Annotated in this window: 102 protein-coding genes and 1 pseudogene; 45 read left to right on the plus strand and 58 right to left on the minus strand. The window is 41.9% G+C overall.

Annotated elements, in window-relative coordinates:
- The first annotated feature begins 92 nt into the window (after positions 1–92).
- The 4 genes from L4D78_RS09415 (at position 93) to L4D78_RS09430 (ending at position 4,829) form a co-directional block, all read left to right on the plus strand.
- Entirely contained in the window at positions 93–2,348 is a 2,256-nt protein-coding gene (locus tag L4D78_RS09415) for a peptidase U32 family protein (RefSeq protein WP_428466677.1), read from the plus strand.
- Positions 2,349–3,172: 824 nt separating this feature from the next.
- Entirely contained in the window at positions 3,173–3,298 is a 126-nt protein-coding gene (locus L4D78_RS09420) for a hypothetical protein (protein ID WP_428466678.1), read from the plus strand.
- A gap of 100 nt (positions 3,299–3,398) precedes the next feature.
- Positions 3,399–3,599 (plus strand): hypothetical protein, encoded by a 201-nt coding sequence (locus tag L4D78_RS09425; protein WP_428466679.1) that lies wholly within the window; start codon positions 3,399–3,401, stop codon positions 3,597–3,599.
- Positions 3,600–3,890: 291 nt separating this feature from the next.
- A complete protein-coding gene (locus L4D78_RS09430) occupies positions 3,891–4,829 on the plus strand; it encodes a S1 family peptidase (RefSeq protein WP_428466680.1) in 939 nt (312 codons plus the stop codon).
- A 32-nt stretch (positions 4,830–4,861) separates the two neighbouring features.
- On the opposite strand, the gene L4D78_RS09435 is transcribed toward L4D78_RS09430, so the two are convergent.
- The 6 genes and pseudogenes from L4D78_RS09435 to L4D78_RS09460 all read right to left on the minus strand — a co-directional run bounded on the left by L4D78_RS09435 (position 4,862) and on the right by L4D78_RS09460 (position 8,985).
- Entirely contained in the window at positions 4,862–5,554 is a 693-nt protein-coding gene (locus tag L4D78_RS09435) for a hypothetical protein (protein ID WP_428466681.1), read from the minus strand.
- A 118-nt stretch (positions 5,555–5,672) separates the two neighbouring features.
- Positions 5,673–6,140 (minus strand): DUF3653 domain-containing protein, encoded by a 468-nt coding sequence (locus L4D78_RS09440; protein WP_428457892.1) that lies wholly within the window; start codon positions 6,138–6,140, stop codon positions 5,673–5,675.
- Between the two features lie 68 nt (positions 6,141–6,208).
- Positions 6,209–6,337 carry a hypothetical protein gene (locus tag L4D78_RS09445; RefSeq protein ID WP_428466682.1) on the minus strand — a complete coding sequence of 43 codons (129 nt, stop codon included), beginning with the start codon at positions 6,335–6,337 and terminating at the stop codon, positions 6,209–6,211.
- Between the two features lie 172 nt (positions 6,338–6,509).
- Positions 6,510–7,741: pseudogene (locus tag L4D78_RS09450) on the minus strand (ISNCY family transposase).
- A gap of 424 nt (positions 7,742–8,165) precedes the next feature.
- Positions 8,166–8,489, minus strand: a complete 324-nt coding sequence (gene yciH / locus L4D78_RS09455) for a stress response translation initiation inhibitor YciH (protein WP_428457894.1) — start codon at positions 8,487–8,489, stop codon at positions 8,166–8,168.
- Between the two features lie 235 nt (positions 8,490–8,724).
- Positions 8,725–8,985, minus strand: coding sequence for a hypothetical protein (locus L4D78_RS09460; protein ID WP_428466683.1), 261 nt, complete (start codon positions 8,983–8,985; stop codon positions 8,725–8,727).
- 349 nt (positions 8,986–9,334) lie between these two features.
- Here L4D78_RS09460 and L4D78_RS09465 point away from each other — a divergent pair, with 349 nt between their 5' ends.
- Positions 9,335–9,940: an HAD family hydrolase gene (locus L4D78_RS09465; protein ID WP_428466684.1), complete on the plus strand. Its 606-nt coding sequence runs from the start codon at positions 9,335–9,337 to the stop codon at positions 9,938–9,940.
- Positions 9,941–10,033: 93 nt separating this feature from the next.
- Entirely contained in the window at positions 10,034–10,549 is a 516-nt protein-coding gene (locus L4D78_RS09470) for an ATP-dependent zinc protease family protein (protein WP_428466685.1), read from the plus strand.
- 55 nt (positions 10,550–10,604) lie between these two features.
- Here L4D78_RS09470 and L4D78_RS09475 read toward each other — a convergent pair whose 3' ends face one another.
- On the minus strand, positions 10,605–10,979 hold the full coding sequence (locus L4D78_RS09475) for a DUF3319 domain-containing protein (protein WP_428466686.1): 375 nt from the start codon (positions 10,977–10,979) through the stop codon (positions 10,605–10,607).
- A 196-nt stretch (positions 10,980–11,175) separates the two neighbouring features.
- Between L4D78_RS09475 and L4D78_RS09480 the strand changes: the two genes are divergently transcribed.
- Positions 11,176–12,147, plus strand: coding sequence for a tyrosine-type recombinase/integrase (locus L4D78_RS09480; protein WP_428466687.1), 972 nt, complete (start codon positions 11,176–11,178; stop codon positions 12,145–12,147).
- Between the two features lie 106 nt (positions 12,148–12,253).
- Here the strand turns inward: L4D78_RS09480 and L4D78_RS09485 are convergent, their stop codons facing one another.
- The 6 genes from L4D78_RS09485 to L4D78_RS09510 all read right to left on the minus strand — a co-directional run bounded on the left by L4D78_RS09485 (position 12,254) and on the right by L4D78_RS09510 (position 16,571).
- The gene (locus L4D78_RS09485) at positions 12,254–12,892 is read right to left on the minus strand and encodes a putative adenosine monophosphate-protein transferase Fic (RefSeq protein WP_428466688.1); all 639 of its coding nucleotides are present in this window, start codon (positions 12,890–12,892) and stop codon (positions 12,254–12,256) included.
- A complete protein-coding gene (locus tag L4D78_RS09490; protein WP_428466689.1) occupies positions 12,882–13,055 on the minus strand; it encodes a YhfG family protein in 174 nt (57 codons plus the stop codon). Before L4D78_RS09490 ends, L4D78_RS09485 begins: the two co-directional genes overlap by 11 nt.
- 102 nt (positions 13,056–13,157) lie before the next feature.
- Positions 13,158–14,159: a D-alanine--D-alanine ligase gene (locus L4D78_RS09495; RefSeq protein ID WP_428466690.1), complete on the minus strand. Its 1,002-nt coding sequence runs from the start codon at positions 14,157–14,159 to the stop codon at positions 13,158–13,160.
- 293 nt (positions 14,160–14,452) lie between these two features.
- Entirely contained in the window at positions 14,453–15,475 is a 1,023-nt protein-coding gene (gene arsB, locus L4D78_RS09500; protein WP_428466691.1) for an ACR3 family arsenite efflux transporter, read from the minus strand.
- Between the two features lie 41 nt (positions 15,476–15,516).
- Positions 15,517–15,864 (minus strand): ArsR/SmtB family transcription factor, encoded by a 348-nt coding sequence (locus tag L4D78_RS09505; RefSeq protein WP_428466692.1) that lies wholly within the window; start codon positions 15,862–15,864, stop codon positions 15,517–15,519.
- A gap of 125 nt (positions 15,865–15,989) precedes the next feature.
- On the minus strand, positions 15,990–16,571 hold the full coding sequence (locus tag L4D78_RS09510) for an SPOR domain-containing protein (protein WP_428466693.1): 582 nt from the start codon (positions 16,569–16,571) through the stop codon (positions 15,990–15,992).
- Between the two features lie 151 nt (positions 16,572–16,722).
- Here L4D78_RS09510 and L4D78_RS09515 point away from each other — a divergent pair, with 151 nt between their 5' ends.
- Together L4D78_RS09515 and L4D78_RS09520 are read left to right on the plus strand one after the other, a co-directional pair.
- Positions 16,723–17,235, plus strand: a complete 513-nt coding sequence (locus L4D78_RS09515; protein ID WP_428466694.1) for a DUF2301 domain-containing membrane protein — start codon at positions 16,723–16,725, stop codon at positions 17,233–17,235.
- Between the two features lie 204 nt (positions 17,236–17,439).
- On the plus strand, positions 17,440–20,130 hold the full coding sequence (locus tag L4D78_RS09520; RefSeq protein WP_428466695.1) for a bifunctional acetate--CoA ligase family protein/GNAT family N-acetyltransferase: 2,691 nt from the start codon (positions 17,440–17,442) through the stop codon (positions 20,128–20,130).
- An 82-nt stretch (positions 20,131–20,212) separates the two neighbouring features.
- Here the strand turns inward: L4D78_RS09520 and L4D78_RS09525 are convergent, their stop codons facing one another.
- Positions 20,213–21,175, minus strand: a complete 963-nt coding sequence (locus tag L4D78_RS09525) for a nucleoside recognition domain-containing protein (RefSeq protein ID WP_428466696.1) — start codon at positions 21,173–21,175, stop codon at positions 20,213–20,215.
- A 151-nt stretch (positions 21,176–21,326) separates the two neighbouring features.
- On the opposite strand from L4D78_RS09525, the gene L4D78_RS09530 reads away from it, so the two are divergent.
- Entirely contained in the window at positions 21,327–21,803 is a 477-nt protein-coding gene (locus tag L4D78_RS09530; RefSeq protein WP_428466697.1) for an Lrp/AsnC family transcriptional regulator, read from the plus strand.
- A gap of 82 nt (positions 21,804–21,885) precedes the next feature.
- On the opposite strand, the gene L4D78_RS09535 is transcribed toward L4D78_RS09530, so the two are convergent.
- A complete protein-coding gene (locus tag L4D78_RS09535; protein WP_428466698.1) occupies positions 21,886–22,782 on the minus strand; it encodes a LysR family transcriptional regulator in 897 nt (298 codons plus the stop codon).
- A gap of 171 nt (positions 22,783–22,953) precedes the next feature.
- On the opposite strand from L4D78_RS09535, the gene L4D78_RS09540 reads away from it, so the two are divergent.
- Positions 22,954–23,775, plus strand: coding sequence for a DUF4344 domain-containing metallopeptidase (locus L4D78_RS09540; RefSeq protein ID WP_428466699.1), 822 nt, complete (start codon positions 22,954–22,956; stop codon positions 23,773–23,775).
- A 248-nt stretch (positions 23,776–24,023) separates the two neighbouring features.
- Positions 24,024–24,371, plus strand: a complete 348-nt coding sequence (locus L4D78_RS09545; RefSeq protein ID WP_428466700.1) for a hypothetical protein — start codon at positions 24,024–24,026, stop codon at positions 24,369–24,371.
- 132 nt (positions 24,372–24,503) lie between these two features.
- Here the strand turns inward: L4D78_RS09545 and L4D78_RS09550 are convergent, their stop codons facing one another.
- Entirely contained in the window at positions 24,504–24,752 is a 249-nt protein-coding gene (locus L4D78_RS09550; RefSeq protein ID WP_428466701.1) for an HP1242/YdcH family protein, read from the minus strand.
- Between the two features lie 152 nt (positions 24,753–24,904).
- On the minus strand, positions 24,905–26,182 hold the full coding sequence (locus L4D78_RS09555) for an NRAMP family divalent metal transporter (RefSeq protein WP_428466702.1): 1,278 nt from the start codon (positions 26,180–26,182) through the stop codon (positions 24,905–24,907).
- 401 nt (positions 26,183–26,583) lie between these two features.
- Here L4D78_RS09555 and L4D78_RS09560 point away from each other — a divergent pair, with 401 nt between their 5' ends.
- The 4 genes from L4D78_RS09560 (at position 26,584) to L4D78_RS09575 (ending at position 31,656) form a co-directional block, all read left to right on the plus strand.
- Positions 26,584–30,009 (plus strand): intermembrane phospholipid transport YdbH family protein, encoded by a 3,426-nt coding sequence (locus L4D78_RS09560; RefSeq protein ID WP_428466703.1) that lies wholly within the window; start codon positions 26,584–26,586, stop codon positions 30,007–30,009.
- A gap of 36 nt (positions 30,010–30,045) precedes the next feature.
- Positions 30,046–30,261: a YnbE family lipoprotein gene (locus tag L4D78_RS09565; RefSeq protein ID WP_428457916.1), complete on the plus strand. Its 216-nt coding sequence runs from the start codon at positions 30,046–30,048 to the stop codon at positions 30,259–30,261.
- 18 nt (positions 30,262–30,279) lie between these two features.
- Entirely contained in the window at positions 30,280–30,603 is a 324-nt protein-coding gene (locus L4D78_RS09570) for a YdbL family probable chaperone protein (protein ID WP_428466704.1), read from the plus strand.
- A 102-nt stretch (positions 30,604–30,705) separates the two neighbouring features.
- Positions 30,706–31,656, plus strand: coding sequence for a YeiH family protein (locus L4D78_RS09575; protein WP_428466705.1), 951 nt, complete (start codon positions 30,706–30,708; stop codon positions 31,654–31,656).
- A gap of 33 nt (positions 31,657–31,689) precedes the next feature.
- On the opposite strand, the gene L4D78_RS09580 is transcribed toward L4D78_RS09575, so the two are convergent.
- From L4D78_RS09580 to L4D78_RS09595, 4 genes are all read right to left on the minus strand, one after another.
- Positions 31,690–31,899, minus strand: a complete 210-nt coding sequence (locus L4D78_RS09580; protein ID WP_428466706.1) for a hypothetical protein — start codon at positions 31,897–31,899, stop codon at positions 31,690–31,692.
- A 115-nt stretch (positions 31,900–32,014) separates the two neighbouring features.
- The gene (locus L4D78_RS09585; protein WP_428466707.1) at positions 32,015–32,893 is read right to left on the minus strand and encodes an alpha/beta hydrolase family protein; all 879 of its coding nucleotides are present in this window, start codon (positions 32,891–32,893) and stop codon (positions 32,015–32,017) included.
- A 133-nt stretch (positions 32,894–33,026) separates the two neighbouring features.
- On the minus strand, positions 33,027–34,328 hold the full coding sequence (locus L4D78_RS09590) for a Y-family DNA polymerase (RefSeq protein ID WP_428466708.1): 1,302 nt from the start codon (positions 34,326–34,328) through the stop codon (positions 33,027–33,029).
- A 5-nt stretch (positions 34,329–34,333) separates the two neighbouring features.
- A complete protein-coding gene (locus L4D78_RS09595) occupies positions 34,334–34,717 on the minus strand; it encodes a LexA family protein (RefSeq protein WP_428466709.1) in 384 nt (127 codons plus the stop codon).
- Positions 34,718–34,907: 190 nt separating this feature from the next.
- Between L4D78_RS09595 and L4D78_RS09600 the strand changes: the two genes are divergently transcribed.
- The gene (locus L4D78_RS09600; protein ID WP_428466710.1) at positions 34,908–35,846 is read left to right on the plus strand and encodes a LysR family transcriptional regulator; all 939 of its coding nucleotides are present in this window, start codon (positions 34,908–34,910) and stop codon (positions 35,844–35,846) included.
- 119 nt (positions 35,847–35,965) lie between these two features.
- On the opposite strand, the gene L4D78_RS09605 is transcribed toward L4D78_RS09600, so the two are convergent.
- From L4D78_RS09605 to L4D78_RS09615, 3 genes are all read right to left on the minus strand, one after another.
- Entirely contained in the window at positions 35,966–36,280 is a 315-nt protein-coding gene (locus L4D78_RS09605) for a DUF1330 domain-containing protein (RefSeq protein WP_428466711.1), read from the minus strand.
- An 18-nt stretch (positions 36,281–36,298) separates the two neighbouring features.
- Positions 36,299–37,324 carry a zinc-binding alcohol dehydrogenase family protein gene (locus L4D78_RS09610; protein ID WP_428466712.1) on the minus strand — a complete coding sequence of 342 codons (1,026 nt, stop codon included), beginning with the start codon at positions 37,322–37,324 and terminating at the stop codon, positions 36,299–36,301.
- Between the two features lie 181 nt (positions 37,325–37,505).
- Positions 37,506–38,408: a S1/P1 nuclease gene (locus tag L4D78_RS09615; protein ID WP_428466713.1), complete on the minus strand. Its 903-nt coding sequence runs from the start codon at positions 38,406–38,408 to the stop codon at positions 37,506–37,508.
- Positions 38,409–38,785: 377 nt separating this feature from the next.
- Here L4D78_RS09615 and L4D78_RS09620 point away from each other — a divergent pair, with 377 nt between their 5' ends.
- A complete protein-coding gene (locus L4D78_RS09620; protein WP_428457926.1) occupies positions 38,786–39,196 on the plus strand; it encodes an SPOR domain-containing protein in 411 nt (136 codons plus the stop codon).
- A 61-nt stretch (positions 39,197–39,257) separates the two neighbouring features.
- On the opposite strand, the gene L4D78_RS09625 is transcribed toward L4D78_RS09620, so the two are convergent.
- Positions 39,258–40,628: an MATE family efflux transporter gene (locus L4D78_RS09625; protein ID WP_428466714.1), complete on the minus strand. Its 1,371-nt coding sequence runs from the start codon at positions 40,626–40,628 to the stop codon at positions 39,258–39,260.
- Positions 40,629–40,849: 221 nt separating this feature from the next.
- Between L4D78_RS09625 and L4D78_RS09630 the strand changes: the two genes are divergently transcribed.
- Positions 40,850–41,830: a LysR family transcriptional regulator gene (locus tag L4D78_RS09630; protein WP_428466715.1), complete on the plus strand. Its 981-nt coding sequence runs from the start codon at positions 40,850–40,852 to the stop codon at positions 41,828–41,830.
- An 11-nt stretch (positions 41,831–41,841) separates the two neighbouring features.
- Here the strand turns inward: L4D78_RS09630 and L4D78_RS09635 are convergent, their stop codons facing one another.
- Together L4D78_RS09635 and L4D78_RS09640 are read right to left on the minus strand one after the other, a co-directional pair.
- Positions 41,842–42,777: an electron transfer flavoprotein subunit alpha/FixB family protein gene (locus L4D78_RS09635; RefSeq protein WP_428466716.1), complete on the minus strand. Its 936-nt coding sequence runs from the start codon at positions 42,775–42,777 to the stop codon at positions 41,842–41,844.
- On the minus strand, positions 42,774–43,526 hold the full coding sequence (locus tag L4D78_RS09640; protein ID WP_428466717.1) for an electron transfer flavoprotein subunit beta/FixA family protein: 753 nt from the start codon (positions 43,524–43,526) through the stop codon (positions 42,774–42,776). Before L4D78_RS09640 ends, L4D78_RS09635 begins: the two co-directional genes overlap by 4 nt.
- Before the next feature lie 304 nt (positions 43,527–43,830).
- Between L4D78_RS09640 and L4D78_RS09645 the strand changes: the two genes are divergently transcribed.
- Positions 43,831–45,492 carry an electron transfer flavoprotein-ubiquinone oxidoreductase gene (locus tag L4D78_RS09645; RefSeq protein ID WP_428466806.1) on the plus strand — a complete coding sequence of 554 codons (1,662 nt, stop codon included), beginning with the start codon at positions 43,831–43,833 and terminating at the stop codon, positions 45,490–45,492.
- Between the two features lie 73 nt (positions 45,493–45,565).
- Here the strand turns inward: L4D78_RS09645 and L4D78_RS09650 are convergent, their stop codons facing one another.
- Together L4D78_RS09650 and rlmF are read right to left on the minus strand one after the other, a co-directional pair.
- Positions 45,566–46,027 (minus strand): GNAT family N-acetyltransferase, encoded by a 462-nt coding sequence (locus L4D78_RS09650; protein WP_428466718.1) that lies wholly within the window; start codon positions 46,025–46,027, stop codon positions 45,566–45,568.
- An 88-nt stretch (positions 46,028–46,115) separates the two neighbouring features.
- A complete protein-coding gene (gene rlmF, locus L4D78_RS09655; protein WP_428466719.1) occupies positions 46,116–47,126 on the minus strand; it encodes a 23S rRNA (adenine(1618)-N(6))-methyltransferase RlmF in 1,011 nt (336 codons plus the stop codon).
- Positions 47,127–47,404: 278 nt separating this feature from the next.
- Here rlmF and L4D78_RS09660 point away from each other — a divergent pair, with 278 nt between their 5' ends.
- Genes L4D78_RS09660 through pelG form a run of 7 tightly spaced genes read left to right on the plus strand, consistent with a single transcriptional unit; the run spans position 47,405 to position 59,458 of the window.
- Positions 47,405–50,143, plus strand: a complete 2,739-nt coding sequence (locus L4D78_RS09660; protein WP_428466720.1) for an endo alpha-1,4 polygalactosaminidase — start codon at positions 47,405–47,407, stop codon at positions 50,141–50,143.
- Positions 50,144–50,189: 46 nt separating this feature from the next.
- A complete protein-coding gene (locus tag L4D78_RS09665) occupies positions 50,190–53,708 on the plus strand; it encodes a tetratricopeptide repeat protein (RefSeq protein WP_428466721.1) in 3,519 nt (1,172 codons plus the stop codon).
- 11 nt (positions 53,709–53,719) lie between these two features.
- On the plus strand, positions 53,720–54,247 hold the full coding sequence (locus L4D78_RS09670) for a hypothetical protein (RefSeq protein WP_428466722.1): 528 nt from the start codon (positions 53,720–53,722) through the stop codon (positions 54,245–54,247).
- 38 nt (positions 54,248–54,285) lie between these two features.
- Positions 54,286–55,632 (plus strand): PelD GGDEF domain-containing protein, encoded by a 1,347-nt coding sequence (locus tag L4D78_RS09675; RefSeq protein ID WP_428466723.1) that lies wholly within the window; start codon positions 54,286–54,288, stop codon positions 55,630–55,632.
- Positions 55,595–56,563, plus strand: coding sequence for a tetratricopeptide repeat protein (locus L4D78_RS09680; protein WP_428457937.1), 969 nt, complete (start codon positions 55,595–55,597; stop codon positions 56,561–56,563). The genes L4D78_RS09675 and L4D78_RS09680 overlap by 38 nt, the downstream gene beginning before the upstream one ends.
- Positions 56,560–58,104, plus strand: a complete 1,545-nt coding sequence (gene pelF / locus L4D78_RS09685; RefSeq protein ID WP_428466724.1) for a GT4 family glycosyltransferase PelF — start codon at positions 56,560–56,562, stop codon at positions 58,102–58,104. The genes L4D78_RS09680 and pelF overlap by 4 nt, the downstream gene beginning before the upstream one ends.
- On the plus strand, positions 58,085–59,458 hold the full coding sequence (pelG, locus tag L4D78_RS09690; RefSeq protein WP_428466725.1) for an exopolysaccharide Pel transporter PelG: 1,374 nt from the start codon (positions 58,085–58,087) through the stop codon (positions 59,456–59,458). Before pelF ends, pelG begins: the two co-directional genes overlap by 20 nt.
- A 126-nt stretch (positions 59,459–59,584) precedes the next feature.
- Here the strand turns inward: pelG and L4D78_RS09695 are convergent, their stop codons facing one another.
- The 4 genes from L4D78_RS09695 to L4D78_RS09710 all read right to left on the minus strand — a co-directional run bounded on the left by L4D78_RS09695 (position 59,585) and on the right by L4D78_RS09710 (position 64,282).
- A complete protein-coding gene (locus L4D78_RS09695; protein ID WP_428466726.1) occupies positions 59,585–60,355 on the minus strand; it encodes a slipin family protein in 771 nt (256 codons plus the stop codon).
- A gap of 5 nt (positions 60,356–60,360) precedes the next feature.
- A complete protein-coding gene (locus tag L4D78_RS09700; RefSeq protein WP_428466727.1) occupies positions 60,361–61,773 on the minus strand; it encodes an NfeD family protein in 1,413 nt (470 codons plus the stop codon).
- 120 nt (positions 61,774–61,893) lie between these two features.
- The gene (locus L4D78_RS09705; RefSeq protein WP_428466728.1) at positions 61,894–62,499 is read right to left on the minus strand and encodes a response regulator transcription factor; all 606 of its coding nucleotides are present in this window, start codon (positions 62,497–62,499) and stop codon (positions 61,894–61,896) included.
- A 31-nt stretch (positions 62,500–62,530) separates the two neighbouring features.
- A complete protein-coding gene (locus L4D78_RS09710) occupies positions 62,531–64,282 on the minus strand; it encodes a sensor histidine kinase (RefSeq protein ID WP_428466807.1) in 1,752 nt (583 codons plus the stop codon).
- Positions 64,283–64,497: 215 nt separating this feature from the next.
- Here L4D78_RS09710 and dsrO point away from each other — a divergent pair, with 215 nt between their 5' ends.
- The 4 genes from dsrO to L4D78_RS09730 all read left to right on the plus strand — a co-directional run bounded on the left by dsrO (position 64,498) and on the right by L4D78_RS09730 (position 70,583).
- A complete protein-coding gene (gene dsrO / locus L4D78_RS09715; RefSeq protein ID WP_428466729.1) occupies positions 64,498–65,265 on the plus strand; it encodes a sulfate reduction electron transfer complex DsrMKJOP subunit DsrO in 768 nt (255 codons plus the stop codon).
- Positions 65,262–66,365: an NrfD/PsrC family molybdoenzyme membrane anchor subunit gene (gene nrfD / locus L4D78_RS09720; RefSeq protein ID WP_428466730.1), complete on the plus strand. Its 1,104-nt coding sequence runs from the start codon at positions 65,262–65,264 to the stop codon at positions 66,363–66,365. Before dsrO ends, nrfD begins: the two co-directional genes overlap by 4 nt.
- 16 nt (positions 66,366–66,381) lie before the next feature.
- A complete protein-coding gene (locus L4D78_RS09725; protein ID WP_428466731.1) occupies positions 66,382–69,474 on the plus strand; it encodes a tetrathionate reductase subunit A in 3,093 nt (1,030 codons plus the stop codon).
- Positions 69,475–69,686: 212 nt separating this feature from the next.
- Entirely contained in the window at positions 69,687–70,583 is an 897-nt protein-coding gene (locus L4D78_RS09730) for a LysR family transcriptional regulator (protein WP_428466732.1), read from the plus strand.
- 13 nt (positions 70,584–70,596) lie between these two features.
- On the opposite strand, the gene L4D78_RS09735 is transcribed toward L4D78_RS09730, so the two are convergent.
- The 6 genes from L4D78_RS09735 to L4D78_RS09760 are packed head-to-tail and all read right to left on the minus strand — an operon-like array spanning position 70,597 to position 76,718.
- A complete protein-coding gene (locus L4D78_RS09735; RefSeq protein ID WP_428466733.1) occupies positions 70,597–71,889 on the minus strand; it encodes a TRAP transporter large permease in 1,293 nt (430 codons plus the stop codon).
- Complete coding sequence (locus L4D78_RS09740) at positions 71,886–72,500, minus strand: TRAP transporter small permease subunit (RefSeq protein ID WP_428466734.1); 615 nt, start codon at positions 72,498–72,500, stop codon at positions 71,886–71,888. The genes L4D78_RS09735 and L4D78_RS09740 overlap by 4 nt, the downstream gene beginning before the upstream one ends.
- An 18-nt stretch (positions 72,501–72,518) precedes the next feature.
- Positions 72,519–73,562, minus strand: coding sequence for a TRAP transporter substrate-binding protein (locus tag L4D78_RS09745; protein WP_428466735.1), 1,044 nt, complete (start codon positions 73,560–73,562; stop codon positions 72,519–72,521).
- Between the two features lie 32 nt (positions 73,563–73,594).
- Positions 73,595–75,076: a dihydropyrimidinase gene (gene hydA, locus L4D78_RS09750; RefSeq protein ID WP_428466736.1), complete on the minus strand. Its 1,482-nt coding sequence runs from the start codon at positions 75,074–75,076 to the stop codon at positions 73,595–73,597.
- A gap of 29 nt (positions 75,077–75,105) precedes the next feature.
- Positions 75,106–75,774, minus strand: a complete 669-nt coding sequence (locus L4D78_RS09755; RefSeq protein WP_428466737.1) for an aspartate/glutamate racemase family protein — start codon at positions 75,772–75,774, stop codon at positions 75,106–75,108.
- A gap of 5 nt (positions 75,775–75,779) precedes the next feature.
- Positions 75,780–76,718, minus strand: coding sequence for an N-carbamoyl-D-amino-acid hydrolase (locus L4D78_RS09760; RefSeq protein ID WP_428466738.1), 939 nt, complete (start codon positions 76,716–76,718; stop codon positions 75,780–75,782).
- 322 nt (positions 76,719–77,040) lie between these two features.
- Here L4D78_RS09760 and L4D78_RS09765 point away from each other — a divergent pair, with 322 nt between their 5' ends.
- Complete coding sequence (locus L4D78_RS09765; RefSeq protein ID WP_428466739.1) at positions 77,041–78,129, plus strand: transporter substrate-binding domain-containing protein; 1,089 nt, start codon at positions 77,041–77,043, stop codon at positions 78,127–78,129.
- A gap of 90 nt (positions 78,130–78,219) precedes the next feature.
- Here L4D78_RS09765 and viaA read toward each other — a convergent pair whose 3' ends face one another.
- Both viaA and L4D78_RS09775 read right to left on the minus strand, forming a co-directional pair.
- Positions 78,220–79,668: an ATPase RavA stimulator ViaA gene (viaA, locus tag L4D78_RS09770; RefSeq protein ID WP_428466740.1), complete on the minus strand. Its 1,449-nt coding sequence runs from the start codon at positions 79,666–79,668 to the stop codon at positions 78,220–78,222.
- 14 nt (positions 79,669–79,682) lie between these two features.
- Positions 79,683–81,338 carry an ATPase RavA domain-containing protein gene (locus tag L4D78_RS09775; RefSeq protein ID WP_428466808.1) on the minus strand — a complete coding sequence of 552 codons (1,656 nt, stop codon included), beginning with the start codon at positions 81,336–81,338 and terminating at the stop codon, positions 79,683–79,685.
- Positions 81,339–81,875: 537 nt separating this feature from the next.
- Between L4D78_RS09775 and L4D78_RS09780 the strand changes: the two genes are divergently transcribed.
- Together L4D78_RS09780 and L4D78_RS09785 are read left to right on the plus strand one after the other, a co-directional pair.
- Positions 81,876–82,745, plus strand: coding sequence for a GGDEF domain-containing protein (locus L4D78_RS09780; RefSeq protein WP_428466741.1), 870 nt, complete (start codon positions 81,876–81,878; stop codon positions 82,743–82,745).
- A gap of 73 nt (positions 82,746–82,818) precedes the next feature.
- Entirely contained in the window at positions 82,819–83,640 is an 822-nt protein-coding gene (locus L4D78_RS09785; protein WP_428466742.1) for a phosphate ABC transporter substrate-binding protein, read from the plus strand.
- 47 nt (positions 83,641–83,687) lie between these two features.
- Here the strand turns inward: L4D78_RS09785 and L4D78_RS09790 are convergent, their stop codons facing one another.
- Positions 83,688–84,542, minus strand: coding sequence for a sulfurtransferase (locus L4D78_RS09790; RefSeq protein ID WP_428466743.1), 855 nt, complete (start codon positions 84,540–84,542; stop codon positions 83,688–83,690).
- A gap of 239 nt (positions 84,543–84,781) precedes the next feature.
- On the opposite strand from L4D78_RS09790, the gene L4D78_RS09795 reads away from it, so the two are divergent.
- On the plus strand, positions 84,782–85,774 hold the full coding sequence (locus L4D78_RS09795) for a lipid A deacylase LpxR family protein (RefSeq protein ID WP_428466744.1): 993 nt from the start codon (positions 84,782–84,784) through the stop codon (positions 85,772–85,774).
- A 122-nt stretch (positions 85,775–85,896) separates the two neighbouring features.
- Here L4D78_RS09795 and L4D78_RS09800 read toward each other — a convergent pair whose 3' ends face one another.
- The 3 genes from L4D78_RS09800 to L4D78_RS09810 all read right to left on the minus strand — a co-directional run bounded on the left by L4D78_RS09800 (position 85,897) and on the right by L4D78_RS09810 (position 91,209).
- Complete coding sequence (locus tag L4D78_RS09800) at positions 85,897–86,721, minus strand: DUF5718 family protein (RefSeq protein WP_428466745.1); 825 nt, start codon at positions 86,719–86,721, stop codon at positions 85,897–85,899.
- 211 nt (positions 86,722–86,932) lie between these two features.
- Entirely contained in the window at positions 86,933–90,085 is a 3,153-nt protein-coding gene (locus L4D78_RS09805; protein WP_428466746.1) for an efflux RND transporter permease subunit, read from the minus strand.
- An 8-nt stretch (positions 90,086–90,093) separates the two neighbouring features.
- Entirely contained in the window at positions 90,094–91,209 is a 1,116-nt protein-coding gene (locus tag L4D78_RS09810; protein WP_428466747.1) for an efflux RND transporter periplasmic adaptor subunit, read from the minus strand.
- 282 nt (positions 91,210–91,491) lie between these two features.
- On the opposite strand from L4D78_RS09810, the gene L4D78_RS09815 reads away from it, so the two are divergent.
- Entirely contained in the window at positions 91,492–92,430 is a 939-nt protein-coding gene (locus tag L4D78_RS09815) for a precorrin-2 dehydrogenase/sirohydrochlorin ferrochelatase family protein (protein WP_428466748.1), read from the plus strand.
- A 106-nt stretch (positions 92,431–92,536) separates the two neighbouring features.
- Here the strand turns inward: L4D78_RS09815 and L4D78_RS09820 are convergent, their stop codons facing one another.
- On the minus strand, positions 92,537–93,019 hold the full coding sequence (locus tag L4D78_RS09820; protein ID WP_428466749.1) for a DUF1097 domain-containing protein: 483 nt from the start codon (positions 93,017–93,019) through the stop codon (positions 92,537–92,539).
- A 331-nt stretch (positions 93,020–93,350) separates the two neighbouring features.
- On the opposite strand from L4D78_RS09820, the gene nagZ reads away from it, so the two are divergent.
- Positions 93,351–94,355: a beta-N-acetylhexosaminidase gene (gene nagZ / locus L4D78_RS09825; RefSeq protein ID WP_428466750.1), complete on the plus strand. Its 1,005-nt coding sequence runs from the start codon at positions 93,351–93,353 to the stop codon at positions 94,353–94,355.
- Between the two features lie 596 nt (positions 94,356–94,951).
- On the opposite strand, the gene L4D78_RS09830 is transcribed toward nagZ, so the two are convergent.
- From L4D78_RS09830 to L4D78_RS09840, 3 genes are all read right to left on the minus strand, one after another.
- Entirely contained in the window at positions 94,952–95,866 is a 915-nt protein-coding gene (locus L4D78_RS09830) for a cation diffusion facilitator family transporter (protein WP_428466751.1), read from the minus strand.
- A gap of 113 nt (positions 95,867–95,979) precedes the next feature.
- Positions 95,980–96,414, minus strand: a complete 435-nt coding sequence (gene trxC, locus L4D78_RS09835; protein ID WP_428466752.1) for a thioredoxin TrxC — start codon at positions 96,412–96,414, stop codon at positions 95,980–95,982.
- 163 nt (positions 96,415–96,577) lie between these two features.
- Entirely contained in the window at positions 96,578–97,033 is a 456-nt protein-coding gene (locus tag L4D78_RS09840) for a hypothetical protein (RefSeq protein WP_428460115.1), read from the minus strand.
- A 352-nt stretch (positions 97,034–97,385) separates the two neighbouring features.
- Between L4D78_RS09840 and pdhA the strand changes: the two genes are divergently transcribed.
- From pdhA to L4D78_RS09855, 3 genes are read left to right on the plus strand one after another with little or no spacing between them, the layout of a single operon-like run.
- Positions 97,386–98,474 carry a pyruvate dehydrogenase (acetyl-transferring) E1 component subunit alpha gene (gene pdhA, locus L4D78_RS09845; RefSeq protein ID WP_428466753.1) on the plus strand — a complete coding sequence of 363 codons (1,089 nt, stop codon included), beginning with the start codon at positions 97,386–97,388 and terminating at the stop codon, positions 98,472–98,474.
- Positions 98,467–99,450: an alpha-ketoacid dehydrogenase subunit beta gene (locus tag L4D78_RS09850; RefSeq protein WP_428466754.1), complete on the plus strand. Its 984-nt coding sequence runs from the start codon at positions 98,467–98,469 to the stop codon at positions 99,448–99,450. Before pdhA ends, L4D78_RS09850 begins: the two co-directional genes overlap by 8 nt.
- Positions 99,447–100,628 (plus strand): dihydrolipoamide acetyltransferase family protein, encoded by a 1,182-nt coding sequence (locus L4D78_RS09855; protein WP_428466755.1) that lies wholly within the window; start codon positions 99,447–99,449, stop codon positions 100,626–100,628. Before L4D78_RS09850 ends, L4D78_RS09855 begins: the two co-directional genes overlap by 4 nt.
- A gap of 72 nt (positions 100,629–100,700) precedes the next feature.
- On the opposite strand, the gene L4D78_RS09860 is transcribed toward L4D78_RS09855, so the two are convergent.
- Together L4D78_RS09860 and galE are read right to left on the minus strand one after the other, a co-directional pair.
- Positions 100,701–102,041, minus strand: coding sequence for a DEAD/DEAH box helicase (locus tag L4D78_RS09860; protein WP_428466756.1), 1,341 nt, complete (start codon positions 102,039–102,041; stop codon positions 100,701–100,703).
- A 1,273-nt stretch (positions 102,042–103,314) separates the two neighbouring features.
- Positions 103,315–104,331, minus strand: coding sequence for a UDP-glucose 4-epimerase GalE (galE, locus tag L4D78_RS09865; protein ID WP_428466757.1), 1,017 nt, complete (start codon positions 104,329–104,331; stop codon positions 103,315–103,317).
- Between the two features lie 244 nt (positions 104,332–104,575).
- Between galE and L4D78_RS09870 the strand changes: the two genes are divergently transcribed.
- Together L4D78_RS09870 and L4D78_RS09875 are read left to right on the plus strand one after the other, a co-directional pair.
- Positions 104,576–105,502: an alpha/beta fold hydrolase gene (locus tag L4D78_RS09870; RefSeq protein WP_428466758.1), complete on the plus strand. Its 927-nt coding sequence runs from the start codon at positions 104,576–104,578 to the stop codon at positions 105,500–105,502.
- Between the two features lie 149 nt (positions 105,503–105,651).
- Complete coding sequence (locus tag L4D78_RS09875; protein WP_428466759.1) at positions 105,652–106,707, plus strand: GGDEF domain-containing protein; 1,056 nt, start codon at positions 105,652–105,654, stop codon at positions 106,705–106,707.
- A 410-nt stretch (positions 106,708–107,117) separates the two neighbouring features.
- Here L4D78_RS09875 and L4D78_RS09880 read toward each other — a convergent pair whose 3' ends face one another.
- Positions 107,118–108,107 carry a hypothetical protein gene (locus L4D78_RS09880; RefSeq protein WP_428466760.1) on the minus strand — a complete coding sequence of 330 codons (990 nt, stop codon included), beginning with the start codon at positions 108,105–108,107 and terminating at the stop codon, positions 107,118–107,120.
- Positions 108,108–108,437: 330 nt separating this feature from the next.
- Positions 108,438–109,337, minus strand: a complete 900-nt coding sequence (locus L4D78_RS09885; RefSeq protein ID WP_428466761.1) for a LysR family transcriptional regulator — start codon at positions 109,335–109,337, stop codon at positions 108,438–108,440.
- Positions 109,338–109,465: 128 nt separating this feature from the next.
- Here L4D78_RS09885 and L4D78_RS09890 point away from each other — a divergent pair, with 128 nt between their 5' ends.
- A complete protein-coding gene (locus L4D78_RS09890) occupies positions 109,466–109,900 on the plus strand; it encodes a carboxymuconolactone decarboxylase family protein (RefSeq protein ID WP_428466762.1) in 435 nt (144 codons plus the stop codon).
- Positions 109,901–110,087: 187 nt separating this feature from the next.
- On the opposite strand, the gene L4D78_RS09895 is transcribed toward L4D78_RS09890, so the two are convergent.
- Positions 110,088–110,612 (minus strand): hypothetical protein, encoded by a 525-nt coding sequence (locus L4D78_RS09895; RefSeq protein ID WP_428466809.1) that lies wholly within the window; start codon positions 110,610–110,612, stop codon positions 110,088–110,090.
- A gap of 242 nt (positions 110,613–110,854) precedes the next feature.
- Between L4D78_RS09895 and L4D78_RS09900 the strand changes: the two genes are divergently transcribed.
- Positions 110,855–111,370 (plus strand): NUDIX hydrolase, encoded by a 516-nt coding sequence (locus L4D78_RS09900; RefSeq protein WP_428466763.1) that lies wholly within the window; start codon positions 110,855–110,857, stop codon positions 111,368–111,370.
- Between the two features lie 115 nt (positions 111,371–111,485).
- Positions 111,486–111,593 (plus strand): 3-ketoacyl-ACP reductase, encoded by a 108-nt coding sequence (locus tag L4D78_RS09905; RefSeq protein ID WP_428460098.1) that lies wholly within the window; start codon positions 111,486–111,488, stop codon positions 111,591–111,593.
- Positions 111,594–111,599: 6 nt separating this feature from the next.
- On the opposite strand, the gene L4D78_RS09910 is transcribed toward L4D78_RS09905, so the two are convergent.
- The 4 genes from L4D78_RS09910 to L4D78_RS09925 are packed head-to-tail and all read right to left on the minus strand — an operon-like array spanning position 111,600 to position 115,292.
- A complete protein-coding gene (locus L4D78_RS09910) occupies positions 111,600–112,358 on the minus strand; it encodes an SDR family oxidoreductase (RefSeq protein ID WP_428466764.1) in 759 nt (252 codons plus the stop codon).
- A 46-nt stretch (positions 112,359–112,404) separates the two neighbouring features.
- Positions 112,405–113,307 carry a 3-hydroxyisobutyrate dehydrogenase gene (mmsB, locus tag L4D78_RS09915; protein WP_428466765.1) on the minus strand — a complete coding sequence of 301 codons (903 nt, stop codon included), beginning with the start codon at positions 113,305–113,307 and terminating at the stop codon, positions 112,405–112,407.
- Between the two features lie 18 nt (positions 113,308–113,325).
- Positions 113,326–114,465, minus strand: a complete 1,140-nt coding sequence (locus L4D78_RS09920; RefSeq protein ID WP_428466766.1) for an enoyl-CoA hydratase/isomerase family protein — start codon at positions 114,463–114,465, stop codon at positions 113,326–113,328.
- 23 nt (positions 114,466–114,488) lie between these two features.
- Positions 114,489–115,292 (minus strand): enoyl-CoA hydratase, encoded by an 804-nt coding sequence (locus tag L4D78_RS09925; RefSeq protein WP_428466767.1) that lies wholly within the window; start codon positions 115,290–115,292, stop codon positions 114,489–114,491.
- Positions 115,293–115,343 lie beyond the last annotated feature (51 nt).

Genomic DNA, 115,343 nt, shown 5'->3' on the forward strand with positions numbered 1-115,343 from the left:
CAATAAAAGCTAGATATGTGGTAATGAATTGGTGATGTAGTTAGAATACGCGCTCAAAAATATTATAAGTTAAGAAAGTGAGCGGTTTCAAAATGAGCAGGAAAATAGAGTTATTGGCCCCTGGTGGCGATGTTGAAGCAATTAAAGCGGCCATCGTTGCTGGTGCAAACGCGGTTTATTGCGGTTTAGACACGTTTAATGCTCGCAACCGAGCGTCCAATTTATCGCTGGATGAATTGAACGGGGTTATTCGCCTTGCTCATGAATATGGCTGTGAAGTGTTCTTAACGCTTAACGTTGTTCTTTTAGAGTATGAAATTAAGAGCATCTGCAAGTTATTGAACCAGCTTGTGAACACGAAACTTGATGGCATTATTGTTCAAGATCTCGGTTTGTTTGACCTTGTTAAGAAGCATTTCCCATCATTAGACGTGCATGCTTCTACTCAGCTAACCACGCATAATGAAGGGCAAATTAAGTTCTTATCTAAGATTGGTGCGACACGCGTAAACCTATCTCGTGAACTGAACCTGCCAGAAATTAAAATGCTAACTGAAGTGGCACATGATCATGATGTACTCACCGAAGTGTTTGTACATGGTGCTTTATGTATCGCGTTCTCAGGTCAGTGTTACTCGAGCTCAGTCAGTGTCGGTAACTCTGGTAACCGTGGCCGTTGTAGCCAAGCGTGCCGTGATGAATATGAAATCACCGATGCTGGCAACAAATATCCGCTGAACCTAAAAGACAACTCTGCTTATTACGATTTACCAGAACTGGTTGACGCTAAAGTCGATTCGTTAAAAGTAGAAGGCCGTATTAAAGGCGCTCACTACGTATACACGGTGGTTGATACTTGGCGTAAACAGATTGATAGCTTTGTTGAAAATGGCTTGCTAATCGAAGACGACTCAAACCTGCACAAAGTGTTTAACCGTGATTTCACGAACTCTTTCCTTAAAGGTAATTTAACGAAAGACATGTTCATCGATAATCCTCGTGATAACAGTGTGAACTATGCAGTGGATAAAGCTGCGTCTGAAACAGATTCTATTTCTGTTGTTCAAATCCAGGAAGTTACGGACAATCTCTACAGCTCAAAAAATGAGTTGGGTAAAGAGATGCGAGAGAAAATCGAATTCCTTGATATCCGCAAGACGGCACTGACGCTTTCATTTAGCGCGAAAATTGGCCAGCCTTTTATCGTATCTGTTATTTCAGACACTGAAACGTTTACGGTTCAGTCAGCGTCTATTTTGGCTGCTGCTGGCGAAAAAGCGATCACTCAAGAGTTGTTAGAAAAGCGCTTTAAATCGGTCAAAAGTGCAATTCATAGCCTTGAAAAATATGACTTTGAACAGTTGGATGCAGGCTTAAGTATCCCATTAAAAGAGCTATCTGCATTGAAAGATGAAATTGAATTCATCTTGAATGGCTCAATGAAGGTGATTAAGCACGTTGACGTACCTGCATTACTTAAACACCCGAAGGTAAACGAAACACCAACGCTTTCTATCCTTATCGCGGATGTTGAAGACCTTCACTTGTGCGATGTGACGGAAGCGGATGTCTACTTCAAATTGCCAGAAAGCTTTAAGAAGCGTTGTAATAAATACATCGATATTCTTGCTGCGAACCCACGCTTGATCCCATGGTTCCCAGCGGTACTCATTGGTAAAGATTACGATGAAGCGGTACGTGTTCTTGAAGAAGTTAAACCTGAGCGTATCGTTACCAACAATACTGGTATTGCTTATAAAGCGTATGAGATGGGTATTGAGTGGGTGGCTGGGCCATTCATGAACACGACGAACTCTCATGCTTTAATTACGCTAAAAGAAGAGTTGAATTGTGCCGGTGCGTTTATTTCGAATGAGATCAATAAAGGTCAGATTCGCCATATTACTCGTCCTGAGAACTTTAAATTGTTTTACAGCATTTACCATCCAATCCTGATGATGACGAGCCGTCAGTGCTTCTTCCAAAGAACGGTGGGTTGTAACAAACCAAGCATTGAAGCGGGCTGTATGTTGAAGTGTGAGAAAGCGACGACAATTACCAACGTGAAGGGGATTTCTTTCGCAGTTGATAAGCAAAAAGGCGGCTACCCAAGTATTTACAACCATGAGCAGTTCTTAAATCACGATGCGGTTAAAGACTTTTCTGGTTTGTTTGATGAGTTCTTCATTGACCTTACAAACATTGGTGCGGGTTCGAAAGAAGTACAAGACAAGGTTGAGCTGATTAAACACTTTGAAGGTTTAATCAATGGTGTTGAAGGTTCGCAACAGCAGCTTGATAGCTTAGTCGAAGTTCGTACTAATGCTCAATACGTGCAAGGTCTGTAATACATCCTGACCAAACGCATGTTTGTCTCGTCCTAAAAAACGATACAACTTTATACAGTAAACCGCCGGCTATTTATCAGTCGGCGGTTTTGTATTGGGGAATACTCACGTTAAGAATATTCGATCATCTGATGCACTATAACTTTTGCTTTGTTATACAAATATTAATACAAATAGTAACTGAAAGTACACCATCATCAATCTACTGACTAAATTGGCCTAATAGTTAGCTAAGTTTAATGCCATTTGCAGGTCTTAAGGGAAATGAAGTTGGCCACTATATTTCCCTCGTACCAGCCTTATAAAGCCACGCTTGAGCAGAAAAAGTTACATTTCACATTTCCGTCAACGGAGGATGTCTCAAGATTGAATCTTTTATCTTTCAACTTAACGTTACAGACACCTTTTCCTGATTGAAAATTAATCCCGTTAATGGTGCAAAATGAAAATTTGTCTTCTGGAAGAGAGGATAAACATCGATAAATTTTCTTATTTTTTTCAATTTTATTAATGCTTTTCATCATTAATTCGCGCTGCTGAATCGTGTTGTGATAAAAATTGCATACTGATTTATCGGAATCACTCTCGAGATGAATGGTAATGTTCTTACTATCATTAGCAGCCGTTGAAAATGATAGTAAAAGAACAAGTAATGAAATGAAAAATCTAATAATCATGCTAACCAACTAACTCCATATTTTTGATGTATATAAGGTGTAGGGGTGTAGATAATTTAATTATATTCCCGATTTTTTAGTGTTGGTTAATAATCAAAGTAATGTGGCTAATATCACATTATTTGTTGCTATATACAGCTCATCACGTTGTCACTTTATATTGATGCCAAGAACAACAACACGGTTGTGGTAGTCATTCAGGCCATGGCACGTATGGAAGTTGGTCGCCAATATCCACTAAGTGAAGTCATGGAAGGAGTAAAGCTGGCATGAGTTTAACTACCAAAATTGTACTCACTAAAATTGGGATCAGTGTTGCAGGCATGGTTGCAGGCGCATACGCGATTAAATTTTTACGTTCACAAGGATTGTTATGATTGATTTGAAACAGACAAGTACCAAAACAGGCTTAATGTTATTGGGCAGTGTTGCCGTGGGCTTAATCACGGGCAATAGTGATCTAGCTACCGTCACCGTTGGTGAATCTGGTGCACAACTTGGCGGTACGATTCCAATGTTATCCGCTGCGTTTATCGGCTTGTTCGATACAGTTCGCAAGGAAATTAAAGGCTAGGGGGCTTGGATGGGAGAACTCATAAAGTTGTTTTCAGAGTTGGGGGTTACACCTCCAACTTTGATTATTTGCTACCTTCTTTTCCGTTCGGTAAAAGCTCATGAGTCAGTGCTAGGTGAACTAAGAAGGATGTTAGCACAACATGAAAAGCGGATTTTTAAGCTTGAGTGGCTTCATGATAAAACCGATTTAAATTGATAATAACCACATTTAATCGTTATTAAACATGATATTATCGCGGTAAAATGCAAGGTGTTTTATAAGAACACTCATATCTTCATGTGGACAATAATGAACAATAAAATATTTAAATATGGCATTGTGGCAATGTCAGTAGCTCTAGTAGCAGGGTGCCAGACTACAGGGAACAGCGCGGATAACCTTTATAACCAATATCGAGCAAAGCCAAATAATAAAGCTTTTTCTATTGGTACAAATAATGTTGCAGGTGCAGCATGGGGGGCAGCTTCGACATCAGAAGCAATGAAATTAGCGCAACAAACATGTGTAAATTCTGGCGGCTTTAACTGTAACGTTACAGAGGTAAATGGAAAACCAGTCTCGTCTCAAGCTGAAAGCTCCACGGTCAATAATTTCAACATAGTGTCTCAAGGTATTAATTACAAACCAAATTTGAATGTCAAAGCTTCAGGTTTCTTTGTCAATAAAGATAACATTCTAACCACGAGTGATATGATTGATGCTTGTTCTAAAATCAATTATGAGCGTTCAGGTCGATTACTTGAAACAACCGTTGTTCGTGTAGATAAACGAAATAATATTGCCGTTTTAAAAGCTCTAACACCTAACAATTCATACGCAACAATTGGCCTAAGCAAGCAAACTACTCAAGGTGAAAGAACTTACACCTATGGCTATGAATTATCTGACGTGGTTAATACGAAGACACCAACTTATCAAGGCAAGATAACAGATGGAATTATTAGTTCTGCATCAGGTAAAAATAATGATGTAAGAATTATGAGGACTACAAATGAGGTAAATGAAGGCAATATTGGAGGCCCTGTTATTGCTGAGAATGGAAATGTCATAGGCCTTGTGACAAAAGGTAAGCAAGAGTCAATTAAGTCGTCGATGTTTACTATTTTTCTAAATGAGTTAAACATTGGCTATAAGACATCATCAACTTCTAAGTCTGTATCGCCGTCAAAGATTGCAGAGCAGAGCAAGACGTATGCTGTTCCTTTAGTTTGTTTGAATGAAGCCTAATAATATAGCCCGCTCCTGCGGGCTTTTTTCTTTTATGGCAATGGAACATAACCCCACATGTAATTACCTTCATCGTTATACACAGCACCAGCTAGAAACTTTTCACCTTGGATTATTACGCTAAACACCATTCCTTGATAGTCACCATCAAAGTTTGAATCTGGACACGCTGATGCCGTAGCTGTTAACGAGTGGTAATAGTTTTCCGCAATCGATAATTGGCCAGTTAAGGTGCAATAGGCATTCACAGTAAAAGTACCATCGCTTTCAATCGCCCACGTTTCACCAGTATCTTGATTAGTATGTGTGCCAACCATGTCATCTAACGATAATGTGGCTGGCTGACGCTTAAAGTCATGCACGAATGATTGACCATTGACTATTGTAGCTGCGTGAGCAGTATCGTTTTCAAAATATACCGTTATAACTTGGTCGGGGAAGTGTTCAAAACCACCGTCAAATGTAACTTGAACACCATGCAAACGTAGCTCATTGCTAAAGGTATAAACATGATCAAATGAGTAAATGGTATTACTGCTGTCGTAGGCAATAACTTGGCCTTGCTGATCCATATCGACAATCATAACGGCATCGTCTGATTGATAAAGGCCATTAAATTGAGCCTTCGCTGTGCTTGTTCCTTGCTGCTCGTTCGTTTCATTGTCACCACCGCCGCCACAACCAAACATCATGACAGTTGCGAGAAATAAATAAATGACTCTCATAGTTTCATCCTTGTTTAACTTATCGTTTGTGCCAGTATCCAAATTCAGACGCATTTGAAACGTATAAAAAGAAAGCCTTGCGGTGTGCTTAACGAATAAAGCTGCAAGGCTAGGGAGCTTACTTTTGATTCTCGCGCTTGGCCTGAACATTACGGTAGGCTTTTTTCTTATCTTTACTGACGGTTTCCTGCTGGATCTCTTTTATCCGGCGGCCACCACGGAACGGGAACGGCGTAACCACATTGGAACGCACCGGAATATAGTCCAGCTCGTACATCCGCTTTAACGCGTGGTACTCATCATAACGCAGCGCCCAACAGTCCAATTCCTTGGGGCTGAATCGTCGGCCTTCAGGCGTAACAATCACACAGCGGTATTCATCAATCCGAAATCCTTGCCAACGGGTATCATCGGGCAAATAGCCACGGGCGCGAATGATAAGGAGTTTTTCCGCCATCGGATTCACGTCAACTTCACCGGATAACCAACGTTGAACGGTCTTGGGTCGAACATGAAACCAAGCCGCAGCTTGTTGGGTGCTATCGAAATGAAGCCAGAAAAGGCGTTTGAATGATTCATGCAGCATGATGTGCCTCGCAAAATTTTCCGTTGTATTACAGTTTTTTCCGATTGATAGCAGCAAGACTCATCGGGTCAGGCTATCAAACAGAACATCCGTGTTAAGTCAGCCAAGAGGCTTGGCTTTGACGGTTTCAGTAATACAACGTGGTGCGCGGCAGATAAATCAACAAAGTCTGTTTTAACTAACTGTTTCCAGAGCATTTTTAATCTCCAAAATCAAAGGTTTCAAGGCTAACTCAAAGACCCTCGGCAAATGTTAAATTTAGACCCCTCTGTTTATCCCATTTAAAAGTGTCCCGCTTTATTCCCAGATAAGAATGTCTCCTTTCAAGGTAGTGCATCCTGCTCAGGAACTCGTTATAGAGTAGGGAAGTCAGGGTTTCTTTTTGCTGCTTGCTTGGCATTGTTCTGGGTGTAACAAGACCGGGTTAATGGCCTCCAATTGCCGGATTGCCCGTTTCTGTGCCGTGCGTTTGGGCGCTTTCTTACTGCGATTGCGTTTTTGTTGTCGCTCGAATTCTTGCTGTTTCTCTTGGGCAAACCGAAGTACCGTGCCCAAGCGCTTTTTATCGACGATTTGACCTTGGTTTATGTTGGCCAGCTTGTCGAAGATTTTGAATTCCAGTTTACGATTGCCGTATTGAATGGCAATGGTGCCATCAGGACGGTCAAGCACCTTGACCACTTGTCGACCCAGTCGACTGTTTTGTTCTGTCGGATTAATTAGATAAATAACGTTATCGTACTGGAATGTCAGTGATTTCGAGAGCTTGCGTAGCTCTTGCCATGCAAAGATATCATCAAGTTCGTCGACTGACTCCCGTACTGGCCGGTGCATGTCTTTCGGATAACATGCTGGTTTAGCAAAGCGGCGGTTGAAATCAGCGATGAAGTCGGGGAGCCAGGCATTCGCTTGCTCAATCGTATCAATATTTCGTAATCGCATTTCTTTCACTAAGCGATCCTGTAACGTTTTATTCGCGCGCTCAACACGGCCTTTGGCCTGTGAACTATTAGCACAGATGAGCTCGATGTGTAGATCATTGAGTACACGACCAAACTGGGTTAACCGCGGTGTTTCTGCATCACGTTTACTGACATGGAATATCGCGTGACGATCACTGTAAAAGGCTGACGGTTTACCATGCTGATTAATGTATTCACGTGTCGCGGCCATGTAATCGAAGGCTGATTCCGTTTCACTGAAACGCAGGTTCATCAAACGGCCAGTGGCATCATCAATGTAAACGAGCAAACAACACTTATCGCTGCGACTTTCAAACCAATCATGATGGGAGCCGTCGATTTGGATTAATTCACCCAGACAATCCCGGCGGTGACGAGGCTGGTAAATCCGAGGTTTGCGTTTCACGTAAGGTACCCACAAACCATCTGCAATCATCCATTGCCGGAGGGTTTCAACGGCAACGTGGATACCATGAAGCTCCGTCAGTTTTTCGTGAGCGAGTGTCGGGCCAATCGATAAACTTGGCGTGTGCTCAGTTTTAGCAAACGGGCCGCTTCAACACCAGTGATCCGTTTATCACAGTTATCTTGGACGAGCTTGATTCTCATTAATTCATTGTCAGTCATGGTCAATAACATCCACAGGATCCAAATACGGCAAAACAAAGGTGCTTAGAGGCTAGTTCAACATGACATTTCAATCTGGCTCAAACATGACACTTCTAATTAGTTCCTACACCCTCAGTGCGCATTATGTACCTTATGTTAAATAGGGTTTGGGGCTATATAGATATGAATACACTAACGTTAAGTTGTCATCCCTCTTTTCTCTTTCTTGTTTTTACTTATAGTCAGTTCGTAAAACCACTGTACAATTTAACAGTATTGGCTATTTACCATAAAATAGGTAATAAACACTTTTGTTTTAATCCCGTCTGCAAATGTTCATTTGGCCTAGTGCTTAACACTCTGTGTTATTACCTTTGAAGCGGCAAACTAAAAGTAACTTCACAAGCAACAAAAAAAGCTCGATATAATATCGAGCTTTACAAGCTTACTCAGTTTAGCCACCGGCTAACTTCACTGTATGTCCTTTTTTCTCTAGCGCGGCTTTAATAACCTCACGCTTATCACCTTGAATTTCGATGGTACCGTCTTTAACCGAACCGCCACAGCCACAGACTTTCTTAAGCTGTGCTGCTAGCAATTTCAGTTGTGCATCATCAAGATCAAGTCCTGAAACAATACAAACGCCTTTGCCTTTACGACCTTTAGTCTGGCGTTGAATACGAACAATGCCATCTCCTGTAGGACGTTGAGCTGCTGGCTTGTCTTCTTTAATGCGGCCTGTTTCAGTTGAGAATACTAAGCGACTGTTATCATTCATTTGAAAAATCTCGGTGGTTTTCTTTAATCTGTTGACCCGATAATAACTTTAGTGAAGCTATTAACGTATTTCCTTAGTATGGATATTAACAAGATTAGTAAATGAAATCAAAATGCCAAATGTTCGGACTACATAAATACCCTTACATTACAGCTACTTGTGCCATACCGAATGTGTTATCTGAACTGGGCATAATAACAATAAAGGCACAGCACAATGGCTATTTTTTCTTGCGTTACATTAACTTATTGGATTCCAATGCTATAAGCCTTTGAAATAAAATATCTCTTAGTTTTTCTACGGTTGCATTTTCATTAAGATGCCGCTTAGCTATGTGGATTACGATTGGTATCTCAGAATCTTTTGCATAGATTACTTTTTTATCAAATTCTGAATTTAAAATGTCTAACCAAGTCACTACCAACACTTTTTCTAAAAGTTGAATATCGTTTTCATCATAAATATCATCGCTGCTATCTGTTTGTTCAGTTCTCATCATCCATCCCAAAAACTAATGATTTTTTTAAAAGTATCAAAAAATAGAGCCTGATGAATTAGCATTGTTTAGTTATACCTCGGAAGGCATGCTAACTCGTGAACGAGGACTCATCGGATAATGAATAAAACTGAAGTTTGTTCAGTCTATGGATCGACATGCTTCACAGTTCGAATGAATAAAGTGGGGATAAGTACTAAATCGGTCAATAATTATTTAACTATTTATTCAAGAGCTTGGTAACTGTGGAGCGAATTGAATACATTGAAAAATCATTTTAACGTGTCCCCTATTTAACTAGTGATAGAGGTACTTTTGATGCTCTGGAAGCACTTTAATGGAAACGGTTATGATTAAAAACGTAATATTTGATCTGGGCGCAGTACTGTTTGAATGGAATCCAAAACGCATTGTTACTTCGTTTACTCAGTCTGAGCATGAGCAAGAGCTACTACTCGAGCAAGTCTTAAGTCATCCTGATTGGCTGTCTTTAGATCGCGGAACGATGTTGTTGGCAGAAGCTATTCCTAAGTTTGCGGCTCGCACCCACTTAAGTGAGCCAAGAATGGAAGATTTTATTGAGCATATACAGAATAATTTAACAATTATCCCTGAAACAGAAGCCTTAATTCATCATGTTTTAAACGCTGGATTACCTGCCTATTTTTTAACAAATATGAGCAGTGCTTTTTTTGAAAAACTTAATGAAAAACATAACTTATATGGGCTTTTTGATGGCGGTTTAGTCTCGGGGAAAGAGCTAATGATAAAGCCAGAATCAGAGTTTTTTTCTAGCTTGATAGAACGTTTTTCACTTGTGCCTGAAGAGTCTTTATTCATTGACGATCAGGTTGTCAATGTTGAAGCTGCAAATTCACTTGGTTTTCAAGTGCTAAAATTTGAAAAGCCGGATGATAGTTGCTTAGAAATTCGAAAATTACTTAAAATTGACTAATCTACTCTAGATAGATTGCGTTAATTCATATAACGTTCATCTCTGTATTGGCACACTGTATACGCTTTAAAACCAAATACTTAGGAGTTCCTTGTGAAGAAACTTTTCATTCCTGTCTTAATGTTACTTTCTTTAGGCTACACGAATATTGCTATGGCTGAATCTAAAAGTGATAAGACTAAGTCAGTTGTTGGCCAAGTTGAGACGATTAAGATAGAAGAACTTGGCATGGAATACTTAGCTCGAATTGATACGGGAGCAGAAACAACCTCTATTCATGCTAAAAATATTAAAGTAACTGGTGATGATAGCGATAGCGATGATATGCGTGACCACCTTGGACATACTGTTGAGTTCACATCGGTTAATGAAAAAGGCAAAGAAGCAGCATATAAAGCTAAGATAGTTAAAGTCAGTAAAATTCGTAATGCACAAGGTGTCGAGCGTCGTTACGCCGTTGAAATGGATCTCAGCTGGAATGGCGAGCATAAAACAGTTGCAGTTAACCTCCGAGACAGAAGCAAACTCGACTATAAATTACTCATTGGCCGTAATTGGCTGACTGGTGATTACTTAGTTGACGTAGAAAAATCCGACGACGAAGACTAACTCCATGATGAAGTAAAACGGCCTGTCTTTTCTGGCCGTTTTTCTATTAAGTACCCTACCCATTTCGCTGCTGTAGTTTCTGTCTTTTTAGCAAAACAAGGTCTAAATGTTTTTTTATCGCAGCAGGCGATCCTTTAAGTAACCTATTACCAATCATGACATACCATCCATTGGGTTCACCATTATCGTTAATAAGTTTAAATCCTTTATAATCTTCTGCTTTTTGTGAAAACTGTTTTGACTGGCCAGAAATATCGCCAAATTTTTCTGGTGACATGAATGTTTTCATATCGCACCACCAATCAATACTTTTTTTCACAAGTGTCAGTTTATTCTTAACTGCCGCTCCATTGATCGTGGTTTTCCAATCATCAGGTGAACCAGTGGCATTTTCTATGTTATGGCCCCTGTGAAACAGACGTTTCTTCATTTTAGCCTCATTATTTGAGTTGTTTTTGAAGCAATTGCTTATTTAATCCGTTTGAAGATAATTGAAGCACTCAGGTTCTTTTTTGTCTTGTTAACAAGCCTATTATTTATTCAATCTGTGAAATAGAACAAATTTGCGCGCATTTTATAGCATGCTGTTATAATAATAAAATTATAATGCACTAGGTAAAGTTCATATGACTAAAAAAATAGCACCTATAAGTGATGAAAGTGAGCGTCAAGCTAGTTTAAAGCACTTTACGTTAAAGCAAACGTCATTTGACGACATTCAACGCTTAACTCGCGGTCAATATGCAATGAACACACTTATTTCATTCAATAATGACTGGAATAACTTCCTTACCTTTTGCTCAGATAACAAAATCCCACCTCTACCAGCAAAGGCAGATACGGTTCATCGCTACATCGAAGAAATGTCTAAAACACGTAAACTTGCCAGCCTGAAACGTTACATGGTAACTATTTCTTTGATACACCGATGTCATGACTTACCCGACCCTTGTGCTAAGTCGGAAATCAGACTTGAAATGAAAAAACAGCAACTTGCAAAACATGACGACTATGAAAATGCAGCCGCATTTCGTGATGAGCATTTGCAAAAGCTTATCATGCGCTTTGAGTTATCCATAAAACCAAAAGATATTCGTGATGTCGCTATTTGGGCTGTGATGTTTGAAGCGATGTTGAAACGCAGTGAACTCGCAAATTTAATGCTAGAAGATTTAGTGATTCATGAAAATGGGCTCATTGATATTAATGTTGAACCAAACATAATTTCATTAAGCCGTATTTCTTCCCAAACTCTACAGCGCTGGTTAGTCGTAAGCTTTATCGTAGATGGCTATTTATTCCGTCGAATAGATAGACACAGCAACATTGGTGATCGCCCTCTTGATCACTCCTCAATATACCGAGTATTCCGACGAGCCAGTGATGAGCTTGGATTACCCAAAGCAGAATTATTTTCAGGCCAATCGCCTAGGGTTGGTGCTGCACAAGATCTTTCGGACTCGGGTTTAAGTATTAACGAAATACAAGAACAAGGACGTTGGAAAAGCCCTGCAATGCCTGCTCAATATGTTGGAAATACAGATAGGCATGATAAAGAAGTTGCGAAGTATGTAAAGCCTAAACCTTGGGAAAGCTAATTCATTATTAAGTTTATATGATTTAAACAATCCTCGTATGCTACTTATTCTTTTATATATAAGCGTAAAGTTATAGTGCGTTAGGGTTGAACTGTTTTACTTCCTATCACACCTTCGGAGCATCGTTCCAATGCTCACCATAACCCTTTTCAATATCGATTGGCTGTGTAATTCGAGCAAATAGTATTTCTAGTGGTTGTAGTAAGCCAAAATATCCGGCTTGGTTCGCTTCAACCCATTCTTTTAAGTTAATGCCTTCCCAGCAAACTTCATAGCCAGCATTAATAGCAAGTATTTCAAAGAATATTCGTTGAACACGGCCATTACCTTCACGGAAAGGGTGTATTACATTGAGCTCACAATAATAGTGGGCAATACGAGCGATGAATTCATCAAGTGGTAAGTTACACAAAAATGTCTCATTTCGGAGCGCACCGAGTAACTTATCTGTTTCACGTGCAATGTTTTGCCAATGGCAAAAGCGTGTCTCACCTTTCGTTATGTCTACTTGGCGAACTTTCCCTGCCCATGCGTATAAGTCTTGGAAGAGCGTTTGGTGGATTGTCTGTAGATACTCGAGTGTAAAGTTATCGAACTCAGGCTCAAAATAAGTCGCACGAACATGGGTAAAGTCTCGCTCTGCCGCTTCAAGTTCGTCTTCATTACGGATTGATAGTAAGTTTACCAAAACGCTGGTATCAGGGTAACAATCCGGATCATGCTCTACATCGTATTTATCTCGCATACCTTAACTTTAAATCAGCTATTTGTTTAGACTCTGTATCTTCAGAAGAGCGCGTTTTATCATTATTAGATGCTAGATGAATCCCTTCTAATTGCAGGCTGGCAGTATAATTCCTCGCCTGCATTGATTTGTATCGTGATTTTTTTTGTGCCTCAGTTAACATCGACCCTTTTCCCTTATCTACTTAAAGTCAGTATTGCACCTTTTGAGTAAATTGCCTGAATCATGAATAAAAAAGCCGGACAAGTTGTCCGGCTTAATGCGATTATTTCACTGCATTTTTTATTGCCTTCTCAAGGAAGGCTGTGAAGCTATGTCCGTGATGCTTTAACATCTGCGGAAACATTGAAATCGGCGTCATTCCAGGGAACGTATTGATTTCATTCAATAGAATTTCATTGTCTTCACTTAAGAAGAAATCGATACGAGACAGATCTTTCAGCTTCATTTGTATAAATGCTTTTCGAGCAAATTGCTGAATATCTTTAACCTGCTCTTCGGTTAAGTTAGTCGCTTCAACATTTGTCGTTGAGTGACTATCTGCACTGTATTTTTCTTCGTAGGTATAGAATTGATCATCAGGACAAGACACTTCACCAGGCTTGGTAATAACAAGCTCGTCGCCATACTGATAGGCCGCGATTTCAAGTTCGCGAGGCTTAATCGCCTTTTCTACTAACACTTGTTCAGAATAGCCAAATGCGTCATTCACTGCTGTTGCTAGCTGTGCTTTATCAGCAACATGATAACAACCTACCGATGATCCCTGACAAGCTGCCTTAACAAACACCTTCCCCCACTTTTCTAGTGCTTGCTCTGCTTTTAAGTGAGACTCCGCATTATTTTCACTTAAGAAGACATACGGTGTATTGGGGATATCTAGTGCATCGAACCACAACTTAGTTGTGATTTTATTGAAACAGTTTGTACTAGCTTCTGCACCACAACCAAGGTATGGCAGGTTTGCCATATCTAAAAACGATTGTAGATCACCGGTTTCGCCCGGAAAGCCATGTATGCAAGGAATAACGTAATCAACGTTTACCTTTTTATCGGCCTGCTCAACTAGCTGTAATGTGCTATCAAGGTTTAATTGGCACAGCTCATTTTCAGCCGTAAACCAACCATCAGTTTTCATTTCAACACGGGTATAGCTAATGCCGTCAATCTGTTGGAGTTGCTGCTCGATATAATTTGAAGATACGAGAGACACTTCGTGCTCGGCGCTACCACCGCCACAAAGTAGTAATACGTGGATTGAACTCATTATCATCCCTTGTTTTCATTACTGACATCATCTGCCAGTTAATAATTATTGCTAATTTACCGCAAAACGAACACATTTCACGATAAAGTCTTATTCTGACCTAATAGTAATAAAAAATAGGTGTCTATTGCACCTTATATCTTTACCATCAGTGATATCTTTCAATAAATTAACATTGGCTAGACTATCCAACCACAAAAGCCAAGCTTTAAATGTCAAAATGGGTATTCACTTTATTGAATACCCATTCATTAGAGCAATACTTGCTACTCATTGCAAGCGTACCACAGGCTTTATGTCGCGGGCTCTAATTCAAAATTATTACGAGTTCGATTAGCATATGCAACAAGCGTTAACATCACGGGTACTTCGACAAGTACCCCAACCACTGTTGCTAATGCGGCACCAGAATGAATGCCAAATAAACTGATCGCTACCGCAACAGCCAACTCAAAGAAATTTGATGCACCAATCATCGCACCAGGAGCTGCAACACTATGCGGTTGCTTCCACTTTCTCATCCATATATATGCCACAGCAAAAATGAGGTAGGTTTGAATCAGCAATGGGATAGCAATCAGAACAATATCAATAGGGTTCGCAATAATCGTTTGCGCTTGGAAGCCAAACAATAAAATTACGGTTCCAACCAGGCCAACAATTGAAAGTGGCTTCAATATTGCTGAAAGCTTATCGATTTTTTCCTGCTTTCGAATTACATTACGAGTGATAACCCCCGCAAGTAGCGGAACAACAACAAACAACGAAACTGATAGTAGTAGCGTATCCCAAGGAACAGTAACATCAGTCACGCCTAACAAAAATGCTGCTATCGGGGCAAAAGCGACCACCATAATCAAATCATTAATTGCAACTTGCACAACGGTATAGTTTGCATCACCTTTCGTTAGTTGGCTCCAAACAAAGACCATTGCTGTACATGGTGCGACACCAAGTAGAATCATTCCGGCAATATATTCGTTGCCGAGATCAGGTGAAATCCATGCACCAAAAATATAGCGAATGAAAAAGACGGCTAAAAGTGCCATTGTGAAGGGTTTAATCAACCAATTCACAACAATAGTAATGACCAATCCTTTCGGACGGCGATGGATTTGTTTAATCGATGAAAAATCAACCTGTAACATCATTGGATAGATCATTAGCCAAATAAGTACAGCTATGACTAAATTGATTTGTGCGTATTGTAAGTCACCTAAAAAGGAAAACAATTGAGGAAATATAACACCACCGGCTAAGCCGATAACCATTCCAATACCAACCCAAATACTTAGAAAACGTTCAAATATGCCCATTCTGGCAACCTCAAGTCATTAGTTATCAATGAAACTTACATCTATTCACTTTCAGATGGTTTACAGACTTTACTCAGATTATTTGGGTGACAATCTGCTGTTTCATCACCGTTACAACATTCTTCTGTCATGTAGGCAATTAAATCCATCATGACTGGAATGTTTGCTCTATACCGCTGGTATCGCCCTTGTTGTTCAACCGACACTAACCCAGCATGTAACATCGCCTTTAAATGAAATGATAAAGAGTTTGGGGCAACGCCCATTTCTTTTGCCATTTCCCCTGCGACTTTGCCTTCATGACCGGCTTTAACCAACAGACGCCAAGCGTCAAGTCGTACAGCTGAAGACAGTGAGTCAAATATTGTTGTTGCGTTATCTCTGTTCATATTTCAATACTACAAGAACTCTTGAAATGATCAATAATTAAAATCTATATTTCTAGAAAATAGGAAATAAAAACCAAAAAAAGGCAGCCTCTCGACTACCTTTTTATATGGTTAACTCATTGAAATTAATTTAATTTTGTCAACTTCGGTGACGTGGATAATTTAATATCATCAATACTTCGTATGAACGGTCCAAAATCACGTACATCTTTTGGTAAAGCGTTCAAAGCCACTTTGGCTTGCTCCTTTGTATCAAACTCTCCGTACAACAACGTAAACCAAGGTATCCCGTTTAAGTCTTTTTTATTCATCCAGACGGGTTTATCCGAAGGTAATTTATTCATGTACGTTGTAAAGCCTTTATTGTGACTTAACGCAAGTACTTGAATGGTGTAGCCACGCTGAGTTACGCCTTTGATTTGGGGCTTACTTTCTTTAGGAGAGGATGCGGCAATTTCCTGCTCTTGCTGTTGAGTTTCTTCCGCCGCTTTTTTGATGACTTTACTTGCCGTTGTTTCTTCTGCTACTGGTGTGTCGGCAACAACAACGTCTTCATTCAATGTCGCTTGATCCATTGCATCTATAAAACCAAGCTGCGATTCTGTATACACTTCTTCGGTTGAAGACGTCACTATCTGAGTGGTTTGTGGTTCTGAAGCACACCCTGCTAAGGCTGACGCGACGGCAATCACGGCTAGTTTTTTCATTATTACTCTGCCAGATAAAAATACTCCCCCCATTCTGCCGCTGGTTTTTAACCCATTCAAGCCTAACGTTAATATAGATCAATAACTATTGCCCTACGTCACACGAAATAAGCGTAAAATGGCTGTGTTTTTCGATATTTATTGGAGTTATATGATGGCCGATCCTCACATTCAGTGCGAATTAGACGCTTTAGACACGTTGACGGTAATTCTCTATCGTTGTGCACTTTCCGCCTCGGCTGTAATTATTGCATTAATTGCTTGGGAGCCAAATCTTGCTGGAACAGGTTTGATCATGGCGGCACTAATCGCGACAACAACAGTGCATATCTATGATAAACGTTTTCGTTGGCTGATCCTTGGTAGTGCGCTTTTTGCCACCATCTGGCAAATGACCGGTTTTTGGTTCCCACTTGCTATTGGTGCCGCATTGTTTAGTTTTAGTGCGTTAGCGATAAAGGAGTACTTCTGTTTTCAACTTAAAGTGCTATTACTGACACCACTTTGCCTTGCGGGCTTTTGGTTTTGCTTTGTCTTTGGTTCAACACAACTTAGCATTGCTTTTAGTATGGCGAGTGCCGTTTTATTAGCAATTGCCGCTTTTTCAAAGTGGCGAATGCCACTGCATTATGACATTGGTGATAAAACTCGTTACCAAGTTTAAACCTCGTAGTTTGCCCTATATGCTTGTCGCCGTAATACCTTGCGGCAACAAGCAGGCACAACCTTCATATCTCGCTACAACCATGAAAAGCATATTGTTTTTGTATAGGCATTGATCACAGCCCGCATACTTTAGTCAGACACTCCAACCGTCATTCGTTACACTCAAATCATAATTAATAACAAGATAAGCGAGTGTCGTACTATGGAAGGAATAGACAAGCTTCTTAAACCTAAATCTATTACTGTTATTGGTGCTTCAGATAACCCTAGTCGCGCAGGAAATGTCGTAATACGTAACCTGCTCTCAGGTTCATTTCATGGCCCAATCATGCCTGTCACACCAAAGTATGATGCTGTCGCTGGCGTACTGGCTTACCCAACGATAGATAGCTTACCTCGTGTCCCCGATCTCGCTATTGTTTGTACCAACGCGCTCCGAAATGTCGATATTATTCGCCAACTCGGCGAGAAAGGCGTGAAAGTCGCTATTGTATTAGCTGCTGGTATGAACGCCATCAACAAAGATGGCGATACGGAAGAAGCCAAGATGTTTAGCATGGCGAAACGCTATGGTATGCGTCTTGTTGGCCCAAATAGCATGGGACTCATTCTGCCTTGGTTAAACCTGAACGCCTCTTTTTCACCTATTGCAGCCAATAAAGGTAACATTGCTTTTATCTCTCAATCTGCCGCTGTATGCACCACAATTCTTGATTGGGCAAAAAACAAAAGCATTGGTTTCTCTACATTTTTATCACTCGGTGACGCCTGTGACATTAATTTCGCTGAATTGCTTGATACCTTATGCCGCGATAGTAAAACTGAAGCTATCTTGCTTTATATTGATTCGGTTAAAGACGCTCGCCGCTTTATGTCAGCAGCACGCGCCGCCGCGCGTAACCGTCGAATTTTGGTTCTTAAGAGCGGTCGAACACAAGCAGGAAGTGCCGCTGCTCACTTACACACAGGGGGAAACCCTGGTTTAGATGCGGTATATGATGCCGCTATCAGACGTTCAGGCATGCTCCGCGTACATAATACGCATGAGCTGTTTGCGGCCGTAGAGACCCTTGCACATTCTGTTCCCCTAAGAGGCGAAAGACTCGCAATTATCACCAATGGCGGTGGGCCAGCAATTATGGCGGTTGACGCACTCTCAGATAGAGGCGGAAAGCTAGCGCAATTGAGTGAAGAAACCACCAGCAAATTATCCAATATATTGCCGTCATGTTGGTCTAAATCAAACCCAATCGATATCATCGGTGATGCCGATATTCACCGCTATGAAGAATCAATAAAAATACTGCTTGATAGCGATGATTTCGATGCATTGCTAATTATGCATTCACCTTCTGCAATCGCACCGGGTCAGGAAGCAGCAAAACGTCTTGTGGAAGTATTGAAAAATCACCCTCGCACTCGCAAGTTCAATATTTTAACCAATTGGGCTGGTGAAGATGAGGCAATTGTTTCTCGATATACGTTCACAGAAGCTGGATTCCCCGCTTATCGTACGCCTGAAAGTGCGGTATCAGCCTTCATGCACCTTGTGGAATACCGTCGAAATCAAAAACAATTAATGGAAACACCCGTCTCATTTGGTGAGATTCAGGCAAATCCTAAACATGTTCATGACGTGCTCAACCATTTATTAGCACAAGGTATTACTCAGTTAGAAACGCATGAAGTTCGCCCTGTTTTAGAAAGCTATGGTTTTAAAACCCTGCCCACATGGATAGCCACCGATCCGGCAGAAGCCGCACATATTGCCGAACAAATTGGTTACCCTGTAGCGGTAAAGCTGAGATCACCCGACATTCACCATAAATCAGAAGTTCATGGCGTTATGTTGCATCTAAGAACAGCAGCTGAAGTGGCAAACAGTGCACAAGCCATTCTTGACCGTGTTTCACTCAATTACCCTGATGCGCGTATTGATGGCCTTTTAGTACAACGGATGGCGAAACGCTCTGGTGCGCAGGAGCTTCGCGTATCGGTTTATAACGATGAAGTTTTTGGCCCAGTCATTTTGATGGGCGAAGATGCCGCAGAATGGAACATTCATAAAGATGCTGCTGTCGCTATCCCACCATTAAACATGGCGTTAGCGCGTTACATGGTGATTAATGCGATTAAAACAGGAAAAATCAAACAACGAAGTCTGCCTGAGCGTATTGATATCCCAGCGTTGTGTAAGCTTCTAGTGAAAATATCGCAGTTAATTATCGATTGCCCAGAAATTAAAACGTTTGATATTCATCCTCTATTAGCGTCTGGCGATGAAATGACGGTCATCGACGCCTCTATGACTATTCGCTCGTTTAAAGGTAACAAACAGCAACGCTTAGCCATCCGCCCTTATCCTAAAGAGTATGAAGAAGAAGTCGCCCTGAAGGATGGTACGCGTATCTTGCTAAGGCCAATTTTGCCAGAAGATGAGCCTAAGCACGCAGATTTTATCTCTCATGTGTCGGTTGATGATCTCTACAAACGCTTTTTCTCTGACGTCGGGGAATTTAATCATGAAGCGCTGGCTAATTTCACACAAATTGATTTTGACCGTGAGATGGCTTTTGTTGCAACCGTTGACGATATTAATTCAAACGGTGATAAAAGTGAGAAGATTATCGGCGTTACACGTGCCCTATCCGATCCTGAAAACATCGACGCTGAGTTTGCGATTCTGGTTCGATCGGATCTAAAAGGTGTTGGTCTCGGGAGTATTCTCATGAATAAAATCATCCGCTATTGCCGTGAGCAAGGCTTACAACGTATTACGGGGATGACCATGCCAGCCAACCGAGGAATGATCATGTTGGCTCAAAAAGTTGGGTTTGAAATAGATATTCAAATGGAGGATGGCGTTGTTGAAATGCTTTTGCCGCTAAAGTGATGATAAGTTAGCATCGCGGCATGTTTTTACATGCCGCGTAATCACTCGAATCTTTCCCTGCGTGATACCACGCACTCTCATACTAAGATTGTGATAATGAACTACCGTCTAACGACTCTTTTCTATTTCTATAAGCCATGTATATACGAGAAATAATCACCATAACAACAATAGAAAAAATTATCCTTGCCCATAAAACCATCATTAAATCGGCCCCTAGCAGCAAAACTAACGCGGTGTCTTCAATGATACTGTGTAGCAAATTAAGTAACAGAACGGTAATTAACGCATCGGCACGAGACAAGTTACCGTTTTTAGTTTCATTGATAATTAGCCCACCGCCATATGAAAGACCTAATGTAATACCAACAACGGCTAAATTTGCGGCATCTTTACTCACCCTTAGCATCTTTAATAAAGGAGTAAGAATCAGCCCCATCAGGTTTTCTATCTTTAGCAACTTCAAAACTCGCAACATACAAAGCAGTATCGCAATAACGACAAAGATACTCATCAAGCTTTCAAGTTGACCGAGGGTCCAATCAAAATAATTGTCATACACTTTACTCTCACCTTGCCACAGTATTTTAGTAACGTGCTGATTTGTTGATGTCGCATCAAAGTAAATTTTTTGCAGCCAAGCAAAGGCAAGCCCTCCAACGACTCTCAAAGATACGATCGCCCATAAGGGAGCACCCGCCTTCTTAGAGATCGTTGACTCCAAAGGTAATCCGTGACAAATAAGAAGCAAACTACTAAGCACCGTAACTTGAGCAACAGTCAGGGTTGCCTCAGTATTGATTAGCACTAAAATTCCCGCATAGAGATTCGTCAGCATCGTTGTCGCCCAAACTAAAGCCATTGAACTCGGTAAGCCTAGTAAAGCCATTAATGGCTCTAATAGATCGCTTAATAGCTCAACACCACCAAGGTTATCCGCAATTTCAATGAGTATAATCATGGGGATCATGACCTTAAATAAAGTCATTGTTGTAGACAGTATATCGATCCCTAACTGTTTAAATTCTTGCAAAAATCGGTTCATTCTAGTCAGCTTATTTCTGTGTTTGAATGCTGCTATGATAGAGTTATCTTAGTTAATAGTATTTTGTATTTAACGTCTAAAGTAACGATTGATTTCTTATCTACTTACCATTAGATTTAAATATTAATAAAAAATAGGGCTTTGAGAAATTTTGAATATTGACCGCATAGATCGTAACATTCTGATGGTTTTACAAAAGAATAATCGAATTCCTAATGTAGAACTTGCAGATGAAGTGGGACTCTCACCACCAGCCTGCCTTAAGCGAGTTAAGCGTCTACGTGAAGAAGGGGCGATTATTGGTGACGTCTCGCTGGTGAACCCAGAGTTAGTCGGAAATATAATAACCTTTATAGTCTCCATCGAAATGGACAGTGACAGAGGGGATATTTACCACAGCTTTCGCTCCTCGATATTAAAATATCCAGAAGTTACCCAGTGTTATCAGATATCTGGGAGTTATGACTTTTTGCTTATCATTCAAGTCACAGGGATTCCTGAGTATGAGAATTTCATCGAAAATTCTTTACGTAAAGACCTAAATATTAGAAAGTTTCATACCTCACTGTCTCTAAGAACGGTTAAATTTACAACTGAGGTGAATCTAGAAAGCATTCCTTTAGATTAAAGCCCCTTTCACGGCACGTGATAGCTATCTCCTCAGTGCCGTGTGTTCTTCCTTACCATTCTTATTATTGCCGCTACACAAATTATTTAGAAAATTGCTTTTTCCACAATGATTCAATGTGTTTTACACACCATGTTTTAGCTTTACCCATTCGGCTACGGTTCCATGCAACCACCAGCTCTAATTCATAAACCGGATCATCACCAATAACGGCTAGTTCACCATTGGCAATAGCTTGCTCGGCAAAGCTAGAAGGTAATGTCGCAATACCTAGGCCAGCTTTCAGCGCAGCAGCTTTACCATTCATAGAGCTCACCGTTAATAATGGCTGATCATCGAGAATATTATGCGTAAGCGGTGGTAAACTTCTTGCTGTATCAGCAACAGCGATACCACGGTATAGTTTTCTTACCGCCGGATCTAATGGGTTATCATGCTGATGAATAGGATGATCAGGATGCGCAACCCACACCGTGTCTAATTTTCCTAGGGGTCTAATTTTGACCTCTGGTGGCGCGACTGCAGGTGCTGGTGCAATTAATATATCGGCGCGATCTTGGGCTAGTGCTTCCCAACATCCCGCCAATATTTCTTCTTGAAAACGTAAACGGGTTTTACTTTGTTTTCCTAACCCTTCAACTAATGGCAAAAGATGTTCAAGTTTTACCAAGCCATCATAAGCAATAGTTAAGTCTAGCTCCCAACCGTGAGCTAATGCACTTGCATCTGAAATCATCTCATCGGCCGCGGTTAGCAATAATCGACCTCTTTCTAATAATAATTGCCCAGCTTTAGTAAATACCGCTTTATGACCTGAACGATCGAAGATCACCAGATCTAAATCTTGTTCTAATTTTTGCACCTGATAACTCAGCGAAGAAGGCGCCCGGCCAAGTTCTTCAGAAGCCGCAGCAAAACTGCCACGACGCTCAATCGCATCAAGAACCAATAATGCTTCAAAAGATAATAATTTATTCACGTATTCCCCAAACCATTAATGCAAACATCCATTTCATTCTATTTGCCACCATACCCCAGCCCTACAACTGCTGCCATGAGTTTATACGTATTTCACATCTACTTTGAAATCCAGACTCTGTTGTACCACCCTTAACAAAAGCATTAATCCAAAAACACTTAGCGAGACGATATGGCTTTTTATTCGATAGGTACACGCCTACTTCCTCTGTTTATTATTGGCTTTAGCGTATTAACTTGTTTGCCTTTTACCGCTCTAGCAAATGAAAAGACCAAGTCTAGCGTTAAAATATCTTTTCTTCCGAGTACCAATGAAAAAGACACTCAGGCAATAGCCTTGATACAGCAATCTCAGACGATCGATATCATTCGCCAATTAAGCCAGTCTATCGTGCAATTTACGCCCCCCGTAAAAATAATCTTTGGTACAGAAGATGGGCCACTGTATGACCCAGAGCTGCATCAAATCCATATTCCTTATTCATTCTGGCACCATGCGACAGAACGATTTACTTCATCGATGCCTGATCGGTCACATAAAACAAGCCAAGATACCCATCTAATTCAACTCAGTGCCCTCGATACATTGCTCCATACACTCCTGCATGAACTTGGCCATGCCTACATCGCAGTAAACAGTATTCCGGTATTAGGTAAAGAAGAAGATGCCGTTGATAGCTTTGCGACCATCGTGTTACTTAACTTCGTTGATAATGGCGATGCTATCGCCATCAGCGCTGCAGATCTTTTTGCGCTTGAAGACGAGGAAATTGAACATTTTGAAAATCTGGATTTCATTGATGAACATAGCCTCGATATACAACGGTTTTATTATACGTTATGCCTTGTATATGGCAGTGATCCTGAAAGTCATCCCCAGTTATTAGATGATATCGAAAAACAATTCAAAACAGAGCAAGAAGACATTTGTATTGAAGAGTTTGAACGCGTATCAACAAACTGGTTTACTTACTTAAATGAACCAAGGGAATAAAATCACGTAAAGATAACTGTAGCACATTCAAATTAAAGAATTTATATTCACAATTGCTTGTATATCCCCCGAGAATTTTCTCACCAAGGTGATATCTTAATCATAAAAATGAATAAAAGGTCGCGATAAACGCCGCCCAAAGTCAGTCCCTTTGATCTAGGTTAATAATCAACACCTTGCGCTAAAATATATTGGTTTAACGCGAATAAGGAACTACGCATAAAATATTACCAATAAGGAATTACTGCATGGAACAGCCTTCTAAGTCGCTCTCTCAAACAATCTCTTACCTTAAACACTGCACTACACAGCTTGTAGTTAACCGTGTAGCGATACCCAGTGAGATAATAAATAAACGTACCAATGAGATCGCATCCATTGAATACCTAGAGCTAGAACAGGCTGGCGAACAAATTGTTCAATTGCAGAAAACGTTATTTAGAGCTCTGCATGCGCTCGATGCAAAGGAACATGAAGACGTTAAAGAATCCCTTATCCACGCGATTAAAATTATAAACAGTGACTTAAATGTCCCTGCAAGCAAACCAACTAAGAAAATAAAGAATGCTCTGAGTGAGCCATCATTAGCTGGATAGGTATTATATTTACCTTTACGCTCCACTCATAACAAGCCAGATTCTAAAAACGATAAGCAATATATCCAACATGGAAACCTAGCCGGATACGAAAGATAACCACGTCCTGTCTGTATCCGGCCTTTTTTACCGCTAACTTTCTTTTTCTGTCTTTACTCGCAGATGTAACTTATCTTTTAACTCAGAACGGTCATGCTTTAATTGGTGCATTTCTTCATCTGCTATGGGTGAGCCTCGTAACTCCAATGTACGGATTTCTTTATCCATTGCATTGTATTGCTTATTTAGATTTTTAAAGGATTCATCACTTTCAACTAAAGCATTAATGGTTTCTTTAAACTCTGGAAAATCATTAAGTAGAGAGTGTTCTTCACCCAACATAGCAGCCTCTTTCATGTACTGAGTTGATAAAAAGTTGTAGATTACCTATTAACCCTTGATAAGGTTAGTCAATGAATAACCACTTTTCAGTATCCCGAAACAAAAAAGGCCAGCAAATGCTGACCTTCTTAATAAAACTACCGTTTCAATGGTTACATCAACCACTTCCACCAAATGAATACCGCTAAGAATCCAAACAAATACGTTAGGCCAACCCAAGACAGTGCTGTCATCGAACGGCTCCACTGTAACGCTTTTGGAAGATCCGTTTTAGCAACCAACTGATAGTTAAGGAGTGCGAAGACTGGCGTTGTCATAAAGGCCAAAATCATCGCAAAGTCTAATAGAGGCATAAGTGCAGAACTAAAGAACAAAATGATCGCCATTGCAGACACACTGATCACTAGCATCCAAGCATTATGGTATTTACGTTGCCCTAGTTCTTTATTTTGAAGTAATAGCTGTGCCTCTGCCATTGCACGCGAATAACCATCGATAACTGTAATCGTACTACCGAAAATACAGAAGAAAGCGACAACAGCAATCAAATAGCGAGACCATTCACCAATCGTCGAAGCATACATGCTGACGAGTTGATGTGAAAAGCCAATGCCCGACGATTTTAGCTCAGTACCATTACCGTGTAATACCAACGCCCCTAAAGACAGAAATACGACAGCTAAAACAGCCGTGCCAATATAGCCAACATTAAAATCGAATAATGCCGATTGTGCCGTCACGTTTTGCTCTTTACGCTGGCTCTTCAGCCACAATGATGTAAGGCATGAAATCTCAATCGGTGCAGGCATCCACCCCATCATGACCACAATAAAGCCAATTGATGCGATAGACCATGCAGATGGCGCATCAAAATCTGCCGCAGCCGCACTGCCATTGCTTGCTGCAATAGTCACGGCGCTCACCGTTGCTACCACCAAAACAGCCATAATGACCTTGGATAGCTTATCTAACGCTTTATAGTGACCCGCAAACAAAATGGCCAAACAAGCAGAAACAACAACACCGGATAAAATAGGAAGTGACAGCGTTACTGGTAGGAAGTAGCCCAATAAACTCGCACTAAATAACAACAGAGCGGCAGTATTTACAATACCCGATATTAAGCTTAAGCCCGTAAACACCCATAAATAGCCGCGCCCCATGCTGTCATAACCTTGAACCAGACTATTTCCCGTTCCCATGGTGTATTGCACCCCGGCACGGAAGAAGGGGTATTTAAGTAAATTCACAACCAGGATAAAAAGCGCAAGTTGCCAACCAAAAATCGCCCCCGCCTTTGTTGATGCCACTAAATGAGAGCCACCAACAGCGGCAGTCGCCATCATGATGCCTGGGCCTAAAGATTTAATTAGCTGGGATAAACGCAGTCTATTTTCGGAATCGGGTTGGATTGAAGCACTGTCTGACATAATCACGTCCTGATGATTGTTATCGTTTTATGTATTTGTTAACCCTTTCTCGCAGTTTTAACATAAAGAATCAACCACCCATTTATTGGCAATCGGAGTTATTAACTTAAAGTTAACGAAAACACAGTCAATGATGTCAATAATAAGTATATCAACAACGTGGTTATCAGGTTAAACCCACAAAAAAAACAATAAAAAAATCACTATATTTCAATGGTTTTTTCAAAGTTCGATATTTTATCCTGCAAAATTCATTATTACACGACAGCTTATAATCATGTGTGCATAACATTGAGCCCCAACAATAAATAGGATTAATTTATGTAACAACTTTAGCAACACCGATTATGCTTATATTAGCGACTCGCTAATTATGCTTATTTTTGTTGTATGTTGAGTTCATGGAAAACACCGAAGAGAACGCTAATAGAACACCATCATCACCACGTCCTCCTTCCCCTCGACGTCGTCGTAAAGTCAGGGTGTTTTTTTATGGGTTTTGTTTTCTAATAGCCTTAATCATCATTCCAGCGATATTGCTTCCCCCTTGGCTAGCAACAAAAGGTATCGAAATTAATGCTATTTCTGGGATCAGCTTAGGCAAACGTATTGTCATTAATGAGCTTGCGATATCAATTAACAGCTATACCATTACAATGAAGCAGTTGGTACTAGAGCATTTCGTTGATGATGAAAGCGCCATTTCTGATGCCTCTTGGCGCTTAACGTCAGAACATACAAAAGTTCGGCTTGCACCATCGCTTCGACAAGTCACGCGCCAGCAAGGCGTTACAATGAGCGACATTGATTTATACGATGTCACGTTCAACTTAACCGATCTCTCCCCCCCCTATGTTTTCAGCGCCAATGCTCGGTTGGCCTCGATGCATCTAAAGGGAAAAAGTGCTCAGCCTATTCAGCAACGGGTACATGACCTCAACCTTGTGTTAACGACGGAACCTTTTGTCACATTAACAGGTGACTTTAATACGGCACACCTTACAGCCCTGCACCCAGCTGATGTTCATACTCATCAATACCCTATTGATATCAATAAAACGCACTTTTCAATTAGCTGGCAACCATACAACACACCCCTTAGCGTGCATATCGACAGTTTGAAGCCACAATGGCCATCAACAACACACCAATTTCAACAACATGGCGAAAATATTACGTTTCGAGCTGATCTTAGCCAACTCACCACGACGATAAAGCTCACAGCAGACACCCTAGCCATTGACCAACCAGCAAGTCTCCCCGAGTTCATTGAAAAACCAGACGATGAGCACGATGGCATCCATTTAGGTAGGGCAATAGCAAGTCTTGCCCAGCTGCCATTACAAAAGGTAAAAATTAAACAATTCAGTTATGGTGAATTAATCATTCGATCACGATTAGTGCTAGAGACACCCAGAGAACGAATGAATAAACCGAATAAAAAAGCTAAGTTGCACTTAAAAGGCCAGGCTCTTGGGCCTGACCCTTATAATATTGATGTACTGGTAAAGCATACTGGCAATCTTGACGCTCGCTTTTCTGGCACTATCTCGGGACCAAAAGGTAACAGCCTTGATTGCCAAGCCGATGTTAACTTCTCAAGCCCCTTACCCAAAAAACTGAACTGCAGCGCAAACTTCAAACACACCCAAGATTTCACTAACAAATTAAAGTTGTTTGATATGCCTCATGCGGCCTTAAATAAACCCATAGAATTGATTGCAACTCAAACCAGCCTTCAACTCGCACCACCTCGCAAAAAAACTCAGACCGCTGACACCGATACGATAGCGCCTCAATCCTCTTACTATCAATACCAAGATGTATTAAGCACTCATTACCGTATCCAGATTGTTTTACCCGAGAGTATTAATGTCAATTTGAACCAATATGCTTTTCAGCACCCAGCACTGAATACGGCAACACAATTAGAGCGGCGCGTCTCTTCAGTTGCTCTTCGTACCGATGGTACGCTCACATTAAATGCTATTTATGAAAATGACCAAGTTCGTTTAAGTCTTGATGAAAAAACAACCTCAACCAATAAGCCAGAGGTACTGTCTTTCTCTAACCAAGAAATTGATAGCCAATTTACAACGAAGATTTCAACGCTCAACTGTCAAATACCGTTTAGCTTAAAAGTAAAAAAACGAAATCCACAAAAAGACGCTGCCCCCCCCCAAGAAAAGTTACAATGTCACTCAAAGCTGCATATTGAGAGTGCGATTGGCACACTATTTCCTTCGCCAGAAATCGCCTTAAACAATATTACAGCACAGAGTGCTATTGCCATTCATTGGACTGCTAACACGCTTGATGCCGAGCTTAACCAATCACAGGTGAATGTAGAAACCGTACAAATGTATTTAGGAGGCACTTGGGTCGAAGCTAAAGCCGATAAAGTGCAACTTATTGCCGAACGTATCAATGTCACACAACGATTTGCTAACAATACCCCCCAAAATCTAACCGTGAAAATTCAAGATAAACCTTTATCTATTACCGCAAATATCTCGGCACAACAACTGATCACTGATAGTAAAACTGAATCAACACGCCGACAGTCAAAGAACAAAAAAAATACCCAACAAAATAAGAACCAGCTTCCTGTACAAAAATACCAAAGTAAAGTAATAGCCACATTGTCAAACAGTACATTATCGAGCCTGTTTAGTGACAAACAGGCACCGCAAACAGTGTCAAATTTCCAGCTAAGTAGCGATTATCATATTGGGGTTAACATAACTCAAAATGCCCAGCCACTGCCTTCAATGTTTGCGAGCGGCGCTTTGACGTACCTTAACGACAATATCGTTATTGACGGCAACACAACGAATAACAAAAAGGTTCGCTTATTACCGTTTAAAGTTCGCTACAATATCAAATCTCAAGAGGCGGATATAACGCTACACCGTAACGACATTGTCTTTACCTCTAAAAAAACGCTGAAAAAGTACTTTTTACCTCGTCTACCAACGACCTATGATTTGAACAGCGGAACCGTTAGTTTTGATGCCAAGTTTTCACGCCGGAATAATCAATGGACAGGTAAGGTTGGCGTTTTCACTGACGGGTTAAGTGGCTATGTTAATAATATTCATTTTGCCGATGTCAATATTGCCTTAACATCACAAATAACCCCGCTCGGTATTCGATCTATCCACCCTATCAGCATTCATGCTGGCTATTTACATGCAGGCGTATTGCTTGAGAATCTCTTCGCCATTCTCGAGTTTGATACACAAGCATCACGTTACAGATTACGTCGAGCAAATGCATACAGCTTGGGCGGTTCTATAAGCATTCATGACGTTCAAAGCAATAGCCTACGTCATATCCCAACAACACCTATTATCATTCATGGTTTAGATTTAACCGAACTTATAGAAAGTATTGATTTAAAAGATATTGAAGCCACGGGAACGTTAGATGGCACACTACCTTTGGCCTTTAGCGATGGCCTTCCCGTGGTGACAAATGGCACACTTCACGCTCGTTATCCCGGGGGGATCTTAAAATACAAAGAAGGCTCAAAAATCGACCAAAATATCGAAGCCGCCGGTGAAAATAGCCTTGCAATGATTAGTCGGATTCTCAAAAATTATAACTACCACTCATTATCGGTTGATCTAGACTATTCTAAAGAAGGTCAACTCAATATGAGTTCTCGATTTAAAGGGCATAATCCTGACTTTTTAAAAGGACAGCCCATTAACTTGAACCTCAATATTGAAGATGATATTCCAGCATTACTAAAGACACTCAGTGTCATCAATTCTTCGAAGCTGGAAAGTATGTTTTTAAAGCAGCTTGGTATAGATGAGTAGCATTTTGCGCTTGCGGTTTTAATAGGGTTGTAGCTAATGGATATTCAACTTAAGCTTTTCTATATACCGATTCTCTTAGCATTATTTAGCATGTTAATGGTATCTTCATTGTCTGGTTGTACACCAACAGTACAAGTTGCCGCTTCAGACAAACCCATTGAAGTTAATTTAAATGTAAAAATTGAGCATGAAATCCGGATTAAAGTTGATAAGGAAATTGATGACTTATTCAGTGATGACGATGTATTCTAATCAGGCAGGGAGCATGCCATGAAGAATTTACTGATCTTTTTTATTCCCATTTTAATATCATTCAACGCGTTTGCGTTAGATTTGCAACAAGCCAAAGATCAAGGGTTAGTCGGAGAGACAAACTCTGGATTTATTGCGCCAGTGACATCTCGACCATCACAAGAAGTTAAGCAACTAGTATCGACTGTTAACAACCGACGCAAAGAACGGTTTAAGAAAATTGCAGTATCCCATGGTTTATCACCGCGTGAAGTTGGTCAAATTGCACATAAAAAAGCAGTCGAAAAAACTGATCCTGGACACTACTACCAAAATGCCTCTGGGAAATGGGTTCAAAAGTAACGCGTTCAATTAAATTTAACCCTAGTATCAAAAGTTTTAAATTTCACGAACTATCCATTCCTCGTATACTCGCACGACATTAATGTCGTCTATCGAACTTTCATGTCACAACTATATAATACGTTTTCTAGATGCACTAAATCAGACTATCTGTTTATTGCTGTTGCACTGCTTTGCCTGCTGCCTTTTATTAGCTCCCCCATCGCTCTCATACTGGGATTCACCCTAGCAACATTAGGTCTTGTACCAACACAATTTAATCTTGCTGCTTTAACCAAAAAATTATTGTCTTATTCTATTATTGGCCTTGGTTTTGGTATTCACCTTGATCAGGCCGTTGCAGCAAGCCAACAAGGCTTTGGCCTAATTGTTGGGTCTATTTTCTTTACCTTAGTACTCGGTTTTGCTCTAACAAAACTGCTACGACTGGATAAAAAAACGGGTCACCTCATTGCTTCAGGAACTGCCATTTGTGGTGGCAGTGCCATTGCAGCTGTCGCTCCAGCCATTAATGCACGAGACGATCAAACCTCGCTAGCACTCGCCACTGTTTTTGTGCTCAATGCCATTGCACTGTTCATTTTTCCCGTTATCGGTCACGCATTAGAAATGAGCCAACATGCATTTGGTACATGGGCAGCTATCGCCATTCACGACACCTCATCAGTTGTCGGTGCTGCTGGTGCTTATGGTGATGAAGCACTTAAAACCGCGACAACATTAAAACTGGCCCGGGCGCTTTGGATCATCCCTCTTGCTTTACTCAGTGCACTTCTATTTAAGGGCGACAGAAAGAAAATCAGTATTCCATACTTTATTCTATTCTATTGCCTAGCTATTTTGGTTGCATATGCGTTACCCGATTTTCAATCGATATACCAACAAATATTCACGTTTTCTAAGCGAATGCTGGTTGTTTGTCTGTTTTTGATTGGTTCCGGAATAACGGTTCAAAAACTAAGAACGGCAGGCCTTCAGCCTCTGCTGCTTGGTATCATATTATGGATGTGTATTGGCGGAGGATCACTCGCCTATATCCAACTCGCGATATAATCTTTAGCGATAAAATTAACGGTAAGATTGACGCTACGGTGTAACGTCAATCTTGTCGGATTTACTCAGCGCTTGAGTATTATGCCGCTCTCGTGATTTCAGCGTCCCTTCTTTTGCCTTTTTGACCCCAATTCGCAACACAATAAAAAAAGCCGCTAGGTGAAGCAATGCGCTTGTTAAGCCTGTTGTTATTAAAGAAAAACCAAGCAACCCAATAACAACACCTATCCATTTGAACATCATCGTAAACGCCACTCTCTTAAACTCTATTTCTAATGATTAAGTAGCAGTATTAACGATATGGATATAATCAGAAATTCGCTTTCACTCTATGACAGAGAGATTGGTTATATGGCTTTTACTCATAACCATACTTTTTCACAAACATCATATAAGCGGCCAATGTATCATCTTGCATCAATAGGTCTGTTGGTTCAGCAGTTGAAATTGTTTCAATCGATTTTTTCAAACTAGAAATAGTGCCATGTAATTTCTGATTTAGCCCCGGTGTAGACCAAGGATCATTTTCGCTCGCCAGTAGCAACACGGGGCCTTCATAGCCAGAGAGTGATTGATAAATATCTAAAGATTGCAGCTCATCAGCAATGTTGTTGTACTTTTTCCACCGGTTCCACCACGGCTGCTGCTCAATGGCCTCTTCAAAATTCGTTATAACACCTTCTACAACGATAGCATTCATATCATATCGAGAGGCGATGTCTGAAACCCAGAAATTACTCATCGCTGTACCATGTACAATCAAGAAATCATGAGGATGCGCTTGCCTAACCTGATCATAAACGTTGTCCGCATCGACTTTTAGCCGTTGGAGTGACGGCCATTCACCATGGCTATCTAACCCTCGATTATTAATGGCAATGACATTCAACCCTAAAAAAGCAAACTGTCCAAGAATATCTGCCTTGCTTAAGCCTTCTTGATAAGGTGCACCGCCAAAATACAACACGGTATTTTCACTGCCATGAACTGATAGCCGAAGCCCTTTCACCACTAGTCCATCATCATGTGTTACGGTCATTGTCTTTATCGTATGCTTGCTGGGTTGGAACCAATTAGCCTGCTGATATTGTTCAAGGTTAAGTGGCTCACGTACTTTATACGCGAGTAATGCCTCTTTTTGCAGCGTCGATGTACACCCAGCAAGCACCGTAAACAATAAGAGAAATGAAAAAGGAAATAGCCGCATTTTTTGAAATATATGGAACGTGGAATTCATACCGATCACTTTATAAATATCTTACCCTGATGATCAATACATAACCCAAACCGCAATTAAAAAGCACGAGTGATTTATTATTTATTCGAGTCATAACAATAAATTACCCCCGAAGTTACATCACGTTCAGCCGCTAACACTTTGCAACTTGCAGCTCATCCAAACGCGTTGTCCAGCGGTTAGAACGAAAAGCCTGCCGCATATGCCAATTCGTTGAACCAATAACAGAGGCTGGTTTAATGCCATTTTTAAATCGAGCATTCATTTGGTCGGTTATCGCCATTAGATCCCTTCGTTTCATTTCCGCCAAAGCGCTGGTATCAAACATATCGAACTGAAATTGATCATTCTTTGCATCTGTAAGCTCATCAAGGATCACCCCTATTTTCTGGTATTCATAACCAGGTCGATACATTTGACCCAGCTGCTCCAAAGCTGAAGACAAAAATTTATAGGTATCTTGACTCGGGCACATCAGTACTCGCGCACTACTTTTATTATGTTGAGGTAAATCTTTGTAGCGGTTGGTACGCAAGAATATTCCAACAACACCGGCCTGACTGCTTTGTTTCCGTAACTTTTCTCCGGCTCTTTGACAATGAAAAGCTAACGCAGCTTTCAGATCATCAAGATCACTAATTCCTACACCAAAGCTACGGCTTGATAAAATCTGCTTACGCCTTTCATCAATGTCACCGGGGCTAATACAAGCAATACCTTGTAATTCCAATACCGTACGAGCCAGACCCACATTCCATAACCGCCGCATATCCGCTGGATCTTTTTCAGCTAATTGAAGCGCATTCGTCACGCCAGAAGTTCGTAGGCGCGTTGCGGTTCGTGCACCAACCCCCCAAATATCTTGTATATCGGTTCGCGCCAACAACCAGTTACGCCGATGATCAGAATCTATTTGAATAACGCCCTTCACTTTAGACTCATACTGTTTTGCAGCCTGATTGCCAAGCTTAGCCAGTGTCGGCGTCGGCCCAATACCAACCCGCACAGGCAATCCTAGGTGTCGCTCAATGGTGTCACGTATTTCATGGCCATATTGCGTAAGTCCGTCAAGCTTAAAGCCATCTAAACGAACAAATGCTTCATCGATTGAATATTGTTCAACATGTGGCGAAAAACGATGAAGCTCTTCGATAAATCGCCGGCTCATATCAGCATAAAGCGTATAATTAGAGCTTCTTACCTCAACGCCCATCCTCCTTGCTTCACGTTCAATTTTGAACCATGGTGCACCACGCTGAATACCCAACGCTTTCGCTTCTGATGACAGTGCCACACAGCAGCCATCATTATTACTCAGCACCACGACAGGCTTATTAACGAGTTTCGGGTCAAAAAGCTGCTCACAAGAACAATAGAAACTCTTCGCATCCACCAGCGCCCAGACTTGATCACGGTATCCTGACAATGAAGCCATTATCTTTACTCCAGCAGGTTATGAATATTGCGCGTTACCACCCCGAATATCTCTGAATCTTCAGGCATAGGAAAAGGCTTAAAGCTCGGATTTTCTGCCACCAACCACCATGATTCATCATGCCGAACGAGCCGTTTACACGTAAATTCATCATAAATTCTGACAATAACTATCCGTCCAGGCACCACTGGTTCTGCTCTGTCTACCACTAATAAATCACCATCGTAAATTCCAGCCCCAACCATAGACTCACCAGAAGCTCGCAACAAAAACGTCGCATTCGGGTTTCTGATCAAGTAACTGTCGAGATCGAGATCCTCTTGATGTCCATCAGCCGGTGAAGGAAAGCCACACGCTACAGACTCAATAAATAAAGGAACTGCATTCATTATTCAGCACCACACAACACTGTACATATATACAGTTTAATCAAAAAGCAGCACTATAGTCACGATTCATCTCGACCTTTTGTCTGCAATTGAACATTCAGTAAGCAATTTATTAAAAATACAGTGTCTCAGAGGACATTATCGCTATAATCAAAAACTTAGATGAAGGGAAAAGAATCGAGGAAAAACAATGTCCACTAGCAACCAACTCTTATTATTTTTGGATGTTGTACAGCAAGGCTCATTCACCAAAGCAGCAACACTTCACGACATGGATAACTCTTCATTGTCGAAGCAAATCAAAAAATTAGAATCGACACTCGGTGTACAATTACTCAATCGCTCTACCCGATCGTTTTCTCTGACCTCTGCCGGGGAAGAAATTTTCGAACAATCACAAGTTTTGCATGACACACTGAATCAAATCCAAAACATTGCAGATTCTTATCAATCAGAGCCAAAAGGGATCTTGCGGATCACTTCTCCCATCTATTTTGGCCAACAGTACCTGCAGCCTATTTTATCTCGATTCATGAAAACCTACCCCAACGTAAAGGTGACATTGTCACTAGATGATAAAGTAGCAGATATTATATCCGACCATTTTGACTTGGCTTTTAGGCTTGGCAAACTCAGAGAGTCGAACTTAATCGCAAAAAAAATAGCCGACACCCACTTTGCTCTTATCGCGTCAACGTCGTTTATCGATCAACATGGAAACCCAGAAACACCGGAAGATCTCATTGCTCTACCCGCAGTTATTTATGGAAACGGTAATGTCACACTGAATCAACTCAACATAAGTGAAACCCCAAACAGCCAAAAGTTTAAAGATTTTAAAATGGTAGGTAATTATAAAGTCAGTGATGTCAGAACCATGATCGGCGCAGTTAAAGATGGGCTTGGGTACGCCATGGTTGACCTATCTAACTTAGAACAACCTATCGATGAACTCGATATGGTACAACTTCTTCCTGACTATACCATTTCAACAATGGACACCGCGATTTACGCCGTTTATCCACATAGAAAGCAAACCATGCTAGTCAAAGAGTTTATTAAGGCAGTACAAGAGCACGTCGGTACGCCTCCACGCTGGGAAAAGAACGTTCCTAATCTCAAGCGCTAACGTATATCAAGGCGAGACAATGGATAACAAAAAGGCGAACTGCATAACAGTCCGCCTTTATAGCTACACCTAAGAACACCGAAGTATGCCTAAGTATTTAATTGTTAATATTTACCAGCCTACTCGCTGGGCATAGCAAATTTATCAACAATAAATGTATTCACGTTATTGGTGGATGCTAAACGGATCGCCTTTACTTCTGCATACTCAGGATCATCATGCCAAGCCTGCGCAGCGTCACGACTTGGAAATTGAATTATTACTTTCATTTCAGCTTTATCGCCACTGGGTTGAATACCATCATTGGTCGCAACAATAAGCTCCCCGCCGTGTTTCGCAATCGTACGTCCTGTTATGTGATTCGAGCCTGGGTTGTACTGTGCGTATAACTCTGCGTCAGTAATGTCATAAGTTACAATAAGAAAAGCTGTCATTTATATATCCTATGTTAGTTAAAAGCCATTCGCCTGCTTGAAACCTTCAAGCACAATTTTACCCTTGGCTTTTTGTGTTTCTAATAATTGATGTGCCTTACGTAAATTCTCGGCGTTAATCATGCCAAAATGATCACCGACAGTGGTTTTTAATCGACCTGCATCAATTAAAGCAGCAACATCATTCAATAGATCATGCTGAGCTTGCATATCTTCTGTTTGAAAAATTGAACGTGTGAACATCAATTCCCAATGAATAGACACCGACTTTGTTTTAAAAGGCATAATGTCTAATTTTTCTGGGTCATCGATAAGTGAAAATTTACCCTGCGGTTTAATCACTTTTTCAATATCAACAAGGTGCTGGTCAGTATTATTCAGGCTGACAACATAATCTACTTCAGGCAATTGCTTATCTGCAAACTCTTCGCTCAATGGGTTTCGGTGATTAATAATATGGTCGGCCCCCAAATCCTCTAACCATGAAATCGTTTCAGGGCGAGATGCTGTCGCAATAACGTCAAGCTTGGTCAATTGTTTAAGCAGTTGAACCATGATTGAACCAACCCCTCCAGCCGCGCCAATCACTAAAATACGCTTACTCGCATCGTTTTTTTTAACCTGTAAACGGTCAAACAACAACTCCCAAGCGGTTATCGTTGTGAGTGGCAATGCAGCCGCTTCACTGAATGATAAAGAATTTGGCATATGCCCAACAATACGCTCATCAACCAATTGAAACTGTGAATTACTCCCTGAGCGAGTAATGTCACCGGCATACCATACTTTATCGCCAGGCTTAAATAATGAGACATTTTCGCCTACCGATTTCACGATACCAGCAGCATCGAACCCGAGAACTTTCCACTCACCTTCAGCGGGTGACATACCTTGCCGAACTTTATAATCTACAGGGTTTACAGAAATGGCTTTAACTTCAACTAACACATCACGGCCAGTTGCCGTTGGCATTTCTAGTTCTATATCTTGTAGTGATAATTCATTTGATACAGGAAGGTTTTGTTGATAACCAATTGCTTTCATGATTTGCCTCACACCGTTAATGACGTTGAACTGCGCTTCGCTAAGAATCGTGTCGATGAGGCTTATACTGCAGGGTTTCAGGCTATTGAAAAAGAGCCAGAAAAGCCAATCATTATGGAATAATTAATCCATAATGATTGGGGCATTTGGGATTTAATACCAATCTGGATAAGTAATTGATCTACTTTTCAGCAAAGGCTGCATTAAGCTCGTCGGCTAAACGGTAGCCTGCCTGAGATAAACGCTGCTTCACGTACTTAGTACCTTGGCTATAATGTGCCTCTGATGGTGTGCTATCAATTTCGACGCTATAACCAAAGTCAGCCAGCTGATAACTTTCTTCAAGCCATAATTCAACATTGGCAGTTTCCCCTAGGTCAAACGACTCTTTCGGGTTTATTGCTTGTAACTGTTTCGCTAGTTCATGAATGTTATACGGCGTGTCTAAAAAGCCCATACCGCTATCCCATAAATGATGAAGATCTTTTTGTGGAATATTTAACGTATGCTTGTTTGCGCCAAGATCAGTCACACACTCGGTTTTACTTAAACTCTGAGAAATAGAGTGCATTGGCTGATGGGAATCACCCGCGACATGACTCATAAACATTAAACTCGCCGCTTGAGGGTTTTGTTTAAAGTCTTCATATAAGTAATTTGCAACAAGCTTAATATTCGGAATATGTACAAAATCACACTGGCTAGTTGCTGGGTATGCTTGATTGATATAATGCCAAGCACCTGTTGTTTTCTCATCCCACTGATTCAGCGTCGCTGGAATAGACTCATCCATTGACTGCCAAACATCAACAGCTGGAACTTTACGAATTAAATCAGGCACCATTGCCAGCTTGGCAAATTGGCTAGCCCCTTCAAAGCTGTCCATTTTGTCTTGAATATCTTTGGGTAACGACAAATAAGCCTTGCTTGCTAACGCATCAACTTGCTTTTGAGCCGTTGAGTTAAGGTTCTGGTATGCAATCTCAGCGACCGTCACATGACCTTGGTAATTCCACGCATGAGCTGCACTAGGCAGCAACATCAATGCCGCAACAGCCGATACAACAATATTTTTCTTGCTCACAATTATCTCATTTACATTTTGTTACAGAGTGGCGTAATTAGGCATTCCGAAATCTATTTCGTCAAATAGAACCGTGAAAAAAAACGATTATTCATTCACGCACTCGCATGTCTGACTACATCGCATGCAATATTCCCTATACAAATAAAATAGAGCCAAGCAGTACGAACCTACTAGAGCACGTATATCATTCTTTTTCATAGTGTATCCATTTATTAAAACGATGAAATTTCGAACAAAAATTGCTGCGATAACCAGCAAACAGATCGCTATAAGGTATTTAGCTGCATCAATAACTTACCCATATTGATAAACTTGCCGCTTATACCTATTAAAGAATTTCAACCAATCTTAAACGGACTTTTGGGAGATATTTAGTGCAAAAGATATTTGCTTTTCTGGCTGCTCTACTATTAGCCGGTTGTTCAACAACAGAAAACACACATACACAAAGTGAATGTATTGGCGCAATGACGTCAGAGCAAGCCTATGGCCACCTGAACCCTGATCGTTTTACCATTCAAGTACTAGCGCTCACCGAAGAGCGACAAGTGGATGTGAAAAACTACATTCATCATATTGAAGGCCAACAGCCAATTTGGGTTAACTGGAAAAAAAGTCAGGGTTACCGCTGGTATGCCGTGATATACGGTGATTTCGAGACTAAAGACGAAGCGAGAGCCGTTATTGAAAAGCTACCGAATGCGGTTCGCCAACAAGGGCCTTTTGTTCGTAGTTTTGCTGATGTACAAAGTGACAAACAAACAGACGTATTCCGCCTTCGTTAACCTCTCTACAAACACAAAAACCCCTGATTGTGAACACAATCAGGGGTTTTCCTTTCTATTGTTATGTCATCACCACAGCTTCTTGATCAACACTTGGGGCTTCAACTTGCTCAAGCTTTTTCAGGTGGCGCATTAGAATAATAACCAGCATAACGCCTGTTGCCGCTAAACCAATCGCGAGTCCAGCCCAAACACCTTCAAGTCCCATAAACTTCATGAGAAGCCATGCTGAAGGGAAACCAATTAGCCAGTAACCTATAACCGTTGAGATAGTCGGTGCCACAACCACTTTCATACCACGAAGAATACTAATAGCCGCTAGCTGCCATGCATCAACCACGAAGCACATTGCCACCATAATCATGACACTCGGCAACGCTGTTACTAACTCTGATGCTAACGCATCCCCTTCGATACTAAAGACCTGAGTCAAAAACTCGGGCCATGCACTCAGCATCACGCCAATCACGGCACTGGTCGATGTCACCATAATTAAACCTAGCTTAGCATACCGTTTAACAAGGCCGATCTCGTTACGCCCAAAATGCTGACTGACTAAAATAGAGGCCGCCTGAGAAAAACCAAACGCTATATTCCATGATAAATTCAAACATTGCATCGCAATTTGATGGATAGCTAAAGAGACAGCGCCTAACGTACCAGCCAGTAAGACGGCACCAGAAAACAAGGTATGTTCAAGCATGGTGGCAATCATAATCGGCACACCGATACCCAAAAGTGGAACCATTGTACCTAGCTTGTACTCATGTAACTGTTTAAACGGGTTATAAATACGATACTTATCCCGTGTAAATACCCAGTAAGCATAACCAACCATAATAATAGAAGCAGCAAGAGAAGTGCCGTACCCTAAACCAGCCAGCCCCATATCCCAATGGAAGGCAAACAAATAGCTCAATGGTACATTCAACACAACGGTTGCCAACGACATCACCATGACTGAACGAGTATCACCAAATGCACTGACTAAACTACGCAAGACCAACAACATTAAAGTTGGAAACATCGACCATTTTAAAGCGTCCATATAGACCATGGCGAGTACAACAGCTTCTGGATCTTGATTAGCAACTAGCAAAAAGTCATGCATCAAGAAGAAAACAGGCTGTAATGCCACCGTTAAAATTAACGCCAGTAAAATCCCCCCTTTAAGTGATGAGCGAACCTCAGCATCACCTTCTTCAGGGTGGTTTATTTTCTTACCATAAGCGATAGCAATTAAGTTGGCTACGCAACCAACGGTACTTCCAGCAAGAATAAAGACGATTGAATAAACCGTAGCCCCTAGCCCACCTCCAGCGATAGAGAGGATACTTAACTGAGCCATCATCCAAACATCAGTAAACATCAGTAATTGGGCTACCAACTGAGAAACTATCAGCGGAACAGCCAAATAGATCAACTTCTTCATTTTTATTCCTATAAATCAGCCAGTTACATCGAGGGAAATCAAACCATTGAGAGAGTCAACTAGGCTGAGTAAACATTCAGATGAGTGCTGCGAGATAATCAATAACTTATAGCGCTAATTTATTGCGAATTGAATTGTGATTCAAACGACATTTATAGTACCTTGGCATTCATAAAACTCATGCTAAAGTCGATTACATAGTATTCAGGAAAGGTAAATTCATGAGAAAAAGGCATGCACTTCTTCCCACTTCATTTAATGGAATGAAAGTTTTTGAGTCAGCAGCTCGGCACTTAAGTTTTACCTCGGCTGCTGAAGAACTGAATGTCACGCAAAGTGCCGTAAGCAGACAGATCCGTCAACTTGAGCAACACTTTGATTTTCAGTTGTTTAACCGCCTTCACCGTGCGCTAGAACTAACACCTCAAGGTAAAGAGATTGCACAACTGCTCACACGCCAATACAGCGAGCTAAATCACACCGTTCAGCAGCTAAAAGCCCAAGAAAGCAGCACACTGAGGGTAAGGGTCGCGATGAGTTTTGCCGTTCGCTGGCTGATCCCACGTTTACATTCCTTTAAGGCACGCTACCCAGAGTTAGATATCGTGCTATCTTCAAGCATGAGCTTAAACAGCGAAGAAGTACGATTAGAAGATGACGATTTCGATATCGCCATTTATAACATGCTCGTGGATCCGTACAAACGGACTAAAGATCACTTTATCCGCAAAGAGTACCTTGCTCCTGTCTATTCGGAGCATCTAACAGAACATGCGAGCAAACCTTTAACGGTTGAGGAGCTGCTGAGTTATCCACGACTACATCCAACCGCCGACAAAGCAGATTGGCATGTATGGCTCAAGCAATATGGTATACAGCAACACACCAAGAAAAGTACAACGGGCAGCCAACCTGAAATAATCTTTAATACCTTAGATATGGCACTAACATCGTGTATGGCAGGACAAGGTGTCACTATCACTGACTTAATGCTTGTGGTGCATGAACTAAAGCAAAGCTATTTAAAGCTGCCTGAGTCCGCCATCATTCTTTCGACAAGTCCTTGGGAGTACTATTACCAAACGGCAACAGAAAGTGACGCGGTCACGAGCTTTGTGTCGTGGTTAATGGAAGAGCAACTAGAAGATCAAAGCCAGCTCTTTGCTATGGCAAAAGAGCATGGCTGGCAAATAAAAGAATAACCTTGCTGAACTTAAAGGGACTCGATTAACTCTGGCAGTATTTCAAATAGGTCACCCACCAACCTGTAATCTGCTATCTGAAAAATAGGGGCATCGGGATCACTATTAATGGCAACAATGACTTTCGAGTCTTTCATACCAGCCAAATGCTGAATCGCGCCTGATATACCAACAGCAATGTATAGCTCTGGGGCGACGATTTTACCTGTTTGACCAACTTGCATATCGTTAGATACAAAGCCAGCATCAACCGCCGCTCGCGATGCGCCAACCGCCCCACCAAGTTTATCGGCCAATTGTTCAATCAAGGCAAAACTTTCTTTATTCGATAATCCGCGTCCACCAGATACAACAACGCGAGCAGCCGTTAGCTCAGGGCGTTCACTTTGCACTTGCTCAAGTCCAACAAACCTCGTGTATTCATTAATAATAACCTGTTCAATACTAACAACCTTGGCACTATTGGAGCCACTCGTGGTGGATACCGCTGAAAACGAGGATGAACGCACCGTTATTAGCTTTATTGCATCTAACGATTGTACTCGTGCTAAGGCATTACCAGCATAGATTGGACGAACAACAATATCGTCACTTTCAATCAAAATGACATCAGATAATAAGCCAACATCAAGCAAAGCGGCTACACGCGGTAAAAGATTCTTCCCAAACGTCGTCGCTGGCGTAAGGATATGGCTATAAGACGACGCAAGCTCTGCAACCAGATCTGATTCATTCTCAGCCAACTGGTGCTGGTAACACGAATGATCAGCAACCAATACACTGATAACCCCTTCAGCCTTTGCCACGGACTGTACAACCTCGTCGCACTGATACCCCATCACAAGCACATCAATAGGAGCCCCAATCGCTTTTGCCGCCCCAATCGTTTTTAGTGTCTCGGTCGCTAAGCGTTGATTATCATGCTCAGCAATAATTAATGTCTTCATTCGATCACCTTCGCTTGATTTCTCAGTTTATCTACAAGCTCACTCACTGAATTAACTTGTATACCCGCCTCTCGCACTGGCGGTGGCATCACAGACAAAACCTGCTGGTGGGCTCTTAAGTTGACCCCGAGATCTATCAATGGGATGACATCAAGCGGCTTTTTTTTAGCTTTCATGATATTAGGCAAAGAAGCATAACGAGGTTCATTCAAGCGAAGATCGGTACTAATAACGGCTGGAAATGACAAAGCGATGGTTTCTAATCCACCATCGACTTCTTTAGTAACAGTGACAACGTCACTATCAATACCTATCGAAGAGGCGAAAGTCGCCAACGAGCAATGCATTAAAGCAGACAACATTTGTGGCACTTGGTTGTTATCGGAGTCAATCGACTGCTTACCGAGCATCACCAGCTTAGGCTGTTCTTTTTCAACCAAGGCATTCAGTAACTTTGCAACCATTAATGGTTCCAGCTCGCTATCACCCTCAATATGAATCGCCTTATCGGCCCCTAAGGCTAGCGCTGTTCGTAGCTGCTCATGACAAGATGAATCGCCAATTGAAACAACAACAACCTCATCAGCATGGCCCGCCTCTTTAAGTCGAACAGCTTCTTCTACGGCAATTTCACAAAATGGGTTCATTGCCATTTTGACATTACTTTTCTCTACACCAGAGCCGTCAGATTTAACCCTGACTTTGACATAAGGATCGATAACACGTTTAACTGCGACAAGTACCTTCACAAGCATTTCCTTTTAAAAAGACACGCTGACAATAGTGATATCAAACGAGCGGAACTCATTAAAACAAAACGTATAACAATCTAGGTAAGACGGCATATAAATGATGCCAAAGCGAAAATCACGAGCTTATAATTATTGGTATGAGTATTGAGTAATGTCAGCTTGTGTCTGAAATTTGCAGCATACTTTCAGCCTAGCTGAGTTTACGTTTACGTCAACTGGACTATATTAATACCAAACACAGCATAAAACTTGTGAAGCGATAAAGGGCATTTAAATGCATTCAGAGCAAGCAAGAGAAAGCATGAATTATGATGTTGTCATTGTTGGCGCAGGCCCCGCAGGGCTATCGACGGCTTGCCGACTTATGCAACTGGCCAATGAGCATGATAAAAAACTCTCAGTGTGTGTCGTTGAAAAAGGCGCTGAGGTCGGGGCACATATTCTCTCTGGGGCCATATTTGAACATAAGGCTCTCGATGAATTATTCCCTGATTGGGAAAGAATGGGCGCTCCGCTGCACACTGTTGTTTCGGAAGATAAGTTTTGTTACCTAACGAACCACCTTAATTACCTTAATCTAACCGACGCCCCCTTACCTGATAGTATGCAAAATGTAGGCAATTTTGCGATAAGCCTCGGCCAGCTCTGTCGTTGGTTAGCACAGCAAGCTGAACAACTTGGCGTTGAAATTTATTCAGGTTTTGCTGCCGCTGAAGTACTGTATACCCCGCAAAAACAAGTCTGTGGCATTGCAACCAATGACATGGGTAGAGATAAAAACGGTGAACCCAAACCCAACTTTGAGCCGGGGATCAACCTTTACGCTAAATACACTATTTTCGCCGAAGGTGCTCGCGGCCACCTTGGTAAACAACTGATCAGTGCCTTCCACTTAGATCATGGGAAGCAGCCTCAACACTATGCTTTAGGATTTAAAGAACTCTGGGATATTCCCAAAGAACAACATCAACCGGGTTTGGTTATCCACGGTGTGGGATGGCCACTAAATCAAACGAATACCCATGGAGGCAGTTTTCTCTACCACCTTGAAGACAACCAAGTTGCCATTGGCTTGATTGTTGACCTTAACTATCACAATCCGTATCTCAGCCCGTTTGATGAATTTCAGCAAATGAAGCATCACCCACTTTTTAGCCAGTACCTATTAGGGGGGCATCGCGTGGCTTATGGTGCCAGAGCCATCGCTAAAGGTGGCTTATCATCACTACCAAGGCAGCAATTCCCAGGCGGCGTTTTAGTCGGCTGTGATGCGGGTACGCTAAATATGGCAAAAATAAAAGGCAGCCACACTGCAATGAAATCAGGCATGATTGCAGCAGAAGCCGTTTTTGAAGAATTAACGCAAGGATTAAGCCATACAACGCCTGGTTATGATCTCCTTTTTGCACAGTCTTGGTTATACCAAGAGCTATATGACGCTAGGAACTTTGGGGCCGAGATCCACAAATTTGGCCAAGTCGCCGGAGGGGCTTTGGCCACTTTAGAACAGCAATGGTGCAATCAATCTTGGCTAAAAAAATTAGGCAGACAACCCAAAATTCCTTGGACAGTCACAGATCAACAACCGGACTATTCGAGCCTGAAGCAATTAAGTGAATGTGAGCCCATTGCTTACCCCAAGCCCGATGCCATACTCAGCTTCGATAAACCTTCATCGGTATATTTATCCGGCACCCAGCATGAAGAAAATCAACCATGTCATCTAAAATTGGCAGACCAGGCCATTCCCATTAATCAGCATTTGGATCTGTATGATGAGCCAAGCCAACGATACTGCCCAGCAGGCGTGTACGAGATAGTGAGCGTTAATGAAAAGAAGAAATTACAGATTAATGCGGCTAACTGTGTACATTGTAAGGCTTGTGATATTAAAGACCCATCACAAAACATAACATGGGTGGCACCAGAAGGTGGTGGTGGGCCTAAATACCCGAACATGTAAGCATTCAAAGTAGCCAAATAGACTTTTCACCTGATCCGGTAATTACGGATCAGGTGAAAATAATACACTCTCGCTATAACCCTAATTCTAGTCTCGGACCAATTTCCTTAAAGCCTTGCTGCTTATAAAACGCCAGTGTTTTAGCCCATCGAGGTTGAGCCGGTGCTCCCACTTCAAGAAACGGCCAACCTTGCTCGCTTGAAAAGAGTTTCACAGCTTCAATGAGTTGTGCCCCAATATTTTGAGAGCGATACTGAGGCAAAATATAAAGTTCGATAACTTCACCAAATGAGCCATTTGCATATATCGCCTTTTTCTCACATAGCGTAATAATACCGAGCGTTTTTCCACCGTCTTGGGCTTGAAAGGCCCAGAACCCCGTCGACGTCAACAACGACTGCGCAGACTGGATAAATTCCAATTCCACAAGGTGTTCACTGTCATCAGGCCACAGTTCTTTTTCCATTGCAAAGACAAAGCAGCCGACAATTTCTGCATTATTTTTATTTACTTGGGTGATTGATAATTTACTCATAACATTGCTATATCAAATTAACACTCAATAATTATCCAACAATACTGCGCAAAGAAAAGATAGCTACTATCGCTATTAAAGATAATAGTTAACGCCAACGCTCTTCTCGCCACTCTTGCTGTTGCTCTTTACTCAAGAAGGTCCAAGCAACAACGCGAGTCAATTTTTGACCTTGTGTCATATCAATAGTTTTAACCTCAACGGCTCCAACTGTTTTAAGCTGCTTGTAAATAGCGGCTAAATTGTCTTTTTTCGATACAAGCGTGGTAAACCAAAAACACTGCTGCGCTTTATCGACACTCTGATTAATCATCCGCTTGATAAAAGCAACTTCACCACCTGGGCACCAAAGCTCAGCGTTCTGCCCCCCGAAATTCAGCACAGGCTTATTAGTTGAACTGTTTTTATGAAGAACAGGTTCCGCTTTAGTGCCCTTTTTCTTTGCGTTGGCACTAAGGTTTTTCACTTTACGCGCACTACCGGCTGTTGCTTCTTCTGCCGAGGCATGAAATGGCGGGTTACAAAGCGTGAAATCAAACAAATCATCGTCGTTAATCATACCCGTAAAAATATGATCTTGGTTCTTCTGCAAACGGCACTGAATACCACCCGCAAGCGATTTGTTCGATGAAACAATAAACTTCGCTGACTTGATAGAAAGCGGGTCAATATCCGACGCCACAAAACGCCAACCATATACACTATGACCAATAATGGGATAAACACAGTTTGCACCAGCGCCAATATCTAAGCCCCGTACATATCTGCCTTTTGGAATGATGTCTTCATTTTTGCTGGCAAGTAAATCAGCGATGTAATGTAAATAATCAGCACGACCAGGAATTGGTGGGCACAAATAACCCGCTGGAATATCCCAATATTGAACATTATAAAAATGACTCAACAGTGCTTTATTCAGTACTTTTACAGCCTCTGGATTGGTAAAGTCCACCGACATATCACCAAATTTATTTCGAGCAACAAACGGAGATAACTCAGGGCAGCTTGCTGTTAATGCATCAAAGTCATAACGCTCTCGGTGAGGATTGCGAGGATGAAGCCCTTTTTGAGGCGCTTTGGCTGTTTTGTTTGCTGTCATTATACCAATCACTATCAATTAATGGACTACATAGTCCTTCTTAACAACAATTTTACTCGATAACCCTTCTTACCACAGTACAAAAAGCCATCATTTGATTATCTTCACTTGTAATCGCTCCCTTTTAAAAAATGATCATTGCTTAAAAGTCACAAAGCACATCAAACAACTGACAGGCAGTTACAAATTAGTAGCACTTTCATTACTTTACGCTTACTATGGAATATTAGAAGTAACAAAATATTACGATGTAACCATTGCGATAAAGGATTGACGCTATGAGGCATAAAGTACACGTTATTTTAGCTACTTTATTATTAATGTTACCACTTTTCGCCCAAGCTAAAGTGCCTAGCTCTATTGCCTTTTATTACAACGAAATCGATTCAGTTCGTGAAATCATGAGCTTTGAACGTGTCGTCGTAAGTCCCTCACTCATCAGCAAGAAACAGATTTCAACTTTACACAAAGGTGATACACAAGTTTTCGCCTACCTCAGTATCGGCGAGTTTGACGGCCAAACCCTGCCGGAAACGCTAAAAAACAAATCCCCACTAGTGAATGAAAACTGGCAAAGCTATGTCATGGATTTAACCGCACCAGAATGGCAAAATCACTTACAAGAGCAGGCAGAGCAACTGATGGAGAAAGGCTTTGATGGCCTATTTTTAGACACTCTTGATAGCTACACGTTATTTGCTAAGGACGATCAATCACAGCAGAGGCAACAGCAAGCTCTCGTCAATATACTGAAAAACCTGAACAGCTCTAGCCGCTCTCCGCTGCTAATTTTTAACCGTGGTTTTGAAGTCATAGATAATCTCAACTTCAAACCTTATGCCGTCGTTGCCGAATCGCTATATCACCAATATGATCCCCTAGCGAATAGCTACCAAGATGTAAAAGCCACTGATACCGAATGGCTTTCGAGCAAGCTTAATACCGTAAAACAACAAGGTATTGAAGCCATTGTTATTGATTATTTACCAGCCTCAGATCGCAACGCCCAACAACGAGCTGCACAACAACTACTTGATGCTGGCTTTACGCCTTATATCAGTGACGGATTACTCTATGAAATTGGAGTGAGTACCATTGTCCCAGTGGCTAAACGTGTTCTTGGCTTCTACGATAGTCAGCTTGGTGGTATGACAACATCTGCATGCCATCGCATGATGTCGATGCCATTTGAATACCATGGCTATGTGCCAGAATGTAACGATATCCGAAAGACTCAGTTTGATAAGATTGACCTCAGTCGTTACGCTAGCATTTTCTTTTGGCTAGAAGAGGTTTCATACCAGCAGTCTCCAGAATTACTGCAATGGATAAATGAAACCATTGGCCATCGGCAAATGCTGTTTATCAATGCACTTCCAAGTGATCAAACGATCCTGAAAAAACTGGGGATCACAAGAGGCGACGTACTTTCAGGAGAGATACGTGTTACCAGTGGCGGCAATTGGCTGGCGAACTATTACCCAGCCTCCTTTAGCCAATTCGATTCCTATACTCAATGGCTACCTTCTGATATTTCAGTGACGTCACTCATTGAAGTTACTGATGAATTGAATAAACCGTCGACCCTTTTATTCAACGCTCCTTGGGGTGGCGCCATTTTATCGCCTTACCCAGCAGCAAGCCTAGCTAATGGCTCTGAAACTTGGCTACTCGATCCCTTTCGTCTTATTAAAGAAACCCTTGATCTCCCAGAAATTCCAGCTGCAGATGCAACTACAGAGTCGGGGTTACGCATATTAACCAGCCATGTCGACGGTGACGGTTTCCCATCCAGAGCATGGTTCCCCGGTAAACCTTATACCGCTGAAGTGCTGCTAGAACATGTATTCAAAAAATACCCCCTTCCTCAAACAGTCTCTGTCATTGAAGGCGAGGTCGGCAAGCGTGGCTTATACCCAAAACAAAGCCCCGAGATGGAAGATATCGCTCGGAAGATTTTTGCACTTCCCAATATCGAAGTGGCTTCCCACACCTTTAGCCACCCTTTCTTTTGGGATATGAGTAAAAATATTAAAGAAAAGCAGTATGGCGATCACTTACCTATACCTGGATACACCCTTGACTATCACAATGAAATTATTGGCAGTGTTAATTACATCAATAGCACACTCGCCCCTAAAGACAAAAAGGTTAAGCTCATCCTTTGGACTGGTAAAGCAGACCCCAAAGAAGATATTCTCGCCATAGCTGAACAAGCTAACTTGTTAAACGTCAATGGTGGCAACACCTATGTTGTCAGAGGCGATAATAACTTCACCCAAGTCTCTCCAACGATCACTTGGTACCCAAGTGCCGTTCATGTCTACGCTCCCGTATTAAACGAAAATTTATACACCAATTTATGGACCGAACATCACGATGGCTATGGACGCGCTGTAGAAACCTTCGAAATACTCGGCAGTCCACGCCGGCTTAAAACAATTAGTATTTATTACCATATGTATTCCGGCGAATATCCAGCTTCGCTCAAGGGGTTACTCAATGTTTACGACTGGGCAATGAAACAACCAACAACCCCACTCTACCTAAGCGAATATGCACAGCGGGCACGTACACTGTATGAAACAGGCTTAGCAAAAACATTGGATGGGCGCTGGCAAATCACCTCATCTGGAGTACGTAGTATCCGAGTCCCTAATAGCCTTGGCTATCCTGATATCACCAATATTGCAGGCTGGAACCAAGGCCCAGATGGACGGTATTTGATACTTAATCAACCACGAACGACGGTCGGCATGAGCAATAAGCTAGCATCTGGTTTACGTTTAAAAAGTGCAAATGGACAACTACTAAAGTGGCAAACAAATGGCGACAAGATCACATGGTCAGTCAAAAGCCACTTACCGCTAAAAATGGAAATATCAGGAACAACGGGCTGTACGGTCCTATCAGGGAATAAGCTTCGCCAGTCTCGTACAGAGAAAAAAGCAGTACAATTATCTTCAAATAAATACGGTATTTTATCAGGTACGCTACGCTGTAAGTTAAGCGCGTAGGTGACGTCTTTTAGGAGCAGTGAGAAAGAAGGAATTTTCGATTAGTATGGCTGTGGATCGCAACAATAAAAACAAGCCACCACGAATACGCTTGGTAAACAGGTCAACCCTTGTCGTCTTGATGCTTACCTCATTATGGGCATTGTGGTTAGTTGCACCTACAAAATCAATGTTAATACGGCTTATTGAACGCTCCTCATCGCCCGACGTTTCACTAGCCTTCTTAAAAGAACTCTACATTCGAGACCCAGACAGCCGCGATATTGTTAAGCAAATCATTGATAACTATTATCGCCTTGGCCAACTAGATGAAGCGACAAACCTACTAGAAACCATTCTGAAAGATGAACTTGGTGAAAATGACTGGGAAGCATTAAGCCAATACCTTTCAATGTTATTAGAACAGTCTTTCCAAATGGATGAAGACGCGAAACAAAAAGCCACGCTGCAAATACTTAGCCTACTCGATAATATTGATTATATTCCAGACGCCGAATTTGCGAGGCAATATGCTGACGCTGCGATCGCGTTTTCTCAACCGAGCAAAGGGTTTGATCTTTTATATCCTCATCTAAAAAGTGGTGAAACCAGCTACCAAGAACTTATCTCTCTGGCATTACAAAATGCCGATTACGATAACTCCCTAAAGCTCCAGCTTGACGCCTTTCGTGAGTTCGAAACCCTTGAACACGCTAATGCACTATTCGCCCTTATGGCAGCGGCCTATCAACCGCAATTAAGTCGTGATTTCATCACCACCTATAACGGTACATTAGCTAATGACCCCGAATACCTTAAAGCATCGATTAAAAATGCAGAACAACTTGGTCACCTTGACCTTGCTATAACCCAATCACTGAAATTACTCAATATCGCTCCTAGCCTCACCCTTTATCAAACGACATCAAACAACGCCATTGCAATTGGTAATTACCCTTTAGCCATAAACCTGCTAACGTCAGCAATAGCGCTCGGTAACGAGAAGTATGACCTTATTTCTTTGCATAAAGTTTACCGTTGGCAAAATGATATTAAAAACGCCCAACAGACCAGCTTAAAGCTACTCGAACACATCCCTTCAGAAACTCAGCTACGCAATGGTATCGACGAATCTAAGGCGTTAAGTGATATTTATTATGAAGCAGTATTTTATGAGCAACTAGTCACGAATAATCAAATCGCGAACAAAGAATATAGCGATTGGCTCAATGCAACAGAGAAAGCGCAAGGAACACACGTTGCTTTAAAAAGTATCAAGCGTCTTGCCGCAATGCGACCAAATGATGCTGATTTAATCAGTCATAAAGCACGCTTATATAGCTACCAAAGCAATCACACGGCTGTCATTGGGGAGAGGGAAAAATTACAACGCATACGCAAGCCATCGTTTATTGAAGCAGAACGTTTTGCTAACGCTTATATCATGAATAACCAGCCTAAATTGGCACTGAATACATTGATAACACCTAATAATTGGCTAAGTGCTGATGAAGATTACCTTGAGGCCGTTTCGTCATTGGCTTGGGAAACCAGTAACAGACCACTATCACAAGTATCTCAAGAACAATTAGTGGCATTATCGAGTGATAACCTTGATGCTTACCGCTATATCAACACCCTATCACCCCTTACCAACGAAAAGCTTGAACATATTGCTCAACTCTATGAGGAAACAAAAAATCAGCAACTTTTACTTCAAACCCTTCAGGCGATTGATGGACGAAATGATACTACATACCTAGAGCGCCTATTAGCACTAACGGCTAACGACCCCACGGTGTATAACAGTCTTGATATTCTGGTTTACCGAGCAAAACTCGCACAGCAGAAACAACAACCTGAACAAGCAGAATCGCTTTATCAGGACATATTGCAGCAAGCACCGAATAACGCGCTCGCAGTGAATGGCATGTTTTGGTTAAGCATTGATAATAATGACCTTGATGCTCTAGACGTGTTATACCAACGATACAAGACTCCACTTTCAGGTAATAGTGCATTTTGGTTAACTTTTGCGAGCGCCAGCCAGTTATTAGGGCGACCTCAAGAGGCAAACCTCTGGTATAAGCAAATTTTACTGAATGATGATACACCCGATGTCTCTATTATTCTGAATTATGCCGCTTTGCTAGAACAACAAGGACAAGGTGAAACGGCTTATCAACTACGTCGCTATGCTGCCAAAAATATGAGTGATGAATTGCTAGCTCTCGAGCAAGGTGATATATCGTATCGCTCATTAGTTAGCTTGTTTATGGGGGAGCGTTTTGCCCAAACACTCGTGGAAGAAAATGCATTAGCAGCTCCAAGTAACGCTTATACTGCAGAGCTTTTCCAGTATTATCTGGCCAACAATCAGGCAGACAATATACTACTTTGGCAACAACGTTCTGCGCTTGGAAAGTATAAGCTACCTGATTGGCAACAACTCTCATTGGCTATCCAGCAAAAAGATCGCCACACGATGGAACGCTTATTAGCGACATCAATGAAGCTACCACCAGCCGATCGTAACCTTGCGTATCAATTAACAGGGCAACACCAAAAAGCCTGGCAGCAAGGTCAAGATGAATTAGGCCAACTTGCCGATAAGCAAGCCGAAGAGCAACTCCGTCGTATTCATGTTAATCAACATCCGAATAAAACCCACAGTATTCGAACTCAAGTTAAAGAAATTAGCCAATGGGATATTACTCGTTTCAGCCTTGATTATTATGCTCCTCATCATGATGGATATTGGCGATTAGGCAGTGATATCCAGACCTCGGGTACGCCAGACTTATTTGCAGGTAGCAAAGTTGAAGATGAATATCGCCTAAGAGGTAAATACCAATACCAGCTTATTGAAAGCTTCTGGAGTATTGGATTTGACCTAGCCGATGGCCAAGGTGACCAACGAATTGGTATGAATGTAAATTATCAATTTACGATTGATGACTATTGGCAGGCGGGTGTGAAATTTGGCCTAAATAATCATGTAGAAGCCAGTGATTTAATGACGACATCTGGTCAAGAAAACATTCTCGGCTTTAATCTAAACTACCAACCCACGGCTCGTGAATCCGTCGCGTTCCAATTCAACTTGCATGATCTTTCTACGCGTTTTGGTGATGATATCGGTACCGGCTGGGATTTCAATCTTCGTGTCGCTGAAAGGTTCTTCTTTGCTGATCCAGCATGGCAGGTTTACGGTGATATCAGCATGCAAAAAGTTAACCTGAGCGACAAACCACTAGATGGCATTAACCACTGGCACCAAGGAGCGAACACCCTTACCAGTGGGGACTTCATTGCCGATGAATATCAGCGAATCGCATTAGGCCAACGCGTGTGGCATGGCGAACCAGGTAGGCCTGGTGCAACCGTACCATCACCTCGATATTGGTTCGACAGCTCCCTCGGTTACAACGTCACTAGTAGCAACATGGATATCACCCTCAGTGCAGGATTAGGTTGGCGCGTGGTGGGTAACGATGAGTTATACCTTAGTGCAGACTGGCAAAGCCAAGACAGAAGCGGCGATGAATCACTGAACCTCAACATCGGTTATTACTACAGTTTTTAACAAGGAAACGTATGATGAAACGAGCATTAATTTTAGCAACTTCCCTTACCTTAAGTGCTTGTAGCAGCTATCAGGTGCCAGACAGCCAAAGCTTTGCAGCAGATAGCTCTTGGGCAGTAATGCCTATGACCAATAACTCCAGCACGCCATTAGCTGCAGAGAAAGCCGAGCAAATACTTAACGCTCAACTGTATGCAAAAGGTATTAATGCCCAAATGTATCCCGCTTCAGCAACCAATGATCTCAAAAGCATTTTAGATAACAATGTTAAGCAACAACAAGCCCAAGCTTGGCTAGCAACGCAACCCATTGATTTTGTAATTACTGGCTCAGTAGAAGAATGGCACTACAAAAGTGGGCTTGATGGTGAACCAGCAGTAGGCATCACTCTCGAAGTTAAATCTGCGAAAAGCGGCACAACCTACTGGCGTGCAACAGGAACAAGAGGTGGCTGGGGGCGAGAAAGCGTCAGTGGTACAGGGCATATAGTGATCGATGAACTCCTTGATGGTTTAAATATCGCACCTGCTCAAGAATAACCATATTACTGTACCAATGTGTGATTAGGGAGTACGCCATGAGTAAGTTATTGAATAAAGATATAATAACAGGCTTTAAGAAAAGCAGCTTTAACTGGTTAGAAACTGTTGTTGTTGCTGCACTATCAATTTATGTCTGGGTTCAATCAGATTCATTGGCACCGACATCAACTGAACATAACTTTTTCTGGCCTCTTTTCGGCCCATTACTTATCGCTCTCCGCTATGGTTTTGCCAAAGGTTTTATCTGTGCCCTACTAACAGCTGCAGGGTTAGCCAGTATTATGAATATGACTGGGCATATCGAGTATTACCCGCTATCTTTAGCTGTTGGTATGATCATGGTTGCGATGATTGCTGGTGAATTTCAAGATTACTGGTACAACATTAATCGTAAGCACATTCTCGACCATCAGTACATGAACCAGAAGCTCGACAGCTTTACGCAAAATTATCATCTGTTAAAGGTGTCGCATGACCAGCTAGAGCAACGAACTGCAGGTCAAACCGTCAGCTTACGTTCGAGTATTAGTTCGCTACACAACATTGCCACAAAGCATGCAGATAAGCGTCTTGAACATCTGGGTCACCCATTCTTAAATTTATTAGCTGATATTGGCGGTATCGAAGTCGCGGGGATCTATAGCGTTAATCAAGACAAGGTATTACCACAAGCGCATGCAACGTTAGGAGACTATCATCAGCTCGTCAGTAACGACCCAATGTTACAAGACATGCTCGAAACTAAAAAATTACTTTCACCCGCAAAATTGGCGGCAAACCAAACCCATAAATCACGCTACCAACTTTGTATTCCACTGCTTGATACACATGGCCGACTTCAAGCCGCCGTCATCGCAGAAAGTGCCAAATTTTTCATGCTCACCCCTGCAAATGTCGCACTGCTATCGCTGGTTGCCAATCATGCAGCCGATTTACTTTGTGATGAAATCATCACCCCAATACTACAGCCAAACCAAAATGACTTATTCCTAAGTTACATAAAACGCGCTAAATATAACAAACGACACTATGGTGCTGACAGTTCATTGGTCGTTTGTATTGATAGCCAGAAAAAACATAAAGCCACGTTAGATAGCATTGTAAATTACCGACGAGGTGCCGATGTATATTGGTCTTGCCACTCTAAAGACGGGCACCCAGCACTGGCTGTATTACTACCATTAACATCGGCTTTTGATGCTCAGCATTATATCAAACGCTTACAGGAACTACTGAAAGAACAACTCGGCGATACCACGGTAGATATTGATATTTTAGGCCCACTCTCTCTCACAAAAGATAACAGCGAGATAAAGCAACTCATGGATGAACTAGGAGCTTATGATGAAAGTCTGGCTGATATTACAGACGATCGCATTTGAAAGTGCTAGTTTCTATCTAGTATTTGATAAAGCGATGACCCCAGCACTTTGGCTTGCCTTTTTTGTAAGTCACGCAGTGGCCTGCGCCAGTTTTACCGCACTAAGTTGGATGCTTTTACCCAAAAAATATAAAACACCATTTTTCAGCTCAGTCAGCTTTCTCTTCTTCTTCAATTATTTTTTACCATTAATTGGTATGATTGGTACTGCATCGTCATTACTTATCGCACTATATCTACCACGAAAGCAAAACCAAGTAACATGGGAAGAGTGCGAAAAGTCACCATTACCACAAAGCCCCGGTGATGGTGGAAACACTCAGTTTGGCACTGGTGCATTACGCGAAATACTCCTTCATAACGGTAATCCAGAAAGACGCTTACTGGCTGTTGGTGCCATTCGCTATCTACCTCGGCAGCATGCCGTGCCACTACTTCAACTCGCACTAAAAGACCTAACAGATGATGTACGCTTGCTAGCCTACGCCTCGTTAGAAGGCATTGAAACTCAAATCAATGAATCTCTTTCTCTGTTTAAGAAACAGTTAAAAAATAAACCAACAGCAATTAAAGCTTATGAAGTTGCACAGCAATATTGGGAACTGTGCTATCTCGGCATTGCTGAAGGTATTCTACGAAAACACTACCTCGAACAGGCCGAAGAATATCTGATTCAATCGAGTCAATTACAAGACTCAGCATCAACAAATTTATTAATGGGACGCGTGCTTCTTCAGCAGCACCGTCCAGAAGAAGCTGTCAGTCACCTACAAAAAGCCTTGAATGGCGGACTATTGGTCAAACAGGTTGCTCCTTACCTCGCAGAGGCGGCCTATATTTGTGGTGATTACCAAACAGCCAAGCAATACATTGCCTATTTTCCTGAGATGAAAGGCGAAAAACTTAGCCAAATTAAGGAGTACTGGGCATGACTCAACACCAATTCAATAAACTGCCTGATGGCGAAGAAGTCGATATTTGCTTATTACTCGAAGGCACCTACCCGTATGTACGGGGCGGCGTATCAAGTTGGGTCCACCAAATTATTAGTGGTCTACCCGAGTTTACATTTCACCTTATTTTCCTTGGTGGCCACCCAGACTTTTATGGTGACATGGCCTACGAGTTTCCTGATAACGTTGTTGGCTTTGAAGTCCACTATCTACTATCCGATAAAGGCCACCTTAAACCTTCACCTCGAACAGGTAAAAATAAACTATTTAGAGCCTGGGGATCATTTTTATCATTCTTTGAAAAAAGTAAGCACCCTATCCCTGACGATTTACTGGTGGATGTCTCAGATTTTCTTGGTAAAGATGGGCAACTCACACTGAGTGATTTCCTTTATAGTCGTTCATCATGGGAAGTACTAACTGAACGCTATTTAACCTCAGCAAACAAGCAGTCTTTTGTTGATTATTTTTGGACTTATCGAAACATCTACCAGCCATTGTTTATACTGGCGAAAATTTCTCAAAACTTACCTAATGCTAAAGCATTTCATAGTGTTTCAACTGGCTATGCCGGGTTTCTTGGGGCAATGTGCCACCAAAATACCGAGCGCCCATTTTTACTCACTGAGCATGGCATATACACCAAAGAACGAAAAATCGATTTGGCTCAAGCCAGTTGGATCAAAGATAGGCATAGTCTCATTGATATAAGTATGCACAAAGGCATGGATTTAACGCGTAAAACATGGATTCGTTTTTTCGAGCAGCTTGGTTTATCGGCTTATCACCAAGCTGACAAAATTGTTGCGCTATTTGAAGGCAACCGCCAACGACAGCATACCGATGGTGCCCCCAGTGACAGAACGCAAGTGATTGTTAATGGTATTAATACCCAACGTTTTCATGCCGCTTATGAACAGCGGCCAGATACGCCCCCGTTAGTTGTAGGGCTAGTAGGACGGATCGTACCGATCAAAGATATTAAAACCTTTATTCGAACTATCCGTGGCGCCGTCGAAACCATACCCAAGCTTGAAGGATGGTTAATTGGTCCTGCAGAAGAAGACCCCGACTATGTACATGAGTGTGAGCTACTTATTGAAAGCCTTGGTCTAACCGAGAACATTAAATTACTGGGTAGTCAAAATGTCGCGGAGATCATGCCCAAACTTGGAGTAATGATGCTGACCTCGATCAGCGAAGCCCAGCCTTTAGTGTTACTGGAAGCAATGGCGGCAGGTATTCCCTGTATAGCGACGGAGGTCGGTGCTTGTCGTGAAATTATTGATGGTGCCGCAGGTGAAGATGCGGCAATCGGTTCGGCAGGCGAAATCATTCCTATCGCGAGTCCGATAGAAGGCGCTGAAGCAATTGTGAAAGTACTTGGCAACCGCGAAGCATGGCTAAGTGCTGGCGATATTGGTAAAGAGCGGGTCACTCGTTATTACGATGAAAAAATGATGTACGACTCGTATCGTCAGCTCTATAAGGAGGCAACCCATGGCAGGGATTGGATTTGAACTTAGGAAAATCCTAAAAAAGAACTCATTACTTTCGATGTTGGAAGCTTATGGGTTAGCAGGACTGATCAGCTCTGGACCATGGGTGCTATCAATTTTAGCATTGCTTGCAATTGGCTTGATCAGTATTGGGGTTGTTTTCCCTACTTATGTCATTGTGCAATTTTTGGTCATTGTTACCTACCTGATGGCTGGGTCACTTATCATTAGTGGGTTATTCCAGCTACTACTTACCCGCTTTATTTCAGACCTACTTTTTGCAGAACAAGAACACCGTATTGTCCCTAACTTACTTGGTTCCATGTTAGTAACCAGTGCAATTGCAGCCGTCATAGGCGGGGGCATTTTAGCCATTTGCCATACATTAAACCCTCCAGTTAAAATTACTATTTTTACCTCTTTGGTTTTACTGTGTAATCAGTGGCTAATTATAATCTTCCTAAGTGGAATGAAAGAGTATTACCGGATATTCTTTACGATGATGGCCAGTTATGGACTCATGGTTATTCTGAGCTTAACACTGCCATCTTTCGGTTTACTCGGGCTTATGGTGATATTCACTGTATGCCAAGCCCTACTCACGTTTGCATTTTTATATCACGTTATAAGGGACTTCCCCGCAAACCAGTTGGTTTCGTTCGAGTTTCTCAACCATAAAAAGACATTCTTCTCACTCATATTCTGTGGATTTCTCTATAACCTCGGAGTTTGGCTCGACAAGTTTGTTTTTTGGTTTAGAGAAGAAACATCACACCAAGTTGTCGATGTATTTCGAGCATCCTACATCTATGACTTACCCATTTTTATCGCCTATCTTGCTATTGTCCCAGGCATGGCTGTATTTATGCTGCGGATGGAAACCGACTTTTCTGACGCATGCCTGAAGTTTTATGATGCAGTACGTGAAGGGGCAACACTCGATTCTATTTACTTACTCAAAGATAAAATGGTACTGGCCTGTCAGCAAAGTATCTATGAAATATTCAAAGTACAGGGGCTAACACTTGCCCTGCTTATCCTTTGGGCTGAAGATATTTTGCTTGCGTTAGATATTGACCTCGCTTACCTACACTTGTTTTATGTTGACTTGGTGGGGGTTAGTTTACAGGTACTTGTCATGTCGATACTGAATGTCATGTATTACCTCGATAAACGCTATTCCGCTTTGGCCTTAACCGCACTTATGGCTATTGGTAACTTTACTCTAGCACATGTCAGTATTGACCTTGGTCCAGTATTCTATGGTTACGGATTTGCCACAACCATGTTGGTAACAACCATAATTGGGCTTATTATGCTGGATAGCCAATTTGAAGACCTCGAATATCAAACTTTTATGCTTCAGCGTTCGTAGCTGACCAAGTAATTCAGCTCGCCTTACATAATAAAACAGCCACCTACATATTGGGTGGCTGTTAAAATCTATTAGCAAGTATTCATATTGTTTATTGATATTAATTTAAGGTTGTTTAACCCGTTCTCACATCTTTTTCTGTTCGGTTGTCCCCATCATGCCAGTCACTTTTTCGACCAAATCAATTGGCATAGGGAAAACAATGGTTGAGGTTCGCTCATTGGCAATTTCTGTTAGTGTTTGCATATAACGTAACTGAACCGCATTGGGTGCTTTATTTAATACTTCAGCGGCTTCGCGAAGCTTTTCAGAAGCCTCTAGTTCACCAGTGGCGTGAATAACTTTGGCTCGTCGGGAACGTTCAGCCTCAGCTTGGCGAGCTAACGCACGCACCATACTGTCATCAAGATCCACGTGTTTAATCTCAACATTGGCGATTTTGATCCCCCAGTTATCTGTATGCTGGTCAAGAATAAGCTGCAAGTCTTTATTCAATTCTTCACGCGCCGACAATAATTCATCGAGTTCATGTTGCCCCAACACTGAACGCAACGTGGTTTGCGATAATTGGCTAGTCGCCTCTAAATAATTTTCAACATTATTAATCGCCATTTTAGGGTCAACAACACGGAAATAAACCACCGCATTAACCTTAACCGAAACGTTATCACGAGTGATTAAATCTTGGGTTGGTACGTCTAATACGATGGTTCGTAAATCAACTCTCACCATTTGTTGAATAATAGGCACGATAATGATCAAACCAGGGCCTTTCACTTGATAAAAACGCCCCAACAAAAACACCACAGCTCGCTCATATTCGCGAAGCACCTTGAACATACTGGCGATTAACACCACCACCAGTACAATGATTGTTGCCAAAGAATAAGTAATCATATTTATTATTCCTTACCTAGACCTATTGTTGGCTCTTTATCAAGAACAACGTCAAGAGATAGCCCTTTAATATTTGTTACCGTGACCTTTTGCCCTTTTGATAAAGGACGCAGACAATTTGCCTGCCAAATTTCACCGTCGACTAATACACGCCCTTGCCCCGGAAAACCGCTTACCACGGTCGCTTCTTGGCCAAGTAAAACTTCAACACCTGTTGTGACAGGCTTGCGTCGAGATTTCAGCAATAAGGTCAAAATAACAAAAGTGAACAATGCCGAAACGGCGGTAAGTCCGACGATTAAAGGTATCGCGATTTGATAACCCGGCGTTTCTGTATCCATCAACATGATCGAACCCAGAGCGAAAGCAACAATCCCACCAAGGCCTAGTACGCCAAAACTAGGGCTAAATGCCTCAGAAACCATCAGCGCAATACCTAACAGTATTAGACCTAATCCCGCGTAACTAACAGGTAGCATCTGCAATGAATACATGGCTAATAACAAGCATATTCCGCCCAGTACACCTGGTAATCCAACACCAGGGTTATAGAACTCAAGTAACAAGCCATAAATACCTATCAACATTAAGATATAAGCCACATTCGGATTGGTGATGACTGAAAGTAACTTAAACCGCCAGTCTTGCTCGCGTTCAATATAAGCAACATTGACTAACTCAATCTTTGATTCCAGCCCATTAATCATGACACTTCTACCATTAGACTTCGTAATCAAGCTATCGAGGTCGGAAGCCATAAAATCTATCACATTTAATTCCAATGCTGCTTCAGCATCAATACTGGCAGCTTCCGTTACCGCAGTTTCCGCCCATTCTTCATTACGATCATGCAGTTTCGCCAAGCCTCGAATATAAGCGCGTGCATCATTAATGACCTTTTTTTCCATCGCTGTTTTCGCTTTTACTTTTCCGTCATCTTTTGATTCTTCTGCTGTCGGCTCTTCCTTAGATTCTTTAGGCTCTTTTTTAGGGGCAAACGGGTTTGAGCCTGAGTCATCTGGCTCTTTACCCCCAGGAGCCCCTATTGAAACCGGTGTCGCCGCCCCCAAGTTTGTACCTGGCGCCATCGCAGCAACATGACTTGCAAGTAAAATATATGTCCCTGCACTTGCAGCCCTTGCACCTGCAGGGCCAACCCAAGTCGCGACAGGAATGGGAGATGTGGTGATCGCGCGGATAATATCGCGCATGGAGCTATCTAAACCTCCGGGGGTATCGACTTTCAAGACAATAAATGCGGCTTGTTCTTTATGGGCTTGTTCTATTTCTCGTGAGACATAGTCACTGGTAGCGGGACCTATCCCACCTTGAATACCAATCACCCAGACATCTTGAGCAATAGCACCAAAACTCATAAACCAAAGAAACAACGCGGCGCAGAAAGACGTGACTCTCATACATCCTCCTCTACCAGAGTCATGGCTAGTGATGCGCTACTTCACAACACACGCTATCACTCATTAGTAAGATTCATGGAATTTCTAATGGTTTAAGCATAGTTCATTGAATGACTTGACTCATACCAATTGGCCATAGGTGTATGCCAACTCAGCCACCGTTCTCGCAGAGAACTTTTTCAATAGGCTTGCGCGGTGAACCTCAACAGTGCGCATCGCAATACATAACTTATCAGCAATTCGTTGATTACGATTACCCTCGACAATCAAGCGTAGTATGTCTTTCTCTCGTACCGTAAGCGACGAAAATGCTGCTCTGGCCACCATTAATTCCAGTTTAGAAGCAGAGACAATTTGCCCCTTTAGAATAGCTTGTGCCAGCTCATCACCTCGAACCGGTTTTTGAAAGAAGTTAACAGCCCCAGCCTGTAAAGCATCGACAGCCATAGGGACATCGCCGTGGCCAGTTAGGTATATCACGGCAAGTGGGCTATCAGATTCATTCAGAATCTGGTGCACTTGCTGACCTCGCAACTTGGGCATGCGGCTATCGAGGATCACACAACCTGCCTGTGATATGTCAACGCTATCGAGAAATTGCTGACCATCTTCAAACGAAGAGACGTTAAAATCATGCTCTTCCAGCATAAATGCCAATGAATCTCTTACCGACTCGTCGTCGTCAACAACGTACACAGGTAATGTCTTTTCAGACTCTATTATCATGATGTTTACTCAATGTTTGGTACAAACTAGGTTAGTAAGGCAATGTGATAATCACTTCACACCCACGAGGCGTAATAGACTGGATTTGAATGTCACCGCGATGCATTTCTACCACATCACGGCAAATAGCCAGACCTAGCCCTAGCCCATCACTTTTGCTACTGACAAATGCATCTGTGGGGTTTTCATTGTCGAAAACTAATCCTGTGCCATTATCATGTACATGTATGCACATCGTACCTTGTCGGTACTCAGTATGAATTTCTATTTCCGCCTGATAATTCAAGGTTAAAGATTGACGAGAGCGATGCTCAACACATGCGTCGATAGCATTATTAACTACGTTTACAATAACTTGCTGAAATCCAACCACATCGACTTCAACCGATACAACTTCGCCTTCTAACCGTCGACTTAACATCACATCTTGTTTTTGTAGCCGGAAGTTCATTAGCTCCATCGTATCATCGAGAAGCTGTTCAATATTACACAGCTGTTTTTCAACGCTCCGTTTTTTTATTAGCATTCTTAACCGACGGACAATGGCATCAGCTCGCTCCACCTGGCTTTGGATTTTCTCAAATACAAGAGTGATATCTTCATGGGGGCGTTTTTTAGCCAAACGCAGTAAACCTCCCTCGCTATAGTTTCGAATCGCAGCCAATGGCTGATTGATCTCATGCGCAAGACTACTGCCAAGTTCACCCACAATAGCGACACGCTGTGAATGTTCTAACTGTTCACTCTTATCTTTTAAACGGTGTAGGGCTTGTTCAAGCTCCTTTTTACTGCGACTAAAGCGATACTCAAGCCAGAAGTGATAGGCATTTAGCACAATAAAAAGGATAAATCCCCCCCAAACCCACTCCTGATGATTGCGTAACCACCGTAATGCCTCTTTCCACCATGCTTGTTGCAAAGGGTGTAGATCCAGCGCCTGATATAATTTATCGATCGACAGCAGGCTCTCTGGTGATGTCCACCCCGAAGCACCAGAAGCAATGGCAGCCGTGCTATCAGCAGGCATAGTCAGCAACGCGCGAGAAATTTTCTTCGCCAATGCTGAAGAACCACGTTCGGTTTTCGCAAAAGACCAGTTTGGATAAAGTGGCGTTGACACCTGACACGAAAAATCATCAGAATGCTGTTGATTAAGAACTCGATATTTACCGTCTTCCAACAACCCTTCTTTGATCATATTTTCTAACAAGCAAGCAGGCACCACTGCCGCATCTACATTGTGGTCGCGCAATTGGTATAAATTTGCATCAATAGGAAAACCGAGATATCGAACATCTGAAAAGAAATCATTCGGGTTTAAGCCTTGCTGAGCGACCTGATAGCGAAGAGTCAAGTAACCACCAAATGCCTGTTCTGATACAGCAGCCAACGGTAGTCCAGATACATCCTGAAAGGTTTGATAAGGAGAGTTAGCAAGTACAACAAGGGCTGAACCAATCGCATAGTTTGAGCTATCTGGCTTTCTACTCGTCAGGGTAGCAATCCAAGCAAGCGCGTATTGCCGACCTAGTCGAACAGCCTGTCCCGGATTAGTGAGTATGAAATCCATGGTCTGCTGCTTCACAGCATTGGTCATCCCCTCTAAATCCAAGGGGTGAAGCACAAATTGTACGTCTTCTATCTGTTGGTTTAACCAATGCATTGTTGGCTGCCAACGCTGCTCAGCAGAAAGGTTTCCACGTATTGCCAGAACCCCTACATCTATCGTTGTTTTGTCTTCAGTCTTTGCCTGCACATTTAAAGATAATACCCCCAAGGCCATGACAAAAAACCATTTTTTCATGAATGAACACTTTTGCCTTGGCATGAACGTCTAACTCTTAATCATTGTAATGACGACAGGATAACAGCATGCACACCCTTTCCACACTTGTTTTAGATCAAGTTTGATTCAGGTATGTGGAAATCCACAATACCGGGTTTGGGCTGGTTCTCTGACAATAAAAACAAGCCCTTAATAGTCTTATCAGGTGAGTTATGGATTACACCAAACGACGCTTTCTGAGTGCAGTCACTGCCGGTGCTGCGCTGATCCCCGTTACAGGTATCGGAAGCGCAGCCGCTAGTACAGTAATACGGAACAACAATGAACCCGACCGGAAAGGCCAAACGGGTAAACGTTACGCTATGGTTATCGACCTACGTAAATGTATTGGCTGCCAAGCCTGTACCGTCGGATGCAGCATTGAAAACCAAGCTCCAATCGGCCAGTTCCGCACGACGGTAAAACAATACGAAGTCGCACTTGAAGATGGCTCATCGAGTACCAAAGAGGTTAAGTCTTTCATGCTGCCACGGCTGTGTAACCACTGTGACAACCCACCATGTGTTGCCGTTTGCCCTGTTCAAGCAACCTTTCAGCGAGAAGACGGCATTGTTATGGTCGATAACAGTCGCTGTGTCGCATGCGCCTATTGTGTACAAGCCTGCCCTTACGATGCGCGTTTCATCAACGAGGAAACATTGACCGCAGATAAATGTACTTTCTGTGCCCACCGCCTAGAAGCTGGGTTACTGCCTGCATGTGTTGAAACATGCGTTGGTGGTGCACGAGTGATTGGCGATCTGAACGAGCCGAACAGCGAAATTCGCCGCCTTATGAATGAACATCAGGATGATATTAAAGTACTGAAGCCGGAAGCGAACACCAAAGCACATGTTTTTTATATCGGCATGAATGAGCGCTTTACCAGCCATATTGATGGTCAACCCGCTATTTACGAACCTCGAGGAGAGCAGGCATGAACATCACTGAAGTGCTAGTCCCACCTCAAGCCATTGCATGGCTTCCCTGGGCGGTTCAATATTTCTTTTACATCGGGTCAGCCTATGCGGCGGCGATTTTATTTTTTATTGCTTTAATCTTTCAGAAGCAGACCAGCCATCAATTACGAGCGGCACTTGTTCTGACTGTTGCTATCAGTGCAATAGTTGGCCCCTTAGCGTTAACGGGTGATCTTCACCAACCAGGGCGCGCTTGGCACTTCTACGCCCACTTCACCCCTTGGTCATGGATGTCGATGGGCGCAATATTCTTGCCAATCTTTTCAGGGTTAGCGATTGCAACTGCATGGCTTTATCTTCGGGACGATTTAATCTGCTTGAAAAATAGCAAAAGTAAATTCTTTCAAACACTATCAATGTTGTCATTAGGCAACTGGAAAACCACACGTAAAACCATGATCTCTATGGCAGCTCTTACTGTCATTTCAGGTCTGACAATCGCAACCTATACCGGTGCTGAAATTGCGACCATCGAAGCCCGCCCTCTATGGCATCAGCCTGCCTCACCTCTTCTTTGGTTTACAACCGCATTTTTGGGTGCCGTTGGTTTTACTCTGATCATTTGGTTTCTGTTGCCAGCGAAAGCACAGCATAAGACCCTGACTTACTCTGATCTGCGCTTATTAAAACAGACCGTCATTCTAAGTTGCATTTCAGCTTTGCTGCTTATCCCTCTCTGGGGGACAAATAACCCGACATTTTCTCTCTATTCTGATAGCCAATGGCTAATCAACATCGGCCTACTTTCTATGGTTTTATTGGGCAGCATTTTACTTGCCGTAATAACGCTTCGTGAAAACTACCGAACTGCCGGCCTCATTTTGATGTCTTTCATCACGCTGTGCGGTGCATGGGCTATACGCTGGATAACCATAATGGAAGCGCAAACCATACCTAAATTCGACGTCGGACCCTACCCGTATGAATTACCGATGAACAGCACTGGCCTACTAGGCATTCTAGGTATGTTGGGGCTATGGATAGCACTTGGAATGATCGGCTCTGAGCTTGTTCAGTCAAAAAACACACAGTCATCCCACGCCTCAGTTTCCGAACACTAATTAAGAAGGTTTCACCATGGATAACAAACGCCGACAAATATTGAAATCAGGTTTCGCAATTGGTGGTCTAGGGACATTTGCCGCTGGTTACGCGACAACAACTAAGCACATGATGGAAGGTGTAATTGAAGGTACAGCAGGCCAAAAAACCAAAGATATTCATCACGGTAACTCGCTTGAGCCTGAATACAAGGTCAGTGATCACGGTAATCTTGTATTAAACCCAAACCAACGTGTTGCACCTTCTATGTGTTTCGGTTGTTGGACATTGTGCGGCCTTCGTGTACGAATAGACAACCGCAACGATGAGATTCTACGTATTAGCGGTAATCCCTATCATCCACTTTCTCATCAAGAACATATACCTTTTAATACGCCAGTAAAAGAGGCATATCTTGGCTTAACTGGGGATGCGGGGTTAGAAGGCCGTTCGACTGCTTGCGCTCGTGGTAATGCCATGCTGGAAATCCGCAACAGTCCATATCGCATAACTCAACCGCTAAAACGCGTGGGAAAACGTGGCGAAGGACGATGGGAGCCGATTAGCTACGAACAACTAATCAATGAAGTCGTGAACGGCGGAGATCTCTTCGGAGAAGGCCATGTCGATGGCCTACATGCAATTCGCGATTTAAATACACCTGTCGATAGTCAAAACCCTGAATATGGGCCAAAAGCCAACCAGCTTTTAGTCACCAATGCGGGTAACGAAGGTCGTGACGATATTCTAAAACGCTTCGCGTTTAATAGTTTTGGCACCCGAAATTTCGGCCATCATGGTTCATATTGTGGCTATGCGTTCCGAGCTGGTAGCGGAGCATTTATGAATGATTTGGACAAGTTTGCTCACCTAAAACCCGACTTCGATAATGCTGAATACGTCATTTTCATCGGTATGTCGCCAGCACAGGCTGGCAACCCATTTAAACGTCAAGCTCGCCAACTAGCAAAAGCCCGTACCGAAGGCAATCTGGAATACACCATAATTACGCCCACTTTACCGGCTGGTTCATCAAGTTTGGCATCAGGCAATAACAATCATTGGGTTCCAATTAAACCGGGTACCGATTCAGCATTAGTGCTGGGGATGATCCAATGGATTATTGAAAACCAACGCTACAACCAAACTTTTCTTGCTCAACCGGGCGTCAACGCAATGAAAAAAGCGGGTACTGCACACTGGTGTAATGCAACCCATCTGGTGATCAGCGATGAAAAACATTCACGTAACGGTAGCTTTCTTCGGGCGTCTGACGCAGGAATGCCTTTCAGCGGTGATGCTCTATCAGACACCGACCCCTATGTGATCATCGATGCCCAAAGTGGTGATTTAGCCTTACATACGCAATCAAACGAAGCATCACTGTTTGTAGATCGTGAGCTAACGCTTAATACAGGCTCTGTTAGAGTTAAGTCTTCCTTGCAACGCCTAAAAGATGAAGCGTTCAAATACGACTTGGCATTTTATAGCCAACAATGTGGGATCCCTGAAGCACAAATCATTGAGCTTGCTAAGCGCTTTACCAGTTATGGGACAAAAGCCGTTGTCGATACCCACGGCGGTAACATGCACAGCAATGGCTTCTATAATGCATTTACCATTGTGATGCTCAACGCCCTTATTGGTAACATCAATATGAAAGGCGGAGCAATGGCGAAGGCTGGAGGGTATCCAACTTCCGCTAAAGGTCCTCGTTACGACTTCACCACATTTGACGGTAAAACAGCACCGAAAGGCATTTTCCTCTCTCGTAGTAAATTTCCATACCACAAAACCAATGAGTATAAGCGCCGCATCGCTGCCGGTGAGTCCCCATACCCAACTCGTGCACCGTGGTATCCTATTTCAGCACCGTTGCTAACTGAGCATTTATCAGCAGCGATAGATGGCTATCCGTATCGTGCGAAAGCATGGATAAACCACATGGCAAACCCAATATATGGGGTTCCAGGGTTAAAAAACCTGCTCGAAGAAAAGCTGAAAGATCCTAAGCAGCTAGGTTTGATTATCTCAATTGATGCGTTTATCAATGAAACAACTGCACTGTCAGACTACATCGTGCCAGACACAGTCACGTATGAAAGCTGGGGCATGGCAACGCCATGGCATGACGTCCCAACAAAAACGGTGACTGCTCGCTGGCCAATCGTTGAACCTCGTACCGATAAAACCAATGACGGCCGGAGTATATGTTTAGAGAACTTCCTCATTGATGTCGCAAAAAAGATGGGGCTTGGTGGCTTTGGAGAGCAAGCAATCCAAGATCGCAACGGTAATTGGCATAGTATCCACAACGCTGAAGATTTCTACCTTCGTGCTGCTGCCAATCTGGCCTATGTGAACGATGGCGTGCCAGAAGTATCGGCTGAAGATATTATGTGGTCTGGACTAGAGCGTCTTCTGCCTGCAATGCAACAGACATTAACCAATGAAGAGCTTAAACGTGTCTCTTACATTTTTGCTCGAGGTGGCCGCTTTGAGGATGCTTCAAAAGCCTACCAGGGAGAGCAAATGAAATATAAATGGGCTCGACCAGTCGCTATATGGAATGAAAAACTTGGCACATCTATAAACACCATGACGGGAGAGGTCTACAGTGGTTGCCCAACTTGGCACCCCCAAAAGCTGAGCGACGGTACGCCTCTTGAAGAACGTTACCCAGCAAACGAATGGCCATTTAGCCTGACGAATTTCAAATCAAATATCCATAGTGCCGTGTCTAACCTATCCCCTCGTTTGAACTCGATAAAAGGTGTGAATCCTGTCTATATCCACCCAGCGGATGCTAACAAAAACAGCATAAAAACAGGTGACGAGTTTATTATCGAAACACCAAGCACCAGTACAAAGGCGATAGCTATGGTTTTGGAAGGCGTTATCCCTGGCACACTTGGCTTTGAACATGGATTTGGCCATACCGAACTAGGGGAACGTGCTCATTGGATCGGTGACAAGCAACAACCCATCAAGGCCAGCAATAAAGATGGCGTAAATATTAACGATATAGGATTAATTGACCCCACCCGTGAAAGTAAAGGCGTTATGCTTGACTGGGTCGTGGGAGCCGCAGCTCGCCAGTCTTTACCGGCAAAAATCCGTAAGGTTTAAAATAACGAAATAGTAAGCAAATACAGCTTAATTTTGCCAGCTAAACCGTGTAGTTTTGTATTTACACGGTTTAGCGTATAAGGGCACGGCTAATGCCGATTTTCCTAACTCAACAAGCAGTCATTTTTTATACTGAATGATTCTCTATTGACAATTCAGGTCGACCCTAGATATCTTTTAAGCATCTTGTTGCTCTAGTATATGGAAATACTATGAATTTAAGGCATGTGGAAATATTCCGCAGAGTCATGGAGACTGGGTCAACTAAAAATGCGGCTAAAATACTCCTAATTTCACAACCAGCAGTAAGTAAGATGTTGGCTCAATTTGAACGGCAGTTGGGATTTACGCTGTTTCAACGAATGGGAGGGCGCCTAGTACCCACATTTGAAGCAGAACAACTATTTGAAAGCTCAAATAGCATCTTCTCTTCCTTCTCCCAATTCAGTTCAGAGGTCGATAGAATAAGAGATTCCAAGTCCGGAGCCTTAAAAATTCTTGCAAGCCCAAGCTTTAGCCAATCTATCTTATCTGATGCGCTAGTCAATTTTTCCAATGACTACCCAAAAGTAAAACTCTATTTCGATACCCCGAACCAAGAAACGATGACTCAGCTTTTATTGGATCACCAATATGAGATTGGCTTAACTATCACTCCCATCGCTCACCCCTTGATCATTAGCAAACCCTTAAGCCGGGCAAAACTGGTCTGTGCATTTCACAAAGATCACGAATTCAGCCAGCTTGACCATATATCGATAGAGCAGATTAATAACGAAAAGCTCATTTCTTACCCTAGAAACTCGCCCATAGGGCAGATCATCAATGATGTTTTCCTACAAAACCAAATCGAGCAGCAAGTGGATATCGAGGTAAGGTATTGCGCAACCGCATGTAACCTTATTAATGCCGGTGTGGGGGTTACGATTGTTGACGTGTTTACCCTATGTAATCGCTCCTTTAATAATGTCCGTTATATTCCTATTGAAGGTAAGCACTCGATAACCATCTTCTCGGCTACCCCAAGAACCAAGCCTTTATCGAAGATTGCCAAGATATTTTTTAAGGACTACTTTAAATTTGACCAAAATAAGGAGCTTTTGAAGTAAGCTCCTTTTCGCGTTATTTCATCATTGAAGGTAACCAGAGTGCTACCTGAGGATAATAAATAAGTATGGCTATCAGTATAAAGAACGCCATAACAAATGGAATAACGCCAACAAACACATCGGAGATATCCGTCTGCCCTTTCCTCAAGTTTTGAACCACGTATAGGTTTAGCCCTACCGGTGGAGTGATCAGGGAGAGTTCCATTAACACAGTTAAGAATATGCCAAACCACAAGGAATCAAAACCCGCGGCAACGGCAATAGGTACAACAATTCCCACGGTCGTCACCATCATTGAGACCGCCTCAAGAAAACACCCCAGAATAATGTAGAAGATAACTAGCATCCAGATCATGGTGTAGGGAGACAGCCCCGCCTCCATAATGGCTTGAGAGGCCGCTTGAGGGATTCCAAGTAGAGACAACACAAAGTTCAAACAAAACGCACTGGCTATGATCAAGATGATCATCGACGTGGTTTTAAAAGTGCCATGGAAGGCGTTATGTAGCATGGATACGCTGAGCTTTTTCTCGTAGAGGGTTAATCCCAATGCCGCAACAATGCCCAGTGCAGCGGCTTCCGTTGGTGTCGCAAAACCAAAATAGATGCTCCCCAGAATCACGATAAAAATCGAAGTCACTGGTAAGATATCCAGAAGAAGTTTCACCTTCTTCTTAAGGCTCATGCTCTCTGCCTTCTTATAATCAGCACCTAAAAACAGAGTCACAGTGATAATGATGGCAGACATCAGCAGGGTAAGGATCAGTCCGGGTATAACAGCCGCAACAAACAGTTTACCGACCGATACATCTGCCAACGCACCATAAACTATCATCAAAATACTTGGAGGGATAAGAACCCCTAATGTCCCACCAGCCGCAAGAGAACCAAGCACCATATGCTTGTTATAACCTCTTTCCTCTAGGATCGGTATTGCCACTGTACCTATGGTTGCTGCCGTGGCAACACTGGAACCCGACATCGCAGCAAACAGAGAACTCGCCACTGTGTTGGTATGCAATAACCCCCCAGGTAAGCGCTCTAGCCAAGCAGCTAAGGCTGTATAAAGTCGATTGGCAATTCCTGACCGAAGTAGGATCTCCCCCAGCAACACGAACAACGGAATTGCAATAAGGGAAAACTCATTCATCCTATCCCAAGCTATCGATGCCGCACTAGCCATCATACGGCTGTCCAGCAAGAAAAAATCAGCGGTAAAGGCCAACACAGAGATAGCACTAGCAACGTGTAAACCAATAAACAGAAGCACAATCAGACCGATTGCTAAACCCATAGTATAAATCATGATTGCACCTCTTCTGCTGAAACTAAACTACCCTTAGCATTCTCTGACTTTAGCGTCTTCTTCTCCTCTTCTGGGTCATAGCTTTTTTGTAGCTCTTGCAGTTGGCCCCAATCTTTTGCTCGAATATAAATCAGCATATTTGAGATACGAAAAACGATGGCGATAGCAAAACTAAACCAAGCTAAAGACCAAATTAGCTGAGGAATATAAATTGGTGTGCGTAAAGGTGTGTTCGATATCGCCATAAAATCCCATGATTCATAGGCCAGAAGTAATGTCTGGTAGGCAAATAACATAATAACAAAAAGCAAACACGCATTACTGAATAAACTAAGAATGAGCTGGGCTTTCTTCGGTAATCTACGCACCAACAAATCAATCTTTATATGGGAGTTGGCATAAAAGGCGTAAATGAACCCCAATGCAGACGAGATGGCTAGAATATAGCCGCCATACTCATCTACTCCTTGCAATGAATAGTTAAAGATCTTCCTTACCAAAACCTCAAAACATACCGCTAGCGAAAGCAAGATAAGTAACCACCCAGATACAATACACAGCTTTGATGAAGCCTGTTTTAACCTAAACTCTATCCGATGAATTGTATTCATGATAGAACTCCTCAAATGCTATTCAGTTTCAGGTAAAATCAAGGCTTCAAATCTAGCACCACACTCTTTGTATACGCGGTTACAGCTAGAAACCCATTTAGGCACCACATCGTCATGAAGGATCTTCGCCAGCTTGTTTTTATCGCTTACCGAAACCTCAGAGTACTCCATGTCCCCAGGTTCTCCTTCTAAAGAACAAGGGCTGCTAGAAGTATTACAACTGATGCCTATCTTATGAATCACAGGCGCCATAGCCCAAAGCTCATTTTCTGAGGATTGCAACTTACTTTGAATAAGGGTTCGATCACTCTCATCTAGTCGCTCCCAGAACTTGCTGTTAGCCACTTGAACGACTTGAGAATAGCCACCAATTGGTAAGTCGTAGAGGTAATTTGTTACCTCATGAAGTTTGTTCTTGAAGCCAAAAGTTGTTCCCGTTGAGGCGCAGTCCACCAACCCTCGTTGCAAGGCTTGATATACCTCACCTCCAGTCATGTTCACGGCTGTTCCACCCAATTTCTCAAGCGCATCAGCGGCAGGTGCGCCACTTACCCTTACCTTCTTCCCTTTTAGGTCGTCTAATGAATTAATGGGGTCTTTACAGAACATGATTTGAGGGTTGAAAGGCCAGTGGGATAAGAGCACACCATTAAAACGCTCGAGACGTTCCGCCATGGTGTCTCGATAAGAGTCTGAAATATTCTTTAGAGTATCGAAGTCGTAGGCGATTGCAGGGAGGTCAACAGCAACAAGCGAAGGTTCATCACCACTCACATAACTGACGGAGATAGTCATGATATCAAATGTGCCTTTCTTCAAAAACCTAAGGGCTTGATTTCCTTTTACCCCCGCTTCATTTAGCGTGACATATTCAACCTTAATACGGCCATCTGTCTCTTTTTCTATCGATTGCCATACACCTTTATCAACATCATCTACCTGAGGCTGGTTACCCCAAAAGCCTAACACGCGAATCTTAACCTGTTCCGCGTAACTCGGTGCGGAGAAAAGGGTAAGGAATAGAAACGGCATTGTTATCAGTTTTCTATTAAATTTTTCCATAATGAAATCCTTTTACTTTCATGAATAGAGTATTAGGTATACAGATCAGCACCAAAATTCCTGCTCACATCCATCTCTTTGATCTTTCTACCTAAAGGTTTACTAAATGACGAACTCTTTCGAGAAAGGAATAGCCCCTCTCCTCTATCAGCAATCAGCTTTTGACCCTCAACAATTAATTTTCCACGTTGCATAACTTGTACTGGCCACCCCCTCACTTTCTTTCCTTCATATGGGGTATAGTCAGCGTTGTCGTGAAGGGCCTCGGACCTTATTTCTACTTCTTTTTCCATATCCCAGATAGCTAGATCTGCATCCGAACCAATGGCAATGGTGCCCTTTTGTGGAAACAAGCCATAAATTCGAGCGGCATTTGTCGAGGTTAAGGCAACAAACTGGTGAATATCGAGCCTTCCAGAATTCACAGCTTCGTTATAAAACAGCGGCAACCGCACCTCGATTCCGGGAAGACCATTTGCGATCTTATTGAATGGGGTCTTCATACCCTGATTGAGCTTGCCGGAGCTATCAAAGCGATAAGGGGCATGATCTGAAGACAGAATTTGGAACGTACCATTACTCAACCCATTCCATATTGACTCCTGCGACTCTAAATCTCTCGGAGGTGGGCTGCAGCAAAACTTCGCCCCTTCCATACCTTCACGCTCTAAATCTTGCATTGTTAGAGTGAGGTACTGAGGACAGGTTTCCCCGTAGATTTTAAGCCCTTTAGTTTGAGCTTCCCGAATCGCTTTTGTGGCCTCCGAGCAGGAGACGTGCACGATAAGCAATGGAACATCAATAAACTCTGACAAGCTAATAACTCGATTGGCAGCCTCACCTTCACCAATCTGCGGATGGCTAATGGCATGAAACTTCGGTTCAATGTGACCTTTTGCCAATAGCCTATCGGTTAGCCAGCGAATCATGTCGTAGTTTTCGGCATGAACCATCACCAAGGCTTGTTCTTTTCTGGCAAGCGCTAGAACCTCTAACATCTGATAATCGTCTAGCTTCAGCAGTTCATAGGTTGTATATACCTTAAACGAAGTAATACCTCGGCGGATGAGTGTAGGCAGCTCATCGTTAAGTACCTCTTGAGTGGGATCAGAAACAATCACGTGATAAGAGAAGTCAATCACCGACTTTTCTTTACCACTCTGCTCATAGCTATCAGCGATACTCAAGAGGGACTGACCTTTATGCTGGCAGGCAAAAGGCACTATGGTGGTGTTACCACCAAAAGCTGCAGACACCGAACCGGAGTAAAAGTCATCTGCAGTCATGATCCCATGTGAAGAGGATTGCTCAATATGGCAGTGTGCCTCAACCCCACCGGGCAGAATGTATTTCCCTTGTACATCAACCTCATTAGCCCCAGAAGAAAGCCCTGTACCAAGGGCGGTTATCACACCATCTTTGATTCCAATGTCACAGTGCATTTTCTCAGTTGCGGTAATCACAGTTCCATTACGAACAACAGTATCAAATTGGTGATATGTAGAAATTCCCATAGCCTTTCCTTGCGAAATGTTTATCGAACCTAATGCGCTGATGCCGAATAACGGTAAGCAACGGTTGACAGAGCTAGCCCTATCGACGCTTGTATAGGGTCTATTACAGTAATATTCAGCTCTTTTTCTATTGAGTGGCGGTAACTTCCCATACCAGCACACCCCAATACGATGACATCTGCGGCATAATCCTGTTTTAGGGTTGTAGCTACTCCCATCAACTTACTGAAAGCCACATCAGGGTCTGATAAGTCTGTGATGGATAGGTTGGCGGAAATATCTGCCACAATGAATGGATCGTATTGAATCGCTCGGGCATAGCGAGTATGACGCTCTACAGAAGAATCTGTAATTGAGATAACCCCCACTCTTTGCCCTAGGTTCGATGCATATGAAAGCGCTGATTGCGCGATACCTAATACGGGTTTATTGGTAATTTCCCTTGCTGAAAATATTCCCGGATCCGAGTAGCAAGCCAAAATAAACACATCAGTATAAGCTTCACAATCAGAGATCAATTCCAGCAACGGTGTAATAACTCTGTCGGCATCGCTCTGACTCTCAATACCTTTTGGGCCATCATTCAACGTTAGGCATTTGATATCTAGAATATGTTTAAACTTATTACCAATGGATTTCTGAATAACCTCTGTCACCTCTGGTGAGCTGTTTGGATTTATTACTGTCACTCTATACATAGTCATCACTCTGGTAAAAGAACGCCTTTTTGTTCAACAATCCGACCGTAATGCTGAGGCTGGCGATGTCGCGCAAAATCAAAAATCGTTTGTTTAAAAAACACTGTGTCATCAAGATCGATATCGGCCATAATCAGCTCATCCTCAAGCGTGGTAGCCTTTGCAAGTACTTTGCCCGATGGGTGAACAATGATAGAGCCACCAAGAAGTGGGAAACCGTTTTCTACTCCAGCTTTTGCCACAGCAACGACAAATGTACCGTTTTGATAGGCGCCAGCCTGAATTGAGAGTTCACTATGGAAAGTTCGATCTTCTGCACCTTCCTCTGGGCGCTGTGAGTTAGTTGTGGGGGTGTTATAACCTAAAGCAATCAACTCAACCCCTTGTAATCCCATTACCCTGTAGGTTTCTGGCCAACGTCTGTCGTTACAGATACACATACCAAACAAGCCATGCTCATTGCGGTAAACAGGGAAGCCTATATCTCCGACCTCAAAGTATTTTTTCTCAAGATGCTGAAAGGCTCTTTCAGCATCATATTTGTCATGGCCAGGTAGATGGATCTTCCGGTATTTACCAACTATGTGACCACTGCTATCAACCAAGATAGAGGTATTGAAATAACGTTTCGATTCACCTTCAGCCACGGCTTCGGCATAGCCTAAATAGAAACCAATCTGATATTCTCTTGCTTTATCAAATAGCTCTTGCGTGATGGCATTCGGCATTTCATATTCAAAGTAGCTATCAACTTCTTCCTGATCTTCGATATTCCAACGAGGAAAAAATGTCGTCAAAGCTAACTCGGGGAACACCACAAAATCACAGTTGTTTTTGTGTGCATTATCCAAAAGAACCAACATTCTTTTGACCACTTCTTGCTTTGATTCTGAGCGCTGTATTGGGCCAAGTTGTGCACCACCCAATTTTATTTTTCTAGACATAATGACTCTCTTTAACTGCTCCGCTTTAGTTAAATTGAGTGTTACAGCTTTGCTAAATATTGACCAATTCGTTATTCAGATCAGACTATAACCCCAGGTTATAGAGCTATGATTTACCTCTTACATAGGCTTAATTGATCTAACTGAAAAGTTAATGAAATACTCCACAGTTTTGCAGGCTATTTTTTAGTTGTGTTAGCCAACTGTAGCGGTACGGTGAATACTCAAACAAAGAAGGCGCTTCGTTATAGCAGTAAAGAGAATCACATACACAATCAGTGATTATACTTTCCCTATAGCGTTACTATTGTGGAGAGCAGTAATGATTAAAATAATCACCCGTAAATCTATTGCTATCTTCACGTTGCTATACAGTTTTATTTTATTCTCTACTTCGGCTTATTCGGCCTCAAAGATCAATGTGGGTAGTTACAACTGCCCGCCCTTTGTGATTGAGCATGGCGACAAATCCTATACTGGTCTGAGTATTTTGCTGTGGCAGAAAATTGCACAAGAGCTGCAATTGGAATACATCATCAGTAATCATGAACTGCAAGAGCTACTCGATGACGTCGCCATCGGCAACATCAACATTGGTGTATCATGTATATCTATTACGCCTGAGCGCGAAGAGGTTCTCGATTTCTCACACTCTTACTATGAAACCCACCTTGCAATTGCCGTTAAGCGGCAAGGCTACTTAGCGTCACTAAAAAGCCTATTTACCAATACTAAACTGCTTCTTGTTTTAGCCTTTGTCTTCGTTGCAGCATCGATTGTGGGTGGAATCTATTACCTGCTTGAACACCGGCTAAATGATAAGCTGTATTCAATGCGTTCATCGAAAGCACAAATGATTGAAGGGTTCATTCTCGGGCTGTTATTTATTACAAAAGGACCATTTAATTATTTTGAATTTAAAACCCTCCCAGGGCGAATTTTAACCGTGATATTAGCCATTTTCACCACCTTCTTTATTGCTAGTATTACCGCAGTATTGGCCAGTACATTCACTTTAGGCTTGCTAAATAGCGATATAAAAGGTCCAAATGACCTCGCAAACCTCACTGTCGGGGCGAAGAAAGCATCAACATCCTCAGCATTTCTCGTTAACCAAAGCATTGTTCACCGCGATTATGAAGATATTGAGTCCTTATTAACGGCATTGGATAACGAAGATGTTGAAGCGATTGTGGCTGACGATGCGGTATTGAAATATTTAATTAAAAAATCAAAAGAAAGCGGACAGTATGAAGATTTAACTGTTTTGCCTTACAGGTTTGAGAAACAAAACTATGGTTTGGTTATTGAAAATAATAGCCCATATCGTGAACAGTTAAACCGTGCACTACTCAAAATCAGGCAAAGCCCTGAATGGCGCCAAGCCTTACATGAATACTTTGCAGAATAAGCAATATATAAAGCAAAAAAATAAAAAAAGGGCGAACCTAAGGTTCGCCAAAGCTAAGACAACTATAATGGAACTCGTTAAATCAGCCGTTTATCTCCACTTTAATAAACGCCCGAGTTTAGATGGATGGTAAGACCAACAATGATCAAATATGGTCATTAATTCTGGATTTCCGTATTTTGATAAGTTAACCGCATGAAAACGATTTTTATGCTCTTTCAACTTAGTAATACGCTTCATCATTTCTTCTGGTTGTGATGGTGCAATAAAATCAGAAAGCACCACTAAATCTGCGTTCTTATACTTTTCACCACACATCAAATCGATAGACTGGTCCAGAACAGGGCCTAAATCAGTACCACCATGAAATGAGTACGATAGAAAGTTTAAAGCTTCACTAAGGCCATCTTGTTTTGTAAGCTCATACGTTATTTGCTGGGTCGAAAACATAATCACATAGCAGTCACGGTCTTCTGCTAATGCAATTTGCATTAACCCATAAGCCAGTGCTTTCGCACATTGCTCTGGAAAACCATTCATCGACCCAGACGCATCAATACAAACGATGAACGGACCTTTATCTTGCTCTACCTGTTTTGTTTGACGTTTAAATGCTTTCACTCGTCGTAGCTTACGCTGAGCGCCTTGCATTCGGTAATTCAATAATCGTTTATCAACTAAATGCTTATAGAAAACAACTTCCAACTCTGGATAAGCTAAAAACATGGCCTCATTAGGTAACAGTTTTGATAGATCATCACTTTCATGAATCCCAACAATATCATCAGTGACATTATCACTCTGTTCTTCAACCATTTTTAAATCTTCAGAACGAACTCGTTCTTTATTTGGGTCATCCACTTCATTGGCCATACGACCTAACTTCTCTGCTATTTCTTGCAGACCATTATTTTTCTTTAAAAAAGTGGCAATCGACTTGAGCGTAGTCACATCACTCTTTGTTAATTTGGCTTTGGCCATATCCCATAAACGGCCCGCTTTCTTTTCATCACCAGCTTCTGTTACTTCTTCCATCTGGCGCATTGTTTCAATACGTTGATAAAGGTCAGCCAATAATTTCTCTTTATGCTGCTCTAGCTCGTTAAGTTGAGCTTCTGTTAGAGCCTGAGTTAAATGTTGGCTCCATTGGTGACAAAAATAACTTTGAAACATAGGATTATGTTTTTGTAAATCACGCTCAAGCAAGGTCTTGGCTTTAAAATAGAACGCTGAGTGCCCTTCTAGTTGTTTCACAACGTCGAGTACATGCTCATCAAAATAATCCCGGCCCCAATTAATCACGTCTTGATGAAGTTCAATTTCTTGATGGAAGCGCTCTTCAACGCTAACTTTTGTGATCCTTCTCTGTACCTGACCTCGCCACTTCAAAATCTGACTTTTCATCGCCGACTTTATCCCAGGGTTAGACTCAGCCGCCACAATAAGCTGTGGGCGCATCATCATTTCATGTATTGCATTATCAATGATGCCAGATTCCGCTAGCATCATAGCAAGGTTGAGTCCTTCAGAAACTGGCATTGGACACCCCTCTATTAAGCAAAGTATTCAGATAAATGAGTGATTCGAAAAACACTCTTATCAATAGTTAATTTTAACTCATGTACAGAATCAGAGGCTGTAGATAAGCTTTGCTCGATCAACTCGGGTAAACGTGGGTCGATGAAGTTATGCGGCAATGCCCCATGAAAGCTACTCTTCGATATTTTTAAATTATGCTCAGCATCAACGACTTTTGAAGATGCATCTTCAGCGCAAGAGAGCCAACGCTGCTGCAACTCGGGGGTAATCCCCTTTTCTCCAGCAATACCGACTAACACAGAGCGATTAGCAATATCTTTAATCACTAAACGTAACTCAGCATCAACTTCAAACTGAAGTCGGCATAAATGCGTATTTTTGTTCACGTAGCCATAAATATCACATTGGCCCGTTTTGATTTTCTTCTCAAATTCATCACCATCAACATACACCCAACGACTATCGCCATTTTCTTTCTCTGAAACCGATGGGTTCTGTTGTAGCATTACAAGCTTTATCATTTTAGCGTTATGGTTAACGTTATAACGCTTAGCGCTACTGAAGTCGTACTTATACCACTCTTTACGCATCATACTTTCACGGCTAAATGTTAAACACAGCTCACTAACGACTTCATGGTGTACTTCATCAATAATTCGTTGAGACTCATTAGCATCGAACTGAGAAGCCTCCTGATTAAACGCTTTCTGAACAGCAAAATCATTGATGATAGATCGAATAACATTACGAGATTCTGGGCTATGCCACATGCAATCTTGTAACAGAAGTAAATCAAGAGGATTGATTGCATCACGAGCATTATAGAAGGCACTCGCTTTTAGCAAGCGCACCGATTTTTTCCAACGGCGATCTGATATATATAGTTCACTTTCCGAATCATCCGAAACATCAGATTCATCCGAACGCTTCTCGATCATTGCTTTGAGTTGATAAATTTTTTCAAAAATACTTTCTGATAATTTAATCTCATCAATATGAGCCTGCCAATTGTCGTACTCTTCATCTGTAATGGCTAACCCCGGCTCTAGCTCTTGAATGGCCGGCCCTTCTCCCATTAGCATCGCTTTAAAGTTTTGCTTCTCTTGAATTCGATTAACGAATACACGTACTAACATCCGGTCGTAGAGTGCTTCTAAACCGCTGTCTTCTTCTGGTAATTCATTCGATGCCGTAATAAGTAACCGCATCGGAACAGGTAACACCTCTTGGCCATTTTTAAACGTTCGTTCATTAACAACTGTCAATAAGGTATTCAATATAGCCGGTCCTGCTTTCCAAATTTCGTCGAGGAAAACAACTTGTGCTGTCGGTAAATAGCCGTCAACTAAGCGGACATACTTACCATTATCTTTTAACTCTTGAATGGATAATGGGCCAAACACCTCTTCTGGCGTAGAAAATCGCGTCATTAGATAATCAAAAAATTTGCTGTTATCAAACGCCTGAATCAATCTTTTGGCAATTAAGCTTTTGGCAATTCCCGGAGGGCCCAAGAGGAATACACTCTCTCCGGCTAATGCGGCAAGAAGGCATAGTTTGATGGTTTCTTCTCGCTCATAAACGCCATTTGAAAGCGCTTTGATTAATTTCTGAATCCGTTCAGAAACCAGCGCTTTATTCGGCTGTGTATTTTTTGCCATTGTCAGCATACTTCCGACCTCTTTAGTTGCCATATCCATGTGCTTCAGCACTATTATTCAGGATAGACATAAACCCCTAAATGTTACAATGATGTGAACTGAAATATTTTGTTACACTCTTTGTATATCAAACACATCCATCACGTTCCACTGCACAAACTATGATTCCATTTTTGAGACGTACTTAACACTATCAAGAACCGATTTCAAAACTAAAACGACAAGGATCAAGTTTTCGTTTGTTTCCTGCTATTAGCCTAACTACAAACACACTATTTTTGTAATAAGAAGAGCAAATATTCATCGGTGATTTTCCATTCCAGAAAATGATTATTCTGTCTCAAGAAATAAGAGAAGAAGGAAGCAGGGAAACAAAATACAAATGGGTAGAATAGCCACTCGAGTCACTATTGACACGAGCAGGATAAATATGTGCAAAAGAAAAAGATCTAAACATTACTTCTAATCATGACTTTGTAAACACATTGTTTAACACCCGTGGCTCTGTAACTATCAAAGAAATAGCCATAATTACAAATATCAATCATGAGTACATTATCCCAACTTCCTATACGCCTAACTGCCATTGTGTGTATAGGTATATTGCTTTCAGCACTTGTACCCTCTAATGGCCAACTTGAAAGCTTCATATCAATCCTTACTTTAGTGCTCATTTTTATGTTACTGAAAGAAGACTTCGGTAAAGGAATGCGCAGCTGGCTACTGCTTGCTCTAGGGACATATTCAATTGGTGTAATCGCTGATTTATTGGATGAAATACCAGAGCTTGATAATCATTGGCTTATTGATTCTACCGACGATATTTTCATGCATATCGGTGTGTTCCTAATGTGTTTTTGTTTTATCAAAATGCTGCACCAGCGTCGTGATTTAATCACAACATTACACACACAAATAGATCGCTCCCGACAATTCGAAGCAGATCTCAGCCGTTTAGCACTAGAAGATGATTTGACTGGATTACAAAATCGCCGCTCTCTTTTTCGTCGATTCGATAAAATGGCCATTAATTTACAACGAGGTATTTTAGCCTATATCGATCTTGATAACTTTAAGCAGGTCAATGATAAATTTGGTCATAAAAGCGGTGATGAATTACTCGTAGATATCGCAAAAACATTAATACAAACAGCACCTACCGGCAGCCAAATATATCGAATTGGCGGTGATGAGTTTGTTGTTTTACTGCCAACAGAAGATAATAATGTTTGCCAAGTGTGGATATCAAATTTATATGATGCGACTGCAAAAAAAAGGCGCTACTACAATATTGACTTTAGTGTAGGGCTATCACCTTATTATCCTGGAAACCTCAGTGACCCTGACTCGATTCTAGCAAAAGCTGATAAAGAGATGTATCTGGATAAAATAAGTAAACCATTAGCCCAAAGCTAATACTGATTTTCACAATACTGTAATATAATAGTCATAAAATGACGCGTTATTTTTCTGGTTTATTTGGAGATCTATGATGTTAACCAGGACTACCTTATGCGCACTCATTGCGACATTATCATTTGGCGTTCAAGCAAAAGAAACCGTAACAGTTACTGGCTCAACATCTGTTAGCCATGTTGTGGAAATATTGGCAGAAACCTACTCTACAGAGCACAACAACACCCTTATCGCCGTTCAAGGTATTGGCTCATCAGCTGGTATTGCAGCCGTAAAACGTGATGTCGCGGACGTAGGCATGAGTTCACGTTACTTAAAAGTCGAAGAAATTAAACCTGATGTGCAGACTGTTACGATTGCCCACGATGGGATCGCACTTGTTGTTAGTAAAGATAATCCTGTCGATAATCTAACTAAAGAGCAAGTCTCTAAAATTTATCACGGTGAAATAAATAACTGGAAAGACGTTGGTGGCCCAGATTTAAAGATGGCCGTTGTTAGTCGTGAAAATGCATCAGGTTCGCGCTTTTCATTCGAAGACTACATGGGGTTAACCCAACAAATTAAAGATAAAACAGTTTCTGATATTAACCCGCAAGTGCTAGTCGTTAATACAAACGGAACTGTAAAAAGTTTAGTTTCACGAAATAAGCATGCGATTGGTTATGTTTCGCTAGGCTCTATCGATGACTCTGTAAAAGCACTTTCTTTTAACGGTGTATCTCCAACCCTTGAAAATCTAGAATCAGGTAAATATAAAATTTCCCGCCCTTTCTTAATGCTATATAAAGAAAAGAAATTAAAAGATTCAGCTAAAGAATTTCTCGATTATGTCATGTCGACATCAGGCCAAAACATTATTGAAGAACGCGGTTATATTCCGGCGATTCAATAGTTTTAATTTAAAAGGCATAGTGTTAACTATGCCTTTATTTAGGCTTGTTATACCACTGGGTATTTTAACTTTTGCCCCCACTCTGTCCACGAACCATCATAGACCGTCAGGTTTTTTCGTCCCGTCAATTCTGCAGCAAGAGCAAGGATACATGCGGTAACGCCAGAGCCACAGCTAAAAATATGCTGCTCATTAACATCACTTAGCGCATCAAATCGTTGCGATATTTGCTCTATTGGCAGAAAACATCCGTCAGAAAGTGAAACTAACTGACTGAAAGGTAAGCTTTTCGCCCCTGGCATGTGCCCACTTCTGACACCTTGTCGAGGTTCTGGCTGCGTGCCATAAAATCGAGCAGCTGGTCGAGCGTCAAACACTTGCGTACCCGATGTTTCTAAGTGTGCATTCAAAGAATCAGCATCAATGACCCAGTTCGGTTGTAATGTTGCACTAAATTCACCCGCATCAATCTCTGCAGGTTCACCCGTCTCGAGTTCAAAGCCTGCCGCTAACCAAGCCGGTAAACCACCATCGAGCACAGCTACATTATTATGTCCCATCGCTCTGAACATCCACCACGCTCGGGGAGATGAAAAAATGCCGTGTGAGTCATAGACAACAACTGTATTCTTTGAGCTAACACCCAGCGCTGCAACAGACTGAGCAAATAATGCTTCAGAAGGCAGCATGTGTGGTAATTCAGAATCAGGATCGGCAATCTTCTTATCAAAATCAAAAAAGCGCGCCTTCGGTAAACGCTTTTCTTGCCACTCTGCTTGTGCATCTCTTGGTGAGTTTGGTAAAAACCAACTTGCATCCAGCACAGCAAGGTCCGGGTGATTGATATTTTCAGCGAGCCACGACGCTGAAACAAGTGGAGATGGCAGTTGAATTTCCGACATTCTGATTCCTTACGTTTTGTTTAAACGATCATCACAAACTTTTACGTTTAATTTCGCAATATCACTAGCGATGATTCCTGTCATTTAGATATGATGGATATATTGGTTAAACCCGTTTCACTACGCATTATGATGTTAGTTTCGATTACGTTAAGCTTTTCTTTTCAGCACTTAACGCAATTGATAGTTATGCCTAAAGATTGGCTTTTCATCCTACATGTTGTATCAAAGGATTGTAAATGAAGCAAATTTCGACTGCATTCGTTGTATGCATGTCTCTCGTATCTCCTGTATCACTTGCCTACAACGCGGGCAGCATTTCTTTTACCATGGATAATGATGGCATTGTTGGTACAGACCAAAATTACACTAACGGCATATTCTTAGAATTTAACTCTGCGGCAACCCCAATGCTTGATGTGTTAGGCCCTACCCCAATTAAGCAAATCGCATCAGTATTACCCTTTTCAAGCAGTACGCAAAAAGGATGGAATTTCCGATTTGGTCAACAAATGTGGACGCCTGAAGACATCGAAGCGACTGAACCCCTTGCAGATGAGCGCCCCTATGCTGGATTGCTATTCTTTGAGACAGGTATTTATCAGTATTCTCCATCTATTGCAGATAAATACAGTGTTATGATCGGTTTAGTCGGTCCGAATGCAATGGCAGAAAAGAGTCAAAAGTTCATTCATAGCATCGTCGGTTCAGACGAACCTATGGGCTGGGACTACCAAATAGACAATCAAGTCGTTTTTAACCTTGGCTATGAAGGTCACCGGTTAGTCACTCGTCAACGTGCATTTCTAATGGATGAATATGACGTTAGTGGAATTGGGCGCATAAATGTTGGTAACTATCAGAGTGAGGTTGCTGTTGGTGGTGCTTTCCGCTGGGGTAATAGCCTTTCAGGCAACTTTGGTACAACAGGCTTTACCCCTGGTAAGTTCGTCGATATTAGTGTGTTGTCTACCAGCGCTTCTGGCTATTTCTTATTTACAGGTATAGAAGGACGATACCGCTTTAATGATATTACCATTGATGGTGATCGACCAGATGGCGTACCGGATACAACCGTTGAAAATTGGCAAGCAACAGCTGTTTTGGGTGGTGTATATTATCAACCTAAATGGGGCATCAGTTTAAGTTTTGCAACAAGTACCCCAGAATTTGAAGAGGACCCACACGGTTCAAATTCAGTCGGCTCACTGGAATTGTTCTGGCGCTTGTAGCGAATAATACCAATCTGGATAAGTAATTGATCTAAGTATTACGTAGGAAAAATTGTTGTTATCAAGGCACTGATTGAAACCAGTGCCTTTTTTATTAATAACGACTGTTATTTCGTTTAACGCTAAACGACGTTTTGAATCAAAGCAGAAATGCCATCTTGGGCAAACTCTTGCTCATTTGCCATCTCAACGATCTGCTCAGGTTTGTATAACTCACCGTCATACACCACAACCATGCTTACATCCCCCGATTTTAGGAATGTTGTTTCTCCATACTCGGTATAACGTGTCGCACCAATACTGATAACAGTTTGTGCCGGATAATTCGCGTTAGCTAGATGTACCGCAATATCTTCTGTTGGCCCAACATCTTGCTGATTGTTCATTCGGTCAACAATCCAATCCAAGAGTTTTTCATGAAAATAACTATAGCCAATCACAGGGCTATCTTCACCGTATCGAACGACATGGTCATCACGCTTATGAAAACTAGCAATCCTAAAGCGATCTAATGTACCACCTTGAGTTAAGGCATCTAATGCAATCAATTGAGAAGAAATACCTTTCGTTTTAGGTCCCCAATTTTTCTTTTCACTGATTTTTTTTGCATTCGGCTTACGAATAGAGCAATCATTGTAAGCTGCAAACTGGCGTGGTGTGATTGAAACAACACGCTTACCTTCGTATTGAATATCACAGATTAACGCAACTTCTGGTTCAATTTGAAGGTTATCAGCATCATTTGGTGGAATGATCGTATCGGTTGATAGTGGAAACGTGGAAAGGAAACCTGCTTTTTCTGAAGGAATATAAAAAGGGAAAATAGCTTTAGGTTGCACAGCTTCCTGTACTTCAACGGCAAGGAAATCTTTCGCTTCGCCTGCTTGCTCAAGGTGACCAGCAAAGTTACCAGCAACACCAAAGCCAATCATATTTTCATAGTTCATTACGTGACTCACTATACGACTTAATTTAGTAAGCCTTTATTGTATATCAAACCCTATAAGTGTTTGATCACTCTAGATCAAATAGATTGTTTTTTGTGTGCCAGAGCAACAAAAATAATGAGTCCACTACCCCGCTATTTAGAATATTTAAAACTCAGCTGCAAAAAAAAAGCTCCCGTCGGGAGCTTTTCTATTTTAGTTTAAATCTAACTTATTCATCATCTAATGGGATGAGCTTAGTTGAACCACCGTGGAATTTTTCACGACGACGCTGAACTAACGCGAAGAAGCCAGGGATCAAACATGTGCCTGCCAACAATACGCAGAGCAGACCACCTGTTAGTGAAATACCCAACGAGTTTTGGCTGATATGGCCAGCGCCTGATGCGAAGATCAAAGGTAAGATACCTAAGATAAACGACCAAGAAGTCATGTTTACTGCACGGAAACGTAATTTACCACCGCGGACAGCAGCTTTCTCAATATCAAGCTCTTTCTCTTCACGTTCAATCTTCGCAAATTCAACAATCAAGATCGCATTCTTCGCAGCAAGTGCAATAAGTAGTACCAAACCAATCTGTGCGTATAGGTTCAATGGTGTACCTGTAATCGCAAGTGCTAAGAACGACCCTAGCGTTGCCACCGGTACAACCAAGATGATAGCCAGCGGGATACTCCAGCTTTCATACTGAGCAACCATGAACAGATAGATGAAGATCAGCGCCAAAGCAAATGCATAGATTGCTTGGTTACCCGCTTTAACTTCTTGGTAAGCCATACCCGTCCACTCATACTGATAGCCTTGAGGTAGTACTTCAGCAGCTACACGTTCCATGGCTGCAATTGCATCACCACTTGAGTAGCCAGGAGCAGGATTACCCTGAATAACCGCAGCACGGTACATGTTATAACGCCATGCAACATCAGGTTCAAATACTTGCTCTACCTTTGTTAGCGTACTTAGTGGGATCATATCACCAGAAGCGGAACGTACATGGAATCGTTCTAGTGCATCCAAGTTATCACGATAATCACTATCGGCCTGAACCGTTACACGGAAGTTTTTGCCGTACAGAGTAAAGTCGTTCACGTACATGGAACCTAAGTTACCCTGTAGCGTTTGGAAAATCTCTGTTAGAGGAATACCCAGTTGCTTTGCTTTAACGCGGTCAACATCAATATAGAAATGCGGCACATTCGCGCGGAATGTACTGAAAGTGAACGCAATTTCAGGTTGCTGATTGGCAGCCTGAATCATTTCACCCATAACAGTAGCCAAATCGGTTCGGCTGCGACCTAAGGTATCTTCTAGTACAAACTCAAAACCATCAGCTGCCCCCATACCTGGCACCGCTGGTGCACCCATCGCAAATACAATCGCCTCAGGCAATTCCATTGCAGCACGGCCATTTACACGGTTTGAAATAGCAAAAGAGGAGTGATCTCCATCCATTGCATTTCGCTCATCCCAATCTTTTAGCTTAATAAAAAGAGAGGCGCCGTTAGAAGCCGCTGCACCCGTTAAGAACGCATAACCATTTGCTACGGTAATACCTTCAATTCCCGGTTCTTCAGCAAGAATATCCTGAAGCTTAATCGTAGTCTCTTCAGTACGAGATAACGAGGCAGAATCTGGCAACTGAACGTTAACGAGCAAAATACCTTTATCTTCCGTTGGAACAAATGCCGTTGAAGTAGTTTTTGCTAAATAAGTTACAGAGCCAACCGCAAGAATGAAGAATGCCACCAGAATGGCTGATTTACGAACAAGGAAGCCCGCAATAGAACCATACTTTAAGGTGACTTTATCAAGACCGCGGTTAAATACACCAAACCAACGCGTTACATTTCCGCCACCTTGCTTAAGTACAAGAGTACATAAAGCCGGAGATAGCGTTAGCGCGTTTATCGACGAGATAACAACCGAAATACAAATTGTTAGCGCGAATTGACGATACATGATACCGGTAATACCCGGCAGCATTGCAACGGGTATAAATACCGCTAACAGTACCATGGTAGAAGTAACAATCGGCCCTGATACCTCTTTCATCGCAATCAAAGTTGCTTGGCGAGGTGTCAGACTTGGGTCACGCTTCATGTTGGTATCAACTTGCTCGATAACTAGTATCGCATCATCTACCACGATACCGATGGCCAGAATCAAACCGAACAGCGTAACTGTATTAATGGTAAACCCTGCCGCCAACATGATGGCAAAAGTACCAATTAACGAAACAGGAATAGCAACAACCGGGATCAGCGTTGAACGCACACTACCCAAAAACATATAAGTTACAGCGATTACCAGCAGAATAGCCTGGATCAATGTAATAACAACGCCCTTAATCGACTCAGCAACGAACAATGTTGTATCGTAACTTGTTTCGTACTCCATCCCATCGGGGAAATCAGCACTCATACGATCAAGCAAATCCATCACCGCCTTGCCACTTTCCAATGCATTCGCATCAGACTGGAGGTTTAGTGCAACGATAGAAGCTGGTTGGCCACGGAACATACCGTTACCGCTATAGAACTTCTTACCCAGTTCTACACGAGCAACATCTTTTAAGAAAACAACTGAGCCGTCAGTATTTGCACGTAAAATAACGTTTTCAAATTCTTCAGCTGTTTCTAAACGCCCTTTCGTAACAAGGTTAAACTGTACTTCTTGTGCATTGTTAAATGGAGGAGCACCAACTTGACCCGCGGCAACCTGCACGTTCTGCTCAGCAAGTGCGGCATTCACGTCAGATGTCGTTAAGCCAAGGTTAGCCATCTTTTCAGGGTTAAGCCAAACACGCATTGCGTATTCGCCACCACCGATAACATTAACTTCACTGATACCAGTTACGCGAGCTAGCTGATCTTTTACATTTAAATTAATGTAGTTAATCAGGAACTGGTCATCATACTGCCCATCAGGAGAATAGAAGTTCAATACCATCAATAAGTCAGGAGAACGTTTCTTAACCGTTACACCAACCATACGAACTTCAGCGGGTAGCTTCGATTCAATTTGGGATACACGGTTTTGAACATTAACCTGAGCCATATCTGGATCAGTACCAATATCAAAAGTAACGTTTAGGCTATATGAACCATCGTTTGCACTTTTAGAAGACATGTAAATCATGTTTTCTACGCCGTTCACCGATGCTTCAATAGGGTCAGCGATTGCCTCTTCGACAACCTCAGCACTTGCACCAGAGTAAAAAGCAGTTACACCAACTGATGGCGGACTAATTTTCGGATATTCTGCTACTGGCAAATTAAGGACAGCAATAGCCCCAGCCAGCGTTAGAATAATTGAGATAACCAGCGCAAATTTTGGGCGCTGGATAAAAAAGCGGCTTAGCATCTAGTTACTTACGCCTCTGTGTCTTCAAGTCGAACTGTTACACCGTTACGAACACGCTGCAGACCCTTCGTTAACACCACATCATCTTGCTCAATACCTTCAGAAATGATGATACCAAACTCTGTTTGTGGACCTAGAACAACATTGCGTCGTTCAGCAATGTTATCTTCAACAAGTACCATCACAAAATCACCTTCTAGATCACTTTGTACAGCACGACGCGGAATAACAATACGTTGAACAGGTTCTTTCTCACGCAAGAACACTTGAACATGTTGTCCTGGTAGCAACGCTTTTTCTGGATTAGGGAAACTAGCACGCATAGCGATAGTACCTGTATTCAGATCAATACGGTTACCAATGAAATCGACTTCACCTAGGTGTTGATATTCTTTGCCGTTCGTTAACGTTAATACCACTTCAACACCATTATCACCGCTACCTGCACCATCTAAGGTGTCGATACCTAAATCAAGGCGTTGTCGCTCACTGACGTTAAATGACGTTTGCATCGGGTCTAGGCTAACAAGTGAAGTCAAAATACCAGTGCTTGGAGAGACCAAATCACCAATACTTACCTTGCTATCACTCACACGACCAGTAAATGGCGCAACAATTTTGGTGAAAGACAAGTCAATCTCTGCAGACTTAAGCTGCGCTTTCGCTGATTTTAATTGAGCTTCTGCATTTAGTTTTTCAGCAGTAAGGCGATCGTACTCAGACTGGCTAATACTACCTTTAGGTAGCAGCCTTTCACCACGCTTCCAATCTAAATTAGCACGTTTAAGAGAGGCGTCTGCCTGAGAAATTGAAGCTCGAGCGCTTGCTACACGCGCTTCATAAGCTGCAGGCTCAATTTCAAAGAGTAGTTGTCCCTTCTCAACCATCTCACCTTCTTGAAATGAACGTGACTTTAGGTAACCTGAAACTTGTGCTGCAATTGCAACATCTTCCATCGCTTCAGTTCGACCAACAAATTGCTTTCCTTGCTGGTAATCAATAACGGTTACTGGTTGAGCAGCGACCAATGGGTTCATTGGTGCAGATTGTCCAGATAACTTATCGCCACAACCAACAAGCAAACTAGAGCTTATCAGTGTTGCAATCATAAGTTTTTTATTCATTTCGCCGACCATATGTAATATGTATATAACTAGAAATTGCTAACGCAAAAACCAAAAAAGTAAAATAATTCAAGAATTTTTGTAGTGTGACAAAACTAACACTAAGCCTTTAATACAAGCTGAACAGTGTGCCGCTGAAAATAAATACTCAACGCAACCGTGTCTAATATGTTTAAATGTTTCCCGGTTATGTTTTTTGTATAATGCATAATAATTGCTTCTACAAGCCCTTACAAGTCAGAAGCTTGTATCAACAATGATATTCACAGGAAGTATAAACAAATGGACTATTTCCCCGTTTTCTTGTCACTAAAGAATAGAAAAGTAGTAGTTATCGGCGGTGGAGAGGTCGCATGTAGAAAAATCGACCTTTTACTAAAATCAAATGCGGACATAACCGTTATTTCGCCTATGATTCACCCTCACCTATCCAAACTAGATAAGAATGGCGTTATTCAATGGGTAAACAAAAAATATAACTCTACTGATATCAATAAAGCGCACCAAGTATGGGCAACAACTGATGACCCTTCACTCAATCATCAAGTATTTAGCGATGCAGAAGCTCTAGGTATATGGACAAATGTCGTTGATGACCCAAACCACTGTCACTTTATCACCCCGTCGATGATAGATCGCAGCCCAATTCAAGTTGCGATATCGAGTGGCGGCGCATCACCTGTTTTAGTTCGGTATCTAAGAGAAAAACTCGAGACTCAGCTACCGCAAAATTTAAGTTTGCTTGCTCGCTATGCAGGAGCGCAACGTAACCGTATAAAGCAGCATTATAATACAGTCGATGAACGTAGGAAGTTCTGGGAGCTGTTCTTCCGTCATCCGGCCGTTGAAGTAGCACAAGATGAAGAATCTCTGGAACGCGTATTTACCTCTTTACTGCAAGAGTCTGAGCAACAACTCGGCGGGTTGTATTTAATTGAAACAGGCGATGATCCAGAGTTACTCAGCTTGAAGGCGCTGCGTTTAATGCAGCAAGCAGAGTTTGTATTATATCCTGAAGGAAATGACGATATTTTCGTTGACCTGTGTCGTCGAGATGCAGATCGCACCGATTACAATACTAATAATTTACAAGCTCAAGTACAAAAATACCTACAAGAAGGCTTGCGAGTTTGCCTTTTGGCAAATAAACAACATTCTGAAGCTGTATTAGCACCTTTCAACATTCCGCAGCGCAATGTTCAGTATGTACCTTGCCTATAACCATCGATTGTGAACAAACCACAAGCCTTATCACGCTCATTAAGCAAAAATGCAAAAAGCCGCGACAAACGCGGCTTTTTTCTTTTCGTTGCTTTGGATATTAGATCTATTGCTCTGTCGCGAAGCAAGGCGCTTCAGGCTTTGACAGTTTTTGTTGTAGCCATAATCCAGATGACTTCATGATATAGCCGAATACAACGCCCAATACCAGTGACGGAATTACCAGCTGCCAGTCACCATTTGAAGCAAATGTGGCACAAGAGCCGATGAACGTACCCGGAATGAAGTTTAGCCAAGATTGCTTTGCCTGCACACACATAAAGAAAGCAATAATAGCGGTAACAACATAACCTATAATATCAATGCCGACTAATGTCGACAGCTTTATAATAAGCATGGCCCAAAACACACCGCTTAAATTCGTAGCAATACTCAGCCCAACCCCCTTTAAGCCGTCTTTGGGAGAAGCAAAATACGTTGTACAACCAAGAAACCCAGCCCAACTCAGCAAGCCTAAAGAAACAGCAACCCAGCCCCAAATACCTGAAAGAATGCCAGTGGTAATGGCGATTGCAACTAATACAGACATGATATCTTCTCGTTCTATCTCAATGGAAACAGTGTAATTGAATAATTAAAATATTTTCAAGATCATGATCACATTCGCAATGCATGAACTGCAACCCTAAACCTTAAATACAGATCAAGATCACATAAAGCTCAGTTTAAAACTTTATTGCAACACTATAACAAAGTTAACAGCTATATTTTATTTCAAAAAAATCAACACCAAGTTTCCCTATAGAAACAATGTAAATCATCATTCCTAAATAAATGAAGAGAACATCCTTTAAACAAACTTATGAAAGCAACTTAGGTATACTAGACATAACTAAATGACCGTATCCCAAGGAGAATTCATGGGTCCTTTAATGCTCGATATTTCCGGTTATGAACTTGATGCAGAAGATCGTGAAATTATTCAACATCCAACAGTGGGAGGGATCATATTCTTTGCCCGTAATTATCATGATCGCAAACAACTTAGGGCGTTAACAAAAGAAATACGAAAAACGGCTAAACGTCCTTTTCTTATCGCTGTCGATCAAGAAGGTGGTCGAGTTCAGCGTTTTCGTAATGATTTCACCCTACTCCCTCCTGCTAAAGCTTTTGCTAGCCAAAAAAACGGGGTTGAACTTGCCCATGATGGTGGTTGGTTAATGGCAGCAGAATTATTAGCCATGGATATTGATCTTAGTCTTGCCCCCGTTCTCGATCTCGGTTTTGACTGCAAAGCAATTGGTGATCGCGCATTTTCAGATAACCCACAAGATGTGGTTACCTACGCCAGTGAGTTTATCAAAGGAATGAAACAAGCAGGTATGGCTACAACGGGGAAACACTTTCCCGGCCATGGTGGTGTCATTGCTGATTCGCACCTCGAAACCCCCGTTGATCCAAGAGATAATATAAAAGAACACGACATGTTCGTGTTTAAGTCACTCATTGAACAAAACTTACTTGATGCAATGATGCCAGCGCACGTCATTTTCGATAATTATGACGACTTACCAGCAAGTGGCTCAGAGTATTGGTTAAAGCGCGTCCTTCGACAAGATTTAAGCTTTAAAGGGGTTATTTTCTCAGACGATTTAAACATGAAAGGGGCAGACGTTTTAGGCAGTTATAGTCAAAGAGCTATTGCCGCCCAGCAAGCTGGCTGTGATATGGTTATGCTATGTAACAACCGAGTAGGTGCAATTCAAGCACTTGATGGATTGCCTCAAACACAAGTTTCACAACTAAATACGCTATGTAAAGCTGTAACAGGCGAATATAACGATTTGATCAATACACGTAAATGGCAAGAAACAGAACAGCGTATATCTCGACTTCATAATGAATGGCAAGAACAAAAAGCTTAGTTATTACACATCAGCTGGCATTCTTACTCAAAATCATGATTTACAGCAGAAGTAACAATAAAAGCCTAGATTTGTTTGTTCGGCGATAAAGCCAAGCAGTAAGCGTAAAAAAGCCAAAGAAATCGACATTACTGTCTATTTCTTTGGCTTCTCGGAATATCACTTTAAAACAAAAGCCCTAGTAGCGCCATTGTTATAAAGAATCTCGTGAATAATCAATATCTTTACAGCATTTCTTTTCTTTAAAAATAACAAACACCGCGCCGACAATGAAAGCAATAACGAGTAACGTTTCCATATCCAAATACCTATAAGACACTGATTAACTGAACTTTATTTAAAAATCAAACAAGATGTATGACCTAAATAAAAACCAACAACCAGTCACAATTTGAAACAGTTATTGGATGCGGCATAAGATAACCTAACTGTACTTTATTTGCACTAAAAAGTTACTAAAATGTGATAAAAAAAGTATTCCACTAAAAAATGCAAGTGAACAGCAAATTTCTTACAGTTAATCCTAGAAATGACCTTACATTTAATTAATTCTAGTACCTATAATGAAATAGTGCAGTATCTTAGGTATATGGCCATTACAGCCACTTCTCCTGACCAGTAAATGTTACCGAAAGCCATGTATCACCAAGCTCGTCAGCTAACGAATCCCATAGTAGTCCACGAATTTGATCCTGACGCTTCGTTGTCCAAAACTCCCCATCTTTTACTAAGATATTGACCTCTAAATCATACTGACGCCCTGTTTTAGCAAAATGGTGGGTATAACCATCGAAGTGATACTGCTTTGATATTTTAGCAATCACCCTATCCACTTTTTTCTGAACACTATCATTTGGTGCCACGAGTAATACTTCACGAAGATTACGGCGTAATACTGAAATAGGTAACGCGACGGCGGCCAATGCAAGTGTTGATACCAAAATAGGATCGATATAGCTATTCCACTGCGAGTAACCGTAATGATCCAAAATCATCACTATCACAAAACCAACTAAAATAGCTGCGCTGAGAATACCATCTATTAGCCATTCTTGTGAATCAACCCTGACTAGCTCCGATTGCTCGCTTTTTGCAATATATGTTTCAGTAAAGTAAATCGAAAAGCTGCAAAATGTCGACAAAACGGCATATACCATAGCATGCTCGATTACAATCTCATGGCCACCATTAAGCATGGCTTTTACACCGCTGATAAAGGCAAAAATACACGTAATTAAAATGAGCAAGCCATTAACAACATTGATCAGTGGTTCAATGTGGGCATAGCCAAACTGGAAGTGTTTATCGTCAGGTTTTGAAACTAGGTAGGCGGTATACAAGCTTAAACCAGTCATTCCCATGCTAAGTAATGAGAATAAACCGTCAAGTAAAATGGCATTTGAACCAACATATAACCCATAGCCGACCCCTAAGCTTGTAAGCAACACGGTACCGGCTAAAGATAATTTAAGTGCTAAACGTTCCTTACTAATTTTACGGCAAGTAGCCATAAAATCCTCCTTATTTGGGGGTGACCCCTATTAGGTAAAATTCACTAACCTCCCTTAGCAGGTTAGCCTTTTGTCTTTCTACCTATAGTACTAGCACAGTTAGCATTGTGTATTCAAGATGTTAAAGAATCATCTAACCAAGCAGAAAACTCTTTCTTACGTAAAGCAGTATTCAACACTGCTTGCTGACGACCTTTTTTAAACGCAATAATCGTCGGTACACCACGAATACGATATCGTGAAACCAATGCTTTATTTTTATTGATATTCACACGAACAAAGCGCACTTTGTTTGTTTTTTCCGCAGCAACTTTGTCAACAATTGGCTTAAATGTTTTACAAGGTGCGCAGTTATCACCCCAAAAAATGACTACCACAGGTACTGGCGATTGAATGATTTTTTCAAAATTAGAGCTATCAGCTTCTACTGGTTTACCATCAAGGAGAGGTTTACGGCAATACTCGCACGATACCGTATTCGAGAGAGCATTAGACGTAACTAATACCTCTTTTTTACAATGAGGACATTGGATTGAAAGGGTTTTCATAGCAATACGCGCCTAAATAAAATAATGAGAAAACCATAGGTTTCTCTTACACTTCCACAACAATAAGAAGCATGAAAGCCGCGCATCATAACAAAGAAGGTATCAAGACAACAAGCCAGTATCTAGTACGTACTACCCTATATACCAAGCGAGATAAATATCACTATGGTACAGTTTTTTCTAACTGTAACCGTTCAATATCATTAAAAAAGTTAATTATTTTAGCTCGACTCACGCTGTATTCAAAATTCGCACCTTCACAAAAATCATTCGATGCCTGCAATGATGGCGTTTTGAGCCAAATATATTGACAGCTTGCATGCTGTTCACATGCGGAATTACGTTCATTAGTTAGCTTTTGCCAATAGTTCTCGAAGTGCTTGAGGGCATAATCTAATTGCTCATAATTTTCTTCACTTAACTCTGAACGTAAAATCTTCAACTCTTCCTGCCGTTCTACCATAAACGAATTAAAAGTATCAGAGAATGAATACGTCGACGAGTCATAGCATTCATCATTAATGTACATACTTTTTTGATTTCCAGCATTACTGACACTTTCTTGAGATGTACAGGAAGCAATAACAAACATAAAGACCATGCAACCATACCGTTTCATAGCGCACCCACTGTTTTAGTTTTTATTGGAACACTTCTGTGATCTATTTTCTGATACACATGAGGTGACTAAGTAGAAGTATGTGCCAATCACTCGCCATAGGCAGCTTAACTGCTTTCATTTCTTAACAGTAATACAAGGTCGCACCTTTGCCCCTAGACCATAAAGTGTACCGAATTCTTTACTGTTAGTTATATTACTACCGTAAGCGAAGGTTAACATTTTGATTACACTTAATACTATTGAACGTACTGCACTCGTCCCTTAATGTTCGATAACCACATACAGGCTGATACGTTCGCACATTATTTGCTGTCCGCCTCTTTAGAGGCAGCAACAGAAGGAGCTTAAGATGAATGTTCAGGCTATGCCTATGCATCGCTTCATCGATCATCACGGTAAGCTTGTAAAACCACTTCCTGATTGGGCTGACATTTCAATTCTGAAGGGGTTTTATTGTGACATGGTGCTTACCCGAACTTACGACTACAAAGCCGTTGCTCTTCAACGTACAGGAAAACTCGGTACCTACCCCTCCCATTTAGGATCTGAGGCCATTGGGATTGCAATCGGTCGAGCTCTGAAACCGACTGATGTTTTTATTCCTTATTATCGCGATCTGCCCGCATTGTGGGCTCGTGGTATAGGCATGGAGAAAAATTTACAATACTGGGGAGGTGACGAAAGAGGCAGCGATTTCTCACCGGATGACCACCATTGTCGAGACCTGCCATTTTGCGTACCTATTGCGACTCAGTGTACTCATGCTGTCGGTGTCGCTGCAGCCTTAAAAATTCAGGGGCAGCATCAAGCGGCATTAGTAACGTGTGGGGATGGAGCGACATCTAAGGGTGACTTTTTAGAATCATTGAACTGCGCAGGGGTGTGGAATGTTCCACTTGTCTTCGTGATAAATAACAACCAATGGGCAATTTCAGTTCCAAGATCTATTCAGTGCGGTGCTGAGCAGCTCGCCGATAAAGCAAAGGGGGCTGGTATTAATGGCATTACCGTTGATGGTAACGATATTGTCGCCATGTTTGACGCTGTATTGTCCAGCCTTGATAAAGCACGCAAAGGAAAAGGCTCAACATTAATTGAGGCAGTTAGTTATCGCTTAAGCGATCATACCACTGCAGATGATGCCAGCCGTTACAGAAGTGACGATGAACTTCAACAAGCTTGGCAGTTTGACCCCGTATCAAGACTCAAACAATTCCTTATTGAACAAGGCAACTGGACCGAGGATGACGACGAACAGTGGCTTCTTCACTGTAAAGGCGTTGTTGAACAAGCAATTGAAAAATATCAGTCTCTTATCCAACAAGCACCTGAATCTGCATTCGATTATCTGTATGAATCTTTAGACCCCGATCTCCACAAGCAACGCGATTTAATCATAAATAAAGCAATGCGAATGCAAGGAGATAAAAATGGCTGAATTAACGTTATTAGAAGCGGTCAACCTCGCATTGCATCATGAAATGGCTCATAACCCTGACGTTATCGTTTTGGGTGAAGATGTCGGTGACAACGGCGGTGTATTTCGTGCAACGGTTGGACTCAAAGAAAAATACGGCTGCAAGCGTGTTATCGACTCCCCACTGGCGGAGGCATTAATTGCCGGTGTCACTGTCGGTATGGCAAGCCAAGGTCTACGCCCTGTCGCCGAATTTCAATTCCAAGGGTTTGTTTTCCCCGCGATGGAGCATTTAATGTGCCACGCAGCAAGGCTTCGTAATCGTACACGGGGCAGATTAACCTGCCCAGCCGTCTTTCGTGCACCTTTTGGTGGTGGGATCCATGCACCAGAGCACCACTCTGAAAGCATTGAAGCGTTATTCGCTCATATACCTGGGATTAAAGTTGTGGTTCCATCCTCGCCACAACGTGCCTACGGCTTATTGCTGGCTTCAATCCGAAGTAATGATCCTATTATGTTTTTTGAACCAAAACGTATTTACCGAACAGTGAAGTCTGAGGTTGAAGATAATGGTACGGCATTACCACTTGATTCATGCTTTACACTTCGGAAAGGACGTGATTTAACCTTGGTGACATGGGGAGCCTGCGTGGTGGAATCGTTACAAGCCGCGTCAGCATTATCAAAGGTTGGCATTGAAGTTGAAGTGCTTGACCTCGCGTCAATCAAGCCTATTGATATGGCATCAATTATTGCCTCGCTTGAAAAAACAAATCGTCTATTGGTTGTGCATGAAGCCAGTCAGACCTGCGGAGTGGGTGCAGAAATCCTTGCCCGCGTCTCCGAGCAAGCCATGTGCCTGTTAAAGGCTCCACCAAAACGTGTAACGGGTACTGACACCATCATGCCTTACTACCGCAATGAAGACTATTTCATGATCCAAGAAGAAGACATTGTGGCAGCAGCTAAAGAACTTGTGGAGGGTTGGAAATGAAATCATTCAACTTACCAGATTTAGGCGAAGGACTTGCCGAATCAGAAATCATTCAATGGCATGTCAATACTGGCGATCACGTAGAAATAGACCAAGTGATTTTAACGGTAGAAACGGCCAAAGCAACTGTAGAAGTCCCTGCCCCATATAGCGGCACAATCATAAACCGCTACGGTAATGAAGGCGATGTTATTAGCATTGGTAGCTTGCTGATTGAAATTGAAGAGTCTGTTACCGCGTCACGGTCAATCGATGTTCAGACAAACAAGCATTCTCACACCAATGTAATACCAGAAAAGAAAGCCGATGCTGCAACTGTTGTTGGTAACGTATCACAGCAGAATCATCAGGTTAAGGTTGATGAATTTTGGATTGGCAATGAACACCACCAGCAACACTACGAACAACTAACGGCCATGCCTTCTGCTCGCTTATTAGCTAAAAAGCTTGGTGTCGATCTAGGTGCTATTTCAGGCTCTGGCCCTGATGGGCTTATTGTCGATAGTGATGTGTACAACGCCTGTGACAAACAATTACCAGGTACAGAGGTTTTAAAAGGTGCTCGGCGTTCAATGGTTACCACAATGGCTGAGTCACATAAGCATGTTGCCGCTGTGACAATTACTGAAGAGGCAGTACTAGAACATTGGGGGGACGGTGAAGATATTACATGCCGCTTAGTACAAGCCATCGTCTCCGCTTGTCAGCAAGAGCCAGCCCTAAATGCATGGTTTGATGCTGAAACCATGACTCGGTGCCTGCACAGTACCGTGAATATTGGGATTGCAGTAGACAGCCAACATGGGCTATATGTGCCCGTTTTACGACATGCTGACGAATTTAGCAGCAAAGGCATTCGTCAATGGGTTGATAAAACAGTCTCTGGTATTCGAGAGCGGAAAATCGCAAGAGAGCAGTTACAGCATGCCACGATTACACTTTCTAACTTTGGTGCTATAGCAGGTATTTACGCTACGCCTGTCGTTACACCACCACAAGTCGCTATTATAGGTGCGGGTAGAATAATAAAAAAAGTAGTATTAAGAGAACAGATCCCAAGTGAGATTAGCGTCATGCCGCTATCAATGACTTTCGATCACAGGGCTTGTACCGGAGGGGAAGCGGCTAGGTTTATCAAAATTGTCGTTAAACATCTAGAGCAAGCTACCGTTCAGTAGAAAGAACCGATATTTTAAATACAAAAATGCCAGTCAGTGACTGGCATTTTTTATTCCGCATTTGAAGATAAATTAATCTTCAGCAGATGGTGTAACTGGCTTTTTCTTTTTAGGCATAAAGACGTTATCACCCACAGCAACATTATCGTAAAAACGCTTATCAACCTTCTTCTTAGGCTTCGCCGCTTTTGTCTCTTGCTTCGCTGCAGGTTTTTTACCTGTTGGCTTCTTCTTAACGAATTTTTTCTTAGGTGCTGGTTTCAGCCCTTTAAACTTACCTTTAAGGTCTTCATATTCAGAGAAGCTAATCGCTTGCTGTAAGAACGCCTCAACATTCTTAAAGCTCTTCCAGTCTTTAGGACCAACCAATGAAATCGCATCACCTTTGTTACCCGCACGACCTGTACGGCCAATACGGTGAACGTATTCTTCAGCATGCTTTGGCATATCGAAGTTAATAACGTGAGACACCTTATCGATATCTAAGCCACGCGATGCAACATCAGTCGTCACCAAAATCTTATGGCAGTCACGCTCGAACTGACTCATAATGCTGTTACGCTGCGTTTGATTCATATCACCGCTTAACGCCACAGCTTTAAGTTTACGTTCATTCAGTTCGTTTGTTAGACGCTCTGTATCTGCACGGGTAGCCGTGAAAATGATAACCTGATTGTAATTTTCAGTTTCTAACACTTTATCAAGCAAAGCTTGCTTATGATCAAGGTGATCACACAGCATAAAGCGTTGAGTAATATCAGTGTGCTCCTCTGCTGAGTGACCAACAGACAGGCGCTTCGGTGCATTTAGCATGTCAGCAGCAATGCCTACAACATCTGTATGATCTAACGTTGCAGAGAACATTAATGTCTGGCGACGACGGTGGTTAGCCGCTTCGTGAATACGACGCAATTGAGGTTCAAAACCCAAATCAAGCATACGGTCTGCTTCGTCGAGAATCAGCATTTCAAGACCATCAAGGTGCGTACTACGGTGCTCAAGGTGATCAGCCAAACGTCCAGGCGTTGCAATCACAAACATTGGGTCATTTTTCAATGCTTTTACTTGATCATTGAAGTTTTCACCACCAACAATCAATGTACCATCATAAGGCGTGCCCGCGTTTAACGTACGAAGCTGAGCGAAAACTTGCTTCGCCAATTCACGGGTAGGTGTTAATACCAAAATGCGTGGGTCACGGCGAGTAAATGGCTTAGAACGATACATGCGTTGCATCGCTGGCAGTAAGAATGCCAGCGTTTTACCAGAGCCCGTTTTTGACGAGGCCAGCACATCTTTACCGAGGATTCCCACAGGAATGGCGGTTTGTTGAATTTCAGTTGGTTTATTGAACGCCAAATGGTCTAATTTTTTTAACAGGCGCTGGTCTAATCCAAGATCTTTAAAATGCAAAATGGTGCTCCGGTAATAATGCTTTTAGTAAGCAAAGAATAATACAGTTCTACCAAGCTGTGATGAAAATCACACACAGCTAAATCTGGTAAGCAGAGCATTATAGCACAAATCTTTTTAGTGACACGCTAATCACACACTTTTAGCTTTATTTCATAGGCATAAAACTAAAACACTACTCATTACATTCAAAGCCAGCCCTTATTTGTGTTAATAGAGCCCAGATAAATGTCGTAAAGTGACCTACCGAACATCAATACGAATCAATAAAGTCTCCCTGTGAAATTAACTATTTGTCGACTTACCATTATTGGTAAACCTCTTACCTTCGTTAAACCCTGTAAATTAACAAGGTAAGAGGATTTTTTTATATCCATAACTAATCACATTATTATTATGCAAAATACCGTTCTTCGTAAAAACGAAATAAAACAACACGTTAAGTTACAAGATTTAAGAAGTTTGCATCACGGTCATAAATGCGTGAATGATGTAGACCTAAACAGTCAACAAAAACTCGACAAGATGATTATCGAGTCAAGCAAACTACTTTCTAATCACAAGAAGCTTGCCACTCAAGCTAATAAACCAACTGTCAACCTTGCAGCCCTACCAGCATGCAACAGTCCACACTATAAGAAGCTTAAGTCATATAAACAACGAATAAAGAAACTAAAGTTAGCAAACACTTTACTTTCTTTACTTATCTCAAATCGAGGAAGAGATTGATGGTATAGAAAGTCATGCCAGTTAACAGGTATAAAAACTACAACCAGCCAAAGTCCCATTAGCACACGGTAAGCAAAACGTGAATTTATGATCCAACAATCAACCTTAACCAGCTACGCTACGCTACGAGTCGAGCTTTATCAAAAGCCATCAATACATTACCGCAGCTATTATTATCCCGACACTCAAGCTAGAGACGCAAAACAATGTAACCCCCGCCCCTGAAATCATACCTCCTGAAATTAAACAAATAAGCTTATCTCTGCTAAGTAACTCAAGCTCGGCCTCAGCAAGTTCTACCTGCTTTTTGTGATGCCTTTTCAACTTTGTCACAGGCTCTGGATAACCTTCGAGGGCTAAATACTTGTCACGGAAATATTTGTACGCAATCTTGTTCCTTGCTAAGCGTTTATTTAAGAGTCGTACACGCTTGAATCGTCTAATTGTTGCCTTACTTATCATTCTCTTACATCCATTATTACAACAGAGAGCAAAAAGGCCGCAACATACAAATATTGCGGCCTTTGTATTTAAGTAAAAGTAATTACAAGTCAGGATAACCCGTTGGGTTAGCCGACTGCCAACGCCACGTATCTGTGGTCATGTCTTCAATAGTGCGCGTTGCTTCCCAATAAAGCTCAGCTTTTGCTTTAGCAGGATCAGCCCAACACTCTGCAATATCACCCGGGCGACGAGGGGCAATCTGATACGCTACGTCAACACCCGCTGACTCAGAAAATGCTTTAACCATCTGCAATACACTAAAACCGTTACCAGTACCTAGGTTATAAATATGCAGACCCGCATCTTTACCTTTGTGGTTTAGTGCCGCTAGGTGGCCATCGGCTAAATCAAGGACATGAATGTAATCACGAACACCCGTTCCATCGACCGTCGGGTAATCGTCACCAAAGACAGATAAGAACTCACGACGACCAACTGCAACCTGAGAAATAAATGGCATCAGGTTATTAGGAATACCTTGCGGATCTTCACCCATTTCACCCGACTGGTGAGAACCTACAGGATTGAAGTAACGCAGTAATGTAATGCTCATTTCTGGGTGTGCTTTTTGAATATCGCTTAAGCATTCTTCAACCATCAATTTGCTACGCCCATATGGGTTAGTCGCACTGGTTGGGAAATCCTCGGTAATAGGCACAGTCGCAGGGTCGCCATATACGGTTGCAGAAGAGCTGAAGATAAGGCTATTTACGCCAGCAGCACGCATCGCTTCCACTAGCACCAAAGTACCGTGTACATTGTTATCATAATACTCTAACGGCTTTTCAACTGACTCACCCACCGCCTTTAAACCAGCAAAATGAATAACAGATTCAACATTTGTTTCTGCTAACACCTTATCTAAGAATGCACGGTCACGAATGTCACCTTGGTAAAATGCAGGCATTACCCCAGTCAACTTTTCAATACGGGCCAGTACTGATTCTTTACTGTTATATAAATTATCAACAATAACAGGCGTCATACCCGCTTCAATCATTTGTACACATGTATGGCTACCAATGTAGCCCATGCCGCCTGTAACTAGAACACGCATGCATCTCTCCCTAACTTAACTGACTAATACTCAAATAATTGTATATCAATAATTTGTTACTGCGCTAAAACTATCATATCTTGGCACTAATAAAAAATAGCCACAAAATTAAGATGTATAAATACCGCTAAATGACTCTAAACTAGACAATATCTTACTTATCATGGCGATTTTCCAGCATTGAAACAGCAATAAAACACTGTATAATATCGTCATTCATTTTTGTTAAGTAAAGATTATGCTTATGACCTTTAGACCTTATTTACTCCGCTATGCCATTATCGCCATGTTAACGCTGATTATTTCTGGCTGCGAACTGGTTGATTGGAAAGCTAAGCATGATAAAGATGCACTCAGCGACGCTGGCTACCAAGAACATTTCCTACCTCTAAAAGAAGGCGGAACAATCAAATATTGGGTAGGAGGTTCAGGCGAGCCGCTTCTTTTGCTTCATGGTTTTGGCGGAACCGCTATTTCAACTTGGAAAAATGAAATGTTAGCCTTAAACCAACATTATCAGATTATTGCCCCTGATTTACCTTGGTTTGGTGACTCATACAGCGAAGGCACTCCAAACCTCACCACTCAAACTGAAGCCGTATGGCAAATACTGGATGCTCTAGACATTGAACAAGTCAATGTCGCCGGTATTTCATACGGTGGTTTTGTTACCTATAACATGATGACAAAGCCAGAGCGTGTTAAAAAAGGGGTTATTATTGCCAGCCCTGGCCCACTTTTTAGCGACGATGATTTAGCCGACTTATGTGTTCGTGCTGGCGTTGATCAGCCTGAGAATCTCTTTGTACCAGAGAATCAACAGGAAGTAAGGCGACTTTTTGAACATGTTTTCGTTGAACCTAAAAAGATGCCTGACTTTGTTGCAGAGCAGATATACGACAGTTATTTTTCCCCATATAAAAACGAAAAAAGACTTTTAATACAATCTCTTAATGTTGATAGAGACCGTATATCACACTACCCACCAGCACAACTCCCGCCGAGCTTGCTTATTTGGGGTGACAGTGATCAAATTTTCCCGTTGAAAAATGGCATTTCTTTAAGTCAATATATGAACTCTGCGATCATCGTCATACCTAATACAGGCCATGGTGTGACTAACGAGCAACCCGAAACCGTCACTAAACTACTGAAATCATATATAGGTTGATAGTTAACAGACCTTTATCACAGATCAACCAATTACATATTTTTCATAGAAAAATTAGACATGGGTTTCATCCTGGCTTATGCTAACCCAACCAATGCACGCAGTTGCTCATTGGTTGGATTTTGCTTTATCAGGGATGTACCTATACCGTGGCGATAGTTATTAAAAGCTCACAGCTTAAATCAGACAATAGTGCTTATATTGAGCTCAGCAAAGAAACACTTCAGTATCAATTGACAGTGTTATTTCCAGCAACAGGACTCATCAGTTTAATTATTGCCTTTACCTATTTTGTATCAGAATCTTCAATTGAATCGACAAACTTCATTACGGCAGTTGCCGCTGCATTTCTTTCATTTTTTCTTTCTAATGCCAATAAACGCAATGTAAACCCCTACGCTCTAATTTGGCTATTTATCCTTTATACCACGGCAATTTGTGTATATGACCTATATACAAACTCGGCCCAACTTATTTCGCACACCATTGCGTTAACAATTCCTTTGCTTTGCTTCTTCGCTTTAAAACACCAGTACGCGTGGTGGTACAGCTTGTTGTTTGGCATATATTATATTGTGGCAAGTAGCGCAGATTTGATATCAAAAGAGGTCCAAATCACCGAAGCACTAAGGAATATTAGCGCATACGCAATGGTGCTGGTCATGGCCTATTTATTGGCGCAGCACCGAAATGAAGCGATATCGAGAGTAAAGAAAACGGCAACGACTGACTTTCTTACTGCGCTGCATAACCGTAAAGGTATCGAAGCTATCTACTTACATGAAGCGTACCGTAGTAACCGTTATCTTCGAGACCTAACACTGGTATTAATAGATATTGATAACTTAAAAGAAATTAATGACCGCTACAGCCTAGAAGTTGGTGATCAAGTCCTTATGATGTTATCAAAGTGTTTACAAGAAAAAACACGGCATTCTGATCACATTGCAAGAATAGGTAGCCAAGAGTTTTGCCTTCTACTCCCTGACACTGAAATTGATCAAGCTGAACTTTTTGTTCAAAAACTGAAAAGTGAAATTAACAACTGGCAGTTAGAATTAGAAAGCGGTCATAGTATTTCAATTACCGTTAGTATCGGTCTCACACAAGTCGAGTTTCAAAACTTTAGCCTTGACTATATAAAAGCTGACAGCGCCCTACAGCGCGCAAAAAATTGGGGCCGAGATCAGATTGCGATTGGTTAATAACCAAAGGGGGCAATCTGTCAGCTCTAGCTTCATGCGATAAATAGAACTGGCAGTTTGCTCTAACTTGTATCTGGACAATTATGAGTTACGATCCATGTAGCATTCTGATTTTTCGGATTAGCTTTTGTATGGTAATCGCTGATGATGGGGTATCAAACGCAATTTCATACTAACTCTTTTAGGAGAACAAATAGGTCAGCCAAACATGGGCTGGCTCGAAGATGAACATTTCGTATCATGGCGTTTGCTAATTTAGCTTTTAAAGAATTATCTAGGGTATTGTAAATACCTTTAAACAAGAGATACATACAAACCAGGTACGTTACTTCCTAAAGCCTTAATATGTGAACTCAGCCGAATTATCTCTTTAATCGCCCCATGACTTCATGAGGCGTTGATTAACAGCTTTAAGCTTCTTCAAGTGAAAATGGTAAGATAGCATTTGAGCCATCGAGTACTTTTAGCCTAGGAAGAAGATCTATGACACCATCTTGCATAGCTTTATTACCTATATCATTATCTACCTTTAGCCAATCATTGCGTGCACGTAACCAATAAAACGAAGGCGTATAAAGGTAAGTGTTACTATCCATTGTTAACTGATTAAATACTTCAACGTGCCATGCTGCACCAACCTCATGTGGTCTGATTGTTGACCAAACAAAGTTCATGTTCTGTTGGCCATCTTTTTCACTAATAACAAGGCGAGAATAGGCATCATTAATATGTAATAGGCATGTATAAAGTTCATTACGATCTTTTTGAGTGCCGAAAGTAAAAAGGTATTTATAGTTATTTTTGGCTTTTTCATGGGTCTCCTCGCACTGAGGTAAGTCATTTCTAACAAACAAGTCAGCATACCCATTAAACCATGACCTTGTCCCAGGCATAAAAAATGATGACTCATAAACATAATGAGTTACATCATAGCCTAAGTTGTCTAAAGCTTCTTCAACAGATTCAATAACAAAGCGTCTATTTTCTTCTATTAATTTAGGTAGGTCACCATTGTAACTGACAGGTAGTACCCTGAACATTGAATGGTTTCTAATTTCATTAGCCATATCGTCGGTTGATGGCGAGTGTATAGCTCCAGTGAATAAACTGCTGCCCAAACCTGCACCTCCAAGTAAGCTCATTGCAGCAATGGCTCCACCAGTAACATTGCTTTTACGCGCTTGACGAGAATGATAGTCACCTGTGAATTCATCCAAATTATTAGGGCTTACAGGCTCAATATTATAAGCCTTCATCATTAAATTCATTGCTTCACTGTGCTCAGAGGAGTAGTTAAAATTATATTGGTTGTTATCCAACAACTCCCCATAGTCTTTGGGACTTGAACAACCAGTCAAAGCGATAGGTAATAATGTGATGGCAATTAATGATTTTTTCATAGGTACTTCCATGTCATTGTTATTCGATATAATCGAGATGATATGCTTATACACGCATAGAGTACTTTAAGTCATTGGTTTTTTTTTGTAACTTACTGTTAATTATCAGCACCTTAGGGTAAGACACGTGCTTCTGGAGCAAAATCGATATCATCTCAATTGTGATTTCGACGAATGCATTAGCCAATATAATGAAAAGGTATTTGCCATAAACAAACTTTGGGGCAATAGTAAGTCAGCACAGGCAAAGCTAGCTCACAAGATGAACAAATGTGAGTTACATAGCGCACTGGCAACGTTTTGAGCAGAGCCGAGCTAAGGTGGATGGACTCATTTCACTGGTTTCAATTTCTCAACTAAAAAATCAACAAAGGCACGGACATGAGGCCTCGGGTATTGACTGTTCTTATATATTGCAAATATTTCACCACTCCCTCGCTCACTATGCATTGATGTCCAATTGGGTATCAACTCACTCAACTGTCCATTTTCCAGATATGGCTTTAACATCCAGTCAGATAAAAGAAGAACACCAGTTCCTTTCAGTGCAGCATGCAAAAGAGGTGAACCGCCTTTTGATATCAAATTTCCGTTTACTAACACCTTTTTGTTAGTTGTCCCTTTCCTAAAATACCAATAGTTTCTTTGCCTTTCATGGCTAATTAGCAGGCAGTTATGATGCTGTAAATCTTCGGGCGTTTCGATAGGGTTGTGCTTCTTAATGTAAGAAGGGGCTGCCACCAGTGACGTATGGTTCGTTAGTAAATGGCGAGCTTTGAGACGACTATCTTGTGGCGTACCTATACGGATAGCAATATCTATATTTTCACTATTCAAATCGACCACGTTGTTATCTAACTCTAATTCGACTTGTATTTTCGGGTACCGTTCCAAAAACTCTGGAATTAATGATGTGAGACACAAGTTACCAAAGCTCTCAAAAACTGAAATTCGTAAGATCCCCTCTAGAACACCATGCTCTCCTCGCATTTCAGCTAACAGTATTTCGCTATCTTGTAAAATTTTGGCTGATTGATTATAGAAATACAGCCCCTCTTCAGTCAGCATCAACTGCCTTGTACTGCGTTTAAAAAGCGAGACTTTGAGCTTACTTTCAAGGCTATCTATATTTCTCGCAACAGAAGATGGAGCCATATTCAGAGCTTTTCCAGCTTGTGAGAAGTTGCCTGACTCTACGACTTGGTCAAATACTTTAATTAACTCTAACACGCACCCACCTTTGCATTTTATGCACAACTGATTCAGATTTTATACGTATTCTGCACACATATCGAATTATGCATAATAACCCTATCGCAATGTTCGCGATATTCTTCAATCAAATTAATGGTGCAAAAATGTCAAAACGTATCGATCTCGCTCAAATTCAGCCTAACGCTTTAACTGCAATGCTATCTATAGAAAGTTATCTATCTGACACAGCGTTATCTTGCGAATTAAAAGAAATGATTAAAATCAGGGCATCAATCATCAACAAATGCTCTTATTGTATCCAAATGCATACGACCGAAGCATTAAAGATTGGCATCTCAAAACCGAAACTGTTTGCCCTCTCTGCATGGCAAGAGTCGCCACTGTTTAATAAAACGGAGCGGGTATTACTTAAATTGACAGACGAAATGACAATGATTTCCAATGCTGGTGTTTCGGATACGACTTACCAGCAATGCTTAGACTTGCTGGGAGAAGAGTTGCTTGCACAATCGATGATGCAAGTAATTATGATTAATGCATGGAATCGATTTGCACTTGCAACAAAGATGACCCATTAGTAAAAGTTTGAATTCGTACCAACTATTACTTAAAAAGGTACAGAATCCCTCTGAGCCTGTACCTTTTTAATTTTGTTAGCCATATTTGAACTTTATCGTAACTGATGACTAGCATGATGACTGAAACAAACTTTGGGCCATAAATGAGTTAGGTATAGCGAATGAATGACAAGCATTTATGTACACCTCACTCTGACCGCTGCCAACTAAATTGTCCATCAAACTCAACACACTCTAAGACCGCACTTTTCGCATTTTCTATATATATTTGCTGCTGTGCCGATACGGGATAGTTTAAATACTCGGAACATTTTGCACTTTGCCCTGCTCCCACGACAACTTTAGTTCCCGGTTTGAGTTTACAGCTGATCATTTTATCTAACGGCGACCATTGGTAGCATATTTCGTAATCTTCACGGTACTTTGCAATACTGCCTTTAGGTGTATTAAATGCCCACCACTGCCCCAATTTACTCGCAGGGTTAGTACTATTCCACGCACGGTTTATGACAATGTCTGCCTGTTCTTGGCTGATATACACTTGTCCAGAGCAAAGCCCACCTTCATCTGGCGCGCCCAGTGCCTTGTTTAACAAATTGACGTCATCAATCGGTTCAAAGTCCTTAGCCAAAGCACCAGAAAGATATGTATCACCGATACATTGCTGCTCATCGATAGAGTGTTGCTCAGAAGTTGATTGATTCTCAGAAATAGATTGGTACTCAGCGATAGGCTGATTATTAGTAGCGCACCCCACTAATAAAATAACAGATACTTGTATTGCGTTAGTCTTCACAACATTTCTCCCTTAATGATTTAATGACTAACAGGTCTCCTACTTCATTTCCCTGTGTAAGTAATATACTCGCCCATAACAACTGATTGGCTCTACTTTCCTATTCGTCTAATTGGTAGTACAGTCAACTACATCACGCAGTACCTAAAGTAATAGCAATGACAACAAAAACCCTGTGCCAGTGGAAGTGCTTTTCTGTAGAGCAATCCAGCCAAACGCTACCTGATGGTCGAAACGTCGAGTTTACGACTGTAAAACATCCAGGAGCTGTCATCATTGTACCTGTCACTGAACAAGGTGATTTGGTTATGGTGAATCAGTTCCGCCCCGCGATTAAAGATTGGATTCTCGAATTTCCAGCAGGCACACTCGAAGACAGTGAAAATATCCTCGACTGCGCCAAGCGCGAGTTAGCGGAAGAAGTACAACTCAGAGCCAATGAATGGAAAACATTGGGCGAACTTTTCCCTGTCCCCGGTTTTTGCGACGAGGTTCAATACCTGTTTTTGGCAAAGGGACTATCACCTTGCCAAGGTGAACTCGATGACGACGAAATCATTGAGATAGTAACCCTATCCACTACAGAGTTCCTTGCTAAAGTCGCCAGCAATGACATCAAAGATGCAAAAACACTGGCTTCATTTTTAAAGCTGCAAGCTATGGGTCTTCTCTAATTTTTCATGCAAGACACACTTTGCAACCAAACACAGTCGCAATTTACTCGAGAATGTGGCATCTTTGCGCCGCATTCTTGCTTTCAGCACCGTACCTAAGCTAAAGGATATAAACATGGACAAACTATTTTCAGTTCTTAATAAAGTCGCCGCTATTATGGCTATGGTAATGTTTGTTGTTGGTGGTGGTATGGCACTTTTTGTCATGGTATACGGCAACTAAGCTCAGTTACATCCGCATCCCACCATCAACTTCCAGTATTCGGCCTGTAAAGTAGTCGTTTTCAAAAATATACTTCACGGCATGGGCAATCTCCTTAGCCTCACCGATTCGGCCGACTGGGATCATTTTTTTCAATCGCTCAACGGCCTCAGGCTTTAGTTGATCTGCCATCGCTGTATCAACGACGCCTGGCGCTATTGCAGCAGCACGAATACCATATTTAGCGAGTTCTTTCGCCCAACAAACGGCCATTGTTGCCACCGCAGCCTTTGAAGCCGCGTAATTTGTTTGCCCAATATTACCGGCCCGCGCAACACTGGAAATATTGATTATCACACCACGGCTATCCGAGTTAACCATGGCAGCGGCAGCTTCACGTCCGCATAAGAAAGTGCCTGTTGTATTAACATTCATGACAACATTAAACTGCTCTAACGGCATCTTGGTTAGCTGACCATCTTTTACTTTTATCAACATACCATCGTTTAAAATACCGGCATTATTTACCAAGCCATTCAGTTGACCAAAATCGCCTATGATGCTGCTAAAAACGGTTTCAACTTGTGATTCATTAGTCACATCTGCGGTGTATGTGAATGCTTTTGCGCTCAACATTTGGCATTGTTGCTGTGTTTGCTTTAACCCTTCTTCATTAAGATCAATAAGAGCTAGATCTGCGCCAGCCTGTGCCAAACTAATCGCCATCATTTGCCCTAAGCCTTGACCTGCGCCAGTAATAGCGATTGTGCATTGTTTTAAATCCATATGTCCCCCGTAATACATCAAAGAAAATGGTTCGCTTTGCTTAATGTTATTTCTTGGGTTTACGATAAAACTCAAACAGACTTGAAAAATCTAATAGTTCGTTACCATTAGCGTTATGAAAAGCGTATAGGTTTCTGGCTAATGTACCCATAGGAATCGCAGATTGACTCTGCGTAGCAGCTTCGATTCCCAACCCTAAATCTTTGAGCATCAATTTAGACATGAAGCCCGGTTGATACTGATTTGAAGCGGGCGCTTTTTCCATAATACCAGGGCATGGGTTATATAATTCAAGGGCCCAATTACGCCCCGAGCTTTGCAGCATAATATCTGATAGCACCTGTGGATCCAGACCGTTATCTATCCCTAGATTTAATGCTTCACAAGTGCCTGACATTAGAATACCAAGCATCAGGTTATTACATATTTTCGCCATCTGACCATCGCCCGCTTTACCGGCATGGAAGATATTTTTACCTACATACTGCAGCACGTTTTTTGATTGCTGAAACCCTTGAGCCGATCCTCCAACAATAAAAGTAAGCGTGCCCGCTTTCGCGCCTGCTACGCCACCGGATACAGGTGCATCAACAAACTCTAGCCCTTGCTTTTGTGCCTCTGAAGCTACTAACCTTGCCGAGTCTGGATCTATCGTTGATGAATCAATTAAAAAGGTGTCCTTTCCAACCATTTTTAATAAACCAACGCCACCATGATGGTCTCCTAAATAGACCGCACGTACATGATCTCCTGCTGGTAACATGGTAATCACTGTATCAACATCTTTTACTGCAGCCTCAAGCGTTGACGCAACAACAGCACCGTCAGCTTCTAGCTCTTTTGCCGCAGCTGGGTTCAAATCAAATACCGACACATCACAACCCGCTTTTAGCAAATTTCTCGCCATTGGGTTACCCATGTTTCCTAGTCCAACAAATGCAATTTTCATACTTTTGTCACCTCGCGATTAGAGCGTTTGCAACGGGTGTTCGTAATCAGCCCATAATGGAGTAAATAGCTGATCAATTACCGACTCATCAACAGCTTGAATAGAGGAAAAGCGCCAGTTAGGTTGTCCACATTTATCAATTAGACGTGCTCTTACACCCTCATGAAACTCACCTAATTCCCCACATCGAACAGACAGCGTTAACTCAAGCCGGAAGCAATCCGCTAATGATTCATAATGAAATTCAGTCAGCTGGCGATAGCAGATATAGGCAGAAATAGGGCTTCCTTCAGCAAGCGTTAATTGCGCGCGCTTCAGCCATTTATCGTCACCTTCAATATTATGGATTTGCTGCTCTATCTCTACCAGCGAGCCATATTGACAAGCAGCTTGAATACTTGAAAGATGAGGCAGAAGTTGACTTTCAGGGTGACTAGACATTGCTTTCTTACCCAGAGAATCTAATGCGCTGGTCACACTTTTGGCGGGGTCTTCATCGTCCCAATTAATCTGCTGCAGCGCGCTAAATAGTGATGCTTTATCTTCAGGTAGTAAAATATGCTCAGCCATGGATAAGGCAAGAGCATCGGTCGAATTAACTGGCGCGCCTGTTAAACCCAAAAACAAACCAACACCTTGAGGTAAGTGGTTGAGAAACCATGTACCACCAACATCTGGATACAAGCCAATCGTTATTTCAGGCATAGCTAAACGTGAAGATGGGGTTGTAATTCGATGACTTGCGCCGATATAAAGCCCAATACCACCTCCCATCACAATTCCCTGCCCCCAAACAATAATTGGCTTAGGGTACGTATGGATCAAGTAATCCGTTTTATACTCAAGCGTAAAATAGTCTGTAAGAAAAGAAGCTGATTGATGTTTACTATTATTTGATGAATCCGGATCTATTGCTTCATCCATCACTTGATACATAGCTCGTACATCGCCGCCGGCACAGAATGCTTTCTCCCCCTTTCCATGTATAAACACACAATTCACCGTATCATTATGCTGCCAGTGCAATAAGGCTTCGTATAATTGACTTAACATGCCCATGGTAAGGGCGTTGAGTGATGCAGGGTTATCAAGTTCAGCGACTCCAATTTGATGACCATCTTGGCAAGCCATTTCACTGATATTCACTTTTGCGTCCATCACAGCTCCTTAATTTGAATAGATTATTCATTCATCCATTTAGGCGGGCGTTTTTCTAAGAAAGCATTCACGCCTTCTTTTTGATCTTTCGTGTCAAACAATCGAATAAACAATTCCCGTTCTTTCATTAAGCCATGATGAAGTGGTGCAGAACGGCAATTTTGAATGAGCTCTTTACAAGCCGTAACAGACGAAGGTGATTGATGTGCCACCGATTCTGTTAATTTGGTCGCCGCTTCTAACCCCAAACCGGAGCCAACGACCTCTTCAACTAATCCAATATCTAAACCTTGTGACGCTGTCACTCTCTCGCCGCATAATATAATGCGTTTTGCCCACCCCTCGCCGACCAACCATGTCAGGTTTTGCGTACCACCAGCACAAGGCAACAAACCAACTTTTGCTTCAGGTAGAGCCAATACTGCATGTGCTTCTGCAACACGAATATCACAAGCCAGTGCAACTTCAAGGCCGCCCCCCATTGCGTAGCCATTAATCGCAGCAATAGACACACCACGAAATGCTGAAAGCGTTTCAAATGCAGCTCCAAACGCCTGTGCCATTTCAATTGCAATGCCTTTATCGCCACTGGCGAACACATTTAGATCAGCGCCAGCAGAAAAGAACTTTTCACCTTGGCCTGTGATCACCAAGGCATAAACATTTTTATTGATATTTAACGCAGTAATAGCTTCTTTAAGCTGGTTAAGACTATCTTTTGTCCATGTATTCGCTGGCGGATTATTCATGGTCAAAACTGCTACATGGTTATTAATCGTAACCTGTACCGTAGCGCCTTCTTTCGACGTAGCACTTTCTATAGACATAGAGGTTCTCCTAACTCATTCGATCAACCGATATTTCGGTTGCAATAGTTA

It is taken from the genome of Photobacterium minamisatsumaniensis (assembly GCF_050336695.1).
GTDB classification, from domain to species: Bacteria; Pseudomonadota; Gammaproteobacteria; order Enterobacterales; family Vibrionaceae; genus Photobacterium; species Photobacterium minamisatsumaniensis.

What these genes read in the sequence shown, in the direction of transcription:
- L4D78_RS09525 (WP_428466696.1), bottom strand. Translation starts at nt 21,175, where the DNA reads ATGAACCGATTTTTGCAAGAATTTAAACAGTTAGGGATCGATATACTG.
- L4D78_RS09880 (WP_428466760.1), bottom strand. Translation starts at nt 108,107, where the DNA reads ATGAAAAAATCATTAATTGCCATCACATTATTACCTATCGCTTTGACT.
- L4D78_RS09695 (WP_428466726.1), bottom strand. Translation starts at nt 60,355, where the DNA reads ATGATTACTTATTCTTTGGCAACAATCATTGTACTGGTGGTGGTGTTA.
- L4D78_RS09430 (WP_428466680.1), top strand. Translation starts at nt 3,891, where the DNA reads ATGAACAATAAAATATTTAAATATGGCATTGTGGCAATGTCAGTAGCT.
- L4D78_RS09495 (WP_428466690.1), bottom strand. Translation starts at nt 14,159, where the DNA reads ATGAGTTCAATCCACGTATTACTACTTTGTGGCGGTGGTAGCGCCGAG.
- L4D78_RS09630 (WP_428466715.1), top strand. Translation starts at nt 40,850, where the DNA reads ATGAGAAAAAGGCATGCACTTCTTCCCACTTCATTTAATGGAATGAAA.
- L4D78_RS09815 (WP_428466748.1), top strand. Translation starts at nt 91,492, where the DNA reads ATGGACTATTTCCCCGTTTTCTTGTCACTAAAGAATAGAAAAGTAGTA.
- L4D78_RS09490 (WP_428466689.1), bottom strand. Translation starts at nt 13,055, where the DNA reads ATGTTAACTGAGGCACAAAAAAAATCACGATACAAATCAATGCAGGCG.
- L4D78_RS09870 (WP_428466758.1), top strand. Translation starts at nt 104,576, where the DNA reads ATGACCTTTAGACCTTATTTACTCCGCTATGCCATTATCGCCATGTTA.
- L4D78_RS09635 (WP_428466716.1), bottom strand. Translation starts at nt 42,777, where the DNA reads ATGAAGACATTAATTATTGCTGAGCATGATAATCAACGCTTAGCGACC.
- L4D78_RS09925 (WP_428466767.1), bottom strand. Translation starts at nt 115,292, where the DNA reads ATGTCTATAGAAAGTGCTACGTCGAAAGAAGGCGCTACGGTACAGGTT.
- L4D78_RS09605 (WP_428466711.1), bottom strand. Translation starts at nt 36,280, where the DNA reads ATGACAGCTTTTCTTATTGTAACTTATGACATTACTGACGCAGAGTTA.
- L4D78_RS09800 (WP_428466745.1), bottom strand. Translation starts at nt 86,721, where the DNA reads ATGAACTATGAAAATATGATTGGCTTTGGTGTTGCTGGTAACTTTGCT.
- L4D78_RS09765 (WP_428466739.1), top strand. Translation starts at nt 77,041, where the DNA reads ATGATTAAAATAATCACCCGTAAATCTATTGCTATCTTCACGTTGCTA.
- L4D78_RS09585 (WP_428466707.1), bottom strand. Translation starts at nt 32,893, where the DNA reads ATGAATTCCACGTTCCATATATTTCAAAAAATGCGGCTATTTCCTTTT.
- L4D78_RS09520 (WP_428466695.1), top strand. Translation starts at nt 17,440, where the DNA reads ATGGAAGGAATAGACAAGCTTCTTAAACCTAAATCTATTACTGTTATT.
- L4D78_RS09595 (WP_428466709.1), bottom strand. Translation starts at nt 34,717, where the DNA reads ATGAATGCAGTTCCTTTATTTATTGAGTCTGTAGCGTGTGGCTTTCCT.
- pelF (WP_428466724.1), top strand. Translation starts at nt 56,560, where the DNA reads ATGACTCAACACCAATTCAATAAACTGCCTGATGGCGAAGAAGTCGAT.
- L4D78_RS09755 (WP_428466737.1), bottom strand. Translation starts at nt 75,774, where the DNA reads ATGTATAGAGTGACAGTAATAAATCCAAACAGCTCACCAGAGGTGACA.
- L4D78_RS09580 (WP_428466706.1), bottom strand. Translation starts at nt 31,899, where the DNA reads ATGATGTTCAAATGGATAGGTGTTGTTATTGGGTTGCTTGGTTTTTCT.
- L4D78_RS09600 (WP_428466710.1), top strand. Translation starts at nt 34,908, where the DNA reads ATGTCCACTAGCAACCAACTCTTATTATTTTTGGATGTTGTACAGCAA.
- L4D78_RS09485 (WP_428466688.1), bottom strand. Translation starts at nt 12,892, where the DNA reads ATGCGAGATAAATACGATGTAGAGCATGATCCGGATTGTTACCCTGAT.
- L4D78_RS09480 (WP_428466687.1), top strand. Translation starts at nt 11,176, where the DNA reads ATGACTAAAAAAATAGCACCTATAAGTGATGAAAGTGAGCGTCAAGCT.
- L4D78_RS09850 (WP_428466754.1), top strand. Translation starts at nt 98,467, where the DNA reads ATGGCTGAATTAACGTTATTAGAAGCGGTCAACCTCGCATTGCATCAT.
- L4D78_RS09760 (WP_428466738.1), bottom strand. Translation starts at nt 76,718, where the DNA reads ATGTCTAGAAAAATAAAATTGGGTGGTGCACAACTTGGCCCAATACAG.
- L4D78_RS09505 (WP_428466692.1), bottom strand. Translation starts at nt 15,864, where the DNA reads ATGAACAGAGATAACGCAACAACAATATTTGACTCACTGTCTTCAGCT.
- L4D78_RS09665 (WP_428466721.1), top strand. Translation starts at nt 50,190, where the DNA reads ATGGCTGTGGATCGCAACAATAAAAACAAGCCACCACGAATACGCTTG.
- pelG (WP_428466725.1), top strand. Translation starts at nt 58,085, where the DNA reads ATGGCAGGGATTGGATTTGAACTTAGGAAAATCCTAAAAAAGAACTCA.
- L4D78_RS09435 (WP_428466681.1), bottom strand. Translation starts at nt 5,554, where the DNA reads ATGAGAGTCATTTATTTATTTCTCGCAACTGTCATGATGTTTGGTTGT.
- dsrO (WP_428466729.1), top strand. Translation starts at nt 64,498, where the DNA reads ATGGATTACACCAAACGACGCTTTCTGAGTGCAGTCACTGCCGGTGCT.
- L4D78_RS09445 (WP_428466682.1), bottom strand. Translation starts at nt 6,337, where the DNA reads ATGCTCTGGAAACAGTTAGTTAAAACAGACTTTGTTGATTTATCTGCC.
- L4D78_RS09830 (WP_428466751.1), bottom strand. Translation starts at nt 95,866, where the DNA reads ATGGCTACTTGCCGTAAAATTAGTAAGGAACGTTTAGCACTTAAATTA.
- L4D78_RS09795 (WP_428466744.1), top strand. Translation starts at nt 84,782, where the DNA reads ATGAAGCAAATTTCGACTGCATTCGTTGTATGCATGTCTCTCGTATCT.
- L4D78_RS09725 (WP_428466731.1), top strand. Translation starts at nt 66,382, where the DNA reads ATGGATAACAAACGCCGACAAATATTGAAATCAGGTTTCGCAATTGGT.
- L4D78_RS09660 (WP_428466720.1), top strand. Translation starts at nt 47,405, where the DNA reads ATGAGGCATAAAGTACACGTTATTTTAGCTACTTTATTATTAATGTTA.
- L4D78_RS09415 (WP_428466677.1), top strand. Translation starts at nt 93, where the DNA reads ATGAGCAGGAAAATAGAGTTATTGGCCCCTGGTGGCGATGTTGAAGCA.
- L4D78_RS09425 (WP_428466679.1), top strand. Translation starts at nt 3,399, where the DNA reads ATGATTGATTTGAAACAGACAAGTACCAAAACAGGCTTAATGTTATTG.
- L4D78_RS09890 (WP_428466762.1), top strand. Translation starts at nt 109,466, where the DNA reads ATGTCAAAACGTATCGATCTCGCTCAAATTCAGCCTAACGCTTTAACT.
- L4D78_RS09810 (WP_428466747.1), bottom strand. Translation starts at nt 91,209, where the DNA reads ATGAATAAAAAACTTATGATTGCAACACTGATAAGCTCTAGTTTGCTT.
- L4D78_RS09785 (WP_428466742.1), top strand. Translation starts at nt 82,819, where the DNA reads ATGATGTTAACCAGGACTACCTTATGCGCACTCATTGCGACATTATCA.
- L4D78_RS09650 (WP_428466718.1), bottom strand. Translation starts at nt 46,027, where the DNA reads ATGAGTAAATTATCAATCACCCAAGTAAATAAAAATAATGCAGAAATT.
- L4D78_RS09905 (WP_428460098.1), top strand. Translation starts at nt 111,486, where the DNA reads ATGGACAAACTATTTTCAGTTCTTAATAAAGTCGCCGCTATTATGGCT.
- L4D78_RS09820 (WP_428466749.1), bottom strand. Translation starts at nt 93,019, where the DNA reads ATGTCTGTATTAGTTGCAATCGCCATTACCACTGGCATTCTTTCAGGT.
- L4D78_RS09545 (WP_428466700.1), top strand. Translation starts at nt 24,024, where the DNA reads ATGGAACAGCCTTCTAAGTCGCTCTCTCAAACAATCTCTTACCTTAAA.
- L4D78_RS09555 (WP_428466702.1), bottom strand. Translation starts at nt 26,182, where the DNA reads ATGTCAGACAGTGCTTCAATCCAACCCGATTCCGAAAATAGACTGCGT.
- nrfD (WP_428466730.1), top strand. Translation starts at nt 65,262, where the DNA reads ATGAACATCACTGAAGTGCTAGTCCCACCTCAAGCCATTGCATGGCTT.
- L4D78_RS09900 (WP_428466763.1), top strand. Translation starts at nt 110,855, where the DNA reads ATGACAACAAAAACCCTGTGCCAGTGGAAGTGCTTTTCTGTAGAGCAA.
- L4D78_RS09735 (WP_428466733.1), bottom strand. Translation starts at nt 71,889, where the DNA reads ATGATTTATACTATGGGTTTAGCAATCGGTCTGATTGTGCTTCTGTTT.
- L4D78_RS09805 (WP_428466746.1), bottom strand. Translation starts at nt 90,085, where the DNA reads ATGCTAAGCCGCTTTTTTATCCAGCGCCCAAAATTTGCGCTGGTTATC.
- L4D78_RS09790 (WP_428466743.1), bottom strand. Translation starts at nt 84,542, where the DNA reads ATGTCGGAAATTCAACTGCCATCTCCACTTGTTTCAGCGTCGTGGCTC.
- L4D78_RS09460 (WP_428466683.1), bottom strand. Translation starts at nt 8,985, where the DNA reads ATGAGAACTGAACAAACAGATAGCAGCGATGATATTTATGATGAAAAC.
- L4D78_RS09910 (WP_428466764.1), bottom strand. Translation starts at nt 112,358, where the DNA reads ATGGATTTAAAACAATGCACAATCGCTATTACTGGCGCAGGTCAAGGC.
- L4D78_RS09710 (WP_428466807.1), bottom strand. Translation starts at nt 64,282, where the DNA reads ATGGCCTTGGGGGTATTATCTTTAAATGTGCAGGCAAAGACTGAAGAC.
- L4D78_RS09775 (WP_428466808.1), bottom strand. Translation starts at nt 81,338, where the DNA reads ATGCTGACAATGGCAAAAAATACACAGCCGAATAAAGCGCTGGTTTCT.
- L4D78_RS09920 (WP_428466766.1), bottom strand. Translation starts at nt 114,465, where the DNA reads ATGGACGCAAAAGTGAATATCAGTGAAATGGCTTGCCAAGATGGTCAT.
- mmsB (WP_428466765.1), bottom strand. Translation starts at nt 113,307, where the DNA reads ATGAAAATTGCATTTGTTGGACTAGGAAACATGGGTAACCCAATGGCG.
- L4D78_RS09570 (WP_428466704.1), top strand. Translation starts at nt 30,280, where the DNA reads ATGAAGAATTTACTGATCTTTTTTATTCCCATTTTAATATCATTCAAC.
- L4D78_RS09705 (WP_428466728.1), bottom strand. Translation starts at nt 62,499, where the DNA reads ATGATAATAGAGTCTGAAAAGACATTACCTGTGTACGTTGTTGACGAC.
- L4D78_RS09645 (WP_428466806.1), top strand. Translation starts at nt 43,831, where the DNA reads ATGAATTATGATGTTGTCATTGTTGGCGCAGGCCCCGCAGGGCTATCG.
- L4D78_RS09745 (WP_428466735.1), bottom strand. Translation starts at nt 73,562, where the DNA reads ATGGAAAAATTTAATAGAAAACTGATAACAATGCCGTTTCTATTCCTT.
- L4D78_RS09475 (WP_428466686.1), bottom strand. Translation starts at nt 10,979, where the DNA reads ATGAAGAAACGTCTGTTTCACAGGGGCCATAACATAGAAAATGCCACT.
- L4D78_RS09540 (WP_428466699.1), top strand. Translation starts at nt 22,954, where the DNA reads ATGGCTTTTTATTCGATAGGTACACGCCTACTTCCTCTGTTTATTATT.
- trxC (WP_428466752.1), bottom strand. Translation starts at nt 96,414, where the DNA reads ATGAAAACCCTTTCAATCCAATGTCCTCATTGTAAAAAAGAGGTATTA.
- nagZ (WP_428466750.1), top strand. Translation starts at nt 93,351, where the DNA reads ATGGGTCCTTTAATGCTCGATATTTCCGGTTATGAACTTGATGCAGAA.
- L4D78_RS09465 (WP_428466684.1), top strand. Translation starts at nt 9,335, where the DNA reads ATGATTAAAAACGTAATATTTGATCTGGGCGCAGTACTGTTTGAATGG.
- L4D78_RS09670 (WP_428466722.1), top strand. Translation starts at nt 53,720, where the DNA reads ATGATGAAACGAGCATTAATTTTAGCAACTTCCCTTACCTTAAGTGCT.
- galE (WP_428466757.1), bottom strand. Translation starts at nt 104,331, where the DNA reads ATGCGTGTTCTAGTTACAGGCGGCATGGGCTACATTGGTAGCCATACA.
- L4D78_RS09590 (WP_428466708.1), bottom strand. Translation starts at nt 34,328, where the DNA reads ATGGCTTCATTGTCAGGATACCGTGATCAAGTCTGGGCGCTGGTGGAT.
- viaA (WP_428466740.1), bottom strand. Translation starts at nt 79,668, where the DNA reads ATGCCAGTTTCTGAAGGACTCAACCTTGCTATGATGCTAGCGGAATCT.
- L4D78_RS09510 (WP_428466693.1), bottom strand. Translation starts at nt 16,571, where the DNA reads ATGAAAAAACTAGCCGTGATTGCCGTCGCGTCAGCCTTAGCAGGGTGT.
- pdhA (WP_428466753.1), top strand. Translation starts at nt 97,386, where the DNA reads ATGAATGTTCAGGCTATGCCTATGCATCGCTTCATCGATCATCACGGT.
- L4D78_RS09565 (WP_428457916.1), top strand. Translation starts at nt 30,046, where the DNA reads ATGGATATTCAACTTAAGCTTTTCTATATACCGATTCTCTTAGCATTA.
- L4D78_RS09440 (WP_428457892.1), bottom strand. Translation starts at nt 6,140, where the DNA reads ATGCTGCATGAATCATTCAAACGCCTTTTCTGGCTTCATTTCGATAGC.
- L4D78_RS09680 (WP_428457937.1), top strand. Translation starts at nt 55,595, where the DNA reads ATGAAAGTCTGGCTGATATTACAGACGATCGCATTTGAAAGTGCTAGT.
- L4D78_RS09780 (WP_428466741.1), top strand. Translation starts at nt 81,876, where the DNA reads ATGAGTACATTATCCCAACTTCCTATACGCCTAACTGCCATTGTGTGT.
- L4D78_RS09730 (WP_428466732.1), top strand. Translation starts at nt 69,687, where the DNA reads ATGAATTTAAGGCATGTGGAAATATTCCGCAGAGTCATGGAGACTGGG.
- L4D78_RS09560 (WP_428466703.1), top strand. Translation starts at nt 26,584, where the DNA reads ATGGAAAACACCGAAGAGAACGCTAATAGAACACCATCATCACCACGT.
- hydA (WP_428466736.1), bottom strand. Translation starts at nt 75,076, where the DNA reads ATGGGAATTTCTACATATCACCAATTTGATACTGTTGTTCGTAATGGA.
- rlmF (WP_428466719.1), bottom strand. Translation starts at nt 47,126, where the DNA reads ATGACAGCAAACAAAACAGCCAAAGCGCCTCAAAAAGGGCTTCATCCT.
- L4D78_RS09550 (WP_428466701.1), bottom strand. Translation starts at nt 24,752, where the DNA reads ATGTTGGGTGAAGAACACTCTCTACTTAATGATTTTCCAGAGTTTAAA.
- L4D78_RS09625 (WP_428466714.1), bottom strand. Translation starts at nt 40,628, where the DNA reads ATGAAGAAGTTGATCTATTTGGCTGTTCCGCTGATAGTTTCTCAGTTG.
- L4D78_RS09675 (WP_428466723.1), top strand. Translation starts at nt 54,286, where the DNA reads ATGAGTAAGTTATTGAATAAAGATATAATAACAGGCTTTAAGAAAAGC.
- arsB (WP_428466691.1), bottom strand. Translation starts at nt 15,475, where the DNA reads ATGGGCATATTTGAACGTTTTCTAAGTATTTGGGTTGGTATTGGAATG.
- L4D78_RS09515 (WP_428466694.1), top strand. Translation starts at nt 16,723, where the DNA reads ATGATGGCCGATCCTCACATTCAGTGCGAATTAGACGCTTTAGACACG.
- L4D78_RS09575 (WP_428466705.1), top strand. Translation starts at nt 30,706, where the DNA reads ATGTCACAACTATATAATACGTTTTCTAGATGCACTAAATCAGACTAT.
- L4D78_RS09740 (WP_428466734.1), bottom strand. Translation starts at nt 72,500, where the DNA reads ATGAATACAATTCATCGGATAGAGTTTAGGTTAAAACAGGCTTCATCA.
- L4D78_RS09855 (WP_428466755.1), top strand. Translation starts at nt 99,447, where the DNA reads ATGAAATCATTCAACTTACCAGATTTAGGCGAAGGACTTGCCGAATCA.
- L4D78_RS09700 (WP_428466727.1), bottom strand. Translation starts at nt 61,773, where the DNA reads ATGAGAGTCACGTCTTTCTGCGCCGCGTTGTTTCTTTGGTTTATGAGT.
- yciH (WP_428457894.1), bottom strand. Translation starts at nt 8,489, where the DNA reads ATGAATGATAACAGTCGCTTAGTATTCTCAACTGAAACAGGCCGCATT.
- L4D78_RS09610 (WP_428466712.1), bottom strand. Translation starts at nt 37,324, where the DNA reads ATGAAAGCAATTGGTTATCAACAAAACCTTCCTGTATCAAATGAATTA.
- L4D78_RS09840 (WP_428460115.1), bottom strand. Translation starts at nt 97,033, where the DNA reads ATGAAACGGTATGGTTGCATGGTCTTTATGTTTGTTATTGCTTCCTGT.